The sequence below is a fragment of the Alistipes sp. 56_sp_Nov_56_25 genome, assembly GCF_001915285.1.
GTDB lineage: Bacteria > Bacteroidota > Bacteroidia > Bacteroidales > Rikenellaceae > Alistipes > Alistipes shahii.
The window spans coordinates 57,672-173,014 of the sequence record NZ_MNQF01000062.1 but is presented as its reverse complement, the minus strand read 5'-3'; the positions used below and the strand labels follow the sequence as shown (position 1 = coordinate 173,014).

The 115,343-nt window shown below is 61.2% G+C and carries 90 protein-coding genes (2 of these 90 cut by a window edge); 50 read left to right on the top strand and 40 right to left on the bottom strand.

Annotated elements, in window-relative coordinates; all coding sequences use genetic code 11:
• From BHV64_RS10520 to BHV64_RS10510, 3 genes are all read right to left on the bottom strand, one after another.
• Window positions 1-646, bottom strand: the 5' portion of a protein-coding gene (locus tag BHV64_RS10520) for an aldo/keto reductase (RefSeq protein WP_288115879.1). It extends 359 nt beyond the left edge of the window; only the first 646 of its 1,005 coding nucleotides appear in the window; it begins with the start codon at window positions 644-646; its stop codon lies off the left edge, out of view.
• 102 nt (window positions 647-748) lie between these two features.
• Window positions 749-3,625: a DNA polymerase I gene (polA, locus tag BHV64_RS10515; protein WP_288115877.1), complete on the bottom strand. Its 2,877-nt coding sequence runs from the start codon at window positions 3,623-3,625 to the stop codon at window positions 749-751.
• 89 nt (window positions 3,626-3,714) lie between these two features.
• A complete protein-coding gene (locus tag BHV64_RS10510; RefSeq protein ID WP_118406381.1) occupies window positions 3,715-4,152 on the bottom strand; it encodes a 6-pyruvoyl trahydropterin synthase family protein in 438 nt (145 codons plus the stop codon).
• 94 nt (window positions 4,153-4,246) lie between these two features.
• Here BHV64_RS10510 and BHV64_RS10505 point away from each other — a divergent pair, with 94 nt between their 5' ends.
• On the top strand, window positions 4,247-5,125 hold the full coding sequence (locus BHV64_RS10505; protein WP_022062165.1) for an AraC family transcriptional regulator: 879 nt from the start codon (window positions 4,247-4,249) through the stop codon (window positions 5,123-5,125).
• A gap of 52 nt (window positions 5,126-5,177) precedes the next feature.
• Here the strand turns inward: BHV64_RS10505 and sppA are convergent, their stop codons facing one another.
• Complete coding sequence (sppA, locus tag BHV64_RS10500) at window positions 5,178-6,944, bottom strand: signal peptide peptidase SppA (protein WP_015546903.1); 1,767 nt, start codon at window positions 6,942-6,944, stop codon at window positions 5,178-5,180.
• 255 nt (window positions 6,945-7,199) lie between these two features.
• On the opposite strand from sppA, the gene BHV64_RS10495 reads away from it, so the two are divergent.
• The 5 genes from BHV64_RS10495 to BHV64_RS10475 all read left to right on the top strand — a co-directional run bounded on the left by BHV64_RS10495 (window position 7,200) and on the right by BHV64_RS10475 (window position 14,976).
• Entirely contained in the window at window positions 7,200-8,252 is a 1,053-nt protein-coding gene (locus BHV64_RS10495) for an Mrp/NBP35 family ATP-binding protein (RefSeq protein ID WP_217726938.1), read from the top strand.
• 389 nt (window positions 8,253-8,641) lie between these two features.
• The gene (gene nadA, locus BHV64_RS10490; protein ID WP_217726937.1) at window positions 8,642-9,583 is read left to right on the top strand and encodes a quinolinate synthase NadA; all 942 of its coding nucleotides are present in this window, start codon (window positions 8,642-8,644) and stop codon (window positions 9,581-9,583) included.
• A 39-nt stretch (window positions 9,584-9,622) separates the two neighbouring features.
• Window positions 9,623-11,719 carry a S46 family peptidase gene (locus BHV64_RS10485; RefSeq protein WP_195579245.1) on the top strand — a complete coding sequence of 699 codons (2,097 nt, stop codon included), beginning with the start codon at window positions 9,623-9,625 and terminating at the stop codon, window positions 11,717-11,719.
• Between the two features lie 154 nt (window positions 11,720-11,873).
• Complete coding sequence (gene metG / locus BHV64_RS10480; protein ID WP_022062160.1) at window positions 11,874-13,916, top strand: methionine--tRNA ligase; 2,043 nt, start codon at window positions 11,874-11,876, stop codon at window positions 13,914-13,916.
• Between the two features lie 46 nt (window positions 13,917-13,962).
• Window positions 13,963-14,976: a branched-chain amino acid aminotransferase gene (locus BHV64_RS10475; protein ID WP_044054252.1), complete on the top strand. Its 1,014-nt coding sequence runs from the start codon at window positions 13,963-13,965 to the stop codon at window positions 14,974-14,976.
• A gap of 119 nt (window positions 14,977-15,095) precedes the next feature.
• Here the strand turns inward: BHV64_RS10475 and mnmG are convergent, their stop codons facing one another.
• From mnmG to pheS, 6 genes are all read right to left on the bottom strand, one after another.
• Complete coding sequence (mnmG, locus tag BHV64_RS10470) at window positions 15,096-17,117, bottom strand: tRNA uridine-5-carboxymethylaminomethyl(34) synthesis enzyme MnmG (RefSeq protein ID WP_217726935.1); 2,022 nt, start codon at window positions 17,115-17,117, stop codon at window positions 15,096-15,098.
• Window positions 17,114-18,046 (bottom strand): hypothetical protein, encoded by a 933-nt coding sequence (locus BHV64_RS10465; protein WP_217726933.1) that lies wholly within the window; start codon window positions 18,044-18,046, stop codon window positions 17,114-17,116. The genes mnmG and BHV64_RS10465 overlap by 4 nt, the downstream gene beginning before the upstream one ends.
• A 5-nt stretch (window positions 18,047-18,051) precedes the next feature.
• Window positions 18,052-18,489: an rRNA maturation RNase YbeY gene (ybeY, locus tag BHV64_RS10460; protein ID WP_138265731.1), complete on the bottom strand. Its 438-nt coding sequence runs from the start codon at window positions 18,487-18,489 to the stop codon at window positions 18,052-18,054.
• 83 nt (window positions 18,490-18,572) lie between these two features.
• The gene (locus BHV64_RS10455; RefSeq protein ID WP_015546895.1) at window positions 18,573-19,694 is read right to left on the bottom strand and encodes a murein hydrolase activator EnvC family protein; all 1,122 of its coding nucleotides are present in this window, start codon (window positions 19,692-19,694) and stop codon (window positions 18,573-18,575) included.
• Window positions 19,695-19,701: 7 nt separating this feature from the next.
• A complete protein-coding gene (locus BHV64_RS10450) occupies window positions 19,702-21,507 on the bottom strand; it encodes a tetratricopeptide repeat protein (protein ID WP_217726932.1) in 1,806 nt (601 codons plus the stop codon).
• 14 nt (window positions 21,508-21,521) lie between these two features.
• Window positions 21,522-22,547 (bottom strand): phenylalanine--tRNA ligase subunit alpha, encoded by a 1,026-nt coding sequence (gene pheS, locus BHV64_RS10445; RefSeq protein WP_015546893.1) that lies wholly within the window; start codon window positions 22,545-22,547, stop codon window positions 21,522-21,524.
• Window positions 22,548-22,623: 76 nt separating this feature from the next.
• Here pheS and BHV64_RS10440 point away from each other — a divergent pair, with 76 nt between their 5' ends.
• Window positions 22,624-24,921, top strand: a complete 2,298-nt coding sequence (locus BHV64_RS10440) for a patatin-like phospholipase family protein (protein ID WP_288115872.1) — start codon at window positions 22,624-22,626, stop codon at window positions 24,919-24,921.
• A gap of 67 nt (window positions 24,922-24,988) precedes the next feature.
• On the opposite strand, the gene BHV64_RS10435 is transcribed toward BHV64_RS10440, so the two are convergent.
• Window positions 24,989-25,927, bottom strand: a complete 939-nt coding sequence (locus BHV64_RS10435) for a glycoside hydrolase family 43 protein (protein WP_147619662.1) — start codon at window positions 25,925-25,927, stop codon at window positions 24,989-24,991.
• A gap of 252 nt (window positions 25,928-26,179) precedes the next feature.
• On the opposite strand from BHV64_RS10435, the gene BHV64_RS10430 reads away from it, so the two are divergent.
• A complete protein-coding gene (locus BHV64_RS10430) occupies window positions 26,180-27,274 on the top strand; it encodes a glycoside hydrolase family 43 protein (protein ID WP_288115870.1) in 1,095 nt (364 codons plus the stop codon).
• 116 nt (window positions 27,275-27,390) lie between these two features.
• Here BHV64_RS10430 and BHV64_RS10425 read toward each other — a convergent pair whose 3' ends face one another.
• The 19 genes from BHV64_RS10425 to BHV64_RS10335 form a co-directional block, all read right to left on the bottom strand.
• A complete protein-coding gene (locus BHV64_RS10425) occupies window positions 27,391-29,592 on the bottom strand; it encodes a glycoside hydrolase family 3 N-terminal domain-containing protein (RefSeq protein ID WP_217726928.1) in 2,202 nt (733 codons plus the stop codon).
• Between the two features lie 12 nt (window positions 29,593-29,604).
• On the bottom strand, window positions 29,605-30,381 hold the full coding sequence (locus BHV64_RS10420; RefSeq protein ID WP_149886882.1) for a hypothetical protein: 777 nt from the start codon (window positions 30,379-30,381) through the stop codon (window positions 29,605-29,607).
• 12 nt (window positions 30,382-30,393) lie between these two features.
• Complete coding sequence (locus BHV64_RS10415; protein WP_288115868.1) at window positions 30,394-33,111, bottom strand: sugar-binding domain-containing protein; 2,718 nt, start codon at window positions 33,109-33,111, stop codon at window positions 30,394-30,396.
• Between the two features lie 18 nt (window positions 33,112-33,129).
• Window positions 33,130-34,413 carry a glucuronyl esterase domain-containing protein gene (locus BHV64_RS10410; protein WP_149886884.1) on the bottom strand — a complete coding sequence of 428 codons (1,284 nt, stop codon included), beginning with the start codon at window positions 34,411-34,413 and terminating at the stop codon, window positions 33,130-33,132.
• Window positions 34,410-35,600 carry a glycoside hydrolase family 88 protein gene (locus tag BHV64_RS10405; RefSeq protein ID WP_118406375.1) on the bottom strand — a complete coding sequence of 397 codons (1,191 nt, stop codon included), beginning with the start codon at window positions 35,598-35,600 and terminating at the stop codon, window positions 34,410-34,412. The genes BHV64_RS10410 and BHV64_RS10405 overlap by 4 nt, the downstream gene beginning before the upstream one ends.
• A 6-nt stretch (window positions 35,601-35,606) precedes the next feature.
• The gene (locus BHV64_RS10400; RefSeq protein WP_288115865.1) at window positions 35,607-37,391 is read right to left on the bottom strand and encodes a glycoside hydrolase family 2 protein; all 1,785 of its coding nucleotides are present in this window, start codon (window positions 37,389-37,391) and stop codon (window positions 35,607-35,609) included.
• 22 nt (window positions 37,392-37,413) lie between these two features.
• On the bottom strand, window positions 37,414-39,471 hold the full coding sequence (locus BHV64_RS10395; protein WP_217726926.1) for an alpha-galactosidase: 2,058 nt from the start codon (window positions 39,469-39,471) through the stop codon (window positions 37,414-37,416).
• A 10-nt stretch (window positions 39,472-39,481) separates the two neighbouring features.
• The gene (locus tag BHV64_RS10390) at window positions 39,482-40,246 is read right to left on the bottom strand and encodes a DUF5040 domain-containing protein (RefSeq protein ID WP_217726925.1); all 765 of its coding nucleotides are present in this window, start codon (window positions 40,244-40,246) and stop codon (window positions 39,482-39,484) included.
• An 8-nt stretch (window positions 40,247-40,254) separates the two neighbouring features.
• Window positions 40,255-42,129: an FAD-dependent oxidoreductase gene (locus BHV64_RS10385; protein ID WP_118406371.1), complete on the bottom strand. Its 1,875-nt coding sequence runs from the start codon at window positions 42,127-42,129 to the stop codon at window positions 40,255-40,257.
• Between the two features lie 13 nt (window positions 42,130-42,142).
• Window positions 42,143-43,720, bottom strand: a complete 1,578-nt coding sequence (locus BHV64_RS10380; protein WP_022062142.1) for a hypothetical protein — start codon at window positions 43,718-43,720, stop codon at window positions 42,143-42,145.
• A gap of 115 nt (window positions 43,721-43,835) precedes the next feature.
• Window positions 43,836-45,095 carry a SusE domain-containing protein gene (locus tag BHV64_RS10375; RefSeq protein ID WP_276743035.1) on the bottom strand — a complete coding sequence of 420 codons (1,260 nt, stop codon included), beginning with the start codon at window positions 45,093-45,095 and terminating at the stop codon, window positions 43,836-43,838.
• A gap of 87 nt (window positions 45,096-45,182) precedes the next feature.
• Window positions 45,183-46,877: a RagB/SusD family nutrient uptake outer membrane protein gene (locus BHV64_RS10370; RefSeq protein WP_276743032.1), complete on the bottom strand. Its 1,695-nt coding sequence runs from the start codon at window positions 46,875-46,877 to the stop codon at window positions 45,183-45,185.
• A gap of 13 nt (window positions 46,878-46,890) precedes the next feature.
• Window positions 46,891-49,920: a SusC/RagA family TonB-linked outer membrane protein gene (locus BHV64_RS10365; protein ID WP_288115860.1), complete on the bottom strand. Its 3,030-nt coding sequence runs from the start codon at window positions 49,918-49,920 to the stop codon at window positions 46,891-46,893.
• A 462-nt stretch (window positions 49,921-50,382) separates the two neighbouring features.
• Entirely contained in the window at window positions 50,383-53,286 is a 2,904-nt protein-coding gene (locus BHV64_RS10360) for a response regulator (RefSeq protein WP_288115859.1), read from the bottom strand.
• 70 nt (window positions 53,287-53,356) lie between these two features.
• On the bottom strand, window positions 53,357-54,475 hold the full coding sequence (locus BHV64_RS10355; protein WP_288115857.1) for a ligand-binding sensor domain-containing protein: 1,119 nt from the start codon (window positions 54,473-54,475) through the stop codon (window positions 53,357-53,359).
• 309 nt (window positions 54,476-54,784) lie between these two features.
• The gene (locus tag BHV64_RS10350) at window positions 54,785-56,818 is read right to left on the bottom strand and encodes a M13 family metallopeptidase (RefSeq protein ID WP_418194256.1); all 2,034 of its coding nucleotides are present in this window, start codon (window positions 56,816-56,818) and stop codon (window positions 54,785-54,787) included.
• Between the two features lie 79 nt (window positions 56,819-56,897).
• Entirely contained in the window at window positions 56,898-58,160 is a 1,263-nt protein-coding gene (locus BHV64_RS10345) for a phosphoglycerate kinase (protein WP_015546876.1), read from the bottom strand.
• A gap of 158 nt (window positions 58,161-58,318) precedes the next feature.
• Window positions 58,319-59,641, bottom strand: coding sequence for an ABC transporter permease (locus BHV64_RS10340; RefSeq protein WP_147619685.1), 1,323 nt, complete (start codon window positions 59,639-59,641; stop codon window positions 58,319-58,321).
• 87 nt (window positions 59,642-59,728) lie between these two features.
• Window positions 59,729-60,649: an ABC transporter ATP-binding protein gene (locus BHV64_RS10335; protein WP_168949275.1), complete on the bottom strand. Its 921-nt coding sequence runs from the start codon at window positions 60,647-60,649 to the stop codon at window positions 59,729-59,731.
• Between the two features lie 600 nt (window positions 60,650-61,249).
• Between BHV64_RS10335 and BHV64_RS10330 the strand changes: the two genes are divergently transcribed.
• Window positions 61,250-62,164, top strand: a complete 915-nt coding sequence (locus tag BHV64_RS10330) for a glycerophosphodiester phosphodiesterase family protein (protein WP_015546873.1) — start codon at window positions 61,250-61,252, stop codon at window positions 62,162-62,164.
• Between the two features lie 9 nt (window positions 62,165-62,173).
• Complete coding sequence (locus BHV64_RS10325) at window positions 62,174-63,544, top strand: MFS transporter (RefSeq protein WP_015546872.1); 1,371 nt, start codon at window positions 62,174-62,176, stop codon at window positions 63,542-63,544.
• Window positions 63,545-63,623: 79 nt separating this feature from the next.
• On the opposite strand, the gene BHV64_RS10320 is transcribed toward BHV64_RS10325, so the two are convergent.
• Window positions 63,624-64,022, bottom strand: coding sequence for a hypothetical protein (locus tag BHV64_RS10320; protein WP_015546871.1), 399 nt, complete (start codon window positions 64,020-64,022; stop codon window positions 63,624-63,626).
• 112 nt (window positions 64,023-64,134) lie between these two features.
• On the opposite strand from BHV64_RS10320, the gene BHV64_RS10315 reads away from it, so the two are divergent.
• The 3 genes from BHV64_RS10315 to BHV64_RS10305 all read left to right on the top strand — a co-directional run bounded on the left by BHV64_RS10315 (window position 64,135) and on the right by BHV64_RS10305 (window position 68,488).
• The gene (locus BHV64_RS10315; RefSeq protein ID WP_288115851.1) at window positions 64,135-66,585 is read left to right on the top strand and encodes a sensor histidine kinase; all 2,451 of its coding nucleotides are present in this window, start codon (window positions 64,135-64,137) and stop codon (window positions 66,583-66,585) included.
• Window positions 66,586-66,590: 5 nt separating this feature from the next.
• The gene (locus BHV64_RS10310; RefSeq protein ID WP_195635792.1) at window positions 66,591-67,949 is read left to right on the top strand and encodes a sigma-54-dependent transcriptional regulator; all 1,359 of its coding nucleotides are present in this window, start codon (window positions 66,591-66,593) and stop codon (window positions 67,947-67,949) included.
• A gap of 260 nt (window positions 67,950-68,209) precedes the next feature.
• Entirely contained in the window at window positions 68,210-68,488 is a 279-nt protein-coding gene (locus BHV64_RS10305; RefSeq protein WP_015546869.1) for a hypothetical protein, read from the top strand.
• Between the two features lie 122 nt (window positions 68,489-68,610).
• On the opposite strand, the gene BHV64_RS10300 is transcribed toward BHV64_RS10305, so the two are convergent.
• The 3 genes from BHV64_RS10300 to BHV64_RS10290 form a co-directional block, all read right to left on the bottom strand.
• A complete protein-coding gene (locus BHV64_RS10300; RefSeq protein WP_015546868.1) occupies window positions 68,611-70,122 on the bottom strand; it encodes a BACON domain-containing protein in 1,512 nt (503 codons plus the stop codon).
• A gap of 122 nt (window positions 70,123-70,244) precedes the next feature.
• Window positions 70,245-71,255, bottom strand: a complete 1,011-nt coding sequence (locus tag BHV64_RS10295; protein ID WP_217726921.1) for a GNAT family N-acetyltransferase — start codon at window positions 71,253-71,255, stop codon at window positions 70,245-70,247.
• 21 nt (window positions 71,256-71,276) lie between these two features.
• Complete coding sequence (locus tag BHV64_RS10290) at window positions 71,277-72,110, bottom strand: hypothetical protein (RefSeq protein ID WP_015546866.1); 834 nt, start codon at window positions 72,108-72,110, stop codon at window positions 71,277-71,279.
• A 93-nt stretch (window positions 72,111-72,203) separates the two neighbouring features.
• On the opposite strand from BHV64_RS10290, the gene rsmH reads away from it, so the two are divergent.
• The 9 genes from rsmH (at window position 72,204) to BHV64_RS10245 (ending at window position 82,937) form a co-directional block, all read left to right on the top strand.
• On the top strand, window positions 72,204-73,106 hold the full coding sequence (gene rsmH / locus BHV64_RS10285; protein WP_015546865.1) for a 16S rRNA (cytosine(1402)-N(4))-methyltransferase RsmH: 903 nt from the start codon (window positions 72,204-72,206) through the stop codon (window positions 73,104-73,106).
• Between the two features lie 4 nt (window positions 73,107-73,110).
• Window positions 73,111-73,626 carry an FtsL-like putative cell division protein gene (locus BHV64_RS10280; RefSeq protein ID WP_015546864.1) on the top strand — a complete coding sequence of 172 codons (516 nt, stop codon included), beginning with the start codon at window positions 73,111-73,113 and terminating at the stop codon, window positions 73,624-73,626.
• A gap of 6 nt (window positions 73,627-73,632) precedes the next feature.
• A complete protein-coding gene (locus BHV64_RS10275; protein ID WP_015546863.1) occupies window positions 73,633-75,894 on the top strand; it encodes a penicillin-binding protein in 2,262 nt (753 codons plus the stop codon).
• Window position 75,895: 1 nt separating this feature from the next.
• The gene (locus tag BHV64_RS10270; protein ID WP_118406360.1) at window positions 75,896-77,350 is read left to right on the top strand and encodes a UDP-N-acetylmuramoyl-L-alanyl-D-glutamate--2,6-diaminopimelate ligase; all 1,455 of its coding nucleotides are present in this window, start codon (window positions 75,896-75,898) and stop codon (window positions 77,348-77,350) included.
• A gap of 97 nt (window positions 77,351-77,447) precedes the next feature.
• Window positions 77,448-78,692, top strand: coding sequence for a phospho-N-acetylmuramoyl-pentapeptide-transferase (gene mraY, locus BHV64_RS10265; protein WP_015546861.1), 1,245 nt, complete (start codon window positions 77,448-77,450; stop codon window positions 78,690-78,692).
• A 1-nt stretch (window position 78,693) separates the two neighbouring features.
• The gene (gene murD / locus BHV64_RS10260) at window positions 78,694-80,043 is read left to right on the top strand and encodes a UDP-N-acetylmuramoyl-L-alanine--D-glutamate ligase (RefSeq protein ID WP_288115847.1); all 1,350 of its coding nucleotides are present in this window, start codon (window positions 78,694-78,696) and stop codon (window positions 80,041-80,043) included.
• A gap of 3 nt (window positions 80,044-80,046) precedes the next feature.
• A complete protein-coding gene (locus BHV64_RS10255; RefSeq protein WP_138265709.1) occupies window positions 80,047-81,420 on the top strand; it encodes an FtsW/RodA/SpoVE family cell cycle protein in 1,374 nt (457 codons plus the stop codon).
• A gap of 10 nt (window positions 81,421-81,430) precedes the next feature.
• Window positions 81,431-82,540 carry a TlpA disulfide reductase family protein gene (locus BHV64_RS10250; RefSeq protein WP_288115846.1) on the top strand — a complete coding sequence of 370 codons (1,110 nt, stop codon included), beginning with the start codon at window positions 81,431-81,433 and terminating at the stop codon, window positions 82,538-82,540.
• Window position 82,541: 1 nt separating this feature from the next.
• Complete coding sequence (locus BHV64_RS10245) at window positions 82,542-82,937, top strand: RNA-binding S4 domain-containing protein (RefSeq protein WP_015546857.1); 396 nt, start codon at window positions 82,542-82,544, stop codon at window positions 82,935-82,937.
• 436 nt (window positions 82,938-83,373) lie between these two features.
• Here BHV64_RS10245 and pth read toward each other — a convergent pair whose 3' ends face one another.
• The 3 genes from pth to galE form a co-directional block, all read right to left on the bottom strand.
• Window positions 83,374-83,937, bottom strand: a complete 564-nt coding sequence (gene pth, locus BHV64_RS10240; RefSeq protein ID WP_015546856.1) for an aminoacyl-tRNA hydrolase — start codon at window positions 83,935-83,937, stop codon at window positions 83,374-83,376.
• A 9-nt stretch (window positions 83,938-83,946) separates the two neighbouring features.
• Window positions 83,947-84,519: a 50S ribosomal protein L25/general stress protein Ctc gene (locus BHV64_RS10235; protein ID WP_015546855.1), complete on the bottom strand. Its 573-nt coding sequence runs from the start codon at window positions 84,517-84,519 to the stop codon at window positions 83,947-83,949.
• 256 nt (window positions 84,520-84,775) lie between these two features.
• A complete protein-coding gene (gene galE, locus BHV64_RS10230; protein ID WP_217726915.1) occupies window positions 84,776-85,807 on the bottom strand; it encodes a UDP-glucose 4-epimerase GalE in 1,032 nt (343 codons plus the stop codon).
• Window positions 85,808-86,032: 225 nt separating this feature from the next.
• Between galE and kbl the strand changes: the two genes are divergently transcribed.
• Both kbl and BHV64_RS10220 read left to right on the top strand, forming a co-directional pair.
• Complete coding sequence (gene kbl, locus BHV64_RS10225; protein WP_022061174.1) at window positions 86,033-87,220, top strand: glycine C-acetyltransferase; 1,188 nt, start codon at window positions 86,033-86,035, stop codon at window positions 87,218-87,220.
• Window positions 87,221-87,229: 9 nt separating this feature from the next.
• Entirely contained in the window at window positions 87,230-87,703 is a 474-nt protein-coding gene (locus BHV64_RS10220; protein ID WP_022061173.1) for an Lrp/AsnC family transcriptional regulator, read from the top strand.
• Window positions 87,704-87,814: 111 nt separating this feature from the next.
• On the opposite strand, the gene BHV64_RS10215 is transcribed toward BHV64_RS10220, so the two are convergent.
• Window positions 87,815-88,798, bottom strand: coding sequence for a magnesium transporter CorA family protein (locus BHV64_RS10215; protein ID WP_015546853.1), 984 nt, complete (start codon window positions 88,796-88,798; stop codon window positions 87,815-87,817).
• A 69-nt stretch (window positions 88,799-88,867) separates the two neighbouring features.
• Window positions 88,868-89,425 carry an MqnA/MqnD/SBP family protein gene (locus BHV64_RS10210; protein ID WP_118406358.1) on the bottom strand — a complete coding sequence of 186 codons (558 nt, stop codon included), beginning with the start codon at window positions 89,423-89,425 and terminating at the stop codon, window positions 88,868-88,870.
• 356 nt (window positions 89,426-89,781) lie between these two features.
• On the opposite strand from BHV64_RS10210, the gene BHV64_RS10205 reads away from it, so the two are divergent.
• From BHV64_RS10205 to BHV64_RS10080, 26 genes are all read left to right on the top strand, one after another.
• Window positions 89,782-90,831, top strand: a complete 1,050-nt coding sequence (locus BHV64_RS10205) for a hypothetical protein (protein WP_217726914.1) — start codon at window positions 89,782-89,784, stop codon at window positions 90,829-90,831.
• Window positions 90,822-93,182, top strand: a complete 2,361-nt coding sequence (locus tag BHV64_RS10200; RefSeq protein ID WP_217726913.1) for a hypothetical protein — start codon at window positions 90,822-90,824, stop codon at window positions 93,180-93,182. The genes BHV64_RS10205 and BHV64_RS10200 overlap by 10 nt, the downstream gene beginning before the upstream one ends.
• Entirely contained in the window at window positions 93,182-93,442 is a 261-nt protein-coding gene (locus BHV64_RS10195; RefSeq protein ID WP_022062675.1) for a hypothetical protein, read from the top strand. The genes BHV64_RS10200 and BHV64_RS10195 overlap by 1 nt, the downstream gene beginning before the upstream one ends.
• A 2-nt stretch (window positions 93,443-93,444) precedes the next feature.
• Complete coding sequence (locus BHV64_RS10190) at window positions 93,445-94,317, top strand: Clp protease ClpP (protein ID WP_118406357.1); 873 nt, start codon at window positions 93,445-93,447, stop codon at window positions 94,315-94,317.
• Window positions 94,318-94,502: 185 nt separating this feature from the next.
• Window positions 94,503-95,480 (top strand): hypothetical protein, encoded by a 978-nt coding sequence (locus BHV64_RS10185; RefSeq protein WP_022062677.1) that lies wholly within the window; start codon window positions 94,503-94,505, stop codon window positions 95,478-95,480.
• A 69-nt stretch (window positions 95,481-95,549) separates the two neighbouring features.
• Window positions 95,550-96,776: a phage portal protein gene (locus tag BHV64_RS10180; protein ID WP_217727617.1), complete on the top strand. Its 1,227-nt coding sequence runs from the start codon at window positions 95,550-95,552 to the stop codon at window positions 96,774-96,776.
• Between the two features lie 511 nt (window positions 96,777-97,287).
• Entirely contained in the window at window positions 97,288-97,761 is a 474-nt protein-coding gene (locus BHV64_RS10175) for a DUF6712 family protein (protein WP_147619712.1), read from the top strand.
• Entirely contained in the window at window positions 97,736-98,161 is a 426-nt protein-coding gene (locus tag BHV64_RS10170; RefSeq protein ID WP_015546846.1) for a phage holin family protein, read from the top strand. The genes BHV64_RS10175 and BHV64_RS10170 overlap by 26 nt, the downstream gene beginning before the upstream one ends.
• A complete protein-coding gene (locus BHV64_RS10165; protein ID WP_022061220.1) occupies window positions 98,154-98,555 on the top strand; it encodes a hypothetical protein in 402 nt (133 codons plus the stop codon). Before BHV64_RS10170 ends, BHV64_RS10165 begins: the two co-directional genes overlap by 8 nt.
• Window positions 98,556-98,589: 34 nt before the next feature.
• Window positions 98,590-100,416 carry a ComEC/Rec2 family competence protein gene (locus BHV64_RS10160; protein ID WP_288115837.1) on the top strand — a complete coding sequence of 609 codons (1,827 nt, stop codon included), beginning with the start codon at window positions 98,590-98,592 and terminating at the stop codon, window positions 100,414-100,416.
• On the top strand, window positions 100,331-101,209 hold the full coding sequence (locus tag BHV64_RS10155; protein ID WP_288115836.1) for a THUMP-like domain-containing protein: 879 nt from the start codon (window positions 100,331-100,333) through the stop codon (window positions 101,207-101,209). Before BHV64_RS10160 ends, BHV64_RS10155 begins: the two co-directional genes overlap by 86 nt.
• A gap of 31 nt (window positions 101,210-101,240) precedes the next feature.
• The gene (locus BHV64_RS10150; RefSeq protein WP_022061093.1) at window positions 101,241-102,545 is read left to right on the top strand and encodes a YhjD/YihY/BrkB family envelope integrity protein; all 1,305 of its coding nucleotides are present in this window, start codon (window positions 101,241-101,243) and stop codon (window positions 102,543-102,545) included.
• 14 nt (window positions 102,546-102,559) lie between these two features.
• On the top strand, window positions 102,560-103,339 hold the full coding sequence (locus tag BHV64_RS10145) for a Rossmann-like and DUF2520 domain-containing protein (RefSeq protein WP_217727619.1): 780 nt from the start codon (window positions 102,560-102,562) through the stop codon (window positions 103,337-103,339).
• Complete coding sequence (locus tag BHV64_RS10140; protein WP_022061091.1) at window positions 103,315-103,860, top strand: KdsC family phosphatase; 546 nt, start codon at window positions 103,315-103,317, stop codon at window positions 103,858-103,860. The genes BHV64_RS10145 and BHV64_RS10140 overlap by 25 nt, the downstream gene beginning before the upstream one ends.
• Window positions 103,861-104,000: 140 nt before the next feature.
• Window positions 104,001-105,467 (top strand): lipopolysaccharide biosynthesis protein, encoded by a 1,467-nt coding sequence (locus BHV64_RS10135; protein ID WP_138265702.1) that lies wholly within the window; start codon window positions 104,001-104,003, stop codon window positions 105,465-105,467.
• Window positions 105,468-105,482: 15 nt separating this feature from the next.
• Window positions 105,483-106,184 carry a peptidylprolyl isomerase gene (locus BHV64_RS10130; RefSeq protein WP_147619723.1) on the top strand — a complete coding sequence of 234 codons (702 nt, stop codon included), beginning with the start codon at window positions 105,483-105,485 and terminating at the stop codon, window positions 106,182-106,184.
• Between the two features lie 7 nt (window positions 106,185-106,191).
• Window positions 106,192-106,374, top strand: a complete 183-nt coding sequence (locus BHV64_RS10125; RefSeq protein WP_195579215.1) for a hypothetical protein — start codon at window positions 106,192-106,194, stop codon at window positions 106,372-106,374.
• Window position 106,375: 1 nt separating this feature from the next.
• A complete protein-coding gene (locus tag BHV64_RS10120; protein WP_022061089.1) occupies window positions 106,376-107,521 on the top strand; it encodes a DNA polymerase III subunit in 1,146 nt (381 codons plus the stop codon).
• A gap of 3 nt (window positions 107,522-107,524) precedes the next feature.
• Window positions 107,525-108,016: a 2-amino-4-hydroxy-6-hydroxymethyldihydropteridine diphosphokinase gene (folK, locus tag BHV64_RS10115; protein WP_022061088.1), complete on the top strand. Its 492-nt coding sequence runs from the start codon at window positions 107,525-107,527 to the stop codon at window positions 108,014-108,016.
• Window positions 108,017-108,023: 7 nt separating this feature from the next.
• Entirely contained in the window at window positions 108,024-108,977 is a 954-nt protein-coding gene (locus tag BHV64_RS10110; protein WP_015546839.1) for a hypothetical protein, read from the top strand.
• Window positions 108,974-111,010: an Ig-like domain-containing protein gene (locus BHV64_RS10105; RefSeq protein WP_044054232.1), complete on the top strand. Its 2,037-nt coding sequence runs from the start codon at window positions 108,974-108,976 to the stop codon at window positions 111,008-111,010. Before BHV64_RS10110 ends, BHV64_RS10105 begins: the two co-directional genes overlap by 4 nt.
• A 1-nt stretch (window position 111,011) precedes the next feature.
• A complete protein-coding gene (locus BHV64_RS10100; RefSeq protein WP_022061086.1) occupies window positions 111,012-111,821 on the top strand; it encodes an outer membrane beta-barrel protein in 810 nt (269 codons plus the stop codon).
• Between the two features lie 12 nt (window positions 111,822-111,833).
• Window positions 111,834-112,175, top strand: a complete 342-nt coding sequence (gene rbfA / locus BHV64_RS10095; RefSeq protein ID WP_015546836.1) for a 30S ribosome-binding factor RbfA — start codon at window positions 111,834-111,836, stop codon at window positions 112,173-112,175.
• Window positions 112,176-112,295: 120 nt separating this feature from the next.
• Window positions 112,296-113,504: an ABC transporter permease gene (locus tag BHV64_RS10090; RefSeq protein WP_195285580.1), complete on the top strand. Its 1,209-nt coding sequence runs from the start codon at window positions 112,296-112,298 to the stop codon at window positions 113,502-113,504.
• A complete protein-coding gene (locus BHV64_RS10085; RefSeq protein WP_015546835.1) occupies window positions 113,501-114,331 on the top strand; it encodes a DUF4296 domain-containing protein in 831 nt (276 codons plus the stop codon). Before BHV64_RS10090 ends, BHV64_RS10085 begins: the two co-directional genes overlap by 4 nt.
• Window positions 114,288-114,641: a cytosine deaminase gene (locus BHV64_RS10080; RefSeq protein WP_149886967.1), complete on the top strand. Its 354-nt coding sequence runs from the start codon at window positions 114,288-114,290 to the stop codon at window positions 114,639-114,641. The genes BHV64_RS10085 and BHV64_RS10080 overlap by 44 nt, the downstream gene beginning before the upstream one ends.
• Before the next feature lie 130 nt (window positions 114,642-114,771).
• Here the strand turns inward: BHV64_RS10080 and xerD are convergent, their stop codons facing one another.
• Window positions 114,772-115,343, bottom strand: partial view of a site-specific tyrosine recombinase XerD gene (gene xerD / locus BHV64_RS10075; protein WP_022061082.1) — the 3' portion only. 325 nt of this gene lie beyond the right edge of the window; the window shows 572 of its 897 coding nt (coding positions 326-897); the start codon falls outside the window, past its right edge — the gene reads right to left on this strand; it ends in the stop codon at window positions 114,772-114,774.

Below are 115,343 nucleotides of genomic sequence, written 5' to 3'. Positions count from 1 at the left end.
AAAGCGACAGCACGCCCGAAGTTTCGGGCTGGCGGCTGAAGATATTGTACCGGTCCTGAAAAAGCAGGCACGGAACGTCGCGTTCGGCGAGGTAGCGGAAGGCGAAACGCGCCGCTTCGAGCGGGTAGCGCGACAATCCGACGTAGAGCGCCTTGCCCCGGCGGACGATGTCGACCAATGCCTGGAGGGTCTCCTCAAGGGGCGTCTCGGGGTCGTGGCGGTGGGAATAGAAGATGTCGACGTAATCGAGTTTCATGCGGCGCAGGCTCTGGTCGAGGCTCGCCGTGAGGTATTTGCGCGATCCCCAGTTGCCGTAGGGTCCCGGCCACATGTCGTAACCCGCTTTGGTCGCGATGAACATTTCGTCGCGGTAGGGGCGGAACGAGCGTTCCATCAGACGGCCGAAATTCTCCTCGGCCGTGCCGTACGCCGGCCCGTAGTTGTTCGCAAGGTCGAAATGGGTGATTCCGCGGTCGAAGGCGTAATGGGCCATCCGCTGCACGTTGGAGAAGGCCTGCCCGCTGCCGAAATTGTGCCACATACCCAGCGAAAAGGCCGGCAGCAGCACGCCGCTGCGCCCGGCGCGCCGGTAGATCATACCGTCGTCGTAACGGTCGGGCGAAGGTTGATAGGGTGATTCAATCATGGCTGTAAACAGTTATTCCCGAAAGCCTCCCTTTTCAAAGGGAGGTTCAGAGGTTTTGTCGAAATGGAGGCGCAAGGCGCATCGGTTGTGACTTTTCCACAATCAATGCGCTTCCAGCCAGTTGCCGCCCACGCCGGCGTCGGCGATCAGCCGGACCTTGAGCTGCGCGGCGGACTCCATGCACTCGGTGACGATCGCCGTGACACGCTCCTGCTCCGAGCGGAGCATGTCGACCACCAGTTCGTCGTGCACTTGCAGGATCACCCGCGAGCGGATGCCTTCGGCGGCGAAACGCCGGTGAACGTTGATCATGGCGATCTTCATAATGTCGGCCGCAGAACCCTGAATCGGGGCGTTCACGGCGTTGCGCTCGGCAAGGCCGCGGGCGATGGCGTTGTGCGACGCGATGTCGTTGAGGTAGCGGCGGCGGCCGAAAATCGTCGAGACGAAACCCTCCTCCTTGGCCTTCTCGACCACGTTGTCCATATACTTCTTGACCCCGGGGTAGGAGGCGAAATAGCCGTCGATGATCTCCTTGGCCTCCTTGCGCGGAATTTCGAGCCGCTGGCTCAACCCGAAGGCCGAAATGCCGTAGATGATGCCGAAATTGGCCGTCTTGGCCCGGCGGCGTTCTTCGGAGGTCACCTCGTCGAGCGTTTTGTTGAAGAGCTTGGCGGCCGTGGCGGCATGGATGTCCTCGCCGTGCTCGAAGGCCGCGATCAACGACTCGTCGCCCGAAAGGTGGGCCATCAGTCGCAGTTCGACCTGGCTGTAATCGGCCGAAAGCAGCAGGTGATCGTCGTCCGAGGGGATGAACGCCTTGCGGATGCGGCGGCCCATGTCGTCGCGGACGGGGATGTTCTGCAAATTGGGATTCGTCGACGAAAGGCGTCCCGTGGCCGTCACGGCCTGGTTGAACGAGGTGTGGATGCGCCCCGTCGAGCGGTTGACCAGCTGGGGCAGCGCCTCGACATAGGTCGAAAGCAGTTTCTTCACGCCCCGGTATTCGAGGATCAGATCGACGATCCGGTGTTTGCGGGCGAACGACTGGAGGTAGTCCTCGTCGGTGCAGAACTGCTTGGTCTTGGTCATCTTGGGCTTCTCGGCAATGCGCATTTTCCCGAAAAGCACCTCGCCCAGCTGGCGCGCCGAGTTGATGTTCAGGTTCGGTTCGCCCGCCTCGGTGCGGATCGCCGCCTCCAGTTCCGCGAGTTTGCGGTTCAACTCGACGGCATAGACCGCCAGCGCTTCGGAGTCGATCCTCACGCCCGCCATCTCGATGTCGGCCAGCACGGCGATCATCGGCTCCTCGATCTCGAAATAGAGGTGCTGGAGGCCGATCTGCTCGATCATGGGGTAGAGCGCCTGCTTGAGTTGCAGCGTCACATCGGCATCCTCGGCGGCGTACTCCTTGACGCGTTCGACGTTCACAAGGTCCATCGTCAGCTGCTTCGAGCCTTTGCCGATGAGCGTTTCGATCTCGATGGGCTTGTAATTGAGGTATTTCTCCGCAAGGGCGTTCATGTTGTGGCGCGACTCGGGATCGAGCAGGTAGTGGAGGATCATCGTGTCGTACATGCGGCCCCGGATCGTGATGCCCAGCCGGCGCAGCACCATCAGGTCGAACTTGATGTTCTGCCCGATCTTGGCGATCTTCTCATCCTCGAACAGCGGCCGCACGATCTCCGCATACTCGGGCGTATCCTTCTCCAGGAAAGGCACGTACCACGCTTTGAACGGTTCCACGGCGAGCGACAGCCCGACGATGCGGTCGTTGAAGATGTCGAAACCCGTGGTCTCGGTGTCGAAACAGAATTCGGGGTATCTGCCGACCGCGGCGACCACCTCGCGCAGTTGCGCGGCGCTCTCCACGAGCGTGTATTCGTGGGGCGTCGTCTGGGCCGTCCGGAACTGCATCGCCTCGGCTTCGGCCTGAAGTTCGGCCACGGGAACCTCCTGCGCCGCAGGAAGCGGCACGACGGGGTCGCCGAACAGATTGCCCTGTCCCGCCAGCGCGGCCTTCTTCGCCGCGGCCGACTTGGCGCGGGCCATCTCCGCCAGCTGGGTCTGCGCCTCCTGACGCGGACCTTCGGGAAGCGGCTCGGCGGGTGCGAGGTTCGTCAGATCGTTCATAAAAGCCTTGAAATCCAATTCGGCGAAGATCCCGCGCAGCTGGTCGATATGCGGGTCGCAAACCGTGAGGTCCTCCTCGCGGAAGGGGATCGGCACGTCGAGGCAGATGGTCGTCAGGCGCTTGGCCAGCCGCAGGTTGTCGGCCCACCCGGCGATCTTCTCGCCCTGCTTTCCGGGAATTTTGCCGACATTCTCCAGAATGTTTTCCACCGTTCCCCACTCCCGGACCAGTTTGCAGGCGATCTTCTCGCCGATGCCCGGGACGCCGGGAATATTGTCCGAGGCATCGCCCCACAGCGCAAGGATGTCGCGCACCAGCTGCGGGTCGTCGATGCCGTACTTCTCGCGGATGGCCTCGCGGTCGACGATCTCGATGCTGCCCTCGGCGCCCCGCTGTTTGTAGATGCGGCAGTTGTCGCGCACCAGCTGGCCGTAATCCTTGTCGGGCGTCACCATATAGACGTCGTAACCGGCTTCGACACCCTTCTGCGAAAGGGTTCCGATCACGTCGTCGGCCTCGTAACCCGCCACTTCGAGAATCGGAATGCACATCACGTCGAGCACCCGTTTCACGTAGGGTATCGAAAGCAGGATGTCCTCGGGGGTTTCGGAACGGTTGGCCTTGTATTCCGGAAAGATGTCGCGGCGGAAGCTGCCGCCCTTGGGATCGAACGCCACGCCCAACAGATCGGGCCTTTCGCGTTTCTGGATGTCGCGCAGGAACTTCACGAAGCCGAACACCACGGAGGTGTTCATCCCCTCGCGGTTACGCATCGGATGGCCCAAAAAGGCATAGTAATACTTGAAAATCAACGCATAGGCGTCGACCAGAAAGAGTTTTTTCATATCAGATAAGTTGCGTCAATTAGAGTCACCTTTTCCCCGCTGCGGCCATTTTCACAAACCCGCCGCATCCGGAATCCCTGCTTGTCTTCTTACATATTGTCCTCGGCGAACCACTCGGCGAACGATGTCGCCGTCTCGTGCAGGCGCAGCGAGTGGAGCGCGACGCCTTCGGGAAGGCGCGCGGCGATGCGGGCGGCGAAATCGCCGAGCATGTTCTCGCACGTCGGCTGGTAGCCCACCGTAACCACATTGCCGAAGCGTTCGGCGAGCACGCGGAAAAATTCCTCCCCGGATTCCGAGGCGCGCAGCACCAGCGCATGGTCGAAATGCGAGACGATCTCCTCGCTGACGATCCGTTTCAGTACGCCGAAATCCAGCACCATGCCGCATTTCGGGTTGGACGCATCTTCGGCCGGAGTACCCTTAACCGTTACAAACAGACGGTAGGAGTGCCCGTGAATCTCGCGGCACGGACCGTCGTATCCGTCGAGCGCATGAGCCGCCTCGAACGAAAATTCTTTAGTCAATCTGATAACTGCCATATTGCAAAGATAATGTAAAGCGCAAAATATTCACCCCGATCGGACGTTTCTCTTTAAAATTAGTTATATTTGCCCAACTATGAAGCAGATTCTCGCCGATATTACTCCTATGGGCAGCAACAATTTATTCGTGACCCACTACTGGCCCGACAAGCAGACCGATCCTCCGCTCCATTACCACGAAGATTACATGCTCTGCCTGACGCTCCACGTGCGCGGCCAGCGCATCATGGACGACGCGGTCGAAGATTTCACCGAAAAGGACCTCGTGCTCATCAATCCCGGAACCCCGCACCGTTTCAAGCGCGACGCGGCGTATGCCGACGCCAAGTGCGAAACCGCCACGGTCATGTTCAGCCGCGAGATGCCCGACTGGAAGTTCCTCTCGCTCGAACACATGCGTCCCATCCGCGAAATGCTGCTCCGCCCTGCGGCCGGACTGCGATTCGCCCCGAAAACGATCGACACCGTGCTCGAACGGATGATATCGCTGCCCAAACTCGACGGCTTCGAAGCCGTCTCGCTCTTTTTCAGCATCCTCAACGACCTTGCCACAGCGCCGCCCGACGAGGTGCAGCAGATCGGTTCGCGTCACGACGGTTCCTACCAGGACGACCGGGTGCGCCGAATCGTCCGGTTCGTGGAGGAGAGCTATTCCCGCAAACTCTCGCTGGAGGAGATCGGCCGTTCGGTGGACATGTCCCCGTCGTCGGTGTGCCGCTACTTCAAACGCCGCACGCACCAGAACCTGTGGGAATACATCAACAGCTTCCGCATCAACCGGGCCGCGCAGCTCATCGTCGAGACGCAGCTCCCCATTTCGGAAATAGGCCCCCGCTGCGGATTCACCAACGTCTCGAATTTCAACCATCTGTTCCGCGCCCACCTCGGAACCACGCCCAGCGACTACCGCAGCCGGTTCAAAACCTCGCCGCTCACGCCGGATACGACGAACTGAAAAGAGGCGCCCCCTTCATCCGGAGACGCCTCTTTTTCACGATACGTGCGGATCAACGCACTTCGACCTTCCAGGGCGAGTACATCAGGACGCCCTGCTGGTTCAGGGCCTCGCGCACGGTGTTGTACTCTTTCATCATCAGTCCCAGTTCCGAACGGGCGAAAGCTTCGCGGACGCTCACGTTCAGCGAAGCGATGATCGCAGCGAAACCCGTCGGCTCCTCCTTCACTTCGACGACCCGGTAGCCGTCGCCCAGTTCCGCCTTGTCTACGGCCAGCGCAATGGCCGTTTTCAATCCGCCGTAGGTGTCGATCAGGCCGACTTCCAGCGCATCCTTACCCAACCAGACACGGCCGCCGGCGATGTCGAGCACCTTCCCGATCGGAAGATTGCGCCCCTCGGCCACATGGTTGGTGAAGGTGGTGTAAACCCGGTCGACACCGCGCATGATCATCGCCCGCTGCAAGGGCGTCAGCGGCGACGTGGCCGCGAAATCGGCCGAAGCGTTGCTCTTCACGCCGTCGACGGTGATGCCCAGTTTGTTTTTCAGGGCGTCGCGCGTATCGAGGAACATGCCGAACACGCCAATCGAACCCGTGAGGGTCATCTTGTCGGCCACGATCGCATCGGCAGGGCAGGAGATGTAATAACCGCCGCTGGCTGCATAGGAGCCCATCGACACGATGACGGGTTTCTCGGCACGCAGCAGTTCGATCTCGCGCCAGATGACGTCCGATGCCAGCGCGCTTCCGCCGGGGGAGTTGACGCGCAGCACGACGGCCTTCACCTTCTCGTTGTCGCGCACGCCGGCGATCTTCGCAGCCAGCGTATTGCCGTAAATCTCCTTGCCGTACCCCTCGCCGTCGACGATCTGACCGTCGGCATAGACGACGGCCACCTGGTCGGCGGAGATGTTTTTCAGGTCGGCGCCCACCTGCGCGGCGTAGTCGCCCAGCGTGACGAAGTCGTAATCGTCGGAAACGCCCAGTTCGGCAAAGACATCCTCCATCTGGTCCTCGTAGATCAGACTGTCGACAAGCCCTTTTTCAAGCGCCTCGTCGGGAAGCGCCACCTCCAGTCTGTCGGCCATTTCGTTCAGCGTCTTCAGTTCGATGCCGCGCGCCTCGGCGACGCTTTCGGCGATGACGCCCCACATCGAGCTGACGAGCTGCTGCATCTGTTCGCGGTTGGCGTCGGACATCTTGTCATAGATATAAGGTTCGACGGCGCTCTTGTATTTGCAGGCCGTGGGGCGGAACACTTCGGCCTTGAGGTCGAGTTTGTCCAGCAGCCCCTTGTAGAACATCAGGTTCATCGACAGTCCGGCCCACTCCATCATGCCCTCGGGCTGCATGTAGATCTTGTCGGCGACCGAAGCCAGGTAATAGCCGCCCTGCGAATAGGTTTCGTTGTAGGCGACGATGAATTTGCCGCTCTGCTTGAACTCCACGAGCGCCTCGCGCAGCTCCTCCAGGATCGCCGAACCGGTTACGCCCCCCGTGCCGTTCATCCGCAGGTAGATGCCCTTGATGCGGTCGTCGTCACGCGCGGCTTCGAGGGCGCGGAGCGCCTTCAGGAGCGGAAGCTGCCGCTGGGTCTGGAGCGTCATCAGGTCGAGACCCGCCAGCGGATCGGACGACGGGGCGTCGGTCAGCACCTCCGAGAAGTCGATCTTCAGGATCGACTCGGGATGCACCGCCACACTTTTCTCCATCGAGCCGGCAATGCCCAGCAAAATGAAAATCCAAAGGAAAAACACCAGGAACGTCCCCACGACGACCGCGAGAAGCCCTGCCAGAAAAGTCTTGATAAAATTCATAGTTCGCTCTATTTTATTGTTGTCTTCTTCCGTATGTTGTCGCAAATATAGCGATTTTATACGAAAAACAAATAAAATTTATCGTTTTTCGATAAAATAATTAGACATACTATATATATTCTCCAAAATATACGTTATCTTTGGTGGCGTAACGACACTTTTATCTGCCGGAGCGTTTTACCGAACCCCATGCGATTCGGTTTTAAGCCCGTTCCGCTTTTTCATATTTTTGCCGAAAAGAAACTGAATACGACAATGGAAGAAAAAATCAAACGCCTGCTCGCATCGGTCGTCCACCCGGAAACCGGACAGGACATCGTTTCGAGCGGATTTATCGAACATACGGCGTCCGCCGAAGGCAAAGTCACCGTCGTGCTGCGCTTCGCCAAGGCCCGCGACCCGTTCGCCGTGAAGATCAAGAACCAGGCCGAATCGCTTTTGCGCGAGGCGTTTCCGGGCGCGGAGGTGCTCGTCGTGATCAAGGAGGGCGGGGCGGCTCCGCGTCCCGAACCCAAATTGAAGACCACCACAGGCGGCATCGCCAGGGTAATCGCCGTCGCCTCGGGCAAGGGTGGGGTAGGCAAGTCCACCGTCACGGCCAACCTGGCCATCGCCCTGCGGAACATGGGTTTCCGCGTCGGCGTCCTCGATGCGGACATCTACGGACCGTCGCAGCCCAAAATGTTCGGCGTGGAAGGGTACATGCCCGAAGCCGTCGCCGAGGACGGGGTGGACCACATCGTCCCGGCCGAATCAATGGACGTAAAGCTCATGTCGATCGGCTTCTTCATCAAACCCACCGACGCGCTGCTGTGGCGCGGCGCAATGGCTGTCAGCGCCCTCAAACAGATGATTCACCAGACCCGGTGGGGGACGCTGGACTTCCTGCTCACGGACCTCCCTCCCGGCACGGGCGACGTGCATCTGTCGATCATTGGCGAACTGAAAATCGACGCCGCGGTGATTGTCTCGACGCCGCAGCAGATCGCCGTGGCCGACGTCGTGCGCGGCGTGGAGATGTTCCGCAACGAAAACGTCAACATCCCCGTGGCGGGCATCGTCGAGAACATGGCGTGGTTCACGCCCGCCGAACTGCCCGAAAACCGCTACTACATCTTCGGCCGCGGCGGGGCACGCGCATACGCCGAAAAAAACGGGGTGGAGTTCCTGGGAGAAATACCTATCATCCAGTCGATTATGGACGGAGCAGACGCAGGGACGCCGGCAGCGGGAATTGATTCCCGCGTCGAGGAACACTACCGCGGGATCGCCGAAAAGATTGTCGGCAAAGTGATGAAAAACGGTTGACAACTTGTCGAAAACCGCGTTGATAACCGATGAAAAAGAATGAAAAGTCGAAGCTGAAAAATTTGCTTTTCGAAAAAGAGAACGGGTATAAAAATCTTTTCGCCGAAACCAAAAATAGTTTTAAGAAGTTGTCATACCCGGAAAAGGGATGAAACCGGAAGAGAATGCTTAAAACAAAAGGCTGTCGATATGTCGACAAACTGTTTCAACAATTGTCGATTGTTTTTATATTCTTTTGATTTTGAATCAATTAAAATTTGAAATAAGAAACAATGAAAATAAAAAGTGTTGATTGGAAAATAACACTTCCACTTGTCAACAGTATCAACAGCTATTATATCTATTCTTCTTTTTATTATTTAAATTAATTAAAGGAATAAAAATAAAAAATGAACGTGGAAAACTCCTCCGAGCTCAGCCGCCGCATCGGGGATCTCAAGCGCGAGAAAAACGCCGTGATCCTGGCGCACTACTATACGACGCCCGAGGTGCAGGCCGTCGCCGATTTTCTGGGCGACTCGCTCGCCCTCTCCGTCCGGGCGCAGTCGGTCGACGCCGACATCATCCTCTTCGCCGGAGTGCACTTCATGGCCGAGACCGCCAAGGTCCTCTGCCCCGAAAAGAAGGTGCTGATCCCCTGTCCCGAGGCGGGGTGCTCGCTGGCCGAGTCGTGCGACGCCGGGGAATTCGCGGCTTTCAAGGCCGCGCATCCCGGTCACACGGTCGTCTCCTATGTGAACACCACGGTCGGCGTGAAGGCGCTGACCGACATCTGTTGCACGTCGTCCAACGCGCTGAAGGTCGTGGAGTCGATTCCCGCCGACCAGCCCGTGATTTTCGCTCCCGACCGCAATCTGGGTTCCTATATCCAGAAGCTCACCGGGCGTCGGAACATGGTGCTGTGGGACGGAGCGTGCCACGTCCACGAGGAGTTTTCGCTCGAAAAACTGCTGACGCTCAAACGGGAGCATCCGGCGGCGAAGGTCGTCGTGCACCCCGAGTGCCGGGCCTATATCGTCGAAGTGGCCGACTATGTGGGTTCCACGGCGGGGATACTCGAATATTGCGGCCGGAGCGACGCGCAGGAGTTCATCGTGGTGACCGAGGCGGGAATCCTCGCCGAGATGAAGAGGCGTTATCCGGAAAAAGAGTTCATCCCGGCGCCTCCCGACGACGAGACGTGCGGATGCAACGACTGCAAGTATATGAAGATGGTGACGCTGGAGAACATCTGCGCGTGCCTTGAGAACGAATCGCCCGAGATCGTGCTCGACGACGAGGTGCGCCGGGCGGCGGAGCGGTCCATTCTGAATATGATCAATGTCAAATAATCTGAAGCGATTACATACGATTAATCTTTAATGCACTTTATGAAGAAAATCTTTTTACTGCTCGCCGCAGCGTGCGTCACGCTCTCGGCGGCGGCGGACGAGGGCATGTGGATGCTGCCCTATCTCCAGAAAATGAACAGCAAGGACATGAAGGCCCGCGGATGCAAACTCTCGGCCGAGGAGATTTACAGCATGAACAACTCTTCGCTCAAGGACGCCATCGTCATTTTCGGCGGCGGATGCACGGGTGAGATCGTTTCGCCCGACGGACTGCTGTTCACCAATCACCACTGCGGTTACGGGTCGATCCAGTCGCTTTCGTCCGTGGAGCACGACTACCTCAAAAACGGTTTCTGGGCCATGTCGCGCGCCGAAGAGCTGCCGGCTCCGGGACTCAAGGTGCGCTTTATCCGCCGGATCGTCGATGTGACGCCGGACGTGCTGGGCGCCGTGCCCGACATCGCCGGCGGCGGGGAGCGGGAAGAGCTGGTCGCCGGACAGGTGAAGGCCGTTTCGGAACGCCTCGCCGGGGAGAACCCCGGTATGGATGTCGAGATCAAGTCCTTTTTCGGGGGCAACCAGTATTTCGCCTTCGTGATCGAGGTCTTCAGGGACGTCCGCCTGGTCGGTGCGCCTCCCACGTCGATCGGCAAGTTCGGCGGCGACACCGACAATTGGATGTGGCCGCGTCATACGGGCGATTTCTCGGTCTTTCGCGTCTATGCCGGACCGGACAACAGGCCGGCGGATTATTCGCCCGAAAACCGCCCTTACAAGGCTGAAAAGTTCCTGAAGATTTCGCTCGGCGGTTACGACGAGGGGGATTTCGCGATGATCATGGGTTTCCCGGGGTCGACGCAGCGTTACATGACCTCCTACGAGATCGACCGTCTGCTCGAAGTGGAAAACCCGCAGCGCATCTTCATCCGCGGCGAGCGGCAGGCCATTCTGAAGGAGGACATGGCCGCCAGCGCCAAGGTCCGCATTCAGTACGCTTCGAAGTACGCCCAGTCGTCGAACTACTGGAAGAACTCGATCGGCAAGTCGCGCGGTATCCGCCGGCTCGACGTGAAGGGCCGCAAGCAGGAGCAGGAGGCGGCTTTCACCGCCTGGGCGGCGAAGAACACGCTGCCTACGGAAGGTTATTCGAACGCTCTGAACCTGATCCGCGAATCGGTGGAGGAGACGGCCCCCTATTTCGCTTCGAGCCAGTACTTGAGCGAGGCGATAGGCCGTTCGGTGGAGATTCTCGCACCGGCGCGCCTGGCCGTTTCGAAGAAGGGCGGGGAGCTGACCGAGGCGCTGAAAGCGTTCTACAAGGACTACAACATGCCGACCGACCGGCGCGTGGCGAAGCGGATGTTCCGGATCGTCGGGGAGAACTGCAAGGAGCTGCCTTCGGTGTTCGCCGAGGTGATCGGCAAGCGGTTCGGCGGCGATACGGACGCCTATGTGGATTATCTCTACGACAATTCGGTGTTCGCCGACGAGCGGAAGGCGCTGGCTGCGGCCGCCGCCGGAACGGACGTTTCGAACGATCCCGCCGTGCTGCTGAACAAATCCTATACGGCGAAAATGCGGGAACTGGCGGCGGCGCAGCTGGCCGGGAAGCGGAAATTCGCCGACGGACAGCGGCTCTACATTGCGGGGCTGATGCGCATGCAGCCGAACAAGGCCTGGGCTTCGGACGCCAATTTCACACTCCGTCTGACCTATGGGCGCGTGCTGCCCTACGATCCGGCAGACGGCATTCACTATAACTACTATACGACGCTCAAGGGCGTGATGGAGAAGGAGAATCCGCAGAATCCAACGGAGTTCACCGTTCCCGCCCGCCTCAAGGAGTTGTATGCGGCGAAGGATTTCGGCCGTTACGCCAACGAACGGGGAGAGCTTCCCGTGGCGTTCCTGGCCGACTGCGACATCACGGGCGGCAACTCCGGTTCCCCGGTGCTGAATGCCAAAGGGACGCTGTTGGGACTGGCATTCGACGGTAACTGGGAGGCCATGTCGGGCGATGTGGCGTTCGAACCCGAATTGCAGCGGACGATTGCCGTGGACGTGCGTTACGTGCTGTTTGTTATCGACAAATTCGCCGGAGCCGGATGGCTGCTCGACGAATTGCAGTTCGAATAAAGGCCGGATTTTCCGGTGAGATCGAGAAGGCGTGCCCGGCGGGTGCGCCTTCTTTTCTTTAAACCTTTCACAAAATATGTGCTTTTCGTTCCCGATTCTCTTAAAAATTAGTAATTTTGACAGAAATTAGTAATACTGTATCTATTTTACATTTATGGCAAAAGAGTTCAAACGCTACCTCGTGACATCGGCGCTCCCTTATGCGAACGGTCCGGTACATATCGGCCATCTGGCTGGAGTTTACATACCTTCGGACATTTATACGCGTTACCTGCGGCTTCGGGGGCGCGACGTGATTTCGGTCTGCGGATCGGACGAACACGGCGTACCCATCACGATCAAGGCCCGCAAGGAGGGCGTGACGCCCCAGCAGATCGTGGACCGTTACCACGCGCTGATCAAAAAATCGTTCGAGGGGCTGGGCATGTCGTTCGACATCTATTCGAGGACCTCGTCCAAGACCCACGCCGAGACGGCGTCGGCCTTTTTCCGGAAACTTTACGACGAAGGCAAGTTCATCGAAAAGACATCAATGCAGTATTACGACGAGGAGGCGCAGACCTTCCTGGCCGACCGGTATATCGTGGGGACCTGTCCCAAGTGCGGCAACGACCGCGCTTACGGCGACCAGTGCGAGAAGTGCGGCTCTACCCTTTCGCCCGACGAACTGATCGACCCGCACAGCGCCGTGTCGGGTTCCGTACCCGTGAAGCGGGAGACGAAACACTGGTACCTGCCGCTGGACCGTTACGAGGAATTCCTCCGCGAATGGATTCTGGACGGGCACAAGGAGTGGAAAACGAACGTCTACGGGCAGTGCAAGAGCTGGCTCGACGGAGGTCTTCAGCCGCGTGCCGTGAGCCGCGACCTCGACTGGGGCATCCCGGTTCCCGTCGAGGGGGCCGAGGGCAAGGTGCTCTATGTGTGGTTCGACGCTCCTATCGGTTATATATCTGCTACAAAGGACCTTACGCCCGATTGGGAACATTATTGGAAGTCGGAGGACACCAAGATGGTCCACTTTATCGGCAAGGATAACATCGTCTTCCACTGCATTGTCTTCCCGTCGATGCTCAAGGCCCACGGCGACTATATCCTGCCCGAAAACGTGCCGGCCAACGAGTTCCTGAACCTCGAAGGCGACAAGATTTCGACCTCGCGCAACTGGGCCGTATGGCTGCACGAGTACCTCGAGGAGTTCCCCGGCAAGGAGGATGTCCTGCGCTATGTGCTCTGCGCCAATGCTCCGGAGACAAAGGACAACGACTTCACGTGGAAGGATTTCCAGGCCCGCAACAACAACGAACTGGTGGCTGTGCTGGGAAATTTCGTCAACCGGGCGCTGGTGCTGACCCAGAAATACTACGGCGGCAAGGTTCCGGCATGCGGTGAACTGACCGATTACGATCGTCAGTCGATCGCGGAGGTTGCCGCCGTAAAGGCTTCGCTCGAAGGAAATATCGAAAATTACCGTTTCCGCGAGGCGCTGAAGGACGCCATGAACATCGCGCGCATCGGCAACAAATACCTGGCCGACACCGAACCGTGGAAGGTCGTGAAGACCGATCCGGCGCGTGTGGAGACGATTCTCAACATCGCTTTGCAGATCACGGCCAACACGGCCATCGCCATCGAGCCGTTCATGCCCTTCTCCGCGGAGAAGATCCTCCGGATGCTGGCTGTCGGTAAATTCGGCTGGGAACGCCTCGGTGCAATGGACCTGATTCCGGCGGGACACGCCATCGGGGAACCTGCTCTGCTGTTCGAAAAGATCGAGGACGACGTGATTCAGCGTCAGCTGGATAAACTTGCGGCGACCAAAGCAGCCAATGAAGCCGCTGAAGTTGCTCAAAATGTTGAACCTCAAAAAGATACGATTCAATTCGATGATTTTCAGAAAATGGATATTCGCGTTTCGACGATTCTGGCGGCCGAAAAAGTCGCCAAAACGAAGAAATTGCTGAAACTGACGATTGATACGGGTATCGACAAACGCGAGATAGTTTCGGGAATCGCCGAACATTTCACGCCCGAAGAGTTGGTCGGACAGCAGGTGCTCGTCCTGGTGAATCTCGCTCCGCGCGAACTGAAGGGTATTCTTTCGAACGGTATGATTCTGATGGCGGAGGATGCTTCCGGAAAACTGCGCCTGCTGCAACCCGGCGAGGCGACCCACAACGGGGCTGTTGTGGGTTGATCGTTGATATAGCTAATTTTCGATAAATCTTTTAAAAACATAGGATATGGAAAATACAGATTGGAGCGCTTTGGGCTTCGACTATCGCAAAACCGATTACAATGTTCGCTACTCCTTTGCCGACGGGAAATGGAGCGATATGGTGGTTACCGATGACGAATATATCCAGATGCATATGTCGGCTTCATGCCTGCACTACGGCATCGAACTTTTCGAGGGTCTCAAGGCCTTCCGCGGTGTAGACGGGAAAGTGCGTCTTTTCCGCGTTGCCGACAATGCGCGGCGTCTCCAGTCCTCGGCGAAACGCTTGTGCTTGCCGGTTCCTTCGATTGAAATGATCGTCGATGCCTGCATCGAGGTCGTCAAGCGCAACGAGCGTTTCGTTCCTCCCTACGGTACGGGAGCTTCGCTCTATCTGCGTCCGGTGATGTTCGGAACGACGGTCGGATTGGGCGTGAAACCGGCCAGGGAAGCCCTGCTGATCGTCTACTGTTCGCCCGTCGGAGCCTATTTCAAATCGGGAATCAAACCGATTCGGGTTGCTATCGACCGGGAGCAGGACCGCGCTGCTCCACGTGGAACAGGCGATGTGAAGGTCGGAGGCAACTATGCGGCCAGCCTGTTGTCGGGTGAAAAGGGACATGAAATGGGTTATTCGAATATCATGTACCTCGATGCTGCCGAGCATAAATACATTGAAGAGTGCGGAGCTGCCAATTTCTTCGGTATCAAGGATGGCAAGTATATCACGCCGAAGTCGCCTTCGGTTTTGCCGTCGATTACCAACATGAGCCTTCGTCAGATTGCACGCGATATGGGTTTGGTTGTTGAGGAGCGTCATATTCCGGTCGAGGAGTTGGAATCTTTCGAGGAGTGCGGCGCCTGCGGAACGGCAGCGGTTATCTCCCCTATCGGATATATTTACGATATGCAGACCGAAAAATCGTATGATTACGGCGACGAGGTAGGAAAGAACTGCATGGAACTCTATACGCGCTTGCAGGATATTCAGTATGGTCGTGCGGAGGATAAATACGACTGGTGTACGGTTGTGCTGTAAAATAGCGAAATATTGATATTAAAAAGCCACTCCCGAAGGAGTGGCTTTTTAATATTGGTTGTTTTGTGTGGGTATCCGGTGTGTTTTTCTTGCGCTTGTTCCACGTGGAACATTATACCCTATCGCCCGAATTTTACAAGCAATACATTGACGTCGGCAGGTGAAACTCCGGGAATCCGTGATGCCTGACCAATCGTTTCGGGTCGGATGCGCGAGAGTTTCTGCCGGGCCTCGATGGTCAGAGCATTCATTGAATGAAAATCGAAATTTTCCGGAATTCGGATGTTTTCGAGGCGTCGCAATTTCTCTGCGATGAATTTTTCGCGTTCGATATATCCTTTATACTTGATTTGGATTTCCGCCTCTTCGATCGCTTCGGGAGTTATTTCGTTTGCCGCGATGAATTTCCGCAGTTTGGGCAGTGCGTTTTGCAGCGAATCGAATGTGACGTTATTGCGCATCAGAATGTCGTAAAGCTTTCTTCCCTGCGATAAAGGCTCTGAATCGACCGATTTTAAATAGTCGTTAATTTCGGCTGCTTTGACACTCTGTTCGCGGGCGAATGAAATAAGCGATTCTACGAGTGTGTTTTTTTTGGTGAAATGATCGTATTGTTTTTGCGAAATCAGACCTATTTTGTATCCCAGCGGAGTCAAACGGATGTCGGCGTTGTCCTGTCGGAGCAGAATGCGATATTCGGCCCGGGAGGTGAACATGCGATAGGGTTCGTCGACGCCTTTGGTCACCAGGTCGTCGATCAGTACGCCGATATAGGCTTCGTCGCGTTTCAGAACGACCGGACTCTCCCCTTTCATTGCCCGGTGGGCATTGATGCCCGCTATCAGGCCCTGCGCCGCCGCTTCCTCATATCCTGTCGTACCGTTGACCTGCCCGGCGAAGTAAAGACCCGAAACCAGTTTCGTTTCGAGTGAATGGTGCAACTGTGTAGGCGGAAAATAGTCGTATTCGATGGCGTATCCGGGCCGGAAAATGTGCAGATCCTCGAATCCGCGGATTTTGTGCAGGGCTTTCCATTGAACTTCCCAGGGCAGAGACGACGAAAAGCCGTTCAGGTAATATTCATTGGTCGAACTGCCTTCGGGTTCCAGGAAGAGCTGGTGCTGGTCTTTGTCGGCAAAGGTGCGGAGTTTGTCCTCGATCGACGGGCAGTAGCGCGGACCGATGCCGCAGATCGTACCGTTGAACAGCGGCGACCTGTCGAATCCGGTGCAGAGGATGTCGTGAACCTCTTTCGAAGTGTAGACCAGAAAGCAGGGAAGCTGCTCTTTGATCGGTTTCGTTTCGGGTGAAAAGGAGAATTTGGCGGGGTTTTCGTCGCCGTATTGTGGTTCGAGGATTTCGAAATCGATGGTCCGGGCGTCGAGGCGCGCCGGGGTTCCGGTCTTCATGCGTCCGGTCTCGAAACCGATGGCCCGGAGACTCTCCGTAATGCCGTGCGAAGCGGCGTCCCCCGCCCTGCCGCCCTCGGCGTGCGAGGCTCCGCAGTGCATCACTCCTCCGAGGAATGTGCCGGAGGTGAGTATGACTTTCCGGCAGGAAAATTCGACGCCCATGCGGGTCCGAACGCCCCGGATGGCGAGTTTTCCGGCGGCCGACGGTGCATTTCGGAGTGTCGGATCTGAATCCGCATCCGATTCGGCTGCCGAAGAAATCGTGCCGGGCGCGGAATTGAACGACGTTGTGGTTTCGTCGGGCAGATTGTCCGACGGCGCCGCGTTTGTTTCCGGAGCCGGGGCGAACAGCAGTTCGGTCGCGGCGTCCTGCCAGATATAGAGGTTCCAGGTGTTTTCGAGCGTGCGACGCCACTCCTCCGAAAAACGGGTTTTGTCGCATTGCGCCCGGGGGCTCCACATTGCCGCACCCTTCGACCGGTTGAGCATCCGGAACTGAATGGTCGTGAGGTCGGTGATACGGCCCATTTGGCCGCCTAATGCGTCTATCTCTCTGACAATCTGACCTTTGGCTACTCCTCCGACTGCCGGGTTGCACGACATGGCAGCCAGTTTGGCCATGTCCATCGTGAGCAGCAGCGTGCGCGAGCCGAGCCGTGCGGCGGCCGAGGCGGCTTCGCATCCGGCGTGTCCTCCGCCGATGACGATAATGTCGTAATCGAGTGTCATTCGTTATTTGTTTTGTCTGTTTTCGGATCTGTCTCCCGGAGTGGTACGGCTCCGGAAATCAACGCTTCGAAGTCGGTTTCGTCCCACTCCACCTCGCTCTCGTCGGGCAGTTCCAGCGAGTGAAAGTCGATCATATCCATCTCAAGTCCTGTTTCAAAGGGAACATAAAGCGACTGAAACCGTTCTGTTTTCCGGTCATTGCTGAAGGCGAACACAGCCATCCTGCACACGGTGTCCACAAGGTATATGTCCACCCGGTCGATGCCGGCGTCTCCGGCCGTTGTCCGGAGGCGGTAATGCGTCGGGGCGATGCGTTCCGCCGCGCTGATGCGTGAGGGCCGCGGGCCGTCCATTGTCTGACGGACGAAAAGCGAATCCGAAATCCACACCGGGTAGGGATTGAAACAGTTTACGTAGTAGCTCCCCCGGAAAGAGCGGACCGGCGTCCAGCTGTGCGGAAGTCCGGCCAGCGCCGCATGGTGTGCAAGCGGCCCGGGACGGCGTTTCTTGAGCGTGTGCAGCAGGTCGGTGAAATCCTTCCATGCCGACTCGTTCTGCGGCGAAAGGCTTGCAAAATTGGGAATGTCGTTCGGCTGCGGACCTTTTCGGATAAAGACCTTATAGCGGTTCGTGTCGCTGCCGATAAGGTACTCGTGGACGAAGAGAAACGTCGTGTCGTTCTCCACGAAGGGTCCCCACCGTTTGCTGCTGCCGTCGCGGCCGGTCCAGGTACGGAATGCGGCGAGCGGAGACCTCTCCCCTGCCGGCGTCTCCTTTCCTGTCGGGTCCGGCGTGGAAACTGCGGTTTCGGACGTGCCGTCGCCGGCGGAAGCCTTGTCTGCGGCGTCTCCGGCCGTGCGGCGGCCCGTACATCCGGCCAGTAGGAGAGCCGCGAGGACGGTCGCTGCGATAAATCGGGCGTGTTTCATCGCGGTCACTGCCGGGGGTCCTCCCAGAATTTCAGGTATTTGTCCTCCTTTCGGTGCATCTGTGCATTGGTGCGGGGCGTTTTGTCGCCCTGCCCGCAGAGGTGCAGCACCCCGTGGACCACTACCCTGCGCATCTCCTGCAAGGTCGTCGCGCCGTACTGGCGGGCGTTGTCGGCAACGGTCTCGACGTCGATGAAGATGTCGCCCGAGACGATCCGTGCGTCTTTGCGGTCGCTGTAATCGAACGTGATGACGTCGGTGAAGTAATCGTGCCCGAGGTATTGGCGGTTCATCTCCAGCAGCCGCTGCGCCGAGCAGAAAATATAGGTGACGTCGCCCAGCGCGTAGCCCTCCCCTGCGGCCACTTCGTGCAGCCATCGTGCCGTGAGGCGCTTTTGCGGGAGTCGGTAGGTGCAGTCGTCGGTAAAGTATCTGACAGCCATTTTTTTCGTTGTTGTTATGTCGTTGTCCGTCCCGGGGCGGACGGCGTGCCGGCCACCGCACGGAACCGCATGAAACGGCGGTTTTATTTTCGGAAACACTCCTCCGCCCGCATCTTCTGTCCGGGGTTGGGCGGGTAGATGCCGAAGACGAGTTTGTATTCGGTTTCCATCGTCATCACGTTGACCGCCGAGCCGATGGTTCCTATCTGTGCGTTTCTTGCCACTTTCTGGCCCTTCTCGACGCAGATCGTCCCCATGTTGGCATAGGAGGTTATGTATTCGCCGTGAGCGACGTAAACGTCGTATTTGTTGGTGATGCGGTTGCGCTTCACGTCGACGACCTTGCCGTCGTAGATCGAGATGACGTGCGCTCCCTTCGGACCGGTGATCTCGGCCATGTTCTCCTTGTAGCGCTTCACGCGTCCGGCAGTCACCGGGAGACGCAGCCCGGAGGTTTTCGCCGAGAACGAGGCGCCCTCGGTGTTGCCCTTGGTCAGCTTGCGCAGTTCGCCGATGGCCACGTCGAGCTGCTGCTCCTGTGCGATTTTGCGTTGCAGGGCCGTCTTTTCCTTCTGCGACATCGACCGGATGCTGGCCTTGGCGTTGCGGGCGTCGCGCTGGAGTTTCTCGCGCTGCGCCGAGAGGCTGCGCGTCACCGAGTCGAGCGACCGCTTGCGGCGGTCGAGCGTCTCCTTTTCGGTGCGGACCTCGGCGGTCAGCGCCTCGATGTCGCGCAGTTTGCGTTCGCGCAGCGAGGCGACCTCGCGCAGGGCGGTGATCTTGCGCGCCACGTCCGTGAAGTCGCGCGAGGAGAAGATATAGGTCAGGTAGTTGTTGTGCTTGTAGTTGCGGTAGGCTTCGCGCACCATTTCGCCGTACTGCGCGCGGTCGCGTTCGAGCTTTGCCGAAAGGTTTCCGGCCACGCTGTCCGTGCGGGCGATCTCTCCGCGCAGGAGGCGCGCCTGCTTTTCGGTCTCGTCGAGCAGCTGGTTGCGCGAATCAATCTGGCGCGCCAGGCGGCGCACCCGTTCCTCGGTGGCCGTGCGGCCCTTCTGGATCTTCGAAATCTCCTGCTCTTCGGTGGCGATCCGCTTTTCGAGGGCCGCGATGACCCGTTTCTGCTCCTCGATGCGGCGGTCGGTCTGTGCGGCGGCGGTGAGGGTGAAGAGCAGGAACGCAAGGGTCAGGATGCGGAGCGGTCTCATGGCAGGGCTATTCTTTGGGTTCGGGCTTTTTGACGGCGGGTTGTTTCAGCCGCTGTTCGATCTGCCGGGCGTCGTAACCCTTTTCAAGCGCCCTCCGCCAGTAGATTTCAGCCATGAACTGCTCGCCCAGGAGGTGCAGGATGTCACCGTAGTGAACCATCAGTTCGGGGCTTTTCTGTCCGTCGAGCGCCACGGCTTTTTGCAGAATCTTCCTGGCTTCGTCCGTGCGTCCCAGCTTGAAGAGCACCCAGCCGTGTGTGTCGAGGTAGGTGGGGTTGTTGTCTGTGAGCGCCACGACGCGGCTCGACATGGTGAGCGCCCGTTCCAGATCGCGCTCCTCGAGCGAGAGAAAATAGGCGTAGTTGTTGAGCACCATTGTGTTGTCGGGCCAGTAGCGCAGACTTCGCTCATAGGCCTTGTAGCACTCCTTCATGGCTTTGCGGGCAATGCCCTTTTTGCCGAGCAGACCCATTTGCAGGGGCAGGCGTTCCTCCAGGTTCGGCTCTCCGGCCTCGGCCTTCTGATGCCAGGCGTCGCCGATCATGCCCCAGATCACGCTGCGCAGCGAATCCGTGTCGGCATGGCGCAACGCCCCCTTGTAGGCGCCGATGGCTTTGACGTACTGCTTCGAGTTGCTCATCACATGCCCTTTGGAGAGGTGGAAATCGACCTTCGCGGGGAACAGCTCCAGGGCGCGGGTGACGTATTTGTCGACCGAGTCGGGGTGCTGGAGGTAGCTTTCGATGTCGATCACCGCCCGGAAATACTCCTCCGCGGGAGGCTGGTCGGCGAGGTGGCTCTTGTAGAGCGCGAGGGCCTGCTCCAGTTCGCCCGAAGCGATCAGGTGGCCGGCGTAAAGCTCCACGACGCGCTTGTCGTCGGGATAGCGGATGGCCAGCGTCGAGGCCAGGTCGTTCAGCTGGAAGTAATATTCGCGGTAGAAGCGCGTGTCGGAGGTGAACTGCCCGAAGCGTTTGATCTTGGTTTCGAGCGGCAGTTCGTCGGATTGGAACAACTGCCGCGTGACGGCCAGCAGCGCCCGGTAATCCTGCCGTCCGGCGTGAAAATCGGCCAGCGCCATCAGCGTCTGTACGTTCGTGGAGTCGATCTGCAACGCGCGGTCGTATTCGGCGCGGGCCAGCGAATCCTTCTTGGCGATGGCGTAGAGGTCGCCGAGGACCACGTGGTGCTGCGCCTCATAGGGGGCGGCTTCGACCATCGCCCGGGCTTCGACCACGGCTTTGTCGATCTGGTTCGTCGCCACCAGCAGACGCCGTTTCATGGCGCTCAACACGGGAATGCGTCCGAAGCGCAGTTCGGCCGAATCGAGTGTCACGAGGGCCATGACGGGACTTTGCTTCTGCTCGTAGAGGGCCGCCAGAATGCGGTAGTTGTCGGGGTCTTTCGGGTTTTCCGTTTGCAGGCGGCGGTAGACCTTCAGCGCCTCGTCGTAACGCCCGGCGTAGATGAGCGCCTGTCCGTAGAACTGGTGATACCACTTGTTCGTCGTGTCGAGCCGGAAAGCCTTCCGGGCCAGTTCCACGGCCTCGTCGGGCGTGGCGTACATGCCGTTCGCCGCGAGTTCGTAGTAGGCCGGGGCGTAGGTCGAGTCGTTGCGGATCGCCTCGAGGAACAGCTCCCGGGCGCGCACCGAGTCTCCGGCGATGGCATTCTGCTTGACGCCTTCGGTGTAGAGCCATACGCTGCGCAGCGAATCGGGGTATTCGGGCGCCGCCGAGGGACCCTTTCCCGTGACGAACGCCGCGGAGAAGAGCAGAAGGCAGAGGACCGTTGTCGCTGTGAGGCGTTTCATGGGCGTCAGGGGGTTTAGAGCGCTTCGTCGAACTGGTGGAGGAACCGCACGTCGTTTTCGAAATAGAGACGCAGGTCCTTCACGCCGTACTTGAGCATGGCGATGCGTTCAATACCCATGCCGAAGGCGAATCCGGAATATTTCTCGGGGTCGATATTATTGGCTTTCAATACGTTCGGGTCCACCATGCCGCAACCCATGATTTCGAGCCATCCCGTGCCCTTGCAGACGTTGCAGCCCTTGCCGCCGCAGAGGTTGCACGACACGTCGACCTCGGCCGACGGTTCGGTGAAGGGAAAGTACGACGGGCGCATGCGGATCACGGCCTGCTCGCCGAAGACCTCCTTGGCGAAGTAGAGCAACGACTGCTTCATGTCGGCGAACGAGACGCCCTCGTCGATGTAGAGTCCTTCGATCTGGTGGAAGATGCAGTGCGCGCGGTACGAAATGGCCTCGTTGCGGAACACACGGCCCGGGCAGATGACGCGGATGGGCGGTTTCTGACGCTCCATCGTGCGGACCTGGATCGACGAGGTGTGCGTGCGCAGCAGGATGTCGGGGTCCTTCTCGATGAAGAACGTGTCCTGCATGTCGCGTGCCGGGTGCTCGGGCGGGAAGTTCAGGGCCGAGAAGACGTGCCAGTCGTCCTCGATCTCGGGTCCGTCGGCCACGGTGTAGCCCAGCCGCGAAAAGACCTCGACGATCTGGTTTTTCACCAGCGAGATCGGGTGGCGCGAACCGAGGTGCTCGGCCGTGCCGGGGCGCGTCAGGTCGCCCGACGACGAGGCCTCGTCGGCCGCGGCGTTCTGCAACTGCTCGCGCAGCGCGTTGATGCGCTCCGTGGCCTCGTTTTTGAGACGGTTCAACTGCTGGCCCAGTTCGCGTTTCAGTTCGGGGGCTACCGTCTTGAACTCCTCCATCAGGGCGGTCAACTCGCCTTTCTTGCCGAGAATCCGGATGCGGAACTCCTCGATTTCGGCGGCGGCTTTCGGCTTAAACTCCTCGACACGTCGCAGGAGTTCATTGATTTTGTCAGTCATATTTTGATCGTGTTTCTTTTTTGTCTACTTTTGAACGACATCGTAGTAACGTGCAAAGTTATAAAAAAATTGAGATATGTTGCGTAAAATCGGCTCATTTGTCGGGATGCTGCTGCTGGCGGCGCTCCCTGCTGCGGCCCAGAAGGTAGGGGTCGTGATGAGCGGCGGCGGCGCGAAGGGGCTTTACCACATCGGCGTCCTGGAGGCGCTCGAAGAGAACGGCGTGCCGATCGATTATGTGGCCGGGACCTCGATGGGTTCGATCATCGCCGCGATGTACGCCGCAGGATATTCCCCGGCCGAAATGCGTGCGATCGTCAACTCGGGGGTGGTCAAGGAGTGGGTCTCGGGGCGCATCGACCCCAACAAATACATGGCCTATTACCGGCAGGTGGGGAGCAATCCCGCGTTTTTGAGCCTGCGCATCGACGTCGAGAGTCCCTCCGGGAAGCGGCTGCGCGTACCCCGGAACCTGATCTCCTCGACGCAGATTGACATGGCCCTCACGGAGCTGTTCGCCCCGGCGACGGCCGCTGCGGACGGTGATTTCGACCGCCTGATGGTTCCGTTCCTCTGTGTGGCCAGCGACCTGAACCACCGCGGGCCGGTGGTCCTGCGCGAGGGGGATTTGAGCGAGGCGGTCCGCTCGTCGATGTCCATTCCGCTGGTGTTCAAGCCGATGGTGAAAGACTCGATGCTGCTCTACGACGGCGGCATCTACGACAACTTCCCGTGGAAACCCCTCGACGAAGATTTCCGGCCCGATCTGATCGTCGGCTCGATCTGCACCGAGGGCAACACCCCGCCCAGCGAGGAGAGCAACATCATGGACCAGGCTTTCATGCTGGCCATGCACGATACCGACTACACGCTGCCCGAGGAGCGCAGCGTCACGATCCGCCGCGCCGTGGGGGTCAACATGCTCGATTTCGACCAGGCCGAGGCGATTATGAACGCAGGTTATGAGGACGCCGTGGCGGTCATGCCGCAGCTGTTGGAGAAAGTCGCCGAACGCCGCGACTCGGCCTACTACGCCGGGCGTCGCGAGGCGTTCCGCGCCAAGTGTCCGCCGCTGGTCTTCGACGACTACAAACTCGAAGGGCTGAAGCGCGCCCAGCGGGAGTATATCCGCGATTTCGTGCAGGTGGACCGCCGCACGCCGGGCATTCAGCGGCCGATGGGCTTCGAGGAGCTGAAAGACAATCTCTTCGAGGTGCTTGCCGGCGGCGATTTCACGATGGACTTCCCCACCGTGCGCTACGACTCCGTCCGGGAACGTTATTCGTTCGAGGCCAAGTTCGGCACGCGGCCCAATTTCAAGATCATCCTTGGGGGAAACATCTCCTCGACGGCCTTCAACCAGGCCTATATCGGCATCAATTACAAGAACATCGGCCGCGTCGCGCAGCAGTTGGGCGCAAACCTCTACCTGGGGCCGATCTACACCTGGGGAGCGATCGGAGGCCGGACGGATTTCTACGCGTGGAAGCCGATATTCCTCGACTATTCCTACAATTTCGCGGTCCGGAATTTCCGCCACGGCTATTTCGGCAACGTCACCAAGGTCCGCAACGCCCAGCAGGTCAAGAACAGCGAGAGCTTCTTTTCGACGGGCGTGGGGATGCCGTTGACCCACCGCAGCCTCCTGACGCTGCGCGCCAACGCCGGACACATCAACTACCGCTACGATTCGGACGTGCTGTTCGCCGACGACACCGACCATTCGCGCTTCTCGTTCTTCGGCCTGCGGGCCGGGGTCGCCCGCAATACGCTCGACAAGTTCCTCTATCCCCGCCGCGGTTCCGAACTGCATCTCTCGGCCATCTATGTCGCCGGACGCGACAAATACCAGCCCTACGATGCGAAAGACTTCGTTTCGCGCGAAACCAGACAGTGGTTCGGAGGGCGTTTTTCGTGGGACAAGTTCTTCGATGTGCCGGGCGTCAGCTGGTTCTCGTTCGGTTTGAACGTCGATGCCGTGTGGACCAACCACCCGCGGTTCCGGACCGAATCCGCGACCCTGATGTCGATGCCCGACTATGCGCCCGTGCCGCATGCCCGGATGATCTACATGCCCGATTTCCGGGGCAAACGCTTTGCGGCGTGGGGCCTGATGCCGACCTTCGACCTGCTGCCCAACTGCTTCTTCCGGACGGGGTTCTACACCATGTTCCGTGAAAAACGGGACTTCAACCCCCTGAAGAATCCCGACGAGCGCTGGCATTATATCGCCGAGGCGTCGCTGGTCTACCACACGCCGATCGGTCCCGTGAGCCTCGCGCTGACGAAATACGACCTGAAAAACTGGCGCAACATGTACCTGACCTTCAATTTCGGGTATGCGATTTTCGCCCCGAAAGGGACGTTCTATTGATCGCGAGGCCGGTTTCGCCCTCCTGTAAAAACGATACCCGGATGCACATGCTGCATCCGGGCGTCGTTCATTCAGCGATCAGGGCCGGCGAGTATCCGGGGTCGATCTCCATCCGGCAGCCGCCCTCGACGGGGCGGAAACGCACGTCGGTGATATACATTTCCCGCGGATGGATCGCGCCTTTGCTTTTGTGGGCATGGAAAACGATCTTCAGGTTGCCCGCCTTGTCCCGGAACAGGGCGCTGTGCCCGACGCCGACCAGTTCGCCGGGATTCTGCAACAGCGGATTGCGGTCGTATTTGGTCCAGGGGCCCAGCGGCGAGTCGGCCGTGGCGCAGCCGATGCCGTAGAAGGGACTTTCGTAGCTGTTGGCCGAATAGGTCATGTAGTAAGTGCCGTTCCGCCGGATCACGAAGCAGCCTTCGTTGACGCGGGGCCAGACCTTTTCCCACTCCTGCGAAACATGGATGCAGGGGCGCATCGTCTCTTTTTTCAGCGTCGTGCAGTCGTCTTCCAGCTCGACGACCCAGATATTCAGCCCGTCGTTGAACCGGTCGAAATACATGTACGCCCGGCCGTCGTCGTCGATGAACAGCGTGTTGTCGATGCACTTTTCATCGGCGATCATCGGTTGCCGCGTCTCCTGTACGAAAGGACCCAGCGGCGAGTCGGAGGTGGCGACGCAGATGTGCTCTTCGGCCGTGAAATACATGTAGAATTTGTCATTCAGCCGGTAGACCTCGGGCGCCCAGAACCATTTTTCGCCCCAGACATCCGTGCGGTGCAGGGCCAGTCCGTCGCGGGCGTTGCCTTTGGCCCTCTCCCACGTGGAGAGGTCGCGGGATGTCCACACCTCGATGCCGCTTCCGGCGCCTGTGCCATAGGCGTAATACACCCCGTCGTAAAGCAGGATGAAAGGATCGGCCAGGGGCACTTTCCGGAGGTTTTGCGCCGCACAGCAGGCGATGGCGAACAACGTCGCGATTAATGGAAGCAATCGTTTCATAGGTCGTAAGATTTAAGGTTGGGACCGGGGATGAGGGCCGCGGACGAACGGGCTTCGGAGTCTCCGGACCCTGCAAAGATAGGTGTCCGGCCCGGCGCAAAATGGAAAAATATTTCCATAATGTATAACTCTTTGATCAATTGCGGCCCATCGGGTGGCGGCATGGCTGAAAATCGGATAAAACGAATAATTTTGTCGGAGTACGCGCCAAATGGCATTTTACGACGGATTCAAACCATTCAAATAACCTGTATGAAAAAACTGCTCATCTTCTTCCTGCCGGCGATCCTGCTCGGATGCGACTCGCCTGCATATCGTAATCCGCTCGACGTTGCGTTCGGCGACCCGTTCATCCTCCACGCCGCTGACGGAAAATTCTATATGTACGGAACGAGCGGCGACATCCGGGGTTTTCGCGTCTGCGTCTCGGACGACCTCGTTACCTGGCAGAAGGGCGATGTCGTCTACGACGGCAATGCCTCGGCATGGGGAACCGACTGCTTCTGGGCGCCCGAAGTGTATGAACGCGACGGCCGCTATTACCTGTTTTTCAGTGCCAACTGGCGGCATAACCCGAACGGCGACCTCGAAACGTTCCGTATCGGGGTGGCGGTTGCCGATTCGCCGTCGGGTCCCTTTTCCGACCTGTATGACCGTCCGGTGTTCGATCCCGGCTATCCGGTGATCGACGCCAACGTATTGTGGGACGATGACGGCCGGATGTATCTCTATTATTCGCGCTGCTGTTACAAGCATCCCGTCGAAAGCGAGCTTTCGGCGTGGGCGCGCGACAAGGGGCTTTTCGACGAGATCGAGGAGAGTTGGGTGTACGGTGTGGAGATGAAGCCCGATTTCAGCGGCGTCATCGGCGAGCCGGTCGTTCTGCTGACGCCCCCGCAGTCTGCCTCCGACCCGCAAACCGGGTGGGAGAGCCGTTCGGTCACCGCCGGAGAGGTCAACCGGCGCTGGACCGAGGGGTCGTACGCCTTCAAGGAAAACGGGACCTATTACATGATGTATTCCGCCAATTTCTACGGCGGGCAGCATTATGCGGTGGGCTATGCTACGGCCGGTTCGCCGCTGGGTCCCTTCGTGAAATCGTCGGACAATCCGGTCCTCGAGAAGAATGCGGACAAGGGCGGCGAGGTCACGGGAACGGGGCACAATATGGTGTTGAAGCTTCCCGGCGGCGGGATGTACTGCGTCTACCACGGCCGGACGGCCCCGACGGGCGATGCGCGCATGGTCTTCATCGACCCGATGGAGGTGACCGAAGACGGTCGTCTGAAGGTCTTCGGCCCGACCACCTCGCCCCAGCCTGTACCCGTGTGGACAAAGGGCCTGTGAGGGGGCGGCTTTCCTGCGAATCGGCGGGGCGTCCCGTTCTCTGGGTGACTGCGGCCTGATACGGACAGAGCTGTAACTTTTCAGGTTACAGCTCTGTCCTTTAATGGGAGCGGGGATCAGTCCGTCAGCGTCAGTTTCACCTTTTTGTCCTTTACGAGGATGAAGTAGTCGCCCGGTTCGAGGAACCGGTTGCCGTCGCCGTCCGTGAAACTCAAATCCTTTTCGGGGTCGATCTCGAACCGGAACGTGCGGGTCTCGCCGCGGCGGATCGGCTGTTTCTCGAAGTGTTTCAACTCCCTGACGGGGCGTGAGATGCGGCATACGGGGTCCGATATGAACCAGTGAACCGTCTCGGCGCCGTCCATGCCGCCCGTGTTGGTCACGGAGACCTCGACCGTCGTCTTTTCCCCGCGGCGCAGCGTGGTTGCCGACGGGCGCAGGTCGCCGTATTCGAACGTCGTATAGCTCAGGCCGTGCCCGAATTCATAGAGCGGCGTGCTGGGGATGTCCTGATATTTGCCCTGATGGGTGCGGCCGCTCTGGCGGCGGTTGTAGTAGATCGGAATCTGGCCCGTCGAGCGGGGGAACGTCATGGCGAGGCGTCCCGAGGGGTTGATCCTCCCCGACAGAATTCCCGCGAGAGGGTTTCCGCCCCGGATGCCGGGCTGCCACATCTGCACCATGGCCCCGCAGAGGGGTTCGAGGCGGCACAGCTCCAGCGGCCGGCCGCTGGACAGAACCAAAACCAGCGGTTTTCCGGTCTGGGTCAGTTCGGCGGCCAGCTGCTCCTGGATTTCGGGAAGCGCGATCGTCGAGCGCGAGGCGTTCTCGCCGCTCCACTGCTTTTTCTCCCCGAGGCAGAGGACCACCACGTCGGCAGCCGCGGCCGCGGCGACAGCCTCACGGAATCCGGAGCGGTCCTCGCCGTCGAAGTCGCAGCCCCGGGCGTAGAGCAGTTCGGCGCGGCCCCGGTATTCGTTTTCCAGCCCGGCGAAGAGGCTCACCGCGTCCTCTTCGCGGCCGTGTGCCGACCACGCGCCGAGCAGGTGCAGCCGGTTCTGCGCCATCGGGCCGATGACCGCGATGCGGCGGGCGGCTTTCAGCGGCAGCGTGTTGTTCTCGTTTTTCAGCAGCACCATCGACTCCTCGGCGAGCCGCTCGGCGACGGCGAGGCTCGCGGGAAGCAGGAACCGGTCCGTCTCCTCCGACTCCGGGGTGTAGGGGCGTTCGAACAGCCCGAGCCGGAATTTCAGCCGCAGAACGCGCCGCACGGCCTCGTCGAGTTTCTCCTGCGAGACCTTGCCTTCGCGGACCAGGGCGGCCAGATGGGCGTCGTAACAGCGGTTCATCATGTCCATTTCGACACCCGCGTTGAAGGCCTTTTCGGCGGCCTCCTTCCGGTCGGTGGCCACGCCCTGCGAGCGCAGCTGTTCGATGGCGGCCCAGTCCGAGACGACGAATCCGTCGTGCGCCCAGCGCTCCTTGAGCACCTCGGTCAGGATGTAGGGATTGGCCGTGCCGGGCGTTCCGCTGATGTCGTTGAAGCAGCTCATCACCGTAGCGGCTCCGGCCTCGATGCCCGCCTGGTAGGGCGGCATGTAGGTGTCCCAGAGCGTCTGACGCGAGATTTCGGTGTAGACGTAGTCGCGGCCGGCCTCCGAGGCGCCGTAGCCGACGAAATGCTTGAGGCAGGCGGCCACGCGGCGGGAGTCGGCGAGGTTGTCGCCCTGGTAGCCTTCGACCGCCGCCACTCCGTAGACGGCGTTGGCGTAGGGATCTTCGCCGTAGCCCTCCGAGACACGGCCCCAGCGGCCGTCGCGCGCCACGTCGATCATCGGCGAGAAGGTCCACTCGACGCCCGACATCCGCGCCTCCTGTGCGGCCACTTCGGCGGCCTGCTTCACCAGTGCGGGATTCCACGAGCAGGCCTGGGCCAGCGAAATGGGGTAAGTGGTGCGGAAACCGTGGATCACGTCGTAGCCGAACAGCACGGGGATTCCGAGCCGCGACTGCTCGATGGCTTTTTTCTGAAGCCGGTTGCGCAGCTCGGGCGAGGTGTCGAAGTAGATGAGCGAGCCGATTTCGGCGGGAATCTTGTCCACCGGATCGGCCACGTTGTTGGCGTTGTCGTTGCGGCCGAGCGTGTATTGGTTGAGCTGCATGACCTTCTCTTCGAGGGTCATCCGCGACAGCAGGTCGCTGACGCGCTCTTCGACGGGGCGTCCGGCGTCCTTGTAGGCGGGCTTTCCGCTCCCGTTCCGGGCCTGCGCCCCGAGGGCGGCGGCCAGCAGCAGAGCGATAACGGTTATTTTTTTCATAGGTTGTGCTTGTTATTTGAACACGGGTTTGTCCGAGAGGCGCATCGTTGCGCCGGGGTCGTTGTTTTTGAGGTCGAAAACCACGATGCGGTTCCCCTTTTCGGCGAGGATTTCGGCCGGAATGAGGATCGACTGCTGTTTCTCCTCGTCCCAGAACGAGCCGAGGTAGTGCCCGTTGATCCACACCTCGCCCATGCCCCATCCCGACACGTCGAGGTAAACGGCTCCTTCGTGCGCCGCACGGTCGAACTGCCCGCGCCGGAAACAGGGCGTGTTGCACGGGCCGAGGGCTTCGAACTCGAGGGTTTCGGGATCGGCGTCGCGCACTTCGAGCGGGGTGATCGTCCAGCCGGCGATCGTTTCGCCGGCGAGGCGGGCTTCGCCGAAGAGTCCTTTCGAGTTGTCGAGAATCTCCGGGCCGTAGGTGATGCGGCCGATGTTTTCGACGTAGAGCTGCAATGTGTGCTGGCCGGTTTCTGCCTTCAGGACCAGCGTTTTTCGGTTGTCGGTCAGGGTTCCCTGAAACACGCCGTCGAGGTAAACCGCGGCATAGTCCCGCACGTTCTCCAGTTCGAGCGCGGCCTCCCCTGCGGGAACGGTGATTGCGGCCTGGTAGAGGACGTATCCGAATTCCACCCCCACATCGCCCATAGGAAGCAGTTCGTCGGACTCGCTGACCTCGCCGTAAATCTGCGTCAGAGGGGCGCATTCGGTCATTTTCAGCTCCTGCGCCCCTGCCCGGAACAGGCCGGGCAGCAGGCAGCAGAGCAGTAGACAGATCTTGTTCATAATCGTGCGGTTTTAGCGCATGAAGGAGGTGATGAACGACTCGTCGAGTGTGACCTCGGGAGCGAAACGGTCGCTGCGGACGTAGCGGTCGATGCTTTCGAGCAGCTGGCGCGTGGCGGGGCGCTGGTCCATCTTCTTTTTCGTGTCGACCGCCAGCACGAGCAGTTTGCCGCCGCCGACGCGGGCCTCGAAGCCGATGCCGAGTTTTTCGTTGTTGTCGAAGCTGTCGATCACCTGGATGAAGGGCCGCAGCTGGCGCGGGGTCTGCTGCATCTCGATCACCTTGGCGTTCTCCAGAATGTCCCACCACTGCCAGTCGGTGTGGTATGAGGTCGGGAAGTCGGCGAACACGGGTTGCTCGGCGTGAATCAGACAGCCGATGGTCATCGGCGCCCAGGCGAACATGATCGGGTTCCAGAAATGGTTGTGGAAGGTCGATTTGCGCCCCTTGACCTTGTTCGGCGCGGGGGTCAGGACGACTTTCTTCCCCGCGGCGAGGTACTGTTTGGCCTGCTCGCCGAACTCCGTCGTGTAGAGCACCTCCGTATCCGACTGCATCAGCTGTGCGTTGCGCGGATAGACCCAGATGTCCCAGCTGTTGCTTGTCTTTTCACCGACGTTCAGGTGCACGGTCAGCTTCTGCGGGCCTCGCACCTTGCCGAGCGGAGCGGAGAACTCCCCGACGGGGAACACGCCGTCGGTGCCTACGGTCTGCGATTTCAGACTGCCCTTGGCGATGGCTTTCCCGCTGCCGTCGGTGATCGACCAGCGGATTTTCGCATTTTTGAGCGCCGCCGCGCCGAAGTTGTAGACCTCGGCCTTTGCCGTGAAGGTTTCGTCTTCGAACCAGGCGCTTTTCGGGTAGCGGAGCAGCGCCACGGTCGGCGCGCAGAAGGCCCGCCAATCCTCGGGCGTCACCAGGCCCTTGGAGTCCCAGAACGGATCGAGCACACCCACCGGGGCGTAACCCTGGCCCGGGAAGTCGTTGAGCGACAGGAGCTGAAATCCGGCCGATTTGGACGAGCGGAGCAGCGCCTCGATCACGGCCTTGTACTCCACGACGGTCAGCGCGCCCGAGGCCCGGAAGAAATCGTGGGCCTGATCGCCCATGCCGTTGGCGGTGAGCATCTCGCGCCACAGTTCGAAGTTTCGGGCCTCGACCGGTCCCGTGTATTTCCCGATCTCGCGGAAGTCGGGATAGACGCACCGCTGGCCCGACTCGTGGGAAATTACCGGAACGTCCACGTCCGACTCCTTGCTGCGGTCCCAGTCGGTCGAGGGCCGTCCCTCGTAGACCTTCACGGGGCCTTTGTTGGTCTGCTGCGAGACGTAATACTGGTTGGACGGGACGCGCGTGCGGGCCGTCGAACCGCTGTACAGATGCCGCGTGTCGAGTTTGCGGCCGTCGGCGGTCAGCTCCTCGATGAAGTCGAAGTTGCCGGTGATCTCGTTGCCGTTGCAGTAGAGGACGAACGAGGGGTGGTTGCCGTACTCCTTGAGGATGGCGCGCATCTCGCGGCGGAAGAAGTCGTAGCGCGCTTCGTCCGGCTCGGCGTCCTTGCCCCACATGGGCATCTCGACTTCGAGGTAGACGCCGTGGCGGTCGGCCATGCGGAAAGCCGCGGCGGGAGGGCACCACGAGTGGAAACGGATGTGGTTCAGTCCGTAGTCCTTGACGATGCGCATGATACGCTCCCATTCGGCGTCGCAGACCGGGGCGTGGCCCGTTTTCGGGAACACGGCGTTCTCGACGGTTCCGCGCAGGTGGAGCGGACGGCCGTTGAGCAGGATGTGGTTGCGGCCCTGCGCCACTTCGCGCATGCCGAAGGTCGCCGACTTCTTATGTTCGAAGGACTCTTTTCCGGCGCCGGTCAGCAGCGTGCACTCCACGGTGTAGAGGTTCGGGTTGAATTCGTCCCAGAGTTTGGCCTCCCGGCCCAGCGCGACGGTTTCGGTCAGGTCGATCTCCTCCGCTTCGCCGCCGACAGGTACCTCCTTCGTTACGTGCAAGCCGTTGCCCGAGACGGTGAGCAGCGCCTTTCCTTCGAAAGGCTTTTTCGTGCGGTTGTCGATCTTCAGGCGCACGTCGACGCTGTTCGTCTCGATGTCGGGATACAGCTGCATGTCGTCGATGTAAACGGGGTCTACGGCCACGAGTTTCATCTCGCCGAGGATGCCGTTCCAGTTGATCTGCGTGAACTCCGTGTGGGCGTGGTTCCATTTGTGGGTGTTGTACTGGAACCGGTTGTCGATGCACACCGTGATGCGGTGCGTCTTGCCCGGGGTGACGAAATCCGTCAGGTCGTGGTTGTGGGGGACGCTGATGTAGTCCAGTCGGCTCACCTCCTTGGTGTCGACCCATACCGAGCTGAGCCAGTGGGTGCGTTCGAAATAGAGGAAGATGCACTTGCCCTTCCAGTCGGCCGGGAACTCGATGTCGCGCTGATACCACGCCGGACCCATGTACTCGTAGACGCGCGTCAGGCGGTCGACATGGCGGTAGGGCGATTTGTAGCCGATTTTGTAGTCGTCGGTGATGCCGGGGAGCATGATGGTCTCCTGGAGTTGGTGGTTGTAGCGCGGCGAAAGCGATCCCCTGCGGAAATCCATCACGTCCGTCTGGAACCTCCACTCTCCCGAGAGGTCCATTTCGCGGGTCTGGGCGGCCGCCGGGGAGAGGGAGCCTAACAGCACGGCCGCGAGAAGCAGTTTTATAAACCGGTTTTTCATGTATGGTGTTGTTTTAGATTATCGTTTCAGGTGTTTGTCCGCGAATTTCACGAATTGCCGCCAGTCGTAGAGCGTGATGTCGTGGTCGCCCGAACGGACGTGGTGGCCGATGTGTCCCGACAGCACGGGCGCGTCGGTTTGGGGCAGTTCCGTTCCCGAAAGTCCCTCCAGGCCGAACAACTCGTAGACCGGCGTGGCGTGGACCCCCGCGAGGAACTCGCCTTTCGGATCGGCCCAACGGTCCTCGACGGCGCTGGCGATATACACCGGGCGCGGGGCTATCAGCGCAATCAGTTCGTGCTGGTCGACGGGCAAAGCCGCCTCGTTGCCCGAATACCGGTTGAAGTTCCCGCAAAACCAATGCGGGAAAAGGCTGTTGATCCTGGCTACGGTTTCGCCGTAACAACGCCGCGACAACGCCGCGCCGCCGCATCCCGAGTCGTTCGACACGGCCATGGCGAAGCGCGGATCGACGGCTGCGGCCCAAAGGGCCGTTTTGCCGTGCCGCGAATGCCCGATGACCGCCACGCGGGAGGCATCGACATCCTCGTCGGTTTCGAGGTAGTCCATCGCACGGCTCAAGCCCCAGGCCCAGGCTGCGATCGTGCCCCATTCATCGGGGGCCGGTTTGGTCTGCCCCTCGCGGTAAAAGAGCGGGTGAACGCCGTTTTGGAAGCCGTCGTCGTAGTCGGGGTCGATGTCGCCGCGGTAAATCGTGGCGAGGCCGTAGCCGTTGGCGATCAGCATTTCGACCGGCCACCGCGATGCCGCCGCGGCGCGCGGGAACCCTTTTGCGCGGACTTCGCTGCCGCCCTCTGCGCGCGGCTTCATGCGCGAAACGGACTCCGTAATCAACGGGTCGTCGCAGATCGTGTGGTTGCCCTTGAAATTCAGCCCCAGAAAGACCGGAACGGCGTCGGTGCGTTTGTTGGGGATGTAGAGCAGGATGGTCATGAAATGTGCGTCGTCCTCGGTGAAGTAGACGGCGATCTCCCGGCGGGTGGCCATGTTGCCCAGCGTGTAGCGGTCTTCGGACAAGACCTCGAAATGCAGTCCCTCGGGGCGGTCGGGAGCTTTTCCGTAGACCTCGCTTTCGAACAGCGACAGCAGTTCGGGACGGCGTTCCGAAGTCCACGTTTCGGCGTCAGTCACCTTTTTGCCGGCGATGGTTGTCAGCGGGTCGGGCAGCGTGTAGGCCGGAACCTGCGATTCGTCGTAGTTTGTCGCGGGCATCTGCGCCCGGGCGCAGAACAGGGTCAGGCCGCAGAGCGACAGCAGCGCGTATTTTTTCACGGCGGTCATGGCTGCAATCGGCGTTTGATGCGCGTGAGCGCCTCCAGATAATAGTAGTCGGCGTAGGTGAGCGGCACGTCGACCTCCGAGGAGAAGGGATAGGCTCCCGTGCTGTGCCGGAGAATGAAGCCTCCGTTCTCACCCGCCGGAGCGGTGTATTCGGGCGAGGCCAGCGTGCGGATCTGCTTTTCGGCGAAAGCCATGTACCGCTCCCCTTCGGCTGCGGGCACGAAGCCGCTCAGCTCGACCAGCGCCGAGGCCATGATCGCGGCCGCCGATGCGTCGCGCGGCGTGGAGGCGAGGGCCGGCGCGTCGAAATCCCAGTAGGGAATCCCGTCGGCAGGCATGTTCCTGTGGTTGATGAGGAATCCGGCGATGCCGCGGGCCTGTTCGAGGTAGCGGGCGTCGCCCGTGAGGCGGTACATGCAGGTGTAGCCGTAGAGTCCCCATGCCTGTCCGCGGCTCCAGGCCGAGGAGTCGGAGAGGCCCTGATGGGTCTGCTTGAGATGGGGCTGTCCCGAGATCGTGTCGTAGGAGACCAGGTGGCAGGAGCTGAAGTCGGGGCGGAAATGGTGTTTCAGCGTCTTGTCAGCATGCGATACGGCCATGTCGCGCAGCGACTTGTCGCCCGAACGGTCGGCGGCCCACATCAGCAGTTCGAGGTTCATCATGTTGTCGATGATGACCGGATACTGCCATTTGTCGCGGTTGTGGTCCCACGAGCGGATCAGCCCTACTTCGGGTTTGAAGCGCGTCGCCAGCGAGCGCGCCCCGGTGAGCAGCACCTCCTCGTAGGACTTGTCTCCCGTGAGGCGCAGTCCGTTGCCGAAACTGCAATAGAGCATGAACCCCACGTCATGGTTGTCGGTGGTGTGTTTTTCCCGCTCGACGCGTGCGGTGAACATCCGGGCGTACTCCAGCACCCGGGGGTTGCGGCCGTTCTCGTAGACGTACCACAGCACGCCCGGGAAAAAGCCGCTGCACCACCAGCGCGAATCCGACGAGACGTCCTCGCCGTTCTCCCACGTGCGCGGCAGGCGGCCTTCGCGCGCACTGTACTTCTCGGCCATCAGCAGCGTCTGCCGCTCGGCGCCGGCCAGCGCCTTGTCCACGACGGTCTCCAGCGGTTCCCGCCCGCTTCCGGCGCAGCCTGCGAGCAGGACGCCGAGAAGCGTGTATGTCAAAAATTTCTTCATCTTCTTTTAATGTTTGTCGTAATAGGCTTTCATCAGATACCACGCTTTCTTGCGGTATCCCTGGTCGGAAACCAGCCCCTTGCGGTTCCAGCCCTCCTGGTTGGCGGGGTGGAAGCGGAACGGCGAGCGGAAGTCGAACAGAATCCACGGCGACACGCCCCGCAGGTTGGGGATGTTCTCGAACATGCGCAGGTTGTCGCGGTAGAGGGCCTCCTGATACTCCTCGCTCCACGAGCTGGCCACATCGGCCGGGCCGTGCTGGCCGTAGAGCGCCTCGCCGCCGAATTCGGAGGTGATCAGCGGTTTGCCGCGCGCCACGTCCCACACCGCCTTATCGGGCGTGAGGGGCCACGGGTGATACCAGCCCATGTATTTGTTGATGGCCACGACATCCAGTTCCCCGATGAACGGGTCGTCCATGACGAACAGCTGCCGCTGGCGGTCGAAACGTACCAGATCGAACGCCGCAACGATCTGGCGCGTGTCGTCGATCTCCCGGCAGCATGCGATCAGGTGGCGCAGGAAGGCGTTGCGCGGCCCGGAAGGCTGCGTCTCGTTGGCCACGCCCCAAAACGTCAGGGCGCAGCGGTTCTTGTCGCGCGCGACCATCTCGCGGATCATGCGGCCCGCCTTTTCGCGGGTTTGGTCGTTGGCGAAGTCGATGCCCTGCCAGATGGGAATCTCCTCCCAGAGCAGGAAGCCCATCTTTTCGGCCAGCCGGACGATATGTTCGTTCTGCGGGTAGTGCGCCAGACGGATCATGTTGCAGCCGAGTGCCTTGGCCTCGCTGAGCAGCATCACGGCGTCGGCCTCGGAGTGTGCCCGGCCCATGCGCTGGGGGATCTCTTCGTGGAACGAGATCGACTTGAGGAACACGGGCGAGCCGTTGAGGACGATCTCTTCGCCCTCGGTGCGGATATTGCGGAACCCGATCGACTCCTCCACCCGGTCGCGGTCCGTGGAGACGATCACCCGGTAAAGTTTCGGATCGGCGGGGGACCAGCGTTGCAGTCTCCTGACCCGGAACGACGCCGAGGCCGTACCGGTCGCTCCGGCAGTGACGGTCCGGTCTACGTTCAGTTCGGGAATCTCGATCCGTACGGCCGTTCCGGCAGCGGCGCCCGCCAGCTGCACATCGGCGTCGATCCGGTCGTCGGAATCCTTGCCGAGGCGGATGAAATAGTCCCGGATAAAGGCGTCGGGCACGCTGACGAGCATCACGTCGCGCGTGATGCCGCCGTAGTTCCACCAGTCGAAGGCCATCGCCGGGATGGCGTCCGTGGTGCGGGTGTTGTTGACCTCCACGGCCAGAAAGTTGCCTTCGGGCTTGAGGCGGCCCGTCACCTCGATCTCAAAGGGTGTGAATCCGCCTTCATGGGCGCCGATCTCCTCGCCGTTGAGGTAGACCCGGCAGCGGTAGCTGACGGCTCCGAAATAGAGGAACTGCCGCCGGCCGGCCTGCTCGGGGGCGTCGAACCGCCGGGCATACCACACCGTGCCTTCGTAGTATTTCAGCTCGGGCATCTGACAGTTCCAGTCCGAGGGAACGTCGAGCCGCAGGCCGTTGTCGAACGAATATTCGTAGAAATCGGTCTTTCCCTCCGGCTTGCGGTTGAGGTAGATCTTGTTTTTGCGGCCCTGATCGTAGAGATCGACGATGGCGTCCCACTTTCCGTTGAGCGACTGCACGTCGCGTCCGTAAACGTTGGTGATCAGCTCCTGGGCTGCGATGTCGGCCGCCGCGAGCAGCAGCAGAGCAAATGACAGGATGAATTTTATCGGTGTTTTCATTGTTATCAGGATTTGTGGTTCGTCAGCGGATCAGTTCGTAGCGGTACATCGTGTAATCGTTGGGCGCGGGAAGTTCCACCTCCAGCGTTCCGCGGCGTCCGGTCTTCTGCACGGCGGCCTTCCCGCTCCCCAGCACCGGCGTGAGGCGCACTTTCGAGTTCTCGGGGAGCCATGTTTCGATCCGGGCCTTCCGGTCGGGGTTCTGCTCGCGGAAGAAGATTAGGTAGCCCCGCTCGCCGTCGACCGACTGGAATCCGGTCCACGAACGGCCCGACGGTTCGTCGCCCACGGGGAGGATCACTCCGCGGTGGAAATCGTGCTGCACCTCTTTGTAGCGTTCGATCAGCGCGCCGATGCCCAGCGCCTCTTCGGGCAGTCCGCTCGCCTCCATCCAGGCCAGCGGCTGTCCGGCCATGGTCGTTGCGAAGAGGTATTCGAAACTGTAATTGGCCGGGGCGAACGGGTCGCCGGCATATTTTTCCGTGTTGCGCCATTTGTTGAGGAACTCGATCTGGAGCTTCTCCGCGGGAACGTATTTGGAGAGCATCCACAGGTTGCGCAGCGTCCAGTAGGGGTAGTAGTTCTGCCAGTCGGTGTAACGGTTTTCGAGGAAAATGTTGCCGTACTCGTTGAACATGTGGTAGCCTCCGCGGCGTCCGGCCGTGGCGTCGAGGTTGAAGACCACTCGGCCGCCCGTCCGCTCCAGCACGCGGTCGAACAGCCGCCGCAGGTTGCTTTCGGAGCGTTTGTCGGGGATTGCCAGTCCGTCGATCTTGAACGTGCGGATGCCGTACTCGTCGTAGAGACCGACGAGGGCCTGCGCATCCTTCTCCCAGTCGGCATAGCCGTCCTGTACGCTCGGGTTGAACCAGAGGCAGATCTCCACGCCCAGTTCCCGGCCCAGCTCCACGACAGGGTGCAATCCCCGGGGGTATTTCTCCGGGTCGGGCTTCCAGTAGTCGGGATTGTCCCAGATGTTTTTGAACGACCCCTTCGCCACGGCGGAGTTGGGGCTTTTGCCCACCTGCCAGCCGTCGTCGATCTGGAAATGCGTGATGCCCAGATGCGCGGCCTTGCGGACCTCGGCCAGGCAGAACCGTTCGTTCACCTTCGTGTCCTGACTGCGGTCGCCCCATGTGTTCATCATCACCATCTCGTCGCGTCCGGGAAGCAGCTTCCGTAAATTTTTCTGGTAGCTCCGCAGGGCCGTCAACTGTTCGAGTTCTCCGCCCGACCAGACTCCGAGGACGCATCCGTAGGCTTTCACCCACTCCCCTTCGCGGAGGTCCTTCTCCGTCACGCCCAGTCCCGTCACCGTGAAATCGCCGAACTCCGCCGTGAAGTCCCCGCCGCCATAGGCCAGTTGCACGCCCGAACCGGGGGCTTCCTTCAGGAAGAAGAGCCCGCGGCCGTTCTCGGCGTTGCGGGCGAAGAGCAGGTTGCCCCGGTAGCTGTTTTTCCGGTAGGGAATGACGTCGGTTTCGAAGACCAGGTTGTTGTTCCAGTCCGTGACGTCCTGGAACTCCACGATCCGCGTATGCCAGTGGAACCCGCCGGGGTTGAACCGGTCGAGGGTCGCGGCGACCGGCTGCGACTGCATGTCGGCGGTCGATTCGATGTTCTTGCGGTCGGCGGCGTTGACCGTCCGGCTGTCGGGAAGCTGTGCGGCGCTGCCTTTGAGGTAGGTGTCGCAGGCGATCGCCGGAGTGTCGGCGCAGATGCGGTAAATCCGCCGCACGTCGAGCGTTCCCAGCGAAAATTCCACGGTGATTTCCAGCCGCGCCGGATGGATGTCGGTTTCGGCGATCCGTTTCGTCGAGCAGCGTCCGCCGGTGCTTCGGGTATCGCCCGCGACCTTGAAATCGGGCGTCAGGGAACGGGAAGTCCACACCTGTCCCGACGAAAAGTCGGTCAGGCTCTGCGTCATCAGGTTGCCGCCGTTCCAGACGAACCGGCGTTCGATCCGGGAGTTGCCGATCGTCAGGGTGTCGTTCTGCAAACGGCTGTAACAGCCCTCCTGCGGGAAGGCGGACGTGCCGCAGAGCAGCATCGTGAACAGTATCGGGAGTGTGTGTTTCATGGTCGGGATTCTATTTTGCCGGCAGGATTCTGCGCATCGTGTCGGTAAAGATCGCAGCCATCCGCTGCTGGATGTATTTGTCTTGGCCCCGCAGGGGATGCCACCCGTAGGCGACGCCTTCGATGGTTTGCGTGTCCTGGGCGTGGAGCAGGCTCTGCTGGGTCCCGGTGGCCGGGTTCGGAGTGTCTTTCGAGAAGCCGATGTTCCTGTCGAACTCCACGAGCGGCAGGCCCCACCGTGCGGCGAGGCGCCGTATGGCGGCGTTGTAGGTCGTCCGCGCGTCGTGCCAGTCGGTGCAGAGGACGATGACGGCGGGTTTACCCGATTTCGTGCCGTAGTACTTCGATTTCGGGTCGTCCTTCAGGGCGTAACACTCGCTTTGGTAGCGTTTGATGACGTAATCGAACGCTGCGGCGTAGTTGCTTCGGTCGAACGGCGTCGTGTAATCGGTGTACTTCTCTTTCAGGCCGCCCGTGGCCGAGACGTCGCGGTTGTGGACCTGCATGATGACCAGCGCATCCATCTCGTCCAGCTCCCCGGCGTTCCAGAGCGTGCCCTCGGCCATCCGGTTGGCCGTGTCGGCGATCGACTCGCCGCCGATGGCCCGGTTGAGCGCCCGGGCGTCCAGTTGCCGGCAGCCGATTTCGAACCAGCCGTTCTGCGGCGAGGCGAACGAGGCCCCGGTGAGGAGGATCGTATATTTCGCGTTCTCCTGCGCTGTGGCATGCCCCCATGCGAGGGGCAGCGCAAGCAGCAGTGTCAGTAGTTTTTTCATTGTTGTTTTCAGTCGTTGCGCAGTGCGCGGGGCGCTTTCAGAGAACCGCCCGTGTTGAATTTCTGGTTATCGGGAATCCCCTCTTTTCTGCCGACGCCTTCGCGCATCAGCCTGCGGAGTTCTCCGAGGTGTTTCTGGTAGATCAGGCGGGGCGAAGCGTCGTATTTGCGGCACAGCGAGGCTGCCATGCCGACCACCTCGCCCATCATGCCCGTCGTGCGCATCACCCGCACCGTCCCGAGGGCCACGTGCGTCACGCTGATGTTCCGCCCGGCCATGAACAGGTTGTCCACATTGCGGGAGTAGAGACACCGGTAAGGCACGGCATGGGGATAGATGTGGATGTGTTTGGTCGCGGCCTTGAACTCCCGGCCCGGGAAGCGCACGGAGTTGAGCGAATCGGGAAAATGCAGGTCGATGTCCCACGTCGCGGTGAACGAGGCGTCTTCGTGGAAGACGTTCTTGTCGATATCGTCCTGTTTGAGGACGTAGTCGCCCAGAAGCCGCCGCGATTCGCGTTTGCCGGCCACATAGGCCACCCAGCCCAGCTCGCGGTTGCGGTACTTGGCATTGTCTTTCAGGCCGTTCTTGAGAAAGCTCCAGTTCGAATAGATCACCAGCAGGCCGTAGTCGCGGATGCGTTCGAAATCGCGGATCTGGTCGAGGTTCATGCCCGTCTCCCATTTCCATTCGCCCATCGTCACCCGCTCGCAGTTTTCGGCGTTGAACTCCACGCCGTAGCTGAACGTCGGGAACGAGGTTTTGCGGCCCGTGTCGACCGAATACCATTGGACGGACGAACCCATCGTCATCCGGTCGGCGGTTTCGGGCGCCAGCGTTTCGCCGAATTCGTCGCGGCTCTCGCGGCCCATGCGGTAGTCGGCTCCGGCCAGGAATCCGACGGTTCCGTCGCCCGTGCAGTCGGCGAAAAGCGGCGCTTCGAGCGTCGTCTCCTCCCCGGTTTCGATGTGGCGGACGATTACGGATTTTATCCGGCCGCCCTCTTTGTTCACCGCTACGGCGCGGCAGCTGGAGAACAGCTTCACGTTCTGCTCCCCGGCGATGAACGCACTTTTCTTCGCGTCCTCGTAGTTTTCGGCCGGCCGGGCGTTGCCTTCGCGCGAGTGGCCGAATTCGCGGATCATGCGGCCCAGTCCCTCGTTGGGGCCAAGCTCGATGACGCCGCCCAGGTGCACGCGAATTTCGGAGCTGTTGTTGCCGCCCAGCACCGGGCGGTCGTTGACCAGAGCGACGCTGCACCCCAGCCGGGACGCCGCGGCCGCGGCGCACATGCCTGCGATGCCGCCGCCCACGACGACGAAATCGAACGATTCGGCGGTTTGCGGCGTTGCGGGGATGCCGAGCATCCGTTTGCGGAATGCAGCGAGTTCCGCGCTTCCGGACGGAGGGACGTCGCCCTCTTCGGTGGTGAAATAGACGGCGTCGCAGCGGCCGTCGAATCCGGAAAGGTCGGTCAGCGAAACGCTGACCGGACCTTTCCGGACGGAGACCTTTCCGGCGCACTGCCACATCCACTCGCTGCCCGTGCAGCCGAGCGTCGCGGACAGTTTCCGGCTGCCGACCCGGAGGGCGAACTTTCCGGGACCTTCCCCGTCGTACCAGGGGGCGACCCAGTTGAACGTCCGGACGTAGACCCGGTAGGTTCCCGTTTCCGGGAATTCGACCGTCGTCACGGCGTCCGCCACGGGTTTGCCCATGCCGTGCGCGATGAGGTAGGGCGAACCCATCTGGTCCATGAACTGCTGGTCCACGGCCCACCCGCCCTTGTCGCGGAAACTCTCGGCCTCGACCAGGACGCCGCTCCCGAAGGAGGCGGTGACGGACAGCAGCAGCGCTGCGGAAAGCAATGCAACCCTCTTCATGGTTTTTCAGGCGTTAGTTGATCTGTACTTCGTGCAGTTTCACCCAGCCTTCGGCCGTCTTTTCGTTGTTTACGGCGAGCTGGATGGCAGGCCGGTTCTCCTTCGTCGTGTCAACGATGGCGATGCCCCACGTGTATTTCCCCGCGGGAAGATCGACGGCCGGCGTTTCGAAGGTGTAGGAGAAGGGCTTGCTCTCGACCCAGGTCGAAGGCTCGCAGTCCTTGTCGACGAAGACCTTCTGCGCCTTGTCCGAAGCGTCGATCAAAGCGAAGGCCACCTTGTATTTGTAGTTCCACTGCGGCAGGTTGTTCGGGAAATAGCCCCAGCCCATGTTGCGCCAGCGCGAAGCGACCTTGACACGGCTGCCTGCGCTCACCTGGTCGGGAACGATCACCTGGTCGGGATAGAGACGGTAGCCGCCTTCGGAGACGAAGCGCTGCACGAGGCTGAAGGCATCGTTGAACCACGACTCGGTCTCCTGGCCGACACGGAAGTCCATCATGTTGACGCGGGCTTCGGCCGAGGAGTCGAATTCGCCCTGGCGGACATCTTCGGGGTGTCCCTGGCGGTAGCCGGCCGGGTCGTTCCAGTAGCTGTGGCTGCTGACGATATATCCGCCCTCCATGATGATGGGGACCTTGTAACGCCATTGTGCGGCGATTGCCTTCTCCCAGGTGCTGTAACCCCAGCTGGAGTTGTTCATGCCGAAGGCGTCGGAGCGGATGCAGTAGCCGTTGCTGATGGCCAGGGCCACGAGGCTTTCGCTGTTCGGGTTCGCCGTGCCCTGGCTCGTGGGATGGCCCAGTACGCGGTGGTAGTTGATCACCAGGGGAACCTTCGTGAAGTGTTTGGCGTAGAGCTTGGTGATCCAGTCGAGGACTTCGCGCTTCACCGTTTCCGTATTCTCATCGACAGCCGATACGTCGTCCTTGTTGTAAGCCACGCTGTGGCCCTCGCCCCACTTGCCGAGGCCGTAGCCGTCGATGAACGAGGTGTATTCCGGATCGTTGAACTCCTCGGCGAGGGCTGCGACGAACTTCTCGTAGTAGCGCTGGAAGATCGGGTCCTGCGGCATCGGGGTCTTGCGGTCGGGGTATTTCGGCTCCGACATCGCGTATTCGGCTCCGGCATCGTAGACGAACTGGGGCGTATTGGCGCCCTGGTCACGTCCGTCCACCACGACGCGGAAAGCGATGGGGAGTTTCAGCTCCCGGGCTTTCTGAACCAGTTTGTAAACCTTCGAATCGGGGTCTTTCCAGGCGTACTGCCCGTCTGCGGGATTCAGCACGGACCATTTCGTGCGGATATAGCAGGCCGAAGCGTAGTCCGCCACCCTTACGTTCTTTCCGAGCAGCGGTACGTAGATCTCCTTGTCGAAATAGGAGGGATCGTAGTCCGCGCTGACATACATCACCCAGCCGTTGAGCGGGTTGTGCAGCACTTCCGACTTGTTGTAGGCGGGCTTTACGGTCACACCGGCAACTTGGCCGCCTTCTTCGCCGCCGCCGTTGTCCTTCGAACAACCGCAGGAAGCGGCGCAAAGAAATGCTGCCAGAAGACAGCCGGTCATCAGATTTCTCATGTGTATCATGTTGCTGTTTTTACGATTGATTGTCGTTGTAATGGAATATTGCCGTATCTTCCTGTCGGCCGGAACCCAGTCTCCATTCCGATACGGCAATATTTTTCAGTCGTGCGGTCCGGCGTTATTTGTTCCGGGCCAGGATCGTTCCGTGACGCAGATCGAAGATCAGCAGGTCGGAAGCGGGGATCGTGTAATACGAGTTGCGCGTCTCTCCGTCGGCGCCTCCGTGCAGTTCGCCCACCTTGCCGAGAGTCAGCGTGAGGTTCTGCTTCTTGCCTTCTGCCGTCAGCGGACAGGTGAAGCAATAGGCATTGTTCTGGTTGTAATCCGCATCGCCGACCGAGAAATTCTGGGCTACGCAGAACTTCATGCCGCTGGAAAGTTTCGTGCCGTTGTGCTCTTCGGCGTCATAGATCAGGATCTGCGGGTCGGCGAAGCTCTGCTTCAGGTTGAGTTTGCGCACGCCCCAGCCCGTACCTGCTCCGTAGGCGTAGAGATCGAGCACTTCGATCGTTGCCTCGGGATTGGCTTCCGCACCGCTCGGGTGGAATGTGACGGACAGCGGCTTCAGGTCGGTCGCCGACGAGTAGATGCGCACCTGCTTGTTCTCCATGTCGATCAGCAGGCGGTAGTTGCCGGCGCTCGGGATATTCCACGAAACGGGGGTTTCCGTCATCTTCACGTCGACAAGCTCCCCGTCGCGGAGCGCGCCGTTGCCGTCGCTCGGAACGATGTAGTAGGTCTGACCCTCCAGCTCGACGGGAATCTGCAACTCGCCGATGCTCAATTCGCCGTACCAGGCATAGAGGTTCGCATTCTCGACCGTCTTTTCGATCTCCGTCACGCTGCTGATGGCCGTGCCGGAAAGCGACACCTTGTCGGCATCGAAGACATCGACCTTGATCGGGGTTACGGTCACCTCCACGGTGCGCACTTCGGGCATTTCGTATGTGGGGCCGCCCGCATACTCCGCGATGACGCGGAACGCCAGCGTGAAGGTCTTGTTTACGGGCACTTTCCAGCGCTCGTTAGCCCAGTTGTTGATTTGCTCGGAGGTGTAGCTCCGGCTGAAGATGCCGTCGTCTTCGCTCGTCACGATGGCGGTGGACGAACCGAAGTTGTTGTTCAGCAGGTCCAGTTTGGTCGTGTAGGACACCAGATACTCGTCGGGCATCGGACGCGCGGGCGTCCAGTCGAAGGTCAGTACCGTAGCCGAAAGGTCGTTTTCGTCCAAAGCGATCTGGGAGGCGGAGGCGGTCAGCTCCAGAGTTTCCCGGACCGGGTCGCTGTCGTGTTCGTACGGGTCCCATTCACAGGCCCACTGGCCGAGTGCGAAAAGGGTCAGCAGCGACAGGTTGCATGCAAATTTTATCTTTTTCATAACTGTTTTTTTCGTGGTTGCTGATACGGTCCGGAATCTGCCGGACACATTCTTGTCTGATCCGCCCGGAGGCGGGGACGAAGGTTTTTAGCCTTCGTAACCTTCATATCCGGGATTCTGCGGGAAATTGCCGACATTCGCGTCGCGGATAGCCTGCGGAATGGGCCACAGCACGTGGAAATCCTGGATGAGGTCGCGCGCCTCGGGGTTGTACTTTCTCACGCGTTCGAGCAGTTTGCCCGTGCGTATCAGCGTGAAGCGGCGGCTCTCTTCGCCGTAGAGTTCGCGGATGCGCTCGTCGAGCAGGAAATCCATCGTCATCTCCTCGTCGGAAACGTCGGACACTTTGGCGCGGCGGCGCACTTCGTTCACGGCATCGGCGGCCTTATCGGGCATGTCCTGACGCAGGTAGGCTTCGGCCAGCAGCAGGTAGGTCTCGGCCAGGCGGAATTTCATGCGGTCTTTGTATGCGCCGGTAAGCTGGAGGTTTTCCTCCTTACCGAAGAAAAATTTCTTCAGCGCCGGGAAGAGCTGGGCCTGCGACCACGATTTGTCGTCGATGGGGCATTTTTGTCCCAGCTTGTTGGGCGTCAGCGGGTTGTTGTAGTACCAGTTGCGCTTGATGTTGTACTCCGAGTTGCGGATGTCGCCGTCTTCGAAGATGCCTTTTTCCTGAATCCCGGGGAAACCCTCCTTTTCTCCGGCCGTCGTGGCGTTGGTTCCCTTGACGCCGATCCACCACTTCAGCGGATAGATCTGCGCCAGGCCGCGGCCGCCGAGCGAGTCGGCCAGTGCGAATCCGTCGATGGCGTGGTACTGGGGATTCCAGGCGCGGCGGGTCCAGTCGTCGGAATTCGTGCCGCCGCCGACCGTGTTGTACTGGAACTGCATGACCCAGATACCCTCGGTGTTGCCGGCCGAACGGTTCTGATTGTTTTCGACGAACATGTCGCTGAAATAGTCGCCGGGATCGTTCTTGGCGTTGCCGAAGCGGCTTTTCATCAGACTGTAATACGGGCAGTCGATCACGTCCTGGGCATTCTCCTCGGCCAGCTTATAGTCGCCTTCGGCGCCGCGCAGCAGGTACATTTCGCTCAGCAGGTGGCGTGCGGCCCACGTCGTAAGCTTGCCCTCCTTCACGTTGTCGGGATTGTCGGGAAGGTACGTCTTGGCAAATTCCAGGTCTTTGATGATGTTGCCCAGCACCTCGATCTTGGGATCGCGCGAGAACGAGAGCAGGAAGGGCTTCTGGATGGTTTCGACCCAGGGCACGTCGCCGTAGAGGTAGACCAGCGTGCGGTAGGCGTAAGCCCGGAAGAAACGGGCTTCGGCCTGGTAAAGCTGTTTGTCGGTGGGATAGTCCCAGTTGTCGTTCTTTTCGGAATAGATCAGCAGTTCGTTGGCCGAAGCGATCAGGTTGTAGGCCCAGTTCCAGTACGAGCCGACGAAAAGCGTCGACGGGTTGAGCGTCATTTCGGCGAACGGAACCAGCGAACCGTCGCGGACGGTTCCCATGCGGCAGAGGTCGGTCGAAATCTGGAGGACCTCGTAGGCGCAGGCGCCGTTGTGCATGAAAGCGCCGTTTTCACCCCAGGTGTTGTATTCCGAGCGGGCGATGGCGTAGAGCCCCGTGGCTCCCACCTCGAAGCCCAGTGAACTGGTGTAAGTGTTGTCGGGGGCCAGCGAACTTTTCAGATCCTCTTCCAGGAAGGAGGTGCAGCCCGCAGCTATCGAGAGGATCGAACTCGCGATGCCGATCTTGATATAATTCATCGTTTTCATAGTCAGGTCTTGATTAGAAGGTTAAGGTTAATCCCAGTACGTAGGAACGGGCGGTCGGGAACGATGCGAACCAGGTGTTGTCGTAGTTCAGCATCTGGCGCATGTTGGAGAAGGCGCAGACGTTGTTCACGCTGAAATTCACGTCGATGGCGCTCAAGCCGATCCGGCGGACGAATTTCTGGTTGACACGGTAGCCCAGCGTGATGTTGCGCAGCTGCACGTAGTTGAGCTTCTTGTAGTAGCCGTGGCTGAAGGAGGCCTGGTAACCCGGCGAAACGACCTCTGCGTCGGGGGTCTCCGGCGTCCAGTATTTCACGCCGTGGATGTAGTTGCCCGAACCGAACGTATACGAGGAGATGTTGGCCACGTTGTCCGTCATCCACTTGCCGAAGACGCCGTTGAACAGGAACGAGAAATAGAGGTCCTTGTAGGAGAAACGGTTGCCCATCGACATCGTGAAGCTCGGCTGTTTGCTGCCGATCACCTTGCGGTCTTTGGAGTCGATGACGCCGTTGCCGTCGACATCCTCCAGTTTGGCGGCTCCGGGCGTGGCTCCGGTCTGGTGGGCCACCTCCTTGCCGTCCTTGTCGATGAACGTGAACTCGTCGCCTTCCTGCCAGATGCCGATCATGTTCCAGTCGTAGTAGACCGACAGCGGCTGGCCGATGAACCACTTGTTGTTGATGTCGTCTCTGCCGTCGCCGCGCAGCGCGACGATCTTGTCGCGGTTGAGCGAGAAGGTGAAGTCGGTCTCCCACCTGAAATCCTTCTTGCGGATATTCTGCGAATGGAGCGTCAGTTCGATACCCTTGTTGCGGGTCTGGCCGACGTTGTAGAGAATCTTGCTGTAACCGTTCATAATGGGAACGGTACGCGACATCAGCAGGTCGTGCGTGTTGGAGAGGTACATGTCGATCGTACCGCCCAGACGGCCGTTGAAGAACTGGAAGTCGATACCGAGGTTGGCCGTATAGGTGGTCTCCCAACGCAGGTCGGGATTGCCGATACCGTCGCTCGGCAGGTAGGCCGAGTTGGCGGCGTCGCTGTTGTCGCCCCAAATATATTTGACACCATTGGTCGAGTAGAGACGGTCGAGCGACTGATAACGTGAAATGGCGTTGTTTCCGTTGGCGCCGTATGAGAGGCGGATCTTCAGCATGTCGATCCAAGAGGCGTTGTCCTTGATGAAGCTCTCCTCGCCGAGATGCCAGGCAACGGCAGCCGAGGGGAAGAAAGCCCATTTGTGGTTTTCAGCGAAGGCCGAGAACGAGTCGGCGCGTCCGGTGAGTGTCAGAAGGTATTTGCTGTTGAAGCCGTAATTCACACGGAACATGCCCGAAACGAAGTTCTCTTTCCAGAAAGACGAACTGATGGCGATCTTGTTCTCGGCGCCGTCCATCCGGTAGAAGCTCGAGTCGTCGTTTACGAAGCCTTCGCCGCTTTGCGAAGCGGCTGTATACTGGGCCTCCTGCATGGAGAAGAGACCTGTGAAGTCGATGTGATGTTTGCCGAAATTCCGGTCGAATTTAAGCACGTTCTCCCACGTCCAGTCCGTCGTGTGGTTGTTGGCCAGCTCGGCGCGGCCGTCGACTTTCTTACCCGTTACGGTGTTGCGGCCGTAGTAGGTTCCGTTCATCTGGCTGCGGTAGTTGTAGCCGAACTGCGACCGGAAAGAGAGCCCTTTGACCGGAAGTTTGAGATCGAGGAACCCGTTGGCCATGAAGTTGCGGCCCGTGCGTTTCTGGTCGGCGTTGACGTCCTTCATCGGGTTGGGCAGGTTCGAGTAGTCCATCGGCTCTTCGTAGTAGGCGCCGGTCTCGTCCTTGTAGATGCCGTAGGGGCTTTGCTTGATGGCATGTTCGAGGTTCGGCGTCGCACCGCCGGTCTCACGGTTCACGAACTGCGTGGTGAGACCTACGGACAGCCAGTCGTTCATTTTCTGGTTGATGCTGGCATAGACGTTCGTGCGCTGGTAATTCGAATTGTAAACCACGCCGGGGTTGTCCAGGTAGGAAACCGAGGCCATATAGGTGGTCTTCTCGTTGCCGCCCTGGAAGCTCAGCTGGTGGTCCATCGTGAAGACCGTGCGGAAGACGTAGTCCTGCCAGTCGTTGGTGATGCCCTTGGCGTAGTTTACCTTCTCGCTGGCGCTGATAATCGAACCTACCAGCGGATCGAGCTGCTCGCCGCTGTAATTGTTCTTGAGCCGGCCCATGTCCTGTTTGAGGCGGATGAACTCGTTGGGACCCATGGTTTCGATGCGCTGCATCGGCTCGGCGATGGCGAGCTTCGTTTTGTAGGTGACATGGAAATCGCCCTGCGAACCCCGCTTGGTCTGGATCAGGATGACGCCGTTCGAGCCGCGCGAACCGTAGATGGCCACGGCCGACGCGTCTTTCAGCACCGACATGTTCTCGATGATGTTCGGGTCGAGGTCGGCCAGTCCGCCCGAGTAGGGAATGCCGTCGAGAATGATCAGCGGGTCGTTGCTGGCCGTCAGTGAGTTCTGGCCGCGGATCAGCAGGGTCTGGTTGCTGCCCGGCGCTTCGTTGCCGGTCGTGATGTTCAGACCGGCGACCTGGCCGACCAGACGGTCCATCAGGTTGTTGGTCGAGACCATTTCCAGCGTCTGTTTGCTGACGACGGCGAGACCTCCCGTGAGGTCTTTCTTTTTCTGCGTACCGTAACCCACGACGACCACTTCGTCGAGGGACTGGGCGTCTTCGGTCATCGTCACGTTTACGACATTCGATGCGCCGAGTTTCACTTCCTGGTCGGTATAGCCCAGACAGGTGAAAAGAAGCGTCGAGGATGCGGGAACTTTGATTTCATAAACACCTTGCGTATTGGATACGGCTCCGTTGTTGCTTTTGCCGTCCTTTACCACGACAACGACTCCCGCCAGCGGGGCGCCGCTTCCGTCGGTGATTTTACCGGTTACTTTGACGTCGTTCTGCTGGGCGAACGACGGTGTTGCAGACAGCAGGAATAAGAGGGAAATCGTCAGGCTGCCTATAAGCTTTTTGTACATGCTCATTATCATAAAAGGTTTCTTTTTGGTTAGTGCTTGTATCTCCGTTATAAAGGGATTGTCTGGAGGGGCGGGAGACACTTCGTCGCCTGGTGTGGTTTTCCGATCATCTTTTCATAGGTTTCAGGTTTTAATTTTTTAAATTTTTTTATGTATTTCGAAGGAAAAGCGGACGCCGGGGACTTCGGACCCCGTATTGCAAAGGTCAATAAAACGGGGCGACCGGATGGGCGTCGTTTATTCGGAAATGGTTCCATTTCGTACGGAGGGGTAAAAAAAAGGATCATATCCGGGCGCTGCGGGCGCTGCGCAGACCTGCGAAGAGTCCCGCCCGGACAAAATGAAACCTCCCTGCCGGTCGCGCGGGGCGACGGCGGGAAGGTTTCTGCGGGCAGATGCGGACGCTGCTCCGGCGGATACGAAAGCACGAGATATTCATAGCCGGTTCGGTGGGCTCCTTTCGTGCGGTTTGCGTCAGGATTTCTTCTTAAATTCGGATGGGGTCAGTTCGAAATGCCGTTTGAAACAGATGCTGAAATATTTGGGATTGGCGAATCCCGTCAGGACCGAGATCTCGGAGATGGTCAGGTCCGACTCCCGGAGCAGCTGGGCCGACCGTTTCAGCCGGACGTCCATGATGAACTCCTTGATCGACATGCCCGTGATGTCGTTGATCTTCTGGTAGAGGAGCGTGCGTCCGATCGACATGTCCGACACGAACGAGTCCACGTTGTAGTCGCTGTTGTCCATGTTCCGTTCGATGTAGTTCATCGCCTTTTTCAGCAGTTCCTCGTCCATCGACGAAATGGTGATCTTCGACGGTTCGGCGATGTACTTCTTGCTGTAACGCTCCTTGAGTTCCTGCTGGGTGCGGATGAGGTTGGCAACCTGTTTGAGCAGGAAATCCATATCGAAGGGCTTGTCGATGAACACGTTGGCTCCGCATTCCAGCGCCTTGATCTTGTTTTCGGTGTTTTTGCCCAGGGCCGAAAGCATGATCACCGGGATATGGCTGGTCTTGATGTTCGAACGCAGCGAGCGGCATACCTCGAAGCCGTCGGCTTCGGGCATCATCAGGTCGGTGATGACGATCTGGGGGCAGATTCTCTCCGCTTTGGCGATGCCTTCGCTGCCGTTTGCCGCGGTGTATACGTTGTAGTGTTTCGACAGCCGTTGTTCGAGGTAGCTCCGCAGGTTGGGGTCGTCCTCGATGACCACGATGTTGCACGCCTTGCGGTCGTGCCGGTCGTTGGGAGCCATGACGTCGGATTCGGTCAGCAGGTTGTCGATTTCGGAGACCGTGTATTCGTACGATTCGGCGGCGCTGTCGGTCTTTTCGGCGTTGAGCGTGAAGGGCAGGACCACCGTGAACGCGACTTTCGAGTTGCCCGAACGGAGGGTGATGGTTCCGTTGAGGTTGCCGACCAGCTCCTTGACGATGGCCAGTCCCAGGCCGCTGCTGCTCTCGAATTGGGGACGGCGGTCGGAGAGGTGGTTGAACGATTCGAAGATGGCCTCCTTCTTGTCGTCGGGGATTTCCGCCCCGGTGTTGGTGACCGTGAAGGCGATGTATTCGGTGCCGGCGGCCGGCGGAGCGGACTCCGGGCGCTGGTCCTGCCGCGCCGGGTAGATTCTCACGCCGACATAGCCGTTTTCCGAGGCGTACTTGATCGCGTTGGAGAAGAGGTTCGTGAAGATTTTTTCGATCACGTCGTGGTCGAACTTGGTGTAGAAACTTTCATACTGGGAGTTGAAGCCGGTTTCGATCCCCTTCTTGTTGGCGTAGAACTCGAACAGCGAGAAGATGCTGTCGATGAAGCGGATCAGATCGCCCGGCTGGCGGTTCAGGGTGATCTTCTGGCTCTCGATTTCGCGGAACTGAAGCAGTTGGCTGATCATGCGCTGGATGCGCCCCACGTTCTTCTCGATCAGGTGCACGTAGGCATTGCCAGGCGCATTGGCGGGCAGGTGTTCCTTGAGCTGTTTCAGCGGGTCGACGACCAGCGTGAGCGGAGTTTTGAGGTCGTGGGAGATGTTCGTGAAGAAGTTGATCCGGGCCTGGGTCAGCTGCTTCATGTTCTGTTCCTTGATCCGCTCCAGTTCGAGCCGCTGTTCGAAAATCTTCTTGTTGGTGAAATACCGCCAGATGAAGTAGGCCACCGCCGAGAGCAGCGCCGCATAAACGAGGTAGGCCCAGCGGGAGAGGAAGGGCGAGGGGTGCACCCTGAAGCCGAGCGCCGAAACCTCGTCGCCCCACAGGCCGTCGTTGTTGGCCGCCTTGACCTCGAAGACATAGTTTCCGGCGGGCAGGTTGAAGAACTGCACCGCCTTCTGTCCCTGCGGCAGCAGGGACCATCTTTCGGAGTGTCCCAGCAGGCGGTAGGCATACTGGTTCTTCTCGGCGTTCAGGTAGCTGTTCGCCGAGAAGCGGATTTCGAAATTCGACTGCCGGTGCGACAGTTCGATCACGTCGCCCTCGCCTCCGCGGTAGGAGAGCGTGGAAATGGCTTTCTCCAGAGGCGAGTTCTTGGCGCCGGGCACGGCCGGCCGGCTGTTGATAAGCAGGTCCGTAAAATAGACTTTCGGCTTCTGGTCGTTGTATTTGATCTTTCCCGGGGTGAAGAGGATGAAGCCGTCCGTCCCTCCGAACAGCATTTCGCCTTTCGAGGTCTTGTAGCAAGCCCGCACGTAGTAGGCCCCGCAGCGGTTCGGGATGTCGATCTGCGATTTGCGGATCACCCCGTCGGTATGGTCGTAATAGTAAAGCCCGTCGTTGGTGCTGAACCAGACATCTTTCGAGGGGGTGTCTTCGAGGATGCCGAAGACTGTTTTGCCCTCCAGCCCTTCGCCGTTCCGGTCCCTGAAATTGACGTAACTGCCGTTGCGGCGCAGCAGGTTGACCCCGCCGCCACGGGTTCCGAACCAGATGTCGGAGTCGGAGGTGACGCAGTAGGAGCAGAGGTTGTTGACCGAATAGGGGGCCTCTGCGATGTAATGGCGCTTCAGAATCCGCCGTGTGGCGGGATCGACGACGTATGCGCCGTCGTGCCCGACGAGCCACAGGTTGCCCCGCTCGTCGTGGAACAGCGTTTCGATATGGATGCGGACGGCGTTTCCCTGTGCGTCTGTCAGCCGGACCGTCTCCACGCGTCCCGTACTCGCATCCTTGTACATCAGCTCGGCGTCCGGGTCGGTCAGCCAGATGCCCCGGTCGCCCTCCTTGGCGAAGTCATAGACGCTCAAAGGCTGTCCCGAGGCCGGATGGTTCATGTACAGGTCGGAGAAACGTCCCTGCCGTTCGTCGAAGACCCGCATTCCGCCGTTGAACGCCGAGACCAGCAGCCTGTCGTTTCCGTCGTGCCACAGCTTTTTGATCATGTTCGACGTCAGGCCGCAGCGGCTCTCCTGCGTGTAATAGACGAACCGGCCGTCGCGGCGGTCCCAGCGGTTAATTCCCCCCCCCCTCCGTTCCGATCCAGAGATTGCCCTCCGAATCCTCTTCGAAACAGCTGACGATGGGATGGTTCAGCCCGCCCGGCGTGGCTTTGAAATAGTCCACGCCGTTGTCCGCGAAGGTCATGTAGGCCAGTTTGCCGCCGTATGTGCCGACCCATATCCCGCCGTCGGGATCGGGGAAGATCGACCATACCGAATTGTTGGGCAGGGAGTAGGGATAGTGGAGGTCGGAACGCAGCAGCTGCGTGCTGGCGGTAAGCGGCTCCAGCAGCAGCAGTCCCGATTGCGTCGCTACCCAGATGATGCCCTGCGAATCGAGGTGAAGCTCCTTGGTGCCGGCGGATTTCTCGTATTCGAGCGGCAGTCGGAAATACCGTCCGATCCTGCCGTTGCCGTCGCATTCGTAGAGCCCGTCCATGAGCGTGAGGACATATACCGACCCGTTGCACTCCACCACGTCGCGGATCACGCAGCTGCCGCCGCCGACGGATGCGAAGAGGACGTATTGCCCGGTCTCCCGGTTCAGGCGGTAGAGATCGCCGCCCGACGCGGCGTAAACGTACTCCTTCGTGCACACCAGCGTCAGCGTCCGCCCGGGTGCGGACATCTCCGGAGGCATCGGATAGCGGGTCACGGCGGGCAGCCGTTCGGGGCTGAACGATTCGATGCCGTTGTTGCGGATCAGCCATACCGTCCCGTCGTTGTTCGCTGTGACCGAGCCGATATTGCCCTCCAGAACGAATTCGAACTCCAGCTTCCGGTAGTTGAAGCGCAGCAGCCCTTGGTTAGTCCCTACGTACAGGCCTTTCCGGTTGTCCGTGATCACCTGTCCGTAGGACCAGTAGGAATTCGGCAAGAGGTTCGTGACCAGGTCGGTCATCCGTACGAACGACGTGCCGTTGTACATGAACAGGGCGTCGTAGCCGCTGAACCACATACGCCCGACGCTGTCCTTGGCGATGCTGTGGATGCCTCCGTAATAGGAGGTCTCGGGCATGGTGTGGAAGCGGTAGTCCGGGATATTCAGGGCATGGAGCGCCGGAGAAATCAGCGTTGCGGCGAAAACCAGCGCCGCAAACGGAATTTTCGTATATGCCTTATGTCGGGTCATCGTTTCTTCTTTAGCACAAAGATAAAAGAAAAAGCGAAAAATGGATGCTTCGAAGCCCGGTTTTTCGGTTCTCCGCCGCCGGACCGGGCGCGCGGCGGGGAAAGCCGGGCTGCACCGCCCGGAGACGAAAAAGACGGCAGGGAAAACTCCCTGCCGTCTTTTTTATTGAATGAAGCGCTCCGGACCGGGGCGTGATTCCGGTGGGCGTTTACCGCCCCTGAAGCCCGCTTTTTAAGCGGGCGGGCGCGGAACTGGATCGTAAGCCAGAATGGCCCGGCATCGCCCCCTGAAACCCACTTCTCAAGCGGGTTACCAGATGATTACGCGATCCTGTTCGGGCAGGAACATCGGTCCGTCGGCGATCGAGAAGGCGTCGTAAAAATCCTGCAGGTTGCGCAGCGTGGCGTTCACGCGCCATTTGCCCAGCGAATGCACGTCGAGCTTGGTGAGACGTGCGATCTCCTCGTCGCGGATGTTCTGCGCCCACAGCGTGGCGTAGCCCAGGTAGAAACGCTGCTCGGGAGTGAATCCGTCGATCGGGGCGGGAGCCTCCCTGCCTGCGAGCGAATTGCGGTAGGCCGTGCGGGCCACGCGCAGGCCGCCCTGGTCGGCGATGTTCTCGCCGAGCGACAATGCGCCGTTGGCGAAGATCGCAGGCTGTCCCTCCTTGGCGGGCAGAACCTCGATCGCGTCGAACTGCTTGACCAGAATGTCCGTCTTGGCCTTGAACGCGGCGGCGTCCTCGTCGGTCCACCAGTTGTTCATGTTGCCGTCCTTGTCGAAATTGCGGCCCTGGTCGTCGAACCCGTGGGTCATCTCGTGGCCGATCACCACGCCGATGGCGCCGTAGTTCACCGCGTCGTCGGCGTCGGGGTTGTAGAACGGCGGCTGGAGAATGGCGGCCGGGAAGCAGATTTCGTTGGTCGTGGGATTGTAGTAGGCGTTCACCGTCTGGGGCGACATGTGCCACTCGTCCTTGTCCACGGGCTTGCCCAGTTTCGAAATGTTGTCGGACGTATACCAGGCGTTGGCCTCGACGATGTTCTCCCAGTAGCTCTTCGCAGGGTCGATCTTCAGCGTCGTGTAGTCCTTCCACTTGTCGGGATAGCCGATCTTCACGGTGAAGGCCGCGAGTTTCTCCTGCGCCTTGGCTTTTGTGGCGTCGGACATCCAGTCGAGGGCGGCGATGTGCTGACCGAGGGCCGTTTGCAGGTTCTTCACCATGTCGAGCATCCGGACCTTGTCCTTCTCGGGGAAGTACTTGGCCACGTACATCTCGCCGACGGCTTCCGAAAGGGTTCCGTTGGGCACCGACATGGCGCGCTTCCAGCGGGGTTTCTGCTCCTGCTTGCCCGACATCACGCGGCCGAAGAAGTCGAACGACGCGTTGATGAAGTCGTCGCTCAAGTAGCTGGCGGCTGCGCCGATGTACTGTGCGGCGAGGTAGTAGCGGATCTCCTCCAGCGGGGCGGTTTTCATCAGTTCGTTGGCGTTGGCCAGGGCCGAGGGGGTCGTCACGATGATCTGCTCGAAATCGCCGATGCCCATTGTCTTATAGTACTCGGCCCAGTCGATGGCATCGTAGGCCTTCTCGAAATCGGCCTTCTTCGTGGGGTTGTACATGGCGGGGATGTTGCGCAGTTCGACGCTCGACCAGTTTTTCTCGGCCAGCTTCGTTTCGATCGACAGCACGCCGGCGACGGCCTTGTCGATGTCGGCCTCGGGAACGCCCGACAGCCGGAAGATTTTGCCCAGATACTCCTTGTAGGCGGTGCGGATCGACTCGTTCTCGGGATCGAGGTAGTAGTCGCGGTCGCCCATGATCAGGTCGGGCTGCGAGGCGTAGAGCGCGTTGATGTCGCTGTTCATCAGGTCGGACTGCACGCCCACGCCGAAGAACGGATTGGCGATCGAGGAGTGGAGCCTGGCCACTGCGGCGGTCAGCTGCGAGCGGTCGCCGATGGCGAGAATTCCGTCGACGGCGGCCTTGATCGGAGCGGCGCCCTCGGCGTTCAGGCGCACCGAGTCGAGCCCCATCTTGTAGAGGTCCGAAATCTTCTGCTCGACGCTTCCCGGCTCGGCTTTCTGCTGCGTCATGCCGGAGAACAGCTCGTTGATGCGCTTCTCGTTGTTGTCGCGCAGGATGTCGAACGAACCGTAGCGCGCATATTCGGGCTTCAGGGGGTTGTTCTTCTGCCAGCCGCCCGTGGCGTACTCGTAGAAATCGGCGTTGGGGGCTACCGACAGATCGAAGTTCGCCATGTCGAGGGCCGGGGTCTTGGGGGTATTCTGACAGGCTGTCATGCAAGCCATTGTTGTTGCGAAAAGAATGATTTTTTTCATGTCGTTCGGGGTTTGATAAAACGGGGACTTCCGTGAAAACCGGAAATCCCCGCCGTTGTAATTGTTACGGTATGCCCGGTTAGTCGCGGATGGCCGCAACGCCCGGCAGGTCGCCGAATTCGATGTATTCGAGCAGCGCGCCGCCGCCCGTCGAGATGTACGACACCTGGTCGGCCAGGCCGAACTTGTTGATGCAGGCTACCGAGTCGCCGCCGCCGATGAGCGAGTAGGCGCCGTTCTTCGTAGCCTCGGCGATGGCCTGGGCCACCTCCTTGGAGCCGGTTGCGAACTTGTCGATCTCGAACACGCCCACGGGGCCGTTCCAGAGGATGGTCTTGCAGCCCAGGATGTGCTCGCGGAAGACCTTTTTGCCCTCCGAGCCGATGTCCAGACCCTCCCATCCGTCGGGAATGTCGTTGGCCGGCGCCTCCTTGGTGTTGGCGTCTGCCGAGAATGCGTCGGCGATCAGCGCGTCGGGCGACATGACCAGCTGCACGCCCTTCTTCTTGGCCAGCTCGAGGATCTCGAGCGCTACGGGGAACATGTCGGGTTCGCAGATCGAGCCGCCGACCTTACCGCCCTGCGCAGCCGCGAAAGTGTAGGTCATGCCGCCGCCGATGATGATCGAATCGACCTTCTCGATCAGCGCCTTGATCACGCCGATCTTCGACGAAACCTTCGATCCGCCCACGATGGCGCAGAACGGATGGGCCGGGGCCTCCATCAGCGAGGAGATGGCCTTCACCTCTTTCTCCATCAGGTAGCCGAACATCTTGTCGTTGGGGAACTGTTTGGCGATCAGGTAGGTCGAAGCGTGCTTGCGGTGGGCCGTGCCGAACGCGTCGTTGATATAGCAGTCGGCCAGCGAAGCGAGTTTCTTGACGAACTCCTTCTGCGGACCCTCTTTCAAGGCCTTCTTGGCGGCGTCCTTCTCCTCCTTCGAGGCGTCTTCGGCCAGGCCGCGGGGCTTGCCCTCCTCCTCGGCGTAGAAACGCAGGTTTTCCAGCAGCATAACCTGTCCGGGCTTGAGGTTTTTGGCCATTTCGGCGGCCTTCTCACCGATGCAGTCGCCGGCGAACTCGACCTTCGTGCCGAGGTTTTTCTCGACGGCGGGAACGATCTGCTCGAGCGAGTATTTGGGATCGGGATTCTTCTTGGGACGTCCCATGTGCGACATCAGGATCACCGAGCCGCCCTCGGCGAGCACCTTCTTGATGGTGGGGATGGCGGCGCGGATGCGCGTGTCGTCCGTCACTTCGCCCTTCTCGTTGAGGGGTACGTTGAAATCCACGCGGATGATCGCGCGCTTGCCTTTGAAATCGTAGTTGTCGATCGAGATCATAGCTCTTTGATTTTTAAGTATTTTGTTGAAATGATTTTCGGTAAGTCCTAATTCGGGACAAATTTATGAAAATATTTTAAGAATCTGTTATTTTGATAACAGAAAAACAGGTGCCAATTTTTAATTCTTAATTTTTCATTTTTAATTGACGCCCGGCGTCAGTACTTGTACCGTATCCACTTGAACAGCTCCTTGAGCGACGGTTTCTTGCCGTACATGAAGATGCCCACGCGGTAGATCTTCGCCGCGAACCACACCATGCCCACGAACGAGGCGTAGAGCACCACGAGCGAGAGAGCGACCTCCCACAGCGGAATGTCGTAGGGGATGCGTGCCATCATAACGATCGGCGAGGTGAACGGAATGATCGAGAACCAGAAGGCCAGTTGCGAGTTGGGGTCCTTGATGACGACGAACATCATCAACAGCGCGAGGATGATCGGCAGCGTGATGGGCATTTGCAGCTGCGAGGCGTCCTGCACGTTGTCCACGGCCGAACCCACGGCGGCGAACATCGCCGAGTAGAGCAGGTAGCCGCCGAAGACGAACAGCAGCAGACTGACGAAGATCTTGACGATATAGCCCAGGTCGGTCATGGCGGCCACGGCTTGCAGCATCTCGGGGTTCATGCCGGACATCGAAGCCGCGTCGGGCATGCCCTGCTGCATGGCCTGGGCGCTCGCCATCACGTCTTCGGGCATCAGATGGGGCATCACCAAAGCTCCGACGCCGGCGATCAGCACGCCCCAGAGCAGCACCTGTACGATAGCCACCGAAGCCACGCCGAGGATTTTGCCCATCATCAGGTCGAAGGGGCGCACCGACGAGACCATCACCTCCAGCACGCGGTTGTTCTTCTCCTCGATCACCGACTGCATGACCATCGAGCCGTAGATCAGCAGGAACATGTAGAGGATGAATCCCAGGACGTAACCCACGCCCGTGGCCACGGCCGACGACTGCGCCTGCGTGTCCTCCTCCTGCGACTTGTCGTTGCGGAAGGTCTGCATGTTGACCGAGGTCTTCACCTCGTCGAGGATCTGCGAGAGGTTTTCGATGTTGTAGGCCTTGAGTTTCTCGGCTTCGAGGATGCGCTCGATCTGCCCCGTGATGTTGCTTTCGAGGGAGAGCGACGACGACGAGTTGGCGTAGAGCCGGACGTTGTTCGGGTTTTTCAGGATGTCGCCGCCGATGTAGAGCACGCCGAATTTGTCGGTCAACTGCTTGCGGGCCTCCTCGGTCGGGAGTTCCGTGGTCTCGAAACGGATCTCCTCGTCGTTTTCGAGTTTCGGGGCCACCTGCCCGCTGTCGTCGATGACGGCGATGACCTTCTCGTCGCCCCGCGAGAACTGCATGATGAGCGCCGGGGCGGCCATCAGCCCGATCATCAGCACGGGCATCAGCAAGGTGGTGATGATGAAGGATTTTTTACGTACGCGCTCGTTGAACTCGCGCTGGATGATGATGGATATGTTGGACATGACAGGATGTGATTAAGTCGTTTGTCGTTGGTTTTCGAAACTCCTCCCCTCTTCAAAGGGGGATTATCGTCTGGCCGGAACGGCTTTTCATAACGAGCCGTTCACGGCTCTGATGAAAATGTCGTTCATCGAGGGGATGATCTCGCGGAACGAACGCAGTTCGACGGCGTCGTTGACCGCGCTGATGACCCCGCGCACGTCGGCGTCGCTCTCGACGTGGAGCTTGAGCGTCCGGTAGACCGACTCCTCCTGCGTGCCGTCGAGGATTTCGCAGCGGCCCGCGACGGCCTGCCGCAGGGTCTGCTCCTCGCCGCGGTAGGCCACTTCGAAGATGTTGGAGCCGTGGCGGCGGCGGATTTCGTCGACCTCGCCCGAGAGGATGTTGCGCGATTTGTTGATCAGCGTGATGTGGTCGCAGATCTCCTCCACCGAAGACATGTTGTGCGTCGAGAAGATGATCGTCGCGCCCTTGTCGCGCAGCGCCAGGATTTCGTCTTTCAGCAGATTGGCGTTGATCGGGTCGAAGCCCGAGAACGGCTCGTCGAAGATCAGCAGCTCGGGTTCGTGCAGGATCGTGACGATGAACTGCACCTTCTGGGCCATGCCTTTCGAAAGTTCCTCCACCTTCTTGTCCCACCACTCCTGGATGCCGAAACGGATGAACCACTGTTTGAGCCGCGCGACGGCTTCGCGGCGCGAAAGGCCCTTGAGGCGGGCGAAGAAGACGGCCTGTTCGCCGACCTTCATCTTCTTGTAGAGACCCCGTTCCTCGGGCAGATAGCCGATGCGGTAGATGTCGTCGGGAGCGATCTCCCGGTCGCCGAACAGCACGCGGCCCGCGTCGGGCGCCGTGATGCGGTTGATGATGCGGATCAGGGTCGTCTTGCCGGCTCCGTTGGGTCCGAGCAGTCCGTAGACCGAACCTTTGGGGATGGCGAGCGATACGTCGTCGAGCGCCGTGTGCGAAGCGTAGCGTTTGGTGACGTGTTCTACTGTGAGTAAATCCATAGTCGCTGATGTTTTGTTTTTGGATCGTTACGGCGACAAATATAGGAACAAATTTTGAATATCAAAAAATATTTATCGTTTTTCGATAAAGTTTTTCGAATGTCTCTTTGCAGGACATTCGTATGGCGGGCGGGACCCCATGCAGGGGTTATGATCCGGTTCGCAGGACGACGGGGCGGACAGGGCTTTCGGATCGGCCGGAGAGGCGTCGGGCGGGTTTCGGAGATGACGAATTTCATCCCGGAGAGCTGCCGGGAGGCGGAAATTTCCGGTGTCGGAGTGCGGGCGGTTTCGGTTTCGGTTTTGGCCGGGGGGGGTGTTCTTCGGGTTTCGTCGGTTTGGTTTGTTCGGGCGGGCGGTTTTGCCCGTTAATCGGGGACCTTGCCTGTATATAGTACGAAAAAAGACCCCGGCATACGTAACGGACGTTGCGATTTTTTATCCGGGAGTGTTGCATTTGCGCGAAAATTCGTTACATTTGTACGGGCCTTCGGACGATTTCGGTTTTCGTTCGCGGAGATAGGGCCGGGTGGGTGTTCCGCATGGTTTTGCGGAGCGCTGTTTTATGTACCTTATTTAACCCAATTTAAATTTCTAAAAATGAAAAAACTGCTGATCCTTTTCGCCTGCCTTCCCCTGCTCGGGGCCTGCACGCAAACCGAACCGGTTTCCGGAAACCGCGCTGCGGCGATCGTCGCCGAAATCCACAACCCCCGCTCCAAAAACGTCGTCGTGGCTTCGCACCGGGGCGACTGGCGCAACTACCCCGAGAACTCGATCGCCGCCATCGAATCGGTGATCGGCATGGGCGTGGACATCATGGAGCTGGACCTGAAACTCACGAAGGACAGTGTGCTGGTGCTTTGCCACGACCGGACGATCGACCGCACGACTTCGGGCAAGGGCCGCGTCTGCGACATCACCTACGACTCGATCCGGCGGTGCGTGCTGAAGACGGGTCACGGCGTGAAGACGACGCACCGTATGCCGACGCTCCGCGAGGCGCTGGAGGTGTGCAAGGACCGGATCGTGGTCAATGTCGACCAGGGTTACGAGTACTACGACCTGGTGCTGGCCGTCACGGAGGAGCTGGGCGTCACGGATCAGATTCTGATCAAGGGCAAGCGCAGCACGGATGCCGTGGCCGCGAAGTTCGCCGAGCATCCGCGCAACATGATGTACATGCCGATCATCGACATCCTCAAGCCGCAGGGCAGGGCGCTTTTCGCCGAGTATCAGGAAAAGGGCATCGCGCCGCTTGCCTACGAGGTCTGCTGGAACAAATACACCCCCGAGGTGAAGGAGTGCATGGACAAGGTCGTGGCGGGCGGCTCGAAACTGTGGGTCAACTCGCTCTGGGCCTCGCTCTGCGGCGGGCTGGACGACGATGCGGCCTTCGGCGGCGACCCGGCGGAAGTCTACGGGAAGCTGGTCGACATGGGGGCCACGATGATCCAGACGGACCGTCCCGAACTGCTGATATCCTACCTCCGCTCGCGCGGGCTGCATAATTAAGGAGCTGCAATGAACCGCATTTCCCGCTTCTACCGCATCAGCGCCCCCGCTCCCGCCCGGGAGATGGACGAGGCCGCCCGCGACAAATACTACCGCCGCCTGCGCATGCAGGCCTTCATCGCCGCCACGCTCGGTTACAGCCTCTACTACGTCTGCCGGACGAGCCTCAACGTGATGAAGAAACCGATTCTCGACAGCGGCTCGCTGGACGCCTCGCAGCTGGGCGTTATCGGCTCGGCGCTGCTGTTCGCCTATGCCATCGGCAAATTCGTCAACGGATTCATCGCCGACTACTGCAACATCAAACGCTTCATGGCCACCGGCCTGATCGTCTCTGCGGCGGCCAACATGCTGATGGGCGTGCTGGGGCTGATGCACTCGGTCATCCCCACGGCCGTGATCTTCATCGCGTTCGCCGTGATGTGGGGCCTGAACGGCTGGTCGCAGTCGATGGGCGCCGCCCCGGCGATCATCTCGCTCTCGCGCTGGTATCCGCTGAAAGAGCGGGGGACCTACTACGGTTTCTTCTCGGCGAGCCACAACCTCGGGGAGTTCTTCTCGTTCCTGTTCGTGGGTTCGATCGTGACCTTCGCAGGCTGGCAGGCGGGCTTCTTCGGCTCGGCGATAGCCGGGGCCATCGGCGTGGTCGTGATCCTGCTGATGCTGCACGACACCCCGGAATCGAAGGGTCTGCCTCCGGTGGAGGCGCTGGCGCACGAGAAACCGGCGGCCTCGGCCGACAAGTCGGTGAAGGAGATTCAGAAGCAGGTGCTGCGCACCCCCGCGGTATGGATTCTTGCCGCTGCGAGCGCCTTCATGTATATCTCGCGCTACGCGATCAACGGCTGGGGCGTGCTGTTCCTGCAGGAGGCGAAGGGTTTTTCGGACGTCGAGGCGATCTCGGTGGTCTCGATCAACGCGCTGCTGGGCATTCTCGGCACGGTGCTCTCGGGGTGGTTCTCGGACAAGCTCTTCAAGGGCGACCGGAAGGTTCCGGCGCTGATTTTCGGCGTGCTGAACGCCGCGGCGCTGGCGCTGTTCTTCTACGGAGGCAACGCCATGTGGGTCAACGTGCTGTCGATGGTGCTGTTCGGCATCGCCATCGGCGTGCTGATCTGCTTCCTGGGGGGCCTGATGGCCGTCGACATCGTGCCGCGGAAGGCTACGGGCGCCGCACTGGGCGTCGTGGGGATGACTTCCTATATCGCTGCGGGCATTCAGGACGTGGCGAGCGGCTGGCTGATCGACTCCAACATCACCGTTGCCGCCGACGGGGTGAAACACTACGATTTCGGCCCTGTGGCGATCTTCTGGCTTGCGGCGGCGGTCATCTCGTTCCTGCTGCCGCTGTTGAACCGCGGCAAGGTCAAGGAGTTTTAGAAAACCCGGAACAGATTCGAAAAAAACGTTGCAGGGCCTTTGCCTGCAACGTTTTTTCGTTTGTGCGGAGCGGGCCGCTTTATCGGTCGACGCCCTGTTTTCCCTGCTCCGCAGGCCGGACGGTGATGATGCTGTCGACGACGAACTTCGTGAAGCCCCGCCAGGGCAGCGCCCCGAAATACTCCTTATAGTGCAGTTCGAGCGTCTTTCCCCCTTGCAGCATCAGCTCGCGCGCCAGCGCTTCGTTCTCGACCGAGAACTCGAACTCGTAGGACTGGATCGACCCGGCGGCTTTCGAGCGGATGCCGGTCTGGATCAGTTTGCCTTCGTAGGTCTTGAAAAGCACGCCCTTGTAGACGACGTAGTTCAGTTCTCCGCTCTTGACGCCCTCGCCGAAGACGAAGAAGAACCGGAAGTAGGCAGCCGCCGCCAGCACGGCGGCAATCGTTATCGTAATCAGTACCCAATGCTTTCTCATGGTTTTCGTGCGCCGGTTTTGTCCGTGCCCTCGCCGCAAAGATAAGCATTAAATCGTGCCGCCGTGCATTTTCCGCACGCGGGTTTCCGGGCTTTTTCGTATATTTGGGCCTGTGAAGGAGTCGAAATTCGTCAAAACGAAGATCGTGGCGGGCTATCTCCTGCTGATTGCGGTCTGTATTCTCTCGGTGGGCTACGTCTACCGGGTGGCGGTCCGTTTCTCGGCGCCCGACCGCAGTTACGCCCTGCTGCATACCAAGCGCAGCGCCGTCAACCGGACCCTCTACCACCTCTACCAGGCCGAAAGCTACGGGCAGCTGATGATCGCCGGATACGCCTCTTACGAGGCGCGTTACAGGCGGGAACTGCGTACCGTGCGGGCCTCGATCGACTCGCTCCGGGCGCTGACCGTCGGCGGGGATTCGTTGCAGACGATGCGTCTGGACAGCATCACGCGGCTGATCGCCGACAAGGAGCGCCGCACGGTGAGCCTGCGCCGTTCGATCCGCGCCGGGGCCACGGCGGGCCTGCTGGACAAGAACATCCGCAGTCTGATCGGTCCCCGGGAGGCCGTCGTGGCCGATACGATCCCGTTCCGCAGCATCGTGCGGCAGGACACGACGGCCGTGCCGCGTGCCAAACGCCGCTTTTTCCAGCGGCTGGGCGATCTGTTCAGTCCCCCGGAGGCCGATTCGAGCCTCGTGATCTCGCGCCGCGAGACCATCGCCCCGGTCATCCCCGTCGACGCGGTGAAGGACACCATCGTGCTGGTGCTGCAAGCCTTGCAGGACAGCGTCACGAGCAACCGGCAGGGCATCTACGACCATGCGTGGCAGGAGGGGCTGCGGTTGAGTTACAGCAACGAACTGGTCAATACGAAGATATACCGCCTGATCATGGACTTCGAGGCCGAGGACACGGCCTACCTGATGCAGCGTATCGAGCGCAACGAGGCTTTCCGCAGACGGTCGTCGCGCATCCTGGGCGGCGTGGCCATCGGGGCCGTGGTGCTGATGCTCCTGTTCGTCGGGATGCTTTGGCGCGACATCAATCGCAGCAACCGTTACCGCCGCGAGCTGGAGCGCGCCAACCGCGACAAGGAGTCGCTGCTGGAGGCGCGCGAGAAGCTGATGCTGGCCATCACGCACGACATCAAGGCCCCGCTGGGATCGGTGATGGGCTATATTGACCTGCTTGCGCGGCTGACGGGCGACAAGCGGCAGGAACTCTACCTGCGCAACATGAAAGGGTCGTCGGAACACCTGCTGGCGCTGGTCAACAGTCTGCTGGATTTCTACCGGCTGGATATTAACAAGATCGAGGTTTGCTGCGTGGCGTTCAGTCCCGCGCAGCTGTTCGAAAACATCCGTGCGGGATTTGCCGCCGCGGCCGCCGCAAAGGGGTTGGAACTGCGTCTGGAGGCTGAACCGGCCGCCGCGGGAGAGGTGTCGGGCGATGCGCTCCACATCCGTCAGATCGCCGACAACTTGATTTCCAACGCCTTGAAATTCACCGACGAGGGGTCGGTGACGCTCCGCGTGGACGTGGTGCGGGGGCGGCTGGTCTTCTCGGTGCGCGACACGGGCCGCGGCATCGGCCGCGAGGAGAGGGAACGCATCTTCGCCGAGTTCGTGCGTTTGAGTTCGGCGCAGGGAGTCGACGGATTCGGGTTGGGGCTGTCGATCGTCGACCGTCTCGTGAAGTTGTTGGACGGTACGATTTCGCTCGAAAGCCGTCTCGGAGAGGGGAGCAAATTCATCGTGTCGGTCCCCGTCGGTGAAGCGGCGGCCGGGAGTGCGGCTGCCGGAGCCGAAGAGTCTGCGCCCCAGGCGGGACTGCGCGTGCTGCTGGTCGATGACGATCCCCTGCAACTCGAAATGACCGCCGCGATGTGCCGCCGTGCCGGGGTCGGATGCGAGAGCTGCCAATATCCCGAGTATGTCGCCAAACTCGTCGGCGAGAGCCGTTTCGATTTGGTGCTGACCGATTTGCAGATGCCGTTGGCCGACGGGTTCGGCGTGCTGGAGGCGGTGCGCGGGGTCGATCCCGGGCTGAAAGTGGTCGCCGTGTCGGCGCGCGGGGACCTGGGCGCTGCGGATTTCGCGGCCCGGGGGTTTGCGGGGTGCCTCCGCAAGCCGTTCACTTACAGCGAACTGGTGGCGGCGATACGGGCGGCCTGCGGCAGCGGGGAGATCGTCCCGCAGGGCGGGGACCCGGAGATCCCGTCGGCGGACGGGGCCGATTTTACGGCTCTGACGGCCTATGCCGGGGACGATCCCGAGGCGGCGCGAAGCATCCTGCGCTCGTTTGCCGAACAGACGGCGGGAAATTGCGCGGAGCTTGAAAGGGCGCTCGGCGAGGGGGATGTCGCGACGGTGAAGACGCTGGCGCACAAGATGCTGCCGATCTTCACGATGCTCGGGGCGGCGGAGGTCGCCGAGACGCTGCGCCGGGGCGAGACGTGCGAAGGGCCGTTGCCGGAGGCCCTTTGCGGCGAACTGCGTGCGGCGGCGGGAAAAATCCGCGCGATTGTCGCGGAAGCTGAAAAAACGCTATCTTTGTGAAGCCTATGGAAGAGCGGATTCTGATTGTCGACGACGATATTACTTTTGCCCTGATGCTGCGCACGTGGCTCTCGAAACGCGGTTTCGGAGTCGGGACCGCCTCGTCGGTGGCGGCGGCGCGCACGGCTCTTGAGGCGGGAGGCTTCTCGCTCGTGCTGAGCGACATGCGCCTACCGGACGAGGACGGAATCGCCCTGCTGCAATGGATGGCGGGAGCGGGTGTCGCGGCGCCGGTGATCGTGATGACGAGTTACGCTGAAATCCAGAACGCCGTGCGGTGCATGAAGCTCGGCGCACGCGACTATGTGGCCAAACCGGTGAATCCCGACGAACTGCTGAAAAAGATCCGTGAAGCGTTGGATGTTCCGGCGGTGCCGGCCGCGAAATCCGCTTCGAAGCCCGCGCCGCGTGCGGCCGGGAGCTTTTCGGAGCAGCCGCTCAACTACATTGAGGGCCGCAGCGACGCCGCCCGGCAGTTGTACGAACACATCCGGCTGGTGGCCCCGACCAATATGTCGGTGCTGGTCAACGGTGCGAGCGGCACGGGCAAGGAGCATGTGGCGCAGTTGATCCACCGGGAAAGCAAGCGGGCCGGAAAGCCCTTCGTGGCGGTCGACTGCGGGGCCATTCCCCGCGATCTGGCGGCTTCGGAGTTTTTCGGTCATGTCAAGGGGGCCTTCACGGGGGCTTTGGCCGACAAGACGGGCGCTTTCGAGGCGGCCGACGGAGGCACGCTGTTTCTCGACGAAGTAGGGAACCTGGGTTACGAAACGCAGGTGCAGCTGCTGCGCGCCCTGCAGGAGCGGCGTATCCGTCCCGTCGGCAGCAACCGCGAGATTCCCGTCGACATCCGTCTCGTGGCCGCGACCAACGAGGACCTCGAAGCGGCCATCGCGCGCGGGACGTTCCGCGCCGACCTGTACCACCGCATCAACTCCTTCACGCTGCGCATGCCCTGCCTGCGGCAGATGCGCGGGGATATTCCGCTCTTCGCCGACTTCTTTCTCGACCAGGCCAACCGGGAGCTGGACAAGCGGATCGTCGGGTTCGACGCCGCGGCCGCCGCGGCCCTTGCCGCCTATGACTGGCCGGGGAACCTGCGGCAGCTGAAAAACGCGGTGATGTCGGCGACGCTGCTCGCCGCGGGCGAGTACATCACCTGCCGCGACCTGCCGGCCGAAGTCACCGGAGGTCCGGCGGAACCTGCGGAGGCGCCTCTTTCGCTGCGCGATCCCGCTTCCGAGGAGGAGCAGATCCGCCGCGCCCTCGCAACGGCGGGCGGCAACAAGTCGCAGGCCGCCAAACTGCTCGGCATCGACCGCAAGACGCTCTACAACAAACTCCATCTTTACGGTATCGAATAGGAGGCTTCCCGCCTGTCCCGTTCCGGTTTCCGGACGGCCGTTCCACACTCCGGCTGTGGAATTTTTCCACACTTTCTGTCCCGTCTCCACATTTTTCCACACCTTCTCCGATTTTTAGCGCAATGGCGTTTGCGTTGGAAATCTGCTTGTTGCGTGTTTTGCGCCGTTGTGGCACTTCGCTTGAACTTTCAGAAGTCAGAACGCGAGTAAGACGACCCGCTAACGAAAGAATGAAGTTCAACCATTTAAATTTTAAAGCTATGAAAAAGACGATTGTGATGATGGCGGCGCTGATGCTGACAGCCGGAGGAATGGTTTATGCCCAGCAGCCCGAAAAGCAGGACACGCCCCAGAAGGAGAATCCCACCGCTCCCGAGCAGAAGCAGGAGCCTACCGCTCCGGAAGAGAAACCCGACCCCGTGAAGCCGGAACAGACTCCCGCAGAGCCGGAATCGGAACCCGCCGAGCAAAAATCGGAGCCGGTGAAGACGGAGAAGAATGCAAGCCTGGAGAATCAGTCGGGAGAGGTCGTCCGGTAATCTTCCGCCCGAAATCATTTAGTTAAACAATTGTTTGCCTGGTCCCCTGCTTCGGCGGGGGATTTTTTTGCGCGAAAAAAACGCCACCCGAGCCGGGTGGCGTTTTTCGGCGCCGGGGGCATTTACTGAATCCATTCCACGTTCGCGGCGTCGCGGAAAAGGATGTTCAACGGCCGGACGAGTCCGTCGGCATCGGCGGCAAAGAGGAAGCCCACCTTGTCGAGCGGTACGGAGATAAAGGTCGTCGAGGGGTAGCCGCCGATCATGTCGATTTTGTCGAGCAGCGCCCAGACGAAGATTTCGAACGGCATCTGGCCCGGCAGCAGCGTCAGCCCCTCGAACCGGTCGGGGTAACCGGCCGACGAGCTGTCGGCGGGATGGGGCTTGAAGAAGATGTCGTAATCGCTGCCGTACTGCTGTATGATCCGTTCCACATAGGCCGCCTGCTGCTGTTCGCTCGCGGCGGAACTGTGGCTCGTGCCGATGATGATGAGGTTTTTCTTCGGCGACAGGTCGAACAGCCCCGCGAAGCGGGCGTAGTCGAATTTGGCCATGCGGTAGAACTGTTGTTTCGAAGCCTCGGGAAGGGCTGTCAGCAGTTCGTAGGGCTGGACGCTCTCCATCTTCATTGCAGCCAGCCGGTCGGCGATGAACGGGCAGGAGGACTCCATCAGGCTGCTGTTTTGCAGCATCAGCCGGTAATCGGGGCGCGTCGAGAGGTAGTAGGGCCAGGTGTAGGAGGCGAACTCCTCCGGCGCGCGGGTCTCGGGATAACGGCCGCCGTGGTTCCAGTCGAGGGCTTCGACTTCGGCGGCGTAGTCGTTCCAGTTCTGCTCGGCCGTGGCGGCATCGCCGAAGTAGTTGTGGAAATTGTTGTAGGTCGCCGTGCCGTCGGAGAGCATCGTCACCTTCACGCGTGCCGAGTCGATGCCCTGCGCCACGAACCAGTCGTAGCCCAGGCGGCACCGCAGGTCGTCGACCCATAGCCCGAAGACCGCTGTGGGGTCCTCGGCGTTGATCTCCAGGATGCGGCGTTTCATCGCTTCGCTCATGGCCCGTAATTCCTCGTTGGTGGCATGGCCCGTGGGGTCGGCGACGGGGTACACGAAGGCCCGGTCGGGAAATTCGGCGGCGTCGAAGGTGCTTGCGCGTTCGTAGGAGACGTAGCTCGGTTTGTCGTGCGAAAGCAGGTGCAGGCCCGAATAGAGGGTCGGCATGGTTCCGACCGAAATGTAGAAATAGTAGTCCGGGGCGTCGAATCCCGTGCCGCCCGCACTTTGCGAGACGGTGAAAGCCAAGGTCTTTCCGTCGCAGGAGAAAAGAAGCGACGCACTGCGGGCAGGACCCGGATTCTCGGCAAAGGTCACGTCGATCTCGGAGTACCCTGCCGGTCCTTCTTCTGCGGAGAGGGTCAGCCAGTCGGGTTTTTCGTCCTGACCGTAGTTTTCCGGCGCCAGCGTCACGCTCCAGGGCGCCGGAGCATTGACGGTGATCTTGCCGCTGCGGGCGAGGTGGTCGAGCGACAGAAAATCGGTTCCGCCGTTGATGCTGACCGACGGAGTTCCGTCGTCCGCACAGGACCAGGTTCCGGCCGCGAGGCCCAGGATCAGAAGAAGACGAAATAATCGTTTCATGCGAGGTGTTTTTTAGTTGAGTCGTTCGTATCGTTAAATGCGGAAATGTGCGGTTTACTGCACGGCATGCAAAATTCAGGCCGCCCGATTGTCCGGACGGCCGTGAGGGAAACAGGGCGTTTTCAGGCGTTCCGCTTTTTCTTGATGCGTTCGAAATGTTCGCGCAGGCGTTCGCTGAACTCCTCGCGGCGGTGTTTCAGATTGGCCCGCCACCCCAGCCAGCGGGTGTAGCGCAGGCGTTTTTCGGGATAGATGTCGCGGATCGTCACCAGGATGCCCGTCTCCTCCACACCGCCGAAATCGGGGTTCGACACCGTGTCGAAAACCCGCATCGTGGGCGAAAGGTTCATGTAGGCGTTGATCAGCGGCGGGATGTTCTCGTTGAACTTGCGGATCTGCTGGATCAGGATGCGGTAGTTCTCCATGTAGGTCGCGCCGCAGAACAGTTCCTCGTAATAAGGGTCGTCCAGGTCGAGCCGTATGGGATGGATGCCCTCCACCAGCTGGTCGCGGTCGGGGAAATAGCGGCGCAGGAACCAGATCAGCGCGTTGCGGGCCACGGCCTTGTAGGTCGTGTACATGGTGACTTTGCCGAAAAGGTATTTGGCCTTGGGGTTCAATACGATCAGCGCGCCCAGTCCGTCCCAGAGGTTGTCCAGCGCATAGATGCTCTTGGCGTTGCCGCGGGCCTGGTAGGCGGGCTGCACGAACGAACGCCCCAGTTCGATGGTCCGGGGCAGGAACTTCCGGCGGAAACGCTCGCTGAAACGGAAATAGTGTTCGGTCGAGAGATGGCGGGGGTTGGGCGTGGTGCAGACGATGAAGCGGTAACCGCCGACGATCTCCTGCGCCGAGGGGTCCCAGACGATCAGCTGGTAGTAGCCGTCGCCCGCGAGGTCTTCCTCGTCGATGTCTACCTCCTGCCCCGTGCCGCCGCCGGCGCCGCGGAAGGCCACTTCGCGCAGGCGGCCCACCTCGCGCATGAGCGAGGGGCATTCGGCGGCCGAAAAGATGTAGATTTCATTGCCTGCCCGGTGGGTGTTGCGCATCTTGCGGGCGGGCGTCAGTTCTGCGAGCAGCAGTTCCCGGGCGACCGGTTCGATGATGGGTACTGTATTCTCTTTCTGTTGCATGACAGGGCAAAAATACCAAAATTAGCGGTTTTGATTCGGGCCGGCGAGCGTTTTTTCCAAAAAATACGCTTTTTTACGTACTTCCAGCGCCTGTTCGTGCAGCGACCCGAAACGCTGGAGTTCGGCCACGGGAATCGGGTCGCCGACGACGATGCGGAAATGGCGGCCCTTCTGCGAAAACATTTCGTCGGGCAGCCACAGCATCTCGATGTTAAACTTGACGCCCAGCGCCTTGCGGATCCGGTAGACGCGGTAGAAGAACTTCGACAGACGCCCTTCGACGAAGACCGGAACGATCTGCCGCTGCGAGGCGTAGGCCTTTTTCAGGAAGCTGATTTTCCACTCGGGGTCGGTCACCTCGCCGCCGTTGGGGCGCGAGCAGAGACCCGCGGGAAAGGTCAGGACCGGCAGATCGCCGAAGAACTCTTCGTCGAACTTCCGGGCGTAGGAGGCGCTCTGCGCGCCGTGCTTGTTCACCGGGATCCACAGCGGGCGCAGCGGTTCGAGGTACATCAGCAGGTCGTTGACCACCACCCGCGCGTCGCCGAAACGGTCGATCAGCTTGTCGGCGAGCATCATGCCGTCCATGCCCCCGAACGGATGGTTCGAGGCGAAGAGGTAACGGCCTCCGGGGGCGAGCTTGTCGAGTCCTTCGATCGAATAGGTGACCTGCCATTCGCGGAAACAGGCGCGGATGAACTCCTGCGGAGGCAGCGACCAGTAGTGTTCGAGGATATGGTTGATTTCCGACTCGTGGATCGTGCGGCGCAGCCAGTTCACGACCGGACGGGGAATCCAGCGAGCCAGCCGCGGGGCTTTCTGCCTGAGTACGGCGCCGATGTCGATTTTGGGCATGGAATGTTCGGAAAATTATATCCACAAATATAGGCATTCTTTTTTGAAAAATCCCTAACTTTACACCCAAATAGACCTTTGCAAATAACTATTATGTCGCAATACCATACTCCCGTACTGCTGGAAGAGTCTGTGGGACTGCTCGCTGTCGAACCTGCGGGCACTTACGCCGACCTCACTTTCGGCGGAGGCGGCCATTCGCGCCGCATCCTCTCCGACCTGGGGCCGGAAGGCCGTCTGTACGGCTTCGACCAGGACCGCGACACGCTGGAGAACCGTCCCGACGATGCGCGTTTTCACTACGTGGAGAGCAATTTCCGCTTCCTGCGGGGGGCGCTGCGGCTGCGCGGCGTGACGGAGGTCGACGGCATTCTGGCCGACCTGGGGGTTTCGTCGCACCATTTCGACGCCGTGGAGCGCGGATTCTCGTTCCGCGGAGAGGCTCCGCTCGACATGCGCATGAACCAGAGGGGGCGGCTCACGGCGGCCGACGTGGTGAACGACTACACCGCGGAGGACCTGACCCGCATTCTGGGCGACTGGGGCGAGGTAGAAACACCGTGGAAGGTTGCCAACTGTCTGGTCAAGGCCCGTGCGGCGGCGCCCGTGACGACCACGGCGCAGCTGGTCGGAGCCGTGAAGCCCTGCACGCCCAAAAAGGACGAGGCGAAATTCTTGACCAAACTTTTCCAGGCCCTGCGCATCGAGGTCAACGGCGAGATGGAGGCGTTGAAAATGGCGCTGGAGCAGAGCCTGCGGGTGCTGAAGCCCGGCGGCCGGCTGGTCGTTATCTCCTACCATTCGCTCGAAGACAGGCTGGTGAAGAATTTCATGCGCAGCGGCAACTTCTCGGGGCAGGTCGAAAAGGACTTTTTCGGTCGTTCGCAGGCCCCGTTCGACCTCGTGACGCGCAAGGCCGTGACCCCTTCGGCCGAAGAACTCGACCGCAATCCCCGTTCCCGTTCGGCGAAACTCCGGGCGGCCGTAAAACGCTGATACGATGTACCGAGACCACGAATTCGACCCGGTGACCCCCGAGGAGCAGGCCCGCCGCGAGCAGGAGGAGGAGTTCGCGCGCCGTGTGCGCCGCGAGGTGCGGCGCATGGAGCGGGGCGAAGCCGAAGAGGACATCCGCGCCGACGAGGAGCGCGAGGCCGAAGAGCGGGCCGAAGCCGAAGAACGCGAACGCCGCGAGCGACGCCGCAGGTCCAGCACCTTCTGGCAGCTGTTCTCGGGTACGATCCTCGTGCGCGAGGGCGTCTCGAAATACTATCCCTATATGCTGACCATCGCCGGGATGTTCTTTTTGAGCATCATGGTGATGTTTTGGTCGCTGCACCTCGACATGCGTTACACGCGTCTCGAGCGCGACGTGCAGAAACTCCGCGAACGCTCGATCCGCCTTCAGGAGCAGCGTTACCAGCGCACGACCCATTCGGCCATCGTCGAACAGCTCCGGGCGCGGGGCATCGAGCTTTACGACCCGCAGGCGCCGGGCGAGATCATCGAAAACTAAACGGCGATGAAGCAGGAACGTTCGAAGGTCAAAAGCGATATTCTGCTGCGGGTGAGGCTTCTGTACGTGCTCTTCATCCTCGCCGGGGCCATCGTGCTCGCACGGCTCGTCTGGGTGCAGCTGTTCAGTGCGGAGGTGGCCTACAATGCCGACCGCCTCGCCAGCCGCATCTTCACCGAGGAGGTCATCCCGGCGCAGCGTGGGAGCATCCTTTCGCGCGACGGCGAACCCCTCGCCACCTCGATCTTCCGCTATCAGGCCGCCTTCGACTTCGCGTCGCCGGGGCTGGATTCGCTCAAGACCTTCCGCGAACAGGCCGACTCGCTCGCGAAACTGCTGGCCGCCTTCTTCCGGGACAAGCCCGCCTCGGCCTATGCCAAACGTTTCCGCGAGGAGCACGCCCGCCGTTACCGGCTGGTCAATCCGCGCGACACCTCCTACCTGCGTTCCGAGGGGTGGATTTCGCGCATGATGGACCGCATGCGGGGCGAGGAATATGTCAAACGCCGCATCTACGACACGATCCGCGACCATACGCCCGTGAATATCTTTCCCCGCGAGGTGGATTTCGCCGAGTGGGAGACCCTGCGGCGTTATCCGCTGCTGAACTGGAACATGGGCATGGTCTACCGGCTGATCGAGCGCGACGAACGCATCTATCCCCAGGGCGAACTGGCGCGCCGTACGATCGGACTGACGGGCGACAAGGGCAATTACGGCATCGAGGAGGCCTACCGCGAGGAGCTGGCGGGCCGCGACGGCAAAGCCCTGCGCCAGCGTATCGCGCGCGGCTTTTACGGCCGGGTGGCGGGCGGGGACCACGAGGACCCGGTGGACGGCTTCGACATCGTCACGACGCTCGACCTCGACCTGCAGGATGTGGCCGACAAGGCGTTGAGGCGACAGCTGGAAGCCCAGAATGCTTTGTGGGGCACGACGATCGTGATGGAGGTCCATACGGGCGAAATCCTGGCGATGGTCAACCTCGGCCGCAATGCCGACGGGAGTTTCGCCGAGCGGGAGAACTACGCCCTGGGCCGCAGCATGGAGCCGGGTTCGACGTTCAAGCTGGCGACGATGCTCACGCTGCTCGACGACGCCCGGATGCCCGTCTCGACGGTTTACGACACCCACAACGGCGATCCGGTGACGGTAGGCCCGGCCAGGAACATCCGCGATTCGCACCGCGGCGACCGTGAAATCGACTTCCGGCGCGCCGTGGCTTCGTCGTCGAACGTCTACTTCGCCAAGGCGATCTGGGACCGTTACGGAAGTACGGGCAGAAAGCAGGAATACAGCGATTTTCTCCATAAGGAGCTGCATCTGGGCCAGACCGTGGGGCTGGAGCGGCTCGGCGAGCGGAAGCCCTCCGTCACCACGGACTGGAAGGTTCCCGACCCGGGCGTGATGCTGGTGAAGATGTCCTACGGTTATCGTGTGCGGCTGGCCCCGATCCAGATGATCACCTTCTACAACGCCATTGCCAACGGCGGGAAGATGATTTCGCCCGTGCTGGTGCGTGAACTGCGCCGCGGCGATCGGGTCGAGGAGCGTTTCGAAAGCCGTACCATCGCCTCGTCGATCGCCTCGCGGGCGGCGTTGCGCGAGGTGCAGCAGTGTTTGCAGGCGGTCTGCACCGAGGGTACGGCCAGCGCTTTTTTCCGCGACACGACGCGCCTGCGGGTGGCGGCCAAGACCGGTACGGCGCAGATCACCGACGCCCGCAGCCGCGAGGGCCGTTACTACCTGGGTTCGATGGTGGCCTACTTCCCGGCCGACGCGCCCCGCTACACGGTGCTCACGACCATCGAAACCCGCGCCCAGGCCGGGAAAGCCTACTACGGGGGACCGCTGGCGGGTCCCGTCGTGAAGCGCATGGTCGACTACATCTTCAACCGCGGCCGCGACTGGTACGGTCGTGTCGACGACGGAGGTCCGCGCCGCTATCCCGACCGGATGAAGGGCGGCGACATCGCGCAGGTCCGCCGCGTGGCCGACCGCCTGTCGCCCCGCGCCTCGTTCGAAAGCCGCACGGGCTGGGGGCGCGTCGCGGTGGACAGCCTCTCGAACGTCGTCATCACGAGCCTGCCCGGCGACCGGGGCGTGATGCCCGACGTGCGCGGCATGGGGTTGAAAGACGCGCTGTTCGTGCTCGAAAGCCGCGGACTGAAGGTCCGCTTCTCGGGACGGGGAGCCGTAACGCAGCAAAGTATCACCGCCGGAGCGCGCATAGCACCGGGCACGGCGGTCGTCATAACGTTGAAATAAGATGAAAAAATTAACCGATATTCTGAAAAATACCCCCGTCCGGGAGGTGTGCGGCGATACTGCCGCCGCCATTGGCGGGCTGGTCTACGATTCGCGCGCCGTGAAACCGGGCGACTGCTTCTTCGCCGTTCCGGGCACGCAGAGCGACGGACACGACTATATTCCCATGGCGGTTGAAAAAGGCGCGGCGGCAATCGTCTGCGAACGGATGCCGGCGGATGCGGCGGAGGGCGTCGCTTATGTTCTCGTCGGGGACTCGGCGGGGGCCATGGCCGATATGGCCGCGGCGTTCTACGACTACCCGAGCCGCGAGCTGAAACTCGTGGGCATCACCGGGACCAACGGCAAGACCACGACCGCGACGCTGCTCTACGACCTGGTGCGGGCCATGGGCTACAAGGCCGGGCTGATCTCGACGGTGGTCTACAAGATCGACGGCCGCGAGGTCGAAGCCACCCACACCACGCCCGATTCGATCCGCCTGAACGCTATGATGCGTGAAATGGCCGACGCCGGGTGCGCATACTGTTTCATGGAGTGTTCGTCGCACGCCATCGTGCAGGAACGCACGCGGGGCCTCGATTTCGCGGGCGGCATCTTTTCGAACATCACGCACGACCACCTCGACTACCACAAGACCTTCGCCGAGTACATCCGGGCCAAGAAGCTCTTTTTCGACGGGCTGCCCAAGGGGGCTTTCGCTCTGACGAACGCCGACGACCGGAACGGACGCGTGATGGTGCAGAACACCGCGGCGGCGGTGAGCGCCTATTCGCTGCGCGCGATGGCCGATTTCCGCTGCAAGATCGTCGAGATGCACCTCGACGGCATGCTTCTGCGCATCGACGGGCAGGAGTTGTGGGTGGGGCTGCTGGGGCGGTTCAACGCCTACAACCTGCTGGCGGTCTACGGCGCGGCGGCGCTGCTGGGACTCGACCGGGGCGAGGTGCTGCGCGTGTTGAGCATGCTGCACGCCGTGAGCGGCCGCTTCGAGAAGATCCGCGCGGCGAACGGCACGACGGCCATCGTCGACTATGCCCATACGCCCGATGCGCTGGAGAACGTGATTCAGACCATCGAGGAGATCCGCACTCCCGGCCAGCAGCTGATCGTGGTGTGCGGCTGCGGCGGCGACCGCGACCGGACCAAGCGTCCCGAGATGGCGGCCATTGCCGTGAAGTATGCCACGACGGCGGTTTTCACCTCCGACAATCCGCGCCACGAGTCGCCCGAGGCGATTCTCGACGACATGGTCGCGGGGCTGGAGCCCGGTGCGCGCTACCTGCGCATCGCCGACCGCGCCGAGGCGATCCGCACGGCCGTGATGCTCTCGCGTCCGGGCGACATCATCCTCGTGGCGGGCAAGGGGCACGAAACCTATCAGATTGTCGGCGACGTGAAACATCCTTTCGACGACCGGGAAGAGATAAAGAAGCGCTTTGCGCTTCTCAATTAAAAATGAAAAATTAAGAATTGTTTTTCATTTGTTCGCTTGTCGTAATGCCATCGTATGGTAATTTTTAATTTTTCATTCTTAATTTTTAATTGAAACCATGCTTTACCATCTATTCAGGTACCTGGACGAGGCCTACGACCTCCCCGGCTCGGGAATGTTCCAGTACATCTCCTTCCGCGCCGCGGCAGCCATCATCCTCTCGCTGCTGATCGTCATTATCTTCGGACGTTCGATCATCGACTTCCTGCGCCGCAAGCAGATCGGCGAGGAGATCCGCGACCTCGGGCTTCAGGGCCAGTTGCAGAAGAAAGGCACGCCCACGATGGGCGGCGTGATCATTCTCGTCGCCATCCTGGTCCCGATGCTGCTCTTCGGCAAGCTGGACAACGTCTACATCCAGCTGCTGCTCGTGTCGACGGTCTGGCTCGGCCTGATCGGCGGTCTGGACGACTACATCAAGGTTTTCCGCCACAGGAAGGAGGGGTTGAAGGGCCGTTTCAAGATCGTGGGGCAGGTGGGCCTCGGCGTCATCGTCGGAACGACCATGTGGCTCTCGCCCGACATCGTCGTGCGCGAGAAGGTCACACAGCCCGTGCAGACGGTCTATCTGAACGAGGACGGCACGGTGCTCGAAACGGTTCAGCGCCACGTGGTCGTCAGCTCCGAGAGCCTCAAGACCACGCAGACGACCATCCCCTTCGTCAAAAACAACGAGTTCGACTACGGATGGCTGACGGGCGGAAACTCCGTTGCTACATGGATTCTCTACGTGCTGGTCGCGATTTTCGTGGTGACGGCCGTGTCGAACGGCGCCAACCTCACCGACGGCCTGGACGGTCTGGCGACGGGAGTTTCGGTCCCGATCGTCGCCGTGCTGGGGGTGCTGGCCTATCTTTCGGGCCACATCGTCTATGCCGACTACCTCAATATCATGTACATCCCGGGCAGCGGCGAGATGGTGGTCTTCGCCGCGGCGCTGGTGGGGGCGCTGGTGGGTTTCCTGTGGTACAACTCCTTCCCGGCCCAGATCTTCATGGGCGACACGGGTTCGCTGGCCATCGGCGGCGTGATCGCCGTTTTCGCGCTCTGCATCCGCAAGGAGCTGCTGCTGCCGCTGCTGTGCGGCGTCTTCCTCGTGGAGAGCTTCTCGGTGATGATGCAGGTCGGCTGGTTCAAGTACACCAAACGCCGCTACGGCGAAGGGCGTCGCATCCTGCTGATGTCTCCGGTCCACCACCACTACCAGAAAAAGGGCATCTTCGAGACCAAGATCGTTCTCCGTTTCTGGATCATCTCGCTGCTGTTGGCGGCCATTACGCTGGTAACGCTGAAAATAAGATAATATGAAACAGATCGTCGTTCTGGGCGGGGGAATCAGCGGCTACGGTTCCGCGATCCTCGCCAAAAAGAAGGGGTTCGGGGTCTTCCTCTCCGATGCGGGGCGCATTGCCGACCGTTACAAGGCCAAGCTGGACGAATGGGAGGTCCCCTACGAGGAGGGCGGCCACACCGAGGAGCGCATCCTCGCGGCCACGGAGGTCGTCAAGTCGCCCGGCATTCCCGATACGGCCCCGATGGTGCGCAAGATCCGCGAGGCGGGCATTCCGGTGATCTCCGAAATGGAGTTCGCGGGCCGCTATATGGGCAAGGCCAAATGTATCTGCATCACCGGATCGAACGGGAAGACCACCACCACGTCGCTTATCTACAAGATCATGCGCGACGCGGGGATGAACGTCGCCCTCGGCGGCAACATCGGCGAGAGTTTCGCCTGGTCGGTCGCTACGGGCGACTACGATTGGTATGTACTGGAATTGAGTTCTTTCCAGTTGGACGGAATGTATCGGTTCCGGGCGCATGTCGGGGTGCTGATGAACATTACGCCCGATCACCTCGACCGCTACGACCGTTGTTTTCAGAACTATGCCGACTCGAAAATGAGAATCGTGCAGAATATGACCTCGCGCGACTGGTTCGTCTACTCGGGCGATGACGAGGTGATCTGGAACGAGATTCCGAAGTACGATTTGAGGATGCGCCAGCTGCCCTTCGCCGCTAAAAACGCCGTGGCGAGCGGTGCGGGCGACGCGTTTCTCTGCGACGGGAAATTCACCGCAACGGCCGGCAAGGCGTCGGTGGAGATCGACACCGCAAAGTTGCAGATCAAGGGGCTTCACAACGCCTACAACGCCATGGCCGCGGCCCTCGCGACCCTTGCGGCGGGCGTCGCCCCGGCGAAGATCCGCAAATCGCTCTACGCCTTCGCGCCCGTCGAACACCGGCTCGAACCCGTGGCGGAAAAGGACGGCGTGCTGTGGATCAACGACTCGAAGGCCACCAACGTCGATTCGGTTTACTATGCGCTGGAGAGCATGACGCGCCCCGTGGTGTGGATCGCCGGCGGGACCGACAAGGGCAACGATTACGAGCCGCTGAAGGCCTTCGCCCGGGCGAAGGTGCACACGCTGGTGTGCATGGGTCTCGATAACGCCAAACTGGTCCGGGAGTTCACGGGCGTGGTCCCGGAGGTGGTCTCGACCGATTCGCTCGAAGCGGCCATGACGGCCTCGAAGGCCGCGGCGCGTCCCGGCGATGCGGTGCTGTTGTCGCCTGCCTGCGCGAGTTTCGATCTTTTCCGGAATTACGAGAACCGCGGCGAACTGTTCAAGAACTGGGTCGAAGAAAAAGCATAGCCGATGGTGCGGGACGAGAGCAGATACGACGACCGGGCGACGGCGGAGGCGGCGCGCGACGCTGCGCCGCGCGGCGGCAGGCGGACTTCGGGGAGCGGTGACGCGGCCTCCGGCGAGGAGTGCGCCTGCGGGACGGAGACGGCCGGGAAATCGGGGTTCCGCCTCTTTACGGGCGACCGCGTGCTGTGGATCATCGTCGCCGCGCTGGCGGTGATCTCGGTGTTGGTGGTCTACTCCTCGACGGCCAAGATGGCCTACGACGCCCATACGGCCCGTACGACGGCGCATTTCCTGCGTCAGCAGTTGTTGCTGCTGGTCGGCAGCCTGCTGATCATGGTCGCCGTGCAGAAGATCAACTGCCGCATTTACAATCTTCTGGCCCGGCCGGCCTATTTTCTTTCGGTGGCGCTGACCGTCGCCGTCTATTTCATCGGAGCGACGACCAACGGCGCAGCCCGCTGGATTCCGCTCGGCCCCTTCCAGTTCCAGCCCTCCGAGGCGCTGAAGGTCGCCACGGTGCTGTTCCTCGCCCGGCAGCTCGCCGGACGGCAGTCGAAGATCGACAAGATACGCATCGTGCCGACGTGGAAGTTCTGGACGTGGCGTTCGTCGCCCGTGCAGCGAAAAATCTGGCGCGAGGGTACGCGCCCCATTCTGCTGCCGGTCGTCGTTTCGGCAATGGTGATCTTTCCGGCGCACACTTCGTCGGCCGTGCTGGTGTGCCTGGCGTCGTGGGTGATGATGCTCATCGGACGCGTCCGTTTCGGGGAGCTGATGAAACTCGTGGGATGGGGCGTTGCGGCCATCGTCGTTATTATGACGCTGAACCTCGGGCGCAGCGAGACCGCCGAAGGGCGCGTTTCGACGTGGATTCACCTCTGGACCAAGTCGCAGACCGAGAAACCCATCGAACACCTCTCCGACACGGAGCGTTCGATGATCGCCATTTACAACGGCGGCATCCTGGGCGAAGGCGCCGGGCAGAGCGCCATGCGCGTGGAGATGATCCACCCCGAGAGCGACTATGCCTATGCCTTTTTCGTCGAGGAGTACGGCTTCATCCTGGCCGTGCTGCTGCTGATGCTCTACCTGTGGGTCTTCTTCCGGGGAATCGAGATATTCCGGCGGTGCGGAACCGCCTTTCCGGGATTGCTGGTGCTGGGGCTTGCGTTGCTGATCACGTGTCAGGCGCTGCTGCATATCATGGTGACGGTGAATCTGATCCCCGAGACGGGGCAGACCCTGCCGCTGATTTCGCGCGGCGGCTCGTCGATGCTCTTCACGATGATCGCCTTCGGGATGATCCTGAGCGTCAGCCGCCAGAACGACGAACAGTCGCACGACCGGCCGAAAAGCGAAACGTTGTACGAAAAATAGGAGAAAACCGATGAAACAACCGCTCTCCCTGCTTTTTGCCGCGGTGGCCGCAACGGCTTGCGCTCCCGCCGTTCCCGCCGGCGAATTCCGGATTGTCGGAAAAATCGGAAACGTGCCCGACGGCGCGGTAGTGCGTCTGTATGAACCGCAGGGGCAAATGTTGCGGGGAATAGGCGTGGATACGCTGGCAGGCGGTCGGTTTTCCTTCCGGGATACAGTCGCTTTCCCGAAAGTTGTTCAGATCAGTGTGACGGTTGGGGATTACCGGGGCGGTACGCTCGATGTTTGGGTTGCCCCCGGCAAACGTATCGAGGTCCGTGGTGAGGATAAGCAGGCTTGGCTTTGGGAGGCCGCTTCGGACATTGCGGAGCAGGCGGACGAAGACATGTACCGTGCTCTGGTCGAACCTCAAATCTGTGAGTTGAATTGGTTTCAGGACATGCTGAATACACAGCAGGATTTTGCCCGTTATATGGAGCTGTTCGGGCAAGTGTCGGAGAAAACCGTCCGTCGTATGCAGACGGCTCCCGTGACGCGGGTCTGGTTGAACAAACTGGCCGAATGCGCCCGTCTTTTGCAGTTCGGAATAGGTACAGCTCACAAGGCCGAAATGCTTGCGCTTTACGACCGGATGACGGAAGAACAGCGGCAGTCTCCGATGGGCCGGCGGATTGACGCTTATCTCAATCCGGCTCCGGCGGTCGGAGTCGGAGACCGGCTGGTGGACGGGGATCTGTACGATGCGGATGGGAATCTGCATCGCCTGGCGGAATTCATCGGGAAATATATTTTGCTCGATTTCTGGAGTGCGGGCTGCGGTCCGTGCGTACAGGCGATTCCCGAACTGCAAGAGATCGCACGAAAGTATGCCGGCAGGGTTGCGGTTGTGAGCATCAGCCAAGACCCGAAGCCGGTGTGGAAGGAGTTTATTGCCGAAAAGCAGTTGGTCGGAAACCAATGGAACGAACTTGTAGACGGAGATACCAGGCTTGGGATGCGTTATGGGGTAAAGGAAATTCCGCATTTCGTGCTGATCGCTCCCGACGGCCGGATTCAGGATGTATGGCAGGGTTACGGCAAGGGGAGCCTGCTGGAAAAAATGGAGCAAAACATCAAGTGATATGGACGATATTCGTTTGGACAAGTATCTTTGGGCGGTGCGGGTGTTCAAGACCCGCAGCGATGCCGCAGATGCCGTGCGCACGAACAAGGTGACGGTAAACGGCGCTTATGCCAAGCCTTCGCGCGAGGTGAAAATCGGCGATGTGATCGCCGTGCGCAAAATGCAGGTGACCTATTCCTACAAGGTGCTCGATCTGGTGTCGAGCCGTCAGCCGGCGAAAAACGTGCCTCTTTACTGTCTCAACGTTACTCCGCAGGAGGAGCTGGACAAACTCAACGTTCCGCGCGAGACGATCTTCATCGTCCGCGACCGCGGTACGGGCCGTCCGACCAAGAAGGAGCGGCGCGAACTGGACGGGCTGATGGAGGAGATCTATTACGACGAGGAGGAATAAAAGGAGAATCCCGGCAGGAGCGCAATCCCGTCTTTTTCCTGAAGAATTTGAAGAGAAAAAGAAGGCATCCTGCCGGGTTCTTTTTTCAGCGGAATCCGGCAGGTCCGCGCAAAACGAAAGGGCGGCGCCGAATCCCGGCATCTGAGGCTTTTGGCGGGCCCTGCACAACCAGAAAACAGCACACACCCTTCCGGGGGTGCTGTATCTGTTGTGCATAAAATTCGCCAAAATTTCAGATGCTTCGATACAACGTACTATGTCAAGAACGCAATAAAGTCGGAACTCTCCTTACAAAGGTACTAAAAAGCCGGAACGTATCCAAAACCGAACCGTCTTGCGGTTCGGCAAAACCTCCGGACCTTTAAAAGGGTCGTACAACCTCAAAGGTAACGAAAAAAAGCGGAAATGCAAAAAAGCGGCCCGAAAGCCGCTTTTCCTATTTCTTGTTGAAATTGGTCATGGTCAATTGGGTTCCCACGGTCGCGAACGACCGGATGGCGTCGACAAAGACCTTCAGCCGTTCGGGAAGGGCCTTCCGTTCCTCGTCGGTCCATTCGCCCAGTACGTATTCCACCTGGTGCCCCTTCGGGAAATCGCCGCCCACGCCGAAGCGCATGCGGGCATACTCCTCCGTTCCGAGCAGTTCGGAGATGTTTTTCAGTCCGTTGTGCCCTCCGGCGCTCCCCTTCGGGCGCAGGCGCAGCGTGCCGAAAGGCAGCGCGATGTCGTCCGAAACGACGAGCAGATTCTCCGGCGGAATCTTCCCGGCGTCCATCCAGTAGCGGACGGCCTTGCCCGAGAGATTCATGTAAGTCGAGGGTTTCAGCAACACCAGTGTCCGGCCCTTGTACTTCGCTTCGGCCACGTCGCCGTAACGTTGGGTGGTAAAAACAGTGTTGGACGCCTCTGCAAGGGCGTCCAACACGTTGAAACCGATGTTGTGACGGGTTTCGGCGTATTCGGCGCCGATATTCCCCAGCCCAACAATGAGGTATTTCATATTCCCGGCTTATTTCGCAGCCTCGGCAGCTCCGCGCGACGCACGGGTTACGCGAACGGCGCAGACGGCGGTCGTAGCGGGGGTGATGAACTTCAGGTTCTCGAACTCGAGGTCGCCGACGAAGATGGTCTTGCCTACGCCCAGTTCCGTAACGTCCACGACGATTTCGTCGGGAAGGTTCTCGACCAGTGCGCTGACGACCAGTTTGCGGGCCGACAGGGCCAGCTTACCGCCGACCTTCACGCCCTCGGCGTTGCCGGTCAGGCGTACCGGAATGGCGATTGATACGGGTTTGCCCTCGGCGATGCGGTAGAAATCCAGGTGGAGAATCTCCTCGCGTACGGGGTGGAACTGTGCCTCACGCAGCACGGCCTGCTCTTTCTTGCCCTCGATGTCGAACTCTACGATGTAGGAGTTCGGGGTGTAGATCAGGGGTTTGATCTCGCGGGGGTCTACCGAGAAGGTCTCGGTTTCGCCGTTGCCGCACAGTACGCAGGGGACCATGCCCTCGCGGCGAATCGCCTTGGCGGCCTTCTTGCCGAAATCAGCGCGTTTTACGGCCTTGACTGAAATGGTTTTCATAATGAAAATTTGTTTTTTAATGTGTGTTGCCTTCGGCGGTTCTCAATGCGGACTCTGCGGACCGCATCCCATTTCCGCCTGCTTTGGGAGCGCAAAGATAAGGTAAATAATTAAGAATTAAAAATTAGGGATTAAAAATTGTTTCACAACCCGCAATTGTCCAAAACGTTTGGACGTCTGCGGTGAGTTGTAAAAGCGAGCCTCGACTTTATCAGAGTCGGGACTCGCCCAATTTTTCATTTTTCATTTTTCATTTTTAATTTTTAATTCCCCGAATGTGCTTCTCCCAGGCCCAGGCGGCGGCGAGCGTCTGGTCGAGCGTGCGCTCGGCAGTCCAGCCCAGTTCGGTGTTCGCCAGCGTGGGATCGGCCCAGATGGCGATGATGTCGCCCGCACGGCGCGGTGCGATCTTGTAGTTGAGCTTCAGGTGGTTGACCTCCTCGAACTTGTGCACCAGTTCCAGCACCGAGACGCCGCGGCCCGTGCCGACGTTGAAAATCTCGTAGGCCTGCTTGTTCTTGTCGCCGGCCATGCGGTTGATCGCCGCCACGTGGGCTTTGGCGAGGTCCACGACGTCGATGTAGTCGCGGATGCACGACCCGTCGGGCGTCGGGTAGTCGTCGCCGAAGACCGAGAGGCACTCGCGCAGTCCGGCGGCGGTCTGCGTGATGAAGGGCACGAGGTTCTGCGGCACGCCGCGCGGCAGTTCGCCGATCAGCGCCGAAGGATGTGCGCCGATGGGGTTGAAATAGCGCAGCGCGATGCCTTTCATGCCGGGGTAGGCGGCGAGCGAGTCGCGCAGGATGTCCTCGCACATCTGCTTGGTGTTGCCGTAGGGCGAAGTGGCCGGCTTGCGGGGCGTCTGCTCCGTCACGGGCTGCTTCTCCGGCTCGCCGTAAACGGTGCACGACGACGAGAAGACGATGTTCCGGCGGCCGAATTCACGCATCAGGCCGATGACGTTCATAAACGAGGTGAGGTTGTTGCCGTAGTATTCGAGCGGCTTCTGCACCGACTCGCCCACGGCTTTCGACGCTGCGAAGTGGATCACCGAGTCGAATTCGTACTGTTCGAAGACCTTGCGGAAAGCCGCCCGGTCGCAGCAGTTGACCTCGACGAAGGGGATGTCCACGCCGGTGATCTTGCGCACGCCTTCGACGGCGTTGAGGTCGCTGTTCGAAAGGTTGTCGACGATCACCACGTCGTAGCCGGCGTTGATGAGTTCCACGGAGGTGTGCGAGCCGATGTAGCCTGCACCGCCGCTGACCAATACACACGATTTTTTCATAGGTAGCTGGTTGTTATTTGAGCAACAAAGGTATTAAAAAATTATGCGGCGGCAAAAAAACGCCGCCGAAAAAACCGCCCGGAAGCCTTGGTGGCGTGGCGAATAACAAATTGTAACCCGGCGTGAGAAAAAAGCGTTCGGGGAGTGTCTGTTTTCGGAAATTTATCGTACATTTGTAACAGATCGACACTTTGCACTCGGAATTTCATCAAAAAATTAACGGATATGTACGGGAAAATCAAGGAGCACCTGCAACATGAACTCGCCGAAATCGAGGCGGCAGGGCTTTACAAACGGGAACGGATCATCGCTTCGCCCCAGCGGGCCGAGATCGAGGTTGCAGGTCGGAAGGTGCTCAACTTCTGTGCCAACAATTACCTCGGACTGTCGGACAATCCGCGGCTGATCGAGGCGGCGAAGAAAGCAATGGATGCCCGCGGCTACGGCATGTCGTCGGTGCGCTTCATCTGCGGCTGCCAGGACATCCACAAGGAGCTGGAGAAGGTTATCGCCGACTATTTCGGTACGGAGGACACGATTCTCTACGCCGCCTGCTTCGACGCCAACGGCGGCGTGTTCGAACCGCTCTTTTCGGAGGAGGACGCCATCATCTCCGATTCGCTGAACCATGCTTCGATCATCGACGGCGTGCGTCTGTGCAAGGCCGTGCGTTACCGCTACGCCAATGCCGACATGGGCGAACTGGAGGAGTGCCTGAAGAAGGCGCAGGCCCAGCGGTTCCGCATCATCGTCACCGACGGCGTATTCTCGATGGACGGCAACGCCGCACCGCTCGATCGGATCTGCGCTCTGGCGGAAAAGTACGACGCGCTGGTGATGGTCGACGAGTGCCATTCGGCGGGCGTGCTGGGCGAAACGGGCCGCGGCATCACCGAACTCTACGACCTGCGCGGGCAGGTGGACATCCTCACGGGTACGCTCGGCAAGGCATTCGGAGGCGCCGTAGGCGGATTCACCACCGGCCGCAGGGAGATCATCGACATGCTGCGCCAGCGTTCGCGTCCCTACCTTTTCTCGAACTCGCTGCCCCCTGCCGTGGTCGGCGCCGGGATCGAGACCTTTAAGATGCTCGCGGAGAGCCACGAACTGCACGACCGGCTGGTGGCCAACGTCGAACATTTTCGTGCCGGAATGATGGCGGCGGGTTTCGACATCAAACCCACCCAGTCGGCCATCTGCGCCGTGATGCTCTACGACGCCAAACTGTCGCAGGAATTCGCCGCGAAATTGCAGGACGAGGGCGTTTTCGTCACGGGATTCTACTACCCGGTGGTTCCCAAGGGTCAGGCGCGCATTCGCGTGCAGGTCTCCGCAGGCCACACCATCGAACAGCTCGACCGCTGTATCGCCGCCTTCACGAAGGTCGGCAAAGAACTGAATGTCATCAAATAACTTACTGCCATGGCTAAAACCGCATTGGACGCGATCGACCGCAAGATCCTCAAATACCTCATCAAGAATGCGCGCATGCCTTTTCTGGAGATCGCCCGCGAATGCGGCATCTCCGGCGCCGCCATTCACCAGCGCATCCGCAAGCTCGACGAGTCGGGCGTGATTCTCGGGAGCCGCCTGATCGTCGACCCCAAGATGATGGGCTTCGACGTCTGCGCCCACATCAGCATCACGCTCAAGGACCCGCAGCTGCTGAAACAGACCGTCGAGGAACTGCGGAAAATTCCCGAGATCGTCGAGGCGCATTTCATCACCGGCAAGGGCAACATCCTCGTCAAACTCTACTGCGTGGACAACGAACACCTCATGCGTACGATTTTCGACGGCATTCTGCGCATTCAGGGCATCGCCACCACCGAGACGAACATTTCGTTGCAGGAGGTGTTCCAGCGCGAGGTGAATATCGACTTTATCGACGAATAGGTTGCAGATTGCCGGAGGTATCTCCGTACTGACGACACACAAGGGGGCTGTATACAATACAGCCCCCTTGTGTGTTTCGGTGCAATCCGCGTCCTGCCGGAACTTGAACTGTCAGAGCCATTTTTTGTACTTGAAGTACCAGATTGTCAGGGCCGAGCAGAAGATCATCAGCCCGATGGCGAAGATGTAGCCCAAGGGGATGTTCCAGCCGTTGCCGAGCGTCAGCGTCCAGTCCAGTTCGGGCATGAACTTGAAGTTCATGCCGTAGATCGAAGCGATGAGCGTCGCGGGCATGAAGATCACCGCCGCCACGGAGAAGATCTTGACGATCTCGTTCTGTTCGATGTTGATCAGACCCAGCGCCGCGTCCTGGATGTAGTCCAGTCGCTGGAAACTGAAATCGGCGTGGTTGATCAGCGAGTTGACGTCCTTGATCATCAGCTGCAGGCGCGGATAGATGTCGTTGGGGAAACGTTCGGAACGCAGGATGCCCGACAGCACGCGCTGGCGGTCGAAGATATTCTCGCGCAGCGACATGGTCGATTCCTGCAACGCGCTGATGCGGTGCAGCACCTCCTTGTCGATCGAATTCTCGGAGTTGATGTCCTTCGAGAGCGCCGCGACCTGCTTGGCGATCAGCTCCACGAGGTCGGCGTCGAAGTCGATGCGCACCTCCAGCAGCGAAATGAAGAGGTGGTAACCCGTCGAATAGCTGCGGTAGTTCATCTGGAGCCGTTTTTCCGTCTCGCGGAAGGTCCGGAACTCGGCGCTGCGCACCGAGACCAGCACACCCTCGTTCGAGATGATGAACGACACCGGTTCGACGATGAACGAGTCGCCCGTGGGGACGAAGAAGTTGGAGTTGGAGATGATGGAGTTCTCGTTCTCGGAGTATTTCGACGTCGACTCGATCTCCTCGACCTGCTGTTTGGTCTGGAGGCTGATCTCCATGAAGTTCTCGACGGCCTTCTGCTCCTTGATCGTGGGCAGCAACATGTCGATCCACAGGATGTCGTCGTAGCCCAGTTCATCGAAGAGCTTGGTGTCGGCATTGCGGATGATCTTGTTGTATTGCTTGAGGTAAATTGTAATCATAAGACGCTCTCTTAAAGTTCGTGAATCCGTTTACGTGCAGAGAGGCGGATCTCCGGTCCGCTAAGCTCTTCAGCCGGGATTGGCTCTCGGAACCGCCTTGAGGCCCGAGTTCCAGAACTTTTTCAGCGCTTTGTCTTTCTGATTGTCGAAGATGTAGTCGAAATGTGCGAGTTCCGCGTAGGCGCGCCCGGGATCGGCCGCGAAAGCCGATTCGAGAATCGCCTCGTAGCCGTGTTCGAGTCCGTAGGTCAGGGCATGCTGCAAGGTCTCGACGGCGTCGGGGTCCGTGTCGGCGTGCGCCGCCCAGACGGCGAAGGCGCAGGGAAGTTTTCCGAACGGTTTCCACGCCCCGACCAGCGCGTCGTCGCTGGCGAGCAGGGCCTCCTTCGATGCGGGAACGCCTCCGACGCAGTATTCGGTGACGATGCGCGCGTCTGTCAGCGACGGCATGGCGGCGGCCGGAATCAGGGCGATGTCGGCTTTGTGCTCGGAAAAGGCTTGGATTGTTTCGGCGGGGTCGGACAACAGCAATCCGGCGCGGAGGTTATCTTCGTGCTGGATACCATAGATGAATGGCGTCGTGCTGAAGCACGACACGACGGCTATACGTGGAACTATGACCATCATCCATAAGGTGTAAAACTGTTGGTTTGCGAAACAAAGGTACGACAAAATCCCGAAGTTTTTCTATAAAATCTGGAAAAAGTGCATCGGGGTCTTGACAAGGGGGTGTCCGGTGTCGTATATTTGCCGTACGATTCACAGCCGGCCGGCAGGGACGGCAAAGTTATCAACATCGGGAAACGCTTCTGTTTCCGCATTTTGTGAATTGTTATCTCCATTTATCGACAAGTTTTAAACCCGTTGTCAACAATCCGGTCGCCTCTGTGCCTGTGATGCCGGAAGTGTCAAAAGCATCCGCATGCCGCATTGCGCCGTGTCCTGCGGCGAATGAATACAGTCATCTCTCTTAAAAATCCATTATGCTATTTACTCGAATTCCGCAACAGTACGCCCCGCTCGGCGGGGAACTCCGCTACGCCGTCAGTCAGGAGACGGCCGGAAACATCGACATCCGCATCGTCGATGCGGCGGCCGGGTCCGCAGCCGGAATCGGCGCGGCGGTCTCGCCCGGCGGCGCAGACAGAGCCGGCACGCGCGGACCGGTCGGCGACGGCAGTGCGCTGCTGGGTGCAAAACGTTTTGCGGCCGTCGCCGAGGCCGCGTTCGATGCGGCGCCCTACCTCCGGCGACGGCTGCATTTCACGCCCGCAACGGGGCGGACCGGATTTTACCCCGCCGAAGGACGGACCGTCACGGCCGTCGTCGAGGTTGCCGGGACGGATGGGGAAGCGGCCGCGGCGATCGCTCCGGCGCGCACGTTTCTGCCCGGCGACGCCCCCGGAACGCCCGGCCTGCGGACCTCGATGCCGCTCGTGCGTCTGATCCCGGAGGATGCATGCGACGAACTGACGCTGCTGACCGACGGACCCTGCATCGTGACGGTGACGGCCGAGGCCGGGGACACCGCGACGGCCGAAAGTTACCGCGCGAGCGAGGCGGGGCTGCACCTGTTTCGTCTCGACATGCGCGATTTCCCGGGCGCGGAGCGTGTGACGGTCGATGCCGGGACGTGCGGCACGGTCGTCTATTCCGTGACTCCGGCCGTTCAGGGACAGGTGCGGCTGGCTTGGCGGAGCAGCGCCGGATCGGTCGAGCACTACACCTTTCCCATCGTGCGGACGACAACCGTGCGCACCGAAAGGCGCGAGGCGGAGGGTCCGCAGGGACGTGTGGTCGCGGCGGCGGAAACAGACCGCGAAATAGTGCTCGTATCGGCCTACGAGACCCGGAGCATGCTGGAGCCGCTGGCCGAACTGACAGCGACGGCAGCGGCATGGATCGTCACTGAAAAGTGCTATATACCGGTAGACATCGCCACCGAAGAGGCCGTCGTACAGCGGCGCGGCACGTTGAGCTGTCTGGAGATCGCCATTCGCCCCAAACGTAAAAAACACGCAGCATGGAACTGAAAATCGACGGACAGATTTGCGACCTGAAGGCGGGGAGCATTGCCGTTCCCGGCTACGATGCCGCACGGCTCGCCGATCCGGAGGCTTGCCGCGAAGGGCGGTCGCTGAAAATCCCGATTCCCGCGACGCCGCGCAACGATGCGCTCGTGGGGTTTGCCTGCGATCCGCACGCCGCCGGCGGGTTCAACGACGCGCTCCACACGGCGGAGCTGTCGGCCGAAGGTTCGGCGCTGATCGGCGGAACGGTGCGCCTGCTGGCCGCGTCGGGAGAGGGGTACACGCTCGAAATCCGCGACGGAGGGGCCGGATGGGCCGAAAATGCCGCCCGCCGCATGTTTTCCCGATTGGGGGTGGCGTGGGACAATGTCCTGACCCCGACGGCGATCGTCGAGAGCTGGACGGACGACTCCCCGGTGAAGTTCTTCCCCATCCACCGCGACGAATACCGTCGGCAGAACAGCTCCTCGGACCTGCTTCCGGCGGAACGCCTGCTCTCGGTGGAGGACTACCATCCGTTCCTGCACGTCGCCACGCTCGTCGGGCAGATTTTTCGGGAGGCGGATTACGAGGTGAAGAGCCGCTTTTTCGAATCGGCGTTTTTCCGGTCGCTCTACATGAGCGGGGCCTACTCCTCGCGCGACACCACGGCGGCGGCCGGCCGCATGGGCTTCTCGGCGCGGCGGCTGGCTCCGGCGACGGCTGCGGCGAACGAACTGGGGCGGGTTTCGGCCAACCCCAAGGCCGTCGCCAACACCGTGGGCAACATCGTCGACACGGCCACGCCCCAGAGCGTCGACGCCGACGGAGAGGCGATCGACGGGCTTTTCAACAACGGCAACTGTTTCTCGACGGACAACGGCAAGATCGTCTTCACGCCGCCGACGGAGATCAGCGTCGGGTTCGAATACCGCCTGAAATACACCACCGCCCACCGCATCGTCTCGCGGACGCGGCTCAAGGGCTTCGATACGGTGTATCTCGGTCCCGGGGCCGAGTTCCGGTTCGAGCTGGCCAACCGGTACAGGGACCTCCGCGAGGCCGTTGCGCCGAATTTCACCTACCGCGCGCTGGTTTTCGATCACCTCGCCGGGGCGCAGTACCGCCTGACCTACACCCGCAACGGCGTGCCCGGCACGGTGTGGACCGACTTTGCGGCCCGTTCGGCGCAGGTCACCACCCCGGCCTCGGGGACCGTCGTCGATCCCGTGCTGCTGGTCCGCAGCGGTTCGCAGTGGGTCGCCTACCGCGGCGACTGGGCGCTCTACAACGGCTACGTCGGCGAGACGGGGCAGACGATGGTCGAGGTGCGGCTCCGCACGGCCGCCGAGAGCGTTTCGCCCGCATCGCCCAAGTATTTCAATCTGATCTATTTCGCGGGGGCGGAGCCCGGGATGGCGCTGACCCTGCACAAGGAGTGCTCGCTGCGGCCGCGCTTCCTCTCGGCTCCGGGATTCGGGTCGCGGATCGCATTCGCCGATGTGGCGCAGCACCGCATCCGGCAGTCGGAACTGCTCGATGCCCTTGCGCATCTGTTCAACCTGCGGTTCTACACCGAGGAGGCGACGCGGAGGGTCTGGATCGAGCCGGAAGGGGAGTTTTTCGGTGCGGGACCGGAGACGGACTGGAGCGGCAGGACGGACTTTTCGCAGCCTGTCGAGCGGCGGCCGGTCGCCCCGGAGATTCACGAGGTGCGGACGTGGCGGTACCGGGACGGCGACGGCGCGGTGGCGCGCTTCGACGCCGGGGAGGAGGCTCCGCTCGGGGCGTGGAGTTTTGCGGCGGATTCCTACGCCGCGATGCAGGGCGAAAAGGTGCTGCGCAATCCGCTGTTCAGTCCCTCGCTGAATGCCGCGGGGCATTACCTCAATGCGCCGTCGGCGCTGATTCCCGAGGTCGGCGACCGCGACGACGCGGAGGAGGACGGGACCAACTTCACGCTCCGCATCGTCCGCTACGCCGGGATGCATCCGCTGCCCGGCGACGAGCGGTGGGGGTATCCTTCGGGGCGTTCGGAGTATCCGCTCGCGGCGTTCCATTTCGCGGGGGACGACGCTGCGGAGGGGTTCACGCTCTGTTTCGAGGACCGCGACGGACAACAGGGGCTGCACCGCTTCTACGACGGGCAGGTGCGCCGGGAGGCCTCCCGTGAGCGGATCATCCTCTCGCTGCGGCTCGCGCCTCACGAATTCGAAGCCCTTCTGACGCCCGGAACGGGAGCGCCGGACATCCGTTCGGTCTTCCGCATCGATACCGGAGCGGGCGTGGTGCGGGCCGCGCTGCACGCCGTTGGCGACTACGACCCGGCGAAAGCCTCGGTGCGCTGCACGTTCAACCGCCTCATGGAAGACTGATGACGCGGCACGACGAACTGTTGGCCGAAGCGGTGCTTCGGGAGGTCCGGGGGCTTACGACCCGGCAGGCGGTATTGCGGTTGTTCGAACTGGGGCTGGTCAGCCGCCGGGGGTGTGAACAGCGCGCGATCCGTGACGAAATCGGGCGGCTCGAAAAGGAGGGCATGTCCCGTTGCGAAGCCTTCGAGGTCACAGCCGGGAAATTCTGCTGCTCTTACGAGAAGGTGCGCAACGCATTTTACAACACTTACAAACATTAATCATGAAATCGGAAATTCAAATCAACAACACGGCCGGGGTCTGCCAGATCGACATCGAAGGGACCATCGGCGTACCCGAGGAGTGGCAGTTCGAAGAGCCTGACGCCCGGGTGGCGACCTACGAGCGTTTCCGCGACACCCTGCGGCGCATTGCGGAGATCGAGGCCCCGGAGGTGGTGGTCAACATCCGCTCGACGGGCGGCGACGTGAACGACGCGCTGCTGATCCACGACGCGCTCCGGCAGCTCCCGGCGCGGGTCACGACCCGCTGTTACGGCTATACGGCCTCGGCTGCGACGATCATCGCCCAGGCGGCGTCGGAGGGGTGCCGTCTCCTGTCGGCCAATGCCCTCTATCTGATCCACACGGCCATCTGTTCGACCGAGGGAAATGCCGCGGAGATCGCCGGGAAGATCGACCTGCTGCACCAGACCGATGCGCGTATCGCCGCGGTCTATGCATCCCGTTCGGGGCGTCCGGCCGCGGAGTTCGAGGCCCTGATGGCCGAGAACAACGGCAACGGCCGCTGGCTCGCACCCGAGGAGGCCGTTGCGGCGGGACTGGCCGACAAAGTGGTCGAAGCTGCGGAGCAGCCGGCGTCCTCGCTGGCGCGGAATATCGCCCGGGGCTGGGAGCGTTTGCTGGCCAATATCGGTCTGCGGCCCGGCCCGGCGCTTCCCGCCGACCGCAACGTTCTCCATTTCGACGGGGAGGTGCAGGCTCTGCGCAGCCGTTCGGCTGTTGCGGCCGACGAAGCCCGCCGGCAGGCCGCGCCGACCTCCACGCAGCCGCGCGAGGACCCTTCCTGCGGCGACACGGTCCGCTCGGCCAACGAACGCGCCTATGCCGAAGACGCCAGGCGCATGCGCAATTAAAAATTAAGAATTGAGAATTGCCAAGCAGGGGGGCTTCGGGCTGCCGATTCACCGGAGGCGAATCGAAAATCTGCCGGTCAGGAACAAAAGGAGGTTTCGGCCTAAAATGGAAGTCCGGCGATACCCGCCCTGCGGAGGCAAAACAAACAACCAAATTCATCAACCATTTAAAACCAAAAACAACCATGACTTACCTCGAAAATTCGAAACAGTACACCGGTTCCGACCTCGAAAACATCTTCTTCCGCCCGATGCTCACCGGGGAGTCGGCGCAGGACCTCGGCGTGCGCGTACTCTACAACATGCCCCAGCCTACGCACGTCCAGCTCTGGGACGGCCAGCGCAACATCCTCCAGAAATTCACCTCCGCAGGCTGGGCCGGGGGCAAAGCGGCGACCAAGTACGAGAAGACGGTCAATCTTAACCGGGTGAAGGCCGAACTGGGATTCTCGGCCGCCAACTACTTCTCGATGGTCTACGAGAAGGTCTCGTCGCTGGTCAACACCCACATGGACGACCTCTCGGGCACGGAGCTCGAACAGGCCGAAACGGCGCTTTTCAAACAGGCCCTCGCCGAGAATATCCGCGTCACGATGTGGATCGGCGACACCTCCGCGGCGTCGGGTTACAACACCTTCGACGGACTGCTGAAGCGCATCAACGGTCTGGTCGACGACGACGGCGTCTATAACTTTTCCTACCAGGCGGCCGCGCTCGAAGACCCGGCCTATGTGGTCGAGCTGTTCGACAAGCTGTGGGCCGGGGCCGATCCCCGCATCCCGGGCCTCAAGGCCGACGACCGGCTGGCCTACTTCGTCTCGTCGGACATCTACCGCCTCTACGAGAAGTACCTCGATGCAAAGGGCGCCGACGCGGCCTACGCCGATGCGATGAACGGCCGCCGGACGCTGGCCTACCACGGAATTCCGGTCGTGGACGTAAGGCTGGGCAGCTACCTCGGCGCCACCTCCTTCCGCCAGTCGTTCGTCATGCTCACCGACCGCCGCAACCTCGTGCTGGCCGTCAACACGGCCGACATGCCCGGCAACGAGGTGCGCATGTGGTACAACCCCGACGAGATGGAGAACCGCCAGCGTGCGGTCTTCATGGCCGGAACCCAGATCCTCGACGAGGCGCTGATCTCCTTTGCATACAAGCAGTAAAAACCCGGGAACGCGCATCCGCAGGGGCTTTCCCCGCGGATGCCGCGTCCCTGAAATCCGAAAAACGCCATGAGCAAAACGAAAAAAATCAAGACGGCCGTGGGGGTTGCCGACCGCACGGACCCCTATTATGCGCTGGGTTCGTCGCGGGTCGAGAGCGACAAATTCTGGCGCTGGGGCGACGACAACCTCTTCCCGGCGGCGCTGGCGCTGATGGCCCGGCGTTCGACGACCCACCGGCGCATCATCAACGACAAGGCCGACTACATCTCCGGCAAGGGATTCACGTGCGACGAGGCGCAGCAGCCGCAGCTGGCGGCCTTCGTCCGGTGCGTCAACGGCCGGGGCGAGAGCCTTCGCCAGGTGCTGGGCAAACTGGCCTTCGACAAGTCGCTGTTCGGCAACGCGTTCCTCGAAGCGGTCACCGACCCCGGGCACACCTTTCTGTCGCTCTACCACCAGGACGCCTCGCGCTGCCGCGTGACCCGCGACTCGAAGCACATCCTGCTGCACCACGACTGGGCGGCGTTCAAGCCCGCCGAGGCGCGCTCGCTGCCGCTCTACCCCGACTTCGAAGCGCAGGAGGACGGCACGCTGCGCTCGATCGTCCATTACAAGGATTACGAACCGATGTTCGAACACTACGGCGTGCCGCCCTACATCGCGGGGTTCAGCGTCTCGGCGATCGCCTGGAAGACCGACCGCTGGAACATCTCGCGCCTCGACAATTCGTTCCAGCTGTCGGGCGTGATGATGCTCGACTCGTCGGTGGACAACGAGGCCGAGGCCGAACGCATCGTGCGGCTCGCCGAACAGAAGTTCGCCGGGAACCCCGGGCAGGTGATGTTCGTCATCCGCGACGGCGGCGAGGATGACAATTCGCGCTTCATCCCCATTGCCGCGCAGAACGAGGGCGACTGGCAGGCGCTGCACGAACAGGCCGTCGGCGACATCGTCGTGGCCCATTCGTGGTTCCGGACGCTGAGCGGACTGGACTACGCTGCGGGATTCAGCGCCGAACGCATTCTGCACGAATACGAGGTGGCGCTCAACACGGTGATCCTCGCCGAGCAGGACGAACTGACGGAGCCGATCCGCGCCGTCATCGCCTCGGTGCTGGGGCTGGACACGACGTCGCTGCAAATCGTCAACCGTCCGCCGACCCGCTCGAAACCCATCTACATGAAGGTCTGGGAGGCCCGCAAGGCCGACGGACTCGACTACGACCCGGAGGATGAACGCCAGCAGGCGTTTTTATCCGAAATTACGAAGTATAATATTAGAAGTATCGAATAAAATGCATAGCTTCCGCGGGGCATTCTGCCGCTTTTGCCGCGAAAAGCGACATGCGGATGGTTTTGGCGCTTTTAACTTCGCTACGCTCGTTTTCCTCCTTCTGGCACGGCATAGCCCGCAAGCGGTCTCTGCTCGTGCTGCGTGCGTCGGTTGCCATCAAAAGTACAGAGAAAGCCGCGACGATGTCGCGGGTGTTTTGTACCTTTTTTCCGCAAAAAGGTATTCGAAACGGGCGCCTATTCGCGGGTTTGCAAGCAAACCGGCCCCGTTTCTTGCCACTTTTAGCCGGGCCTTCGTTTCACGGCTCCGGCATCGGGCCGGGATCTTTCGCCGCCAAAGGCGGCGCAGGCGTGAGACGCCTGTTTTATGGGTGCTTGCACAGAACGGGATCGCAGTATCCTGCCGTCGCCCCTAAAAGCGGTTTCAAACCGCTTTACGCTTTTTGCCGAGCGGGATTCTCATCACGTGACATCGGCAAACTTTCAACTTTTCACTTTTAACCTTCCACCTTATGAATACGTTAGTCACACCCCTCCAGGTGCTGAAACTCGCCTTCGGCGAAGGGGAATACCTGCCGCCGGAGATCATTGCCGAAGCCGACATTGCCGGAGCCGAACAGCGCCACATCGTTCCCGTCGTGGGACGGGCGCTCTACGAAAAGCTCCTCGCTGGCTCCTATCCCGACTTCCGGACCGAATACCTCGCCTCCCCGGCAGCCCTCTTCACGCGCGCCGTCCTCCAGCCGCGGCTCGACGTCCGCACCGGGCAGTGCGGCACGACGGCTCCGAAATCCGCCTATGCCCAGCCGGCCGGAGACACGGCCCGCCGACACCTGCGGCGCGCCCTGCTGGCCCAGGCCCGCATGCTGCTGCACCGCGCTGCGGAGCACCTTCGCGCACACCGGGATGAATTCCCGGAATACGATCCCGAGAACGACATCTTCAACCGCTGTACGACCGATGGAGGCTTTGTTCAGATTCGTTAGCGGCGTGGCGGCGGGGATCGCCGCGCTGTTCGCACCGATCGGGCCGCTGGCGGCCACGACCGTCGTCTTCATCGGCGTCGATTTCCTCTCGGGAGTGGCGGCCGACCGCGCTGCGGCCCTCCGCGAAGGGCGCGCATGGTATTTCGAGAGCTGCAAGGCGTGGCGCACGGTGCTCAAGCTCGCCCTCGCGCTCACGGCGATCTCGATGGCGTGGCTGATCGACAGCTGCGTGCTGGATTTCATGCGGCTGAACCTCGCGCGGCTTCTTACGGGGTTCACCTGCGGCGTGGAGCTGTGGTCGTTTCTCGAAAACGCCGCGCAGCTCTCCGACGCTCCGCTGTTCCGCTGGCTGCGCCGCTACGTGCACCGCCGCATCCGGAAGGAGGCAGGCGATGAGTAGGGGTTTGTCGAATTGCAATCCGGGGAACATCCGGCAGTCGAAGGTGCGTTACAAGGGCGAAGTGCAGCCCTCCCGGGACCCGGCCTTCAAGCAGTTCGAGTCGCTGGCCTGGGGCTACCGGGCCGTCTTCGTGCTGTTGCATACTTACCGGGTCCGCCACGGCCTGCGGACCGTCCGCGGGATGATCTCCCGCTGGGCGCCGCCCGTGGAGAATCACACCGAAGCCTACATCCGCGCCGTGGCCGCCGACACGGGCATCGACCCCGACGAGCCGCTCGACACGCTCGACCCGGCGACGATGATCCCCCTGGCCGCCGCCATCTCGCGCGTGGAAAACGGCACGGCGGCGGACCGCGGCGAAATCGAGCGCGGCTGGGCGCTGTTTTCCGACTGATTTTGCTATCTTTACGGCTCAATAGACTGTCCGGATGAAGATTTCCCGCCTGCCCGACCGGCTCGACCGTATGCCGATGCTCAAGATTCTCGTGTTTTTCGCCGCGGGAATCGCGCTGGCGGGCCGCTACGAACTGCCCCTGTGGTTTCTCGCAGGGGCTTTCGTCGTGACGGGCGTGCTGGCCCTGTCGCTGCGCTCGTCGGCCGCCACGGTCGCAATGATCCTCACGGCGGGGTTCGCCGCGGCGCAGTTCCGTGCGCCCCGGGCCACCGTGCCGCGGGGCGTGCACACGGTCTATGAGGTCACGGTCGAGGGGTTTCCGGCCGACCGGGGCCGTTATGTCGTCGCCGATGCGTCGGTGGCGGCATGGCGCGATCCGGCCGACGGACGCTGGCACGCTTCGGACGCCCGTATCCGGCTATACGCCGATTCGCTTGCGGGGTTGCATGCCGGGGAGCGCATCCGCTGCCGGGGCGCGGTGCGGCCGTTTCGCGGCGGTGCGGAAAGCTATCGCCGCCTGATGGCGCGGCGGGGCTACGCCGGAACCCTGTGGATTGCGGAGCGGACGCTTCTCGAACGGCTTCCGGACCGGCATGCAGGCCTGCACCGCAGGGCGGTCGAAAGGCTCTCCCGGCTGCCGATGAGCGCCGGGGCTGCGGCCGTCGTCGAGGCCATGGCGGCGGGCGAGCGGCGCGGCGTCACGCCCGAACTCCGCACGGCGTACTCCCGGAGCGGGTTGTCGCACCTGCTGGCCGTATCGGGACTCCACACGGGGATCGTTTTCGCGCTGGTCAATCTCGCGCTGTGGTGGCTGCCGCTTTTCAGGCGGGGACACCTGCTGAAAAACCTGCTGGCGGCCGTTGCCGTGTGGCTTTTCGTCGCGGCGGCGGGGTTTCCGCCCAGCGCCGTCCGGGCCGCGGCGATGTGCACGGTCCTGCAGGCGGCGCTGGCCTCGGCGTCGGAATACGTTGGGCTGAACGCCCTGGCCGCGGCGGGATTCGGGATGCTGGTCTGGAATCCCAACTGGCTGGGCGACATCAGTTTTCAGCTGTCGTTCGTCGCCGTGGCGGCCATCCTCGCCTGGGGCGTGCCGCTCTGCCGCCGCTGCCGGACCCGGTGGAAGGGCGTGAACGTCGTCGTCGACGCCTATCTGATCGGGTTCGTGGCGACTGCCGCCACTGCGCCGCTCGTTTCGCACACGTTCGGCGTCGTGCCGCTGGCCGGACTGGTGGTCAATCCGCTGGCCATCGCGCTGGCCGGGGTCGTGGTGTTCGGCGGCGCATTGTGGATGCTCGCACCCGTCGGATTCCTCGCCCCGGCGTTCGGGTTCGTCACGGGGAGCGCCGCCGAAGGGATCAGCGCGCTGGCCCGGCTGACCGCCTCGCTGCCCGGAGGTGCGGCCGATTACACCCTCGGCGGATGGCCGACGGCGGCGGTCTACGCCGTTTTTGCGCTTGCGACCCTTGCGGCGTGGAGCGGCGAACCGAAAAAAACGTACCTTTGCGGACGTGATTACCCCCGAAGAATATTCCCTCCTGCTCACGGACGAAGTGCGGCGCGCCGTCGCCGCTGCACGGGGCCGCGACCCGCTGGAGGTGGCTCTGGACCGCACCGTCCCCCACGCCCGGCTCGTGGCCACGCAGGTCAAATACCTCGCGCGGGCCGCGCAGAAACTCCCTTCGTACGCCGCGGCGCAGTGCATCCTGCCGCCGCTGGCCTTCGAGCAGGCGTCGAGCGAGGCGTGCGCCGCCCACAAACTCCTCGAAGGCGACACGGTGCTGGACCTCACCTGCGGGCTGGGTGCCGACGCCCTTTTTTTGAGCCGCCGCTTCCGCCGTGTGGTGACGCTCGAACGCAATGAAATGCTGGCCCGCGTGGCCGCGGAGAATTTTTCCAGAATGGGCGTCGCGAATGTCGACGTAGTGAATGCCTCCGCCGAGGAGTATCTCCGACGCGACGGCCTGCGTTTCGACTGGATTTACGCCGATCCCGACCGCCGCTCGGACAAGGGCCGCAAACTGGTGCGGCTGGAGGATTGTTCGCCCGACATCGTCGCCCTGAAGCCGCGTCTGAAGCAGGTTTCGGGGCGTCTGTGCGTCAAGAACTCCCCGCTGTTCGACGTCGGCGAGGCCCTCCGGCTCTTTCCCGACAGCCGCGTGGAGGTGCTCTCGCTCGGCGACGAATGCAAGGAGGTCGTGGTCTATGACGACGGCTCGGGACCGCTCGTCACCGCCACGGCTCTCGGGCGCGGGAGTTTTTCGGCCGCTCCGGGCGAGACCGCACCCCCTCCGGGCCGTTTCGACCCGGAGCGTTACGGCTATCTGGTGATCCCCGACGTGTCGTTGCAGAAGGCCCGTCTCGCGCGGATTCACCTTGCGGGAAAAGCCGACATCTGGAGCGACAACGGCTACGGGTTCGCCGTGGAGGAGCCGGAAGGCGTGCTGGGACGGACCTTTGCCGTCGAAAGCATCGAACCCTACGATCCCAAACGGCTCAAGCGCGAACTGAAAGGCCGCGGGGCGGAGGTGCTCAAGCGTGATTTCCCGCTCGCCGCCGAGGAGTTGATGCGCCGCCTGGGGCTGCATGCCGGGGCCGGCCTGCGGCTGGCCTTCACGAAAATCGGGAACGATTTTTGGGTTATCCGTTTAAAATAGCTACATTTGCCTGATTGCCAGGCTGCGACTTATGAAATTCAGCGATTTTCTGACATACTTCACCGACACGATTTTCCGGCGCGACGTCACCGAATGGCGCAACCCCGTCGTGCGGTGGCTCGTGCAGCAATACCGCCTGCTGTTCTACACGGCCCGCGGCCTGCTCGAACACGGAACCATCGTCCGTTCGGCGGCGCTCACGTTCTACACGCTGATGTCGCTGGTGCCGATTCTCGCGGTGGTATTCGCCGTGGTGAAAGGATTCGGGCTGGCCGACGGACTGATCGAAAACCTCTACGGTCTCTTCCCCCGAAACCCCGACATTGTCGACTACATCGTCAACTTCGCCGAAAACGCCCTGGCACGTACGCAGGGCGGCGTGGTGGCCGCCGTGGCGCTGGTCATGCTTTTCTGGGCCGTGATCCGGGTCTTCGGGTCGATCGAAAGCGCCTTCAACAACATCTGGGAGGTCAAGGTCGAGCGCAGCATCACCCGCCAGTGGACCGACTACATCGCCGTGGTGATGATCGTGCCGATCCTCTGGATCGTGGCCAACGCCGTGGGCAACTATGCCGAGCAGCTGCTCGGATTCGACGACAGCTGGTATTTCAACCTGCTGTCGCACCTTGCCTCGATGATCGTCATCTGGGTGATGTTCACCTTCCTCTACATCGTCATACCCAACGCCAGAGTGCGTTTCGGCAGCGCCCTGATGGCCGGCATCGTCGCCGGGACGATTTTCTTGCTCTTCCAGTGGGGCTACGTCTACGTGCAGCGGTGGATGACCTCGTACAACGCCATCTACGGCAGTTTCGCGGCCCTGCCGCTGCTGCTGATCTGGATGCAGACCTCGTGGGAGATACTCCTTTTCGGCGGCGAGCTGTCGTTCGCCTATCAGAATATCGCGCGTTTCGGCGAGGAGCGCGAATCGCTCCTGATCAGCTACGACCAGCGGCGCAAGGTGCTGCTCGCGGTGATGCTCACCGTCGTGCGGAATTTCCGCGACCGGGGCGGGGCGCTGCCTGCGGACGAGATCCGCGAACGCCTCGACCTGCCCACGCGCATCGTCAACGACGTGCTGTTCCAGCTCGTGCAGGCCGGGCAGCTGATCGCCGTGCGCAGCGGCGACGGCGAGCGGGAAACGGCCTTCACTCCGGCGCACGACATCGCGTCGATGACCGTCTACGGCGTGCTGGAGGCGGTCGAACGGTCGGGGCAGACCACTTTCGACCTCGGGCAGACGCCCGAACTGGCGCGCATCGACCGCGAACTGGAGACGCTCAAAGAGTCGGCCCGCCGGTCGCAGGACAACGTGCGGCTGACCGACCTGCTGTAATTATGAATTCTGAATTGAAAAAAACCGTCATCATCGGCAGCGGGAACCTCGCGGAAGCGTTGGCCCGCGCCGTCGCCAAGAGCGAACTGGAACTCGTGCAGATTTTCGCCCGCAACGCCGAGCGGGCGCGCATCGTCGCGGAGCTGGCCGCGACCGGCTGGGAGACGCGCCCCGAAATGCTCCGCAAGGATGCCGACATCTACCTGATCGCCGTCAGCGATCGCGCCGTGGCGGAGGTGGCCGCAACGCTCCCGATTCCCGAAGAGGCTGCGGTGGCCCACACGGCCGGAAGCGTGCCGGTCACGGCCATCCCCGAACGATTCGCCCGGCGTGCCGTTTTCTATCCGATGCAGACCTTCACCAGAGGGCGCGAAGCGGACTTTTCCGTGATCCCCGTGTTTCTCGAAGCGCCGTCGCCCGAACTGCGTCCGGAGCTGGAGGCGTTCGCCCGGAAACTCTCCGGGACGGTCATCTGGGCCGACTCGGCACAGCGTTGCAAGGTGCATCTCGCGGCGGTTTTCGCCTGCAACTTCGCCAATCACATGTATGCCGTGGGTGAACGTATCGTCCGCGGTGCGGGGCTGGATTTCGACGTGCTGAAACCGCTGATCGCCGAAACCGCGGCCAAGGCCTGCGACGCCCGTTCGCCGCTCGACGTGCAGACGGGACCCGCCGTGCGCAACGATTTCGCCACGAAGGCCCGCCACGGCGACCTGCTGGCCTTCGACCTCCGACTGAAAAACATCTACTCAACGATAAGTCAAAGCATATGGGAAACTTCAAAGAAGATATAGCGCGCTGCGAAGCCTTCGTCTTCGACGTCGACGGCGTGATGACCGACGGTGGCATCATCCCCACGCCCGACGGCGACTTCATCCGCCGCTACAACGCCAAGGACGGCTATGCGCTGGCCTACGCGATCAAGATCGGCTACAAGGTCTGCATCATCACCGGCGGCCGGGGCCGGACGCTCGAAAACCGCCTTCGGATGCTCGGTATCGACCATTTCTACGTCGACTGCATGGACAAGATCACGGCCATCCGCGAATACATGGCGGGCCAGGGGCTCGATCCGGCCAACGTGATCTACATGGGCGACGACATCCCCGATCTGGATTGCATGCGCGAAGTGGGCCTTCCGGTCTGCCCGGCGGACGCGGCGGCGGAGGTGATCGAGGCGTCGCGTTACGTCTCGGAGTTCCGGGGCGGCGAAGGGGCCGTCCGCGACATCGTCGAGCAGGTGCTCCGCGCCCGCGGCGACTGGGCGCGCGACTCGCAGGGCGTCACGCCCTCGTCGCTCGCGGCGTCGCGGTAAGGCGTTCCGGAAGAGACGCGGTTCCCTTCCCGGCCGACGAAAAGGCGCGGCCGCCTTTCCCTTCTTTCTCTGAAAGAAGGGGAAACAATGCGGGGTTTCCGGCTAAAATTTGTATCTTTGCCGGGCTATAAGCCTCCGTCATGCTCGAAAAACTGGCCAAACAAACTGCCGTCTACGGCATCAGCACCATCGTCGTAAGGTTCCTGAGCTACCTGCTCACGCCTTACTACACCCGTGTGTTCGGGCAGGAGACCTACGGCGTCGTCACCGACATCTATGCCCTTATCCCGCTGGCGCTCACGCTGCTGACGATGGGCATGGAGTCGAGCTATTTCCGTTTTTCGGCCAAGGCCGAGGAGGCGGGCGGCGATGTGAAGGCGGCCAAGCGGCGGCTTTTCGCCACGACGTGGGGCGTCACGTCGCTCGCCGCGGCGGTGTTCTTCCTGGCGACGGCCTTTTTCCGCGACGGCATCGCCCGCATGATGGGCGAGGCGTATGTCGCGCATCCCGAATACGTCGTCTGGGTCGGCCTGATCATCCTTTTCGACGTCTGGGCCTGCATCCCCTTCTCGCGGCTGCGCGAACAGGGCCGGGCCATGACGTTCGTGGGGCTGAAAGCCATGAACGTCGTTCTGAACGTGGCGCTGGCCTTCGGGTTCGGCGCCGCCGGGCTGTTCGCCACCGACTTCGGCGTGGGATGGGTCTTCGTCGCCAACCTGATCGCCAGCGTCGTGACGTGGCTGGCGATCCTCGGGACCGCCGACCGCACCGTTCCGAAGATCAACTGGGCGCTGCTCGCCGCGATCTTCGCCTACTCGCTGCCGCTGCTGGTGGGCGGGCTTGCCGGTACGGCCAACGAGTTCATCGACCGGCAGCTGATCAAGTACCTCGTTCCCGAGGGCGCCATGGCCCAGCTGGGCATCTACGGGGCCATCACGAAGATCGCCGTGGTGATGATGCTCTTCTACCAGATGTACCGCCTGGCCGCCGAGCCGTTCTTCCTCTCGAACTTCAGGAAATCGGACTTCGTGGCGATGAACGCCGCGGCGCTGAAATACTACGTCATGGCCTCGATGCTGATTTTCCTCGGCATCGCGCTGTTTCGCGACGTGTTTGCGCTGATCGTGGGGCGCAGTTTCCGCGAGGGGATCTTCATCCTTCCGGTGGTGCTCGGAGCCAACGTGTTGACGGGCGTGTGGCTCAACCTCTCGTTCTGGTACAAGCGCGAGGAGCGCACGTCGCTGGCCATCGTCGTCACGGGTGCGGGACTGGTCGCCATCGTCGCTTTCGGGTTCTGGCTCATCCCGCTGTGGGGCTACTACGGGGCCGCGTGGGCGCGCCTGGCGAGCGAAACGGTGATGGTCGCCGTCAGCTGGTGGCTCAACCGCCGCTATTACCCGACGCCCTACGACTGGCGGCGCATCGGCGAATACGTCGCCGCGGCGCTCGCGGTTTTCGCCGTTTGCGAGGCTTTGACCGCCTCTGCGGACAATATGTTTGTAAGCTATGCGTTTAATATAGTGCTCTTTGCGTTGTATGCCGCCTACCTCGTCCGCCGCGAGCGGATCGACCTGGGGGCGATGCTGCGCGCATTCCTGCACAGGTAAAAAGTGAATCGGAGTATGCAGAAACGACTTTTCCCCAGAATCGCAGCCGCGGCTTCGGCCCTCCTGCTCCTCGCCGCCTGCGGCCAGTCCCGTCCGGAAGGCCCGGCCGAGGTGTTGCTGCATACCACGGCGGGCGACATTCGCATCGAACTCGACGGGCGGACGCCCCTTCACCGGGACAACTTCCTGAAACTAACCCGCGAAGGATTTTTCGATTCGGTGCTGTTCCACCGTGTGATCGCCGATTTTATGATCCAGGCGGGCGATCCCGCCTCGCGCCGCGCCCCGGCGGGCACGATGCTGGGCGAGTCCGATGCGGGCTACCTGATTCCCGCCGAGATCGTCTATCCGGCGCTGGCGCATACGCGCGGCGCGCTGGCCGCGGCCCGGACTTCCGACGAGGTGAACCCCGAACGGAAATCCTCCGGCAGCCAGTTCTACATCGTCTGGGGCAAGCCCTTCGACGGCGCGACGCTCGACCGGATTCAGCAGAGCGTGACCGCTGCGACGAACGGGGAGATCGTGATCCCCGATTCCCTGCGGACGATCTATGAAACCACCGGCGGCACGCCGTTCCTCGACGGACAGTACACCGTTTTCGGCCGTGTGACCGAGGGGCTTGAGATCGTGGAGGCCATTCAGGGCGTGGCGACCGATTCGGCCGGCCGGCCGCTGGAGGACGTGCGGATCATCCGGGCCGAAGCGGTTCGAAAATAGACTGAACATGAAGAAGACGACCGGAAAAATCGCCGTGATGGGCGCCAGTTTCGCGCTTTTCCTCTGCGGGGCCGGGGCGCTCCAGCTGGAGCGCGGCACGGCGCAGACCGTGATCCTCGCGGTGGTTTTCGCGGGTTTGCTGACGATTGCCGGGGTGCAGACCTTCCGGCGTATGAAAAATAAGGAGTAAAATGCGTTTTGCGGACATTACAGGACAGGAGGATTTGAAACGGCATCTGACGCAGTCGGTCGATGCCGGTCGCGTGAGCCATGCCCAGCTCTTCACGGGTACGGCGGGTTCCGGGGCGCTGGCCGTGGCCGTGGCCTATGTCCAGTATCTCTGCTGCCGCCACCGCTCGGGCGGCGACTCGTGCGGCGAATGCCCCGACTGCCGACAGATCGCGGCGCTGGCGCACCCCGACCTGCATTTGGTTTTCCCGGTCAACAAACAGGGCAAGAAGTCGGGAGAGGTGATGCGCAGCGACGAGTTCCTGCCGCAGTTCCGCGCGCTGTTCGCCGAGCGCGGGGGCTACTTCTCGCCGCAGGACTGGTACGACCGCCTCGACCTGGGCAAGACGCTCAAAGGCATGATCGCGGCCCGCGAGGCCGACGAGATCATCCGCAAACTGTCGTTCAAGAGTTTCGAGGCCGACTATAAGACCATGCTGATCTGGCTTCCGGAGGCGATGAACGAGGAGGCCGCGAACAAGATCCTCAAGATTCTGGAGGAGCCGTGGGACCGCACGCTTTTCATCCTGGTCTGCGAACATCCCGACCGCCTGCTGCCGACGATCGTTTCGCGTACGCAGGAGGTCTGCGTGCCGCGCATCGCGCCCGATGTGCTGGAGCGGGTGGCGCAGCAGCGGGGCGTGGCCGATCCGCTGCAAGCCCGCAACATGGCGCGCCTGGCAGGCGGCGATTTGCTGGAACTGGGCCATCTGGTGGCGGGCGAGAGCGATGCGATGCGCAAGGAGCATTTCGACCTTTTTTGCAGCCTCATGCGTTTGAGCTACAATGACCGGCACCTCGAACTGGTCGCCTGGGCCGAAGATGCCGCGCAGCTCACCCGCGAGCAGCAGCGGGCGTTTCTGCGCGATGCGGCGCGGCTTTTGCGCGAGAGCTTCATGCTCCATGCCGGTATCCGCGAGGTCAGCTATCTCTGGGGCGAGGAGCTGGCTTTCTGTTCGAAATTCGCCCCTTTCGTCGGCCCGCGGAATATCGAGCCGCTGATCGCCGAGATCGAGAGCGCCGCCGCGCAGATTGCGCAGAACGGCAATCCGACGATCGTATTCACCCATTTTGCCCTCTCGGTGAGCAAGATGATAAAACATTTGTGATTTATGGCACGTGTGGCACTTCTTTTAGGCGGTAATCAGGGCGATGTGAAACGGACCCTGCAAACGGCGCAGCAGCTTGTCAACTCCCGTGTGGGGGCCGTGCTGCGCTGCTCTCACCGTTATGAAAGCGAGCCGTGGGGATTCCCGGCCGCGGAGCGTTTTTCGAACCAGGCGCTGGAGGTCTCCACCGACCTCACGCCGCACGAGGTGCTCGACGCCTGCCAGCGGATCGAGCGGGAACTGGGCCGCAACCGCGCCGCCGAGGCGGTCGAGAAGGCCTCTTCCGGAGCCGTCTACTGCTCGCGGCCGATCGACATCGACATCATTTTCTACGACGACGAAGTGATCGGCGACGAACGCCTCACGGTTCCCCATCCGCTGCTCGCCGAGCGGGAATTCGCGCTGGTGCCGCTTTGCGAGATCATGCGCCAGCGGCGGCATCCCGTGACGGGAGCTACCGTCGGCGAGATGCTCGACGCGCTCCGAAACAAATAGAACGGGTATGAAGGCAAAACGAATATTACCGCTTCTGGCCGCCGCCGCGCTGCTCGCGGGGTGTTTCAAGGACGTGTCGTACAAGACGAACTACGTCCTCAAACCCCTTGCGCAGGCGCAGACGGTCGATCCTGTCGAGCCGTTCGAGGGGCTGAAGGCTTATGCTTTCGACGCCGATACGGCCTTTTACACCGTGGCTTCCTACGAGGATGCGCTCAACGGCGTCATTGCGCGGAAGGACGACCTTTCGGACCGGATCGCCTCCCCGGTCGCCGCGGCTGAACCCTGCGTGCGGGAGGGGACCGTGGGCTGGGTGCAGATGCCACTTTCGGCCGAGACGCAGATGGTCGTGGCTGTCGACCCGGTAAACAGGGTCTATGCCTATACGCAGCAGGAATTGGACGTGAACCTTCCCAACCTCTACGTGTCGCTGATTTTCAAACCCTGGAAGGGTTTTTCCTACAAGGAGGGCAACTGGAGTTTCTACAACGAGTTCTATGCGCCTCCCGTCTACCTCGACTGCCTGATCGACCCCTCGGTCCAGCTTGCCGAGGGCGGCGAGACCTCGGAGATCGCCAACGTGAAGGCGTATGCCTATGCCGCCGACACCACGGCGTTCTACATCGCCTCGTACGACGATGCCGTGTCGGGCAAGCTCACGGCGAAAACCGCCGGCGTCACCCCGCCCGCCACGCCGTTCTCGGCCTACGAGGACAAGGAGACCGGGCTTTACAAGATGGAGGTCAGCTCCTCGACCCTGATGGTGGTCGTGGTCGACCGCACCAACCGCCTCTACGCCTACTCGAAACAGGTGGTCGACCTCGAAGGCGAGACCGTGACCCTGCCGGTGGTCTTCCGTCCGTGGCGTGCGACGTGGATTTACGTCGAGGACGGCTGGCGCTTCGTCGATGCGTCGCGCGCGCCTGAAACGAAACCCCAAACACAATCCCGACGCCGATGAACACTCCGCGACATATGCTTAACGTGCTGCGCCTTGCGGTGGCGCTGCTCTTCGCTTCGGCCCTTATGAGCCGCTGTGCGAGCATGATGACCCCCACGGGAGGTCCCCGCGACTCGCTGCCCCCCGTCATCGTGAACATGACGCCCGACAACTTCGCGACCGGCCGGCCGACGGTCGGCCACGGGAAGATCTACATCGAGTTCGATGAGTTCGTGCAGCTCAAGGACCAGCAGAAGGAGTTCTTCACCTCGCCGGCGATGAAGAAAAAGCCGCTCATCACCCTGCGCGGCCGGGGCATCGTCGTGCAGCTGCGCGACACGCTGGCCCCGAATACGACCTATGCGCTCAATTTCGGCAGCGCCATCCGCGACAACAACGAGGGCAACCCGCTCTATTCGATGCGCTACGTCTTCTCGACGGGTCCCGAGATCGACTCGATGGTCCTTTCGGGCTATACGGCCGACAGTTACAAGGCCGACTCCGTGTCGAAGAGCTTCATCTGGTTCTTCCCGGCCGACTCGGTCGAGCAGGTCGCCGGATACGACTCCACGATCTTCAAGTACAAACCCGCGGCCATCGCCCGTGCCGAGAACAACGGCATCTTCATCGCCCAGAACCTCAAGCCGATCCCCTACCGCGTCTATGCCGTTCAGGATAAGAACGACAATCAGATGTACGAGCCGGGCAGCGACCAGGTGGGTTTCCTCGAAGGGACCTACAACCCTGCCGAGATGCCCGATTTCGGCATGTGGTACGACTCGATCCGCCGGTACGTGACCGCCGAGCCGCAGCTCTATTTCCGCATGTTCACCGACAAGGCGTTCCGCCGCCAGGTGCTTTCGCAGACCGAGCGGCCGTTGCAGCACAAGGCGATGCTCTACTTCGCCGCGGCGCGTCCGAAGATCACCCGGCTCCGTTTCGACAGCATTCCGGCCGACCGGGTGATCGTCGATCCGCAGACCGTGGGCCGAGATACGATCGCCCTGTGGTTCAACGTCCCCTCGTCGTCGCTTCCCGATACGATCAAGGGCGAGATCACCTATTTCAAACACGACACCGTCAACCAGTTGCAGGAGGTCACCGAGCCGCTGAAGCTCGCCTGGCGTCTGATCGAGACCAAGGAGCAGGAGCGCGAACGCGAGAAACTCGAACGCGAACGCCGCAAGGCCGAGGCCGCGGGCGAGGAGTGGGTGGAACCCAAGAAGGAGAACCCCTTCGCCTTCAAGATGCCCACTTCGGGCGAGATCAACCCCGAGAATCACCTGACGGTCGATTTCGACTATCCGCTCGTGAAGCTCGATTCGGCCGAACTGCTGCTGACGCGCGTGCTCGAGGATAACTCGATCGAGGATATTCCGGTGCGCATGGTGCGCGATACGGGGATGCTGCGCCGCTGGCAGGTCCGCGCCCCGTGGAAGCTGGGCGGACAGTATACGCTGACCATCCCCGAGGGCGCCATTACCGACGTTGCGGGCCTCTCCAACGACTCGATCATCAGGAAGTACACGGTTCTCGACCCCGAGAAATTCGCCACGGTGCTCATCCACGTCAGGGGCCGCGACGACGGCACGAAGTATATCGTCCAGCTGCTCGACGGCAGCAACGCGCTCAAGCAGGAGAAGCGGGACGTGACGACCGGCGACATCCGGTTCAATTACGTTCCCGCCGGCGAGATCAAGTTCCGCGTCATCGAGGACCGCAACGGCAACGGCAAGTGGGATTCGGGCAATGTGGTCGAACGTCTCCAGCCCGAGCGGGCCGAGATCTACGCCAACGACCAGGGCGAGGACACCTTCGCCACGAAGACCAACTGGGAGATCGAATTCTCGATGGACATGAACCGGATCTTCGCGCCGGTCACGATGCAGTCGCTCTCGCGCCTGCTGGACGAACGCGAGTCGCAGCGTCTGCGCCGCGAGGCGGAGAAACGGGCCAAGGAGGGTCCGAAGCGCGATCAGGACCGCAACCGGCAGCAGAACGACAATAACAGCAACTTCAACGCTGCGGGCGGGATGTTCAATAATTTCAGATAAGATGACGATGCAACGACATATCCGGACGGCGCTCTTCGCCCTTGCGGCCCTCGCCGCATGGCAGGGGGCTTCGGCGCAGCATACGCTCGGCTTCACGGTGGGCTACGGCATGGGCAACGGCCGCTTCCAGCCCCAGCAGGAGATGCGGGCGATCTGGGGACTTTACAGCGGGGGCCTTTCGTGGCGCTACTACGGCAAGCAACGCTTCGTGGGGGGCTTCGGCATTGATCTGGAGTTCCAGCAGCAGGGCTTTTCGTTTGCGACCAACGCTTCGCAGGTCGAGGAGAAGAAGGATTATCTCTACTATACGCGGCATGTCAATTCCGTCGTGCTGCCGATCGTCTGGCAGCCGCACTTCTACATGCTGCGCAACCACGTCCGCATCTACCTCGAAGCGGCCGCGACCTTCTCCTACAACATCTCGTCCACCTACGAGAACGAGCAGGCCCGGGCCAACGGCTCCGCCGGCTGGAAAGGCGACTATCCCTTCAAGCTCGCGCGCGACAACCGCTGGGGCTACGGACTGGCGGGCGGCGGCGGCATCGCTTTCCTGATCCGCCGTTTCGAGCTGAATTTCCGGGTGCGCTACTCGTTCGGTTATTCGGACATCGTCCGCAACCGCAACAAATACTACGACAACAACAGCGACGGCGCGGAAAATCCCTTCTGGGCCACTCCGCTGCGTTCGCCGCTCGACAACCTTATGATCTCCGTGGGGTTGAACTACCGCTTCAACAAACAGGGCTTCGAGGCCTGGAAACCAAGACCCAAGAAGGAGAAGAACCGCGAGGTCTTCAAATTCGGGCTGTAAAAAACACAAATTATGGAAACTACCCGTCAGCAGAAAATCGCCAAGCAGATCCAGAAGGACGTTGCCGAAATCTTCCAGAAGGAGGGCGCCCCGATCGTGCGCGGCTCGCTCGTAACGGTCACCGCCGTACGCATATCCCCCGATTTCAGCTACGCCAAAATCTACGTCAGCATCTTCCCCTTTGAGCAGAGCGGCGAGGTGATGAAGCGGCTCGAACACCAGAACTGGTTCATCCGCCGCGCCCTGGGCCAGCGGCTCCGCAACCAGCTGAAGAACGTCCCCGAAATTCAGTTCCTGCTCGACGATTCGCTCGAATACATCGAGCATATAGAGCAGGCGTTGAAAGAAGATTGACAGTTATGCGCTTCTGCCGGTTGTTCCCGCTGCCTGCGGCGGCATTTGCAAGTCCGATCCGCCCCCGAACCTCTGCCGAGGCGGGGGCTTCGGGATTTACGCTCTAATCCGTCGCCCGCCATGCTGCCGCAGCTCTTCGCCCGTCGCTACCTCTTTTCGTCCCAGTCCCGGTCGGTGGTCAACCTGATCTCGGGATTGAGCGTCGCGGCCGTGGCGATGCCCGTTGCGGCCATGATCATCCTGCTGTCGGTCTTCAACGGCTTCGAATCGCTCGTCAAGTCGATGTATTCGGCTTTCGACGCCGATCTTACCGTCTCCCCGCGGCAGGGGCAGACCTTTGTGCAGCGGGATCTCGACACCGCGGCCCTCGCACGCATCCCGGGGGTCGGCGCGCTGTCGTTCACCCTGGAGCAGAGCGCCCTGCTCGAACACGGAGGGCGTCAGGCCACCGCCACGATCCGGGGCGTCGACGACGCCTACGGGGCTGTCTTTCAGCTTGGCGATGCCGTTTCCGCCGGGGAGTGGCGCGTGCGGCTGGGCGATCTGGAACGGCTGGTCGTCGGACAGTCGATGGCGTGGATGCTGGGCATCCGCTCGCTGGCCGATGCCGACGTCACGCTCTACGCCGTGCGGCGGGGATCGTTCTCCTCGCTGCTGCCGCTCGAAAACTACACGCGCCGCACGGAACCCGTGGGCGGCGTTTATACCCTCGACCTCGAAACCGAACGCACCTACGTGCTCGCCTCGCTGCGGCTGGCGCAGGAGCTGTTCGGCTATCCGGGCCGCGCCTCGGCGCTCGTCGTGCGCCTCGCTCCCGGGGCCGATGCCGCGGCGGTCCGCAAGGCCGTTGCGGAGGCTGCGGGCGACGGATTCCGCGTCCGCACGCGCGACGAACTGCGCGCTTCGTTCTACCGCATTATGACCTACGAGAAGTGGGGCATCTTCTTCATCGCCCTGCTGGTGCTCATCATCGCTTCGTTCTCGGTGGTGGGGGCATTGGCCATGCTGATCGTCGAAAAACGGGACGACATCTCCACGCTCCGCGCCCTGGGGGCCGACACGGGCCTCGTCCGCGCCGTGTTCCGCACCGAAGGGTTTCTGATATGCGGTCTGGGCGCTGTCGCCGGCATGACGCTGGGCGTTGCCGCGACTCTCGCGCAGCAATATTTCGGGCTGATCGAGATTCCGGCCGAGACCTTCCTCACGAAGAGCTATCCCGTCGAATTCCGACCGACCGATCTGGCGGTCGTCGCCGCGTCGTTCGCTGCCGTGGCCGCCCTCCTTTCGAACATCACCGTCCGCAGTATGATTAAAACCGACCGATTATGAAACGATTCCTCCGCATGGCGGCTTCCGCGGCCTTCGTGCTGCTGCTGTCCGCCTGCGCCCGCCACAAGATCATCCCCGACGACACGCTGGCGCAGATTTTCCACGATGCGTTCCTCACCAACGCCTACATCGGCAGCGAGGGCGTGAAGACCGACTCGCTGCGCATCTACGAGCCGATCTTCGCCCGCTACGGCTACACGACCGACGACGTGCACTACACCATCGGCAACTTCTCGAAGCGCAAGAGCGCCCGTCTGGGCGACGTGGTCGAGCGGGCCATCGAGATGCTCGAACGGGAGGGTAAGATCTATAACCAGGAGGTCGCCGTGCTCGACACGATCGACAACGTCGCCCGCCGCACCTTCACGCGCACGGTGCTCGCCGATTCGCTCATCCGCGTCGGGTCGCTGCGCGACACGGCCCGTTTGAGCTTTACGCTCGACGTCGAGCCGGGCGAATACAGCCTTTCGCTCAAATACCTCGTCGATTCGCTGGACCGCAACCAGCGGGGGCTGAAAGGCTCCGTGTGGCTCGAACGGCGCGACAGCTCGCGCACCAACGTCTACACCACGACCCTGCGGCGCAACCGCGAGGAGAGCTTCTCGCGCCGGTTTACGACCGACACGACGCACCGCCGCCTGCGCATCGACTTCCTGACCTTCAACGCCAGGCCCGAACGGCCTTCGGTGACGGTCACCGACCTCAAGGTGGAGTACATTCCCCCGACCCGCACGGCCGTCGAAAAACTCTACGAACAGCAACTCGACATCCGGATTTTCGCCGATGACTTCCTCCGCGCCGCGGCCATCCCGAAGGATAGCCTCTAACCTGCTGTGGACGCCGCAGGGCCTCGTCCGGCATCCGCTCCTGACACTCGGGGCGGACGGCCGCGTGCTCTCTGCGGAGTGTTGTCCCGATCCGGACCGCCTCGCCGCCACGGAGTTCTATGCGGGGCTGCTGGTCCCGGATTTCCCGGCCGACTACCGCGCCGCGTTCGACGGCATGCGCGTCGCCGCATTGCCGCTTTCCGAACTGCTGCCGCGAATCGTGACGCCCGGCGGGGCGCTGGTCGTCATCTCGGGACTCGACTACGACTCGCTGCGGCTCACGCCGCAGTCGCAGATCCGGAAGTTGTGAGGCTGCCGTATCCGGGCCGAACGTACGCCGTCCTCCTCCCTGAAGGAGAAACGGGGCGGGTTCGGATGGGCGAACAGGGCCGGAGGCCGTGGGAGCGGCGGCCGGCGGTCCGATTTTTCGATTTCCGGGGTTATATCGGTAAATGCTCCTCGACCGTGCGCCGCAGGTGTTCGCGGTCGAGGTGGGTGTAGATTTCGGTCGTGAGGATGCTTTCGTGCCCCAGCATCTCCTGCACCTGACGGATCGAGGCGCCGCCTTCCAGCAGGTGCGTCGCGAACGAGTGGCGGAAGGTGTGGGGGCTGATGCGCTTTTCGATCCCGGCCCGACGGGCGGCCTGCTTGAGGACCGTGAAGACCATCACCCGCGTAAGCTGTCCCCCGCGGTTGTTCAGGAAGACGATCTCCTCACCCGTCCGGACGCTCCGCCGCTCTTCGAGGTAGCGCTGGATGCGGTCGCGGGCCGTTGAACTGACCGGCACGATCCGCTGTTTGTCGCCTTTGCCGATCACGCGGATGTACCCTTCGCCGAAAAAGAGGTCCTGCATACGCAGCGACGTGAGTTCCGAGACCCGCAGTCCGCACGAATAGAGCACTTCGAGCATGGCGCAGTCGCGCAGCCCCTTCACGGTCGAGGTGTCCACGGCGGCGATGATGCGGTCGATCTCGGCGGTGGTCAGCACGTCGGGCAGCTGGCGGCCGAATT

Coding starts and splice junctions, on each gene's coding strand:
- polA (WP_288115877.1), bottom strand. CDS start 3,625: ATGAAAAAACTCTTTCTGGTCGACGCCTATGCGTTGATTTTCAAGTAT.
- BHV64_RS10505 (WP_022062165.1), top strand. CDS start 4,247: ATGAAGCAGATTCTCGCCGATATTACTCCTATGGGCAGCAACAATTTA.
- sppA (WP_015546903.1), bottom strand. CDS start 6,944: ATGAATTTTATCAAGACTTTTCTGGCAGGGCTTCTCGCGGTCGTCGTG.
- BHV64_RS10495 (WP_217726938.1), top strand. CDS start 7,200: ATGGAAGAAAAAATCAAACGCCTGCTCGCATCGGTCGTCCACCCGGAA.
- nadA (WP_217726937.1), top strand. CDS start 8,642: ATGAACGTGGAAAACTCCTCCGAGCTCAGCCGCCGCATCGGGGATCTC.
- BHV64_RS10485 (WP_195579245.1), top strand. CDS start 9,623: ATGAAGAAAATCTTTTTACTGCTCGCCGCAGCGTGCGTCACGCTCTCG.
- metG (WP_022062160.1), top strand. CDS start 11,874: ATGGCAAAAGAGTTCAAACGCTACCTCGTGACATCGGCGCTCCCTTAT.
- BHV64_RS10475 (WP_044054252.1), top strand. CDS start 13,963: ATGGAAAATACAGATTGGAGCGCTTTGGGCTTCGACTATCGCAAAACC.
- mnmG (WP_217726935.1), bottom strand. CDS start 17,117: ATGACACTCGATTACGACATTATCGTCATCGGCGGAGGACACGCCGGA.
- BHV64_RS10465 (WP_217726933.1), bottom strand. CDS start 18,046: ATGAAACACGCCCGATTTATCGCAGCGACCGTCCTCGCGGCTCTCCTA.
- ybeY (WP_138265731.1), bottom strand. CDS start 18,489: ATGGCTGTCAGATACTTTACCGACGACTGCACCTACCGACTCCCGCAA.
- BHV64_RS10455 (WP_015546895.1), bottom strand. CDS start 19,694: ATGAGACCGCTCCGCATCCTGACCCTTGCGTTCCTGCTCTTCACCCTC.
- BHV64_RS10450 (WP_217726932.1), bottom strand. CDS start 21,507: ATGAAACGCCTCACAGCGACAACGGTCCTCTGCCTTCTGCTCTTCTCC.
- pheS (WP_015546893.1), bottom strand. CDS start 22,547: ATGACTGACAAAATCAATGAACTCCTGCGACGTGTCGAGGAGTTTAAG.
- BHV64_RS10440 (WP_288115872.1), top strand. CDS start 22,624: ATGTTGCGTAAAATCGGCTCATTTGTCGGGATGCTGCTGCTGGCGGCG.
- BHV64_RS10435 (WP_147619662.1), bottom strand. CDS start 25,927: ATGAAACGATTGCTTCCATTAATCGCGACGTTGTTCGCCATCGCCTGC.
- BHV64_RS10430 (WP_288115870.1), top strand. CDS start 26,180: ATGAAAAAACTGCTCATCTTCTTCCTGCCGGCGATCCTGCTCGGATGC.
- BHV64_RS10425 (WP_217726928.1), bottom strand. CDS start 29,592: ATGAAAAAAATAACCGTTATCGCTCTGCTGCTGGCCGCCGCCCTCGGG.
- BHV64_RS10420 (WP_149886882.1), bottom strand. CDS start 30,381: ATGAACAAGATCTGTCTACTGCTCTGCTGCCTGCTGCCCGGCCTGTTC.
- BHV64_RS10415 (WP_288115868.1), bottom strand. CDS start 33,111: ATGAAAAACCGGTTTATAAAACTGCTTCTCGCGGCCGTGCTGTTAGGC.
- BHV64_RS10410 (WP_149886884.1), bottom strand. CDS start 34,413: ATGACCGCCGTGAAAAAATACGCGCTGCTGTCGCTCTGCGGCCTGACC.
- BHV64_RS10405 (WP_118406375.1), bottom strand. CDS start 35,600: ATGAAGAAATTTTTGACATACACGCTTCTCGGCGTCCTGCTCGCAGGC.
- BHV64_RS10400 (WP_288115865.1), bottom strand. CDS start 37,391: ATGAAAACACCGATAAAATTCATCCTGTCATTTGCTCTGCTGCTGCTC.
- BHV64_RS10395 (WP_217726926.1), bottom strand. CDS start 39,471: ATGAAACACACACTCCCGATACTGTTCACGATGCTGCTCTGCGGCACG.
- BHV64_RS10390 (WP_217726925.1), bottom strand. CDS start 40,246: ATGAAAAAACTACTGACACTGCTGCTTGCGCTGCCCCTCGCATGGGGG.
- BHV64_RS10385 (WP_118406371.1), bottom strand. CDS start 42,129: ATGAAGAGGGTTGCATTGCTTTCCGCAGCGCTGCTGCTGTCCGTCACC.
- BHV64_RS10380 (WP_022062142.1), bottom strand. CDS start 43,720: ATGATACACATGAGAAATCTGATGACCGGCTGTCTTCTGGCAGCATTT.
- BHV64_RS10375 (WP_276743035.1), bottom strand. CDS start 45,095: ATGAAAAAGATAAAATTTGCATGCAACCTGTCGCTGCTGACCCTTTTC.
- BHV64_RS10370 (WP_276743032.1), bottom strand. CDS start 46,877: ATGAAAACGATGAATTATATCAAGATCGGCATCGCGAGTTCGATCCTC.
- BHV64_RS10365 (WP_288115860.1), bottom strand. CDS start 49,920: ATGATAATGAGCATGTACAAAAAGCTTATAGGCAGCCTGACGATTTCC.
- BHV64_RS10360 (WP_288115859.1), bottom strand. CDS start 53,286: ATGATCAAAAAGCTGTGGCACGACGGAAACGACAGGCTGCTGGTCTCG.
- BHV64_RS10355 (WP_288115857.1), bottom strand. CDS start 54,475: ATGACCCGACATAAGGCATATACGAAAATTCCGTTTGCGGCGCTGGTT.
- BHV64_RS10350 (WP_418194256.1), bottom strand. CDS start 56,818: ATGAAAAAAATCATTCTTTTCGCAACAACAATGGCTTGCATGACAGCC.
- BHV64_RS10345 (WP_015546876.1), bottom strand. CDS start 58,160: ATGATCTCGATCGACAACTACGATTTCAAAGGCAAGCGCGCGATCATC.
- BHV64_RS10340 (WP_147619685.1), bottom strand. CDS start 59,641: ATGTCCAACATATCCATCATCATCCAGCGCGAGTTCAACGAGCGCGTA.
- BHV64_RS10335 (WP_168949275.1), bottom strand. CDS start 60,649: ATGGATTTACTCACAGTAGAACACGTCACCAAACGCTACGCTTCGCAC.
- BHV64_RS10330 (WP_015546873.1), top strand. CDS start 61,250: ATGAAAAAACTGCTGATCCTTTTCGCCTGCCTTCCCCTGCTCGGGGCC.
- BHV64_RS10325 (WP_015546872.1), top strand. CDS start 62,174: ATGAACCGCATTTCCCGCTTCTACCGCATCAGCGCCCCCGCTCCCGCC.
- BHV64_RS10320 (WP_015546871.1), bottom strand. CDS start 64,022: ATGAGAAAGCATTGGGTACTGATTACGATAACGATTGCCGCCGTGCTG.
- BHV64_RS10310 (WP_195635792.1), top strand. CDS start 66,591: ATGGAAGAGCGGATTCTGATTGTCGACGACGATATTACTTTTGCCCTG.
- BHV64_RS10305 (WP_015546869.1), top strand. CDS start 68,210: ATGAAAAAGACGATTGTGATGATGGCGGCGCTGATGCTGACAGCCGGA.
- BHV64_RS10300 (WP_015546868.1), bottom strand. CDS start 70,122: ATGAAACGATTATTTCGTCTTCTTCTGATCCTGGGCCTCGCGGCCGGA.
- BHV64_RS10295 (WP_217726921.1), bottom strand. CDS start 71,255: ATGCAACAGAAAGAGAATACAGTACCCATCATCGAACCGGTCGCCCGG.
- BHV64_RS10290 (WP_015546866.1), bottom strand. CDS start 72,110: ATGCCCAAAATCGACATCGGCGCCGTACTCAGGCAGAAAGCCCCGCGG.
- rsmH (WP_015546865.1), top strand. CDS start 72,204: ATGTCGCAATACCATACTCCCGTACTGCTGGAAGAGTCTGTGGGACTG.
- BHV64_RS10280 (WP_015546864.1), top strand. CDS start 73,111: ATGTACCGAGACCACGAATTCGACCCGGTGACCCCCGAGGAGCAGGCC.
- BHV64_RS10275 (WP_015546863.1), top strand. CDS start 73,633: ATGAAGCAGGAACGTTCGAAGGTCAAAAGCGATATTCTGCTGCGGGTG.
- BHV64_RS10270 (WP_118406360.1), top strand. CDS start 75,896: ATGAAAAAATTAACCGATATTCTGAAAAATACCCCCGTCCGGGAGGTG.
- mraY (WP_015546861.1), top strand. CDS start 77,448: ATGCTTTACCATCTATTCAGGTACCTGGACGAGGCCTACGACCTCCCC.
- murD (WP_288115847.1), top strand. CDS start 78,694: ATGAAACAGATCGTCGTTCTGGGCGGGGGAATCAGCGGCTACGGTTCC.
- BHV64_RS10255 (WP_138265709.1), top strand. CDS start 80,047: ATGGTGCGGGACGAGAGCAGATACGACGACCGGGCGACGGCGGAGGCG.
- BHV64_RS10250 (WP_288115846.1), top strand. CDS start 81,431: ATGAAACAACCGCTCTCCCTGCTTTTTGCCGCGGTGGCCGCAACGGCT.
- BHV64_RS10245 (WP_015546857.1), top strand. CDS start 82,542: ATGGACGATATTCGTTTGGACAAGTATCTTTGGGCGGTGCGGGTGTTC.
- pth (WP_015546856.1), bottom strand. CDS start 83,937: ATGAAATACCTCATTGTTGGGCTGGGGAATATCGGCGCCGAATACGCC.
- BHV64_RS10235 (WP_015546855.1), bottom strand. CDS start 84,519: ATGAAAACCATTTCAGTCAAGGCCGTAAAACGCGCTGATTTCGGCAAG.
- galE (WP_217726915.1), bottom strand. CDS start 85,807: ATGAAAAAATCGTGTGTATTGGTCAGCGGCGGTGCAGGCTACATCGGC.
- kbl (WP_022061174.1), top strand. CDS start 86,033: ATGTACGGGAAAATCAAGGAGCACCTGCAACATGAACTCGCCGAAATC.
- BHV64_RS10220 (WP_022061173.1), top strand. CDS start 87,230: ATGGCTAAAACCGCATTGGACGCGATCGACCGCAAGATCCTCAAATAC.
- BHV64_RS10215 (WP_015546853.1), bottom strand. CDS start 88,798: ATGATTACAATTTACCTCAAGCAATACAACAAGATCATCCGCAATGCC.
- BHV64_RS10210 (WP_118406358.1), bottom strand. CDS start 89,425: ATGATGGTCATAGTTCCACGTATAGCCGTCGTGTCGTGCTTCAGCACG.
- BHV64_RS10205 (WP_217726914.1), top strand. CDS start 89,782: ATGCTATTTACTCGAATTCCGCAACAGTACGCCCCGCTCGGCGGGGAA.
- BHV64_RS10200 (WP_217726913.1), top strand. CDS start 90,822: ATGGAACTGAAAATCGACGGACAGATTTGCGACCTGAAGGCGGGGAGC.
- BHV64_RS10195 (WP_022062675.1), top strand. CDS start 93,182: ATGACGCGGCACGACGAACTGTTGGCCGAAGCGGTGCTTCGGGAGGTC.
- BHV64_RS10190 (WP_118406357.1), top strand. CDS start 93,445: ATGAAATCGGAAATTCAAATCAACAACACGGCCGGGGTCTGCCAGATC.
- BHV64_RS10185 (WP_022062677.1), top strand. CDS start 94,503: ATGACTTACCTCGAAAATTCGAAACAGTACACCGGTTCCGACCTCGAA.
- BHV64_RS10180 (WP_217727617.1), top strand. CDS start 95,550: ATGAGCAAAACGAAAAAAATCAAGACGGCCGTGGGGGTTGCCGACCGC.
- BHV64_RS10175 (WP_147619712.1), top strand. CDS start 97,288: ATGAATACGTTAGTCACACCCCTCCAGGTGCTGAAACTCGCCTTCGGC.
- BHV64_RS10170 (WP_015546846.1), top strand. CDS start 97,736: ATGGAGGCTTTGTTCAGATTCGTTAGCGGCGTGGCGGCGGGGATCGCC.
- BHV64_RS10165 (WP_022061220.1), top strand. CDS start 98,154: ATGAGTAGGGGTTTGTCGAATTGCAATCCGGGGAACATCCGGCAGTCG.
- BHV64_RS10160 (WP_288115837.1), top strand. CDS start 98,590: ATGAAGATTTCCCGCCTGCCCGACCGGCTCGACCGTATGCCGATGCTC.
- BHV64_RS10150 (WP_022061093.1), top strand. CDS start 101,241: ATGAAATTCAGCGATTTTCTGACATACTTCACCGACACGATTTTCCGG.
- BHV64_RS10140 (WP_022061091.1), top strand. CDS start 103,315: ATGGGAAACTTCAAAGAAGATATAGCGCGCTGCGAAGCCTTCGTCTTC.
- BHV64_RS10135 (WP_138265702.1), top strand. CDS start 104,001: ATGCTCGAAAAACTGGCCAAACAAACTGCCGTCTACGGCATCAGCACC.
- BHV64_RS10130 (WP_147619723.1), top strand. CDS start 105,483: ATGCAGAAACGACTTTTCCCCAGAATCGCAGCCGCGGCTTCGGCCCTC.
- BHV64_RS10125 (WP_195579215.1), top strand. CDS start 106,192: ATGAAGAAGACGACCGGAAAAATCGCCGTGATGGGCGCCAGTTTCGCG.
- BHV64_RS10120 (WP_022061089.1), top strand. CDS start 106,376: ATGCGTTTTGCGGACATTACAGGACAGGAGGATTTGAAACGGCATCTG.
- folK (WP_022061088.1), top strand. CDS start 107,525: ATGGCACGTGTGGCACTTCTTTTAGGCGGTAATCAGGGCGATGTGAAA.
- BHV64_RS10110 (WP_015546839.1), top strand. CDS start 108,024: ATGAAGGCAAAACGAATATTACCGCTTCTGGCCGCCGCCGCGCTGCTC.
- BHV64_RS10105 (WP_044054232.1), top strand. CDS start 108,974: ATGAACACTCCGCGACATATGCTTAACGTGCTGCGCCTTGCGGTGGCG.
- BHV64_RS10100 (WP_022061086.1), top strand. CDS start 111,012: ATGACGATGCAACGACATATCCGGACGGCGCTCTTCGCCCTTGCGGCC.
- rbfA (WP_015546836.1), top strand. CDS start 111,834: ATGGAAACTACCCGTCAGCAGAAAATCGCCAAGCAGATCCAGAAGGAC.
- BHV64_RS10090 (WP_195285580.1), top strand. CDS start 112,296: ATGCTGCCGCAGCTCTTCGCCCGTCGCTACCTCTTTTCGTCCCAGTCC.
- BHV64_RS10085 (WP_015546835.1), top strand. CDS start 113,501: ATGAAACGATTCCTCCGCATGGCGGCTTCCGCGGCCTTCGTGCTGCTG.
- BHV64_RS10080 (WP_149886967.1), top strand. CDS start 114,288: ATGACTTCCTCCGCGCCGCGGCCATCCCGAAGGATAGCCTCTAACCTG.